This window comes from Pseudogemmobacter blasticus, assembly GCF_003071405.1.
Lineage (GTDB): Bacteria > Pseudomonadota > Alphaproteobacteria > Rhodobacterales > Rhodobacteraceae > Pseudogemmobacter > Pseudogemmobacter blasticus.
This window is the reverse complement of sequence record NZ_CP020470.1, coordinates 2529836-2640526: the sequence shown is the minus strand read 5'-3', so window position 1 is coordinate 2640526 and position 110691 is coordinate 2529836. Positions and strand designations below refer to the sequence as shown.

Annotated in this window: 114 protein-coding genes, 2 tRNA genes, 1 pseudogene and 1 riboswitch (1 of these 118 running past the window's edge); of the genes and pseudogenes, 48 read left to right on the top strand and 69 right to left on the bottom strand. The window is 67.3% G+C overall.

Annotation, left to right across the window (positions count from 1 at the left end; genetic code table 11):
* From rplK to B6K69_RS12855, 7 genes are all read right to left on the bottom strand, one after another.
* Nucleotides 1-414, bottom strand: partial view of a 50S ribosomal protein L11 gene (gene rplK, locus B6K69_RS12885; protein WP_107674713.1) — the 5' portion only. It extends 39 nt beyond the left edge of the window; 414 of the gene's 453 nt are visible here — the first part of the coding sequence; it begins with the start codon at nt 412-414; its stop codon lies beyond the left edge, outside the window.
* A 95-nt stretch (nt 415-509) separates the two neighbouring features.
* Nucleotides 510-1046 (bottom strand): transcription termination/antitermination protein NusG, encoded by a 537-nt coding sequence (nusG, locus tag B6K69_RS12880; RefSeq protein WP_107674715.1) that lies wholly within the window; start codon nt 1044-1046, stop codon nt 510-512.
* A 152-nt stretch (nt 1047-1198) separates the two neighbouring features.
* Nucleotides 1199-1387 carry a preprotein translocase subunit SecE gene (secE, locus tag B6K69_RS12875; protein WP_107674717.1) on the bottom strand — a complete coding sequence of 63 codons (189 nt, stop codon included), beginning with the start codon at nt 1385-1387 and terminating at the stop codon, nt 1199-1201.
* Nucleotides 1388-1530: 143 nt separating this feature from the next.
* Nucleotides 1531-1606 (bottom strand) — tRNA-Trp (locus B6K69_RS12870).
* A gap of 77 nt (nt 1607-1683) precedes the next feature.
* Complete coding sequence (locus B6K69_RS12865; protein WP_108644068.1) at nt 1684-2079, bottom strand: VOC family protein; 396 nt, start codon at nt 2077-2079, stop codon at nt 1684-1686.
* A 139-nt stretch (nt 2080-2218) separates the two neighbouring features.
* Complete coding sequence (gene tuf, locus B6K69_RS12860) at nt 2219-3394, bottom strand: elongation factor Tu (RefSeq protein WP_108644067.1); 1176 nt, start codon at nt 3392-3394, stop codon at nt 2219-2221.
* 90 nt (nt 3395-3484) lie between these two features.
* Nucleotides 3485-4153 (bottom strand): hypothetical protein, encoded by a 669-nt coding sequence (locus B6K69_RS12855; RefSeq protein WP_228156732.1) that lies wholly within the window; start codon nt 4151-4153, stop codon nt 3485-3487.
* A 103-nt stretch (nt 4154-4256) separates the two neighbouring features.
* Here B6K69_RS12855 and B6K69_RS12850 point away from each other — a divergent pair, with 103 nt between their 5' ends.
* On the top strand, nt 4257-5618 hold the full coding sequence (locus tag B6K69_RS12850; RefSeq protein ID WP_108644066.1) for a cytochrome P450: 1362 nt from the start codon (nt 4257-4259) through the stop codon (nt 5616-5618).
* Between the two features lie 200 nt (nt 5619-5818).
* Here the strand turns inward: B6K69_RS12850 and B6K69_RS12845 are convergent, their stop codons facing one another.
* Nucleotides 5819-8122, bottom strand: a complete 2304-nt coding sequence (locus B6K69_RS12845) for a DNA topoisomerase IV subunit A (protein ID WP_108644065.1) — start codon at nt 8120-8122, stop codon at nt 5819-5821.
* Between the two features lie 145 nt (nt 8123-8267).
* On the opposite strand from B6K69_RS12845, the gene B6K69_RS12840 reads away from it, so the two are divergent.
* From B6K69_RS12840 to B6K69_RS12805, 8 genes are all read left to right on the top strand, one after another.
* Nucleotides 8268-8858, top strand: coding sequence for an SH3 domain-containing protein (locus tag B6K69_RS12840; protein WP_108644064.1), 591 nt, complete (start codon nt 8268-8270; stop codon nt 8856-8858).
* Between the two features lie 92 nt (nt 8859-8950).
* Nucleotides 8951-9781, top strand: coding sequence for an SDR family NAD(P)-dependent oxidoreductase (locus tag B6K69_RS12835; protein WP_108644063.1), 831 nt, complete (start codon nt 8951-8953; stop codon nt 9779-9781).
* A gap of 78 nt (nt 9782-9859) precedes the next feature.
* Nucleotides 9860-10063 (top strand): twin transmembrane helix small protein, encoded by a 204-nt coding sequence (locus B6K69_RS12830; RefSeq protein WP_107672675.1) that lies wholly within the window; start codon nt 9860-9862, stop codon nt 10061-10063.
* Between the two features lie 3 nt (nt 10064-10066).
* A complete protein-coding gene (locus B6K69_RS12825) occupies nt 10067-10639 on the top strand; it encodes a cob(I)yrinic acid a,c-diamide adenosyltransferase (protein ID WP_108644062.1) in 573 nt (190 codons plus the stop codon).
* A gap of 168 nt (nt 10640-10807) precedes the next feature.
* Complete coding sequence (locus tag B6K69_RS12820; RefSeq protein ID WP_107672673.1) at nt 10808-11569, top strand: electron transfer flavoprotein subunit beta/FixA family protein; 762 nt, start codon at nt 10808-10810, stop codon at nt 11567-11569.
* Nucleotides 11569-12495, top strand: coding sequence for an electron transfer flavoprotein subunit alpha/FixB family protein (locus B6K69_RS12815; RefSeq protein ID WP_107672672.1), 927 nt, complete (start codon nt 11569-11571; stop codon nt 12493-12495). The genes B6K69_RS12820 and B6K69_RS12815 overlap by 1 nt, the downstream gene beginning before the upstream one ends.
* 140 nt (nt 12496-12635) lie before the next feature.
* Complete coding sequence (locus B6K69_RS12810) at nt 12636-13511, top strand: 3-hydroxybutyryl-CoA dehydrogenase (RefSeq protein WP_108644061.1); 876 nt, start codon at nt 12636-12638, stop codon at nt 13509-13511.
* Nucleotides 13512-13592: 81 nt separating this feature from the next.
* Complete coding sequence (locus B6K69_RS12805; RefSeq protein WP_108644060.1) at nt 13593-14213, top strand: YdeI/OmpD-associated family protein; 621 nt, start codon at nt 13593-13595, stop codon at nt 14211-14213.
* 7 nt (nt 14214-14220) lie between these two features.
* Here the strand turns inward: B6K69_RS12805 and B6K69_RS12800 are convergent, their stop codons facing one another.
* The 7 genes from B6K69_RS12800 to B6K69_RS12770 are packed head-to-tail and all read right to left on the bottom strand — an operon-like array spanning nt 14221 to nt 19553.
* On the bottom strand, nt 14221-15144 hold the full coding sequence (locus B6K69_RS12800; protein ID WP_228156731.1) for a lysophospholipid acyltransferase family protein: 924 nt from the start codon (nt 15142-15144) through the stop codon (nt 14221-14223).
* Complete coding sequence (locus B6K69_RS12795) at nt 15141-15410, bottom strand: HPr family phosphocarrier protein (RefSeq protein ID WP_108644059.1); 270 nt, start codon at nt 15408-15410, stop codon at nt 15141-15143. The genes B6K69_RS12800 and B6K69_RS12795 overlap by 4 nt, the downstream gene beginning before the upstream one ends.
* Nucleotides 15411-15422: 12 nt before the next feature.
* Entirely contained in the window at nt 15423-15818 is a 396-nt protein-coding gene (locus tag B6K69_RS12790) for a PTS sugar transporter subunit IIA (protein WP_108644058.1), read from the bottom strand.
* Nucleotides 15815-16723, bottom strand: coding sequence for an RNase adapter RapZ (rapZ, locus tag B6K69_RS12785; protein WP_107672668.1), 909 nt, complete (start codon nt 16721-16723; stop codon nt 15815-15817). The genes B6K69_RS12790 and rapZ overlap by 4 nt, the downstream gene beginning before the upstream one ends.
* Before the next feature lie 3 nt (nt 16724-16726).
* The gene (locus B6K69_RS12780; protein WP_228156730.1) at nt 16727-17119 is read right to left on the bottom strand and encodes an HPr kinase/phosphorylase; all 393 of its coding nucleotides are present in this window, start codon (nt 17117-17119) and stop codon (nt 16727-16729) included.
* Nucleotides 17120-17157: 38 nt separating this feature from the next.
* Nucleotides 17158-18855, bottom strand: coding sequence for a sensor histidine kinase (locus tag B6K69_RS12775; RefSeq protein WP_108644057.1), 1698 nt, complete (start codon nt 18853-18855; stop codon nt 17158-17160).
* Complete coding sequence (locus B6K69_RS12770) at nt 18852-19553, bottom strand: response regulator transcription factor (RefSeq protein WP_107672667.1); 702 nt, start codon at nt 19551-19553, stop codon at nt 18852-18854. Before B6K69_RS12770 ends, B6K69_RS12775 begins: the two co-directional genes overlap by 4 nt.
* A gap of 351 nt (nt 19554-19904) precedes the next feature.
* Between B6K69_RS12770 and B6K69_RS12765 the strand changes: the two genes are divergently transcribed.
* On the top strand, nt 19905-21503 hold the full coding sequence (locus B6K69_RS12765; RefSeq protein WP_108644056.1) for a phosphoenolpyruvate carboxykinase: 1599 nt from the start codon (nt 19905-19907) through the stop codon (nt 21501-21503).
* Nucleotides 21504-21616: 113 nt separating this feature from the next.
* Here B6K69_RS12765 and B6K69_RS12760 read toward each other — a convergent pair whose 3' ends face one another.
* Nucleotides 21617-22384: a sulfite exporter TauE/SafE family protein gene (locus B6K69_RS12760; RefSeq protein ID WP_108644055.1), complete on the bottom strand. Its 768-nt coding sequence runs from the start codon at nt 22382-22384 to the stop codon at nt 21617-21619.
* 207 nt (nt 22385-22591) lie between these two features.
* On the opposite strand from B6K69_RS12760, the gene B6K69_RS12755 reads away from it, so the two are divergent.
* The 3 genes from B6K69_RS12755 to B6K69_RS12745 all read left to right on the top strand — a co-directional run bounded on the left by B6K69_RS12755 (nt 22592) and on the right by B6K69_RS12745 (nt 26628).
* Nucleotides 22592-24256: an acyl-CoA dehydrogenase family protein gene (locus tag B6K69_RS12755; RefSeq protein ID WP_108644054.1), complete on the top strand. Its 1665-nt coding sequence runs from the start codon at nt 22592-22594 to the stop codon at nt 24254-24256.
* A 93-nt stretch (nt 24257-24349) separates the two neighbouring features.
* Nucleotides 24350-25540: a Hint domain-containing protein gene (locus B6K69_RS12750; protein ID WP_108644053.1), complete on the top strand. Its 1191-nt coding sequence runs from the start codon at nt 24350-24352 to the stop codon at nt 25538-25540.
* Between the two features lie 71 nt (nt 25541-25611).
* A complete protein-coding gene (locus tag B6K69_RS12745; RefSeq protein WP_108644052.1) occupies nt 25612-26628 on the top strand; it encodes an SDR family oxidoreductase in 1017 nt (338 codons plus the stop codon).
* A gap of 9 nt (nt 26629-26637) precedes the next feature.
* Here B6K69_RS12745 and B6K69_RS12740 read toward each other — a convergent pair whose 3' ends face one another.
* The 15 genes from B6K69_RS12740 to folK all read right to left on the bottom strand — a co-directional run bounded on the left by B6K69_RS12740 (nt 26638) and on the right by folK (nt 40019).
* Nucleotides 26638-27858: an MFS transporter gene (locus tag B6K69_RS12740; RefSeq protein WP_108644051.1), complete on the bottom strand. Its 1221-nt coding sequence runs from the start codon at nt 27856-27858 to the stop codon at nt 26638-26640.
* 78 nt (nt 27859-27936) lie between these two features.
* Nucleotides 27937-28656 (bottom strand): DNA repair protein RecO, encoded by a 720-nt coding sequence (recO, locus tag B6K69_RS12735; protein ID WP_108644050.1) that lies wholly within the window; start codon nt 28654-28656, stop codon nt 27937-27939.
* 69 nt (nt 28657-28725) lie between these two features.
* Complete coding sequence (locus B6K69_RS12730) at nt 28726-29076, bottom strand: hypothetical protein (RefSeq protein WP_108644049.1); 351 nt, start codon at nt 29074-29076, stop codon at nt 28726-28728.
* Between the two features lie 94 nt (nt 29077-29170).
* A complete protein-coding gene (locus B6K69_RS12725) occupies nt 29171-29509 on the bottom strand; it encodes a DUF1491 family protein (protein ID WP_107672659.1) in 339 nt (112 codons plus the stop codon).
* A 57-nt stretch (nt 29510-29566) separates the two neighbouring features.
* A complete protein-coding gene (era, locus tag B6K69_RS12720) occupies nt 29567-30484 on the bottom strand; it encodes a GTPase Era (RefSeq protein WP_108644048.1) in 918 nt (305 codons plus the stop codon).
* Complete coding sequence (gene rnc / locus B6K69_RS12715) at nt 30477-31166, bottom strand: ribonuclease III (protein ID WP_107672657.1); 690 nt, start codon at nt 31164-31166, stop codon at nt 30477-30479. The genes era and rnc overlap by 8 nt, the downstream gene beginning before the upstream one ends.
* Nucleotides 31163-31951, bottom strand: a complete 789-nt coding sequence (lepB, locus tag B6K69_RS12710; protein ID WP_108644047.1) for a signal peptidase I — start codon at nt 31949-31951, stop codon at nt 31163-31165. Before lepB ends, rnc begins: the two co-directional genes overlap by 4 nt.
* A 63-nt stretch (nt 31952-32014) precedes the next feature.
* Nucleotides 32015-32434 (bottom strand): holo-ACP synthase, encoded by a 420-nt coding sequence (acpS, locus tag B6K69_RS12705; protein WP_108644046.1) that lies wholly within the window; start codon nt 32432-32434, stop codon nt 32015-32017.
* Between the two features lie 19 nt (nt 32435-32453).
* Entirely contained in the window at nt 32454-33209 is a 756-nt protein-coding gene (locus B6K69_RS12700; protein WP_108644045.1) for a pyridoxine 5'-phosphate synthase, read from the bottom strand.
* 119 nt (nt 33210-33328) lie between these two features.
* Complete coding sequence (locus B6K69_RS12695) at nt 33329-34951, bottom strand: Hint domain-containing protein (protein WP_108644044.1); 1623 nt, start codon at nt 34949-34951, stop codon at nt 33329-33331.
* Nucleotides 34952-35155: 204 nt separating this feature from the next.
* Nucleotides 35156-35851 carry a DUF2062 domain-containing protein gene (locus B6K69_RS12690; RefSeq protein ID WP_228156729.1) on the bottom strand — a complete coding sequence of 232 codons (696 nt, stop codon included), beginning with the start codon at nt 35849-35851 and terminating at the stop codon, nt 35156-35158.
* A gap of 300 nt (nt 35852-36151) precedes the next feature.
* Nucleotides 36152-36811: a DUF2062 domain-containing protein gene (locus B6K69_RS12685; RefSeq protein WP_228156728.1), complete on the bottom strand. Its 660-nt coding sequence runs from the start codon at nt 36809-36811 to the stop codon at nt 36152-36154.
* 38 nt (nt 36812-36849) lie between these two features.
* Nucleotides 36850-38961: a RelA/SpoT family protein gene (locus B6K69_RS12680; RefSeq protein WP_108644043.1), complete on the bottom strand. Its 2112-nt coding sequence runs from the start codon at nt 38959-38961 to the stop codon at nt 36850-36852.
* Nucleotides 38962-39004: 43 nt separating this feature from the next.
* Entirely contained in the window at nt 39005-39358 is a 354-nt protein-coding gene (rpoZ, locus tag B6K69_RS12675; protein WP_107672651.1) for a DNA-directed RNA polymerase subunit omega, read from the bottom strand.
* Between the two features lie 91 nt (nt 39359-39449).
* Nucleotides 39450-40019: a 2-amino-4-hydroxy-6-hydroxymethyldihydropteridine diphosphokinase gene (folK, locus tag B6K69_RS12670; RefSeq protein ID WP_228156727.1), complete on the bottom strand. Its 570-nt coding sequence runs from the start codon at nt 40017-40019 to the stop codon at nt 39450-39452.
* Between the two features lie 158 nt (nt 40020-40177).
* Between folK and B6K69_RS12665 the strand changes: the two genes are divergently transcribed.
* From B6K69_RS12665 to B6K69_RS12625, 9 genes are all read left to right on the top strand, one after another.
* Complete coding sequence (locus tag B6K69_RS12665) at nt 40178-40753, top strand: LabA-like NYN domain-containing protein (RefSeq protein ID WP_108644041.1); 576 nt, start codon at nt 40178-40180, stop codon at nt 40751-40753.
* A gap of 59 nt (nt 40754-40812) precedes the next feature.
* Nucleotides 40813-41250, top strand: a complete 438-nt coding sequence (locus B6K69_RS12660) for a YqaA family protein (RefSeq protein WP_107672707.1) — start codon at nt 40813-40815, stop codon at nt 41248-41250.
* A 72-nt stretch (nt 41251-41322) separates the two neighbouring features.
* The gene (gene ispH / locus B6K69_RS12655; RefSeq protein ID WP_108644040.1) at nt 41323-42270 is read left to right on the top strand and encodes a 4-hydroxy-3-methylbut-2-enyl diphosphate reductase; all 948 of its coding nucleotides are present in this window, start codon (nt 41323-41325) and stop codon (nt 42268-42270) included.
* A 9-nt stretch (nt 42271-42279) separates the two neighbouring features.
* A complete protein-coding gene (locus B6K69_RS12650; RefSeq protein ID WP_108644039.1) occupies nt 42280-42759 on the top strand; it encodes a hypothetical protein in 480 nt (159 codons plus the stop codon).
* A gap of 22 nt (nt 42760-42781) precedes the next feature.
* A complete protein-coding gene (locus tag B6K69_RS12645) occupies nt 42782-43399 on the top strand; it encodes a LysE family translocator (protein ID WP_108644038.1) in 618 nt (205 codons plus the stop codon).
* Nucleotides 43396-43851, top strand: a complete 456-nt coding sequence (locus B6K69_RS12640) for a DUF3429 domain-containing protein (RefSeq protein ID WP_108644037.1) — start codon at nt 43396-43398, stop codon at nt 43849-43851. The genes B6K69_RS12645 and B6K69_RS12640 overlap by 4 nt, the downstream gene beginning before the upstream one ends.
* Nucleotides 43851-44312 (top strand): ribonuclease HI, encoded by a 462-nt coding sequence (rnhA, locus tag B6K69_RS12635; RefSeq protein ID WP_107672644.1) that lies wholly within the window; start codon nt 43851-43853, stop codon nt 44310-44312. Before B6K69_RS12640 ends, rnhA begins: the two co-directional genes overlap by 1 nt.
* Complete coding sequence (locus tag B6K69_RS12630) at nt 44309-44959, top strand: trimeric intracellular cation channel family protein (RefSeq protein WP_108644036.1); 651 nt, start codon at nt 44309-44311, stop codon at nt 44957-44959. The genes rnhA and B6K69_RS12630 overlap by 4 nt, the downstream gene beginning before the upstream one ends.
* Before the next feature lie 48 nt (nt 44960-45007).
* Nucleotides 45008-45508: a TetR/AcrR family transcriptional regulator gene (locus B6K69_RS12625; protein ID WP_107672642.1), complete on the top strand. Its 501-nt coding sequence runs from the start codon at nt 45008-45010 to the stop codon at nt 45506-45508.
* Here B6K69_RS12625 and B6K69_RS12620 read toward each other — a convergent pair.
* The 5 genes from B6K69_RS12620 to def (B6K69_RS12600) all read right to left on the bottom strand — a co-directional run bounded on the left by B6K69_RS12620 (nt 45501) and on the right by def (B6K69_RS12600) (nt 48248).
* Nucleotides 45501-45734, bottom strand: a complete 234-nt coding sequence (locus tag B6K69_RS12620) for a GlsB/YeaQ/YmgE family stress response membrane protein (protein WP_107672641.1) — start codon at nt 45732-45734, stop codon at nt 45501-45503. The genes B6K69_RS12625 and B6K69_RS12620 overlap by 8 nt on opposite strands.
* 65 nt (nt 45735-45799) lie before the next feature.
* Nucleotides 45800-46696 carry a methionyl-tRNA formyltransferase gene (fmt, locus tag B6K69_RS12615; protein ID WP_108644035.1) on the bottom strand — a complete coding sequence of 299 codons (897 nt, stop codon included), beginning with the start codon at nt 46694-46696 and terminating at the stop codon, nt 45800-45802.
* Nucleotides 46697-47197, bottom strand: coding sequence for a peptide deformylase (def, locus tag B6K69_RS12610; protein ID WP_108644034.1), 501 nt, complete (start codon nt 47195-47197; stop codon nt 46697-46699).
* Entirely contained in the window at nt 47194-47682 is a 489-nt protein-coding gene (gene def, locus B6K69_RS12605; protein WP_108644922.1) for a peptide deformylase, read from the bottom strand. Before def (B6K69_RS12605) ends, def (B6K69_RS12610) begins: the two co-directional genes overlap by 4 nt.
* A gap of 50 nt (nt 47683-47732) precedes the next feature.
* The gene (def, locus tag B6K69_RS12600; RefSeq protein ID WP_107672638.1) at nt 47733-48248 is read right to left on the bottom strand and encodes a peptide deformylase; all 516 of its coding nucleotides are present in this window, start codon (nt 48246-48248) and stop codon (nt 47733-47735) included.
* A 207-nt stretch (nt 48249-48455) separates the two neighbouring features.
* On the opposite strand from def (B6K69_RS12600), the gene B6K69_RS12595 reads away from it, so the two are divergent.
* Nucleotides 48456-49628, top strand: a complete 1173-nt coding sequence (locus B6K69_RS12595; RefSeq protein ID WP_108644921.1) for a MalY/PatB family protein — start codon at nt 48456-48458, stop codon at nt 49626-49628.
* A gap of 55 nt (nt 49629-49683) precedes the next feature.
* Nucleotides 49684-50223 (top strand): L,D-transpeptidase family protein, encoded by a 540-nt coding sequence (locus tag B6K69_RS12590; protein ID WP_108644033.1) that lies wholly within the window; start codon nt 49684-49686, stop codon nt 50221-50223.
* A 6-nt stretch (nt 50224-50229) separates the two neighbouring features.
* On the opposite strand, the gene B6K69_RS12585 is transcribed toward B6K69_RS12590, so the two are convergent.
* Nucleotides 50230-50583: a hypothetical protein gene (locus tag B6K69_RS12585; RefSeq protein ID WP_107672635.1), complete on the bottom strand. Its 354-nt coding sequence runs from the start codon at nt 50581-50583 to the stop codon at nt 50230-50232.
* A 214-nt stretch (nt 50584-50797) separates the two neighbouring features.
* On the opposite strand from B6K69_RS12585, the gene cbiB reads away from it, so the two are divergent.
* Genes cbiB through B6K69_RS12565 form a run of 4 tightly spaced genes read left to right on the top strand, consistent with a single transcriptional unit; the run spans nt 50798 to nt 54498 of the window.
* Nucleotides 50798-51697, top strand: coding sequence for an adenosylcobinamide-phosphate synthase CbiB (gene cbiB / locus B6K69_RS12580; protein WP_108644032.1), 900 nt, complete (start codon nt 50798-50800; stop codon nt 51695-51697).
* A gap of 7 nt (nt 51698-51704) precedes the next feature.
* Nucleotides 51705-52643: a glycosyltransferase family 2 protein gene (locus B6K69_RS12575; RefSeq protein WP_108644031.1), complete on the top strand. Its 939-nt coding sequence runs from the start codon at nt 51705-51707 to the stop codon at nt 52641-52643.
* Between the two features lie 25 nt (nt 52644-52668).
* Nucleotides 52669-53208: an MOSC domain-containing protein gene (locus tag B6K69_RS12570; RefSeq protein ID WP_108644030.1), complete on the top strand. Its 540-nt coding sequence runs from the start codon at nt 52669-52671 to the stop codon at nt 53206-53208.
* A gap of 54 nt (nt 53209-53262) precedes the next feature.
* Nucleotides 53263-54498, top strand: coding sequence for a glycosyltransferase (locus B6K69_RS12565; RefSeq protein WP_164681958.1), 1236 nt, complete (start codon nt 53263-53265; stop codon nt 54496-54498).
* Here the strand turns inward: B6K69_RS12565 and smc are convergent, their stop codons facing one another.
* On the bottom strand, nt 54499-57954 hold the full coding sequence (smc, locus tag B6K69_RS12560) for a chromosome segregation protein SMC (RefSeq protein WP_108644028.1): 3456 nt from the start codon (nt 57952-57954) through the stop codon (nt 54499-54501).
* Between the two features lie 130 nt (nt 57955-58084).
* Nucleotides 58085-59056, bottom strand: a complete 972-nt coding sequence (locus B6K69_RS12555) for a helix-turn-helix domain-containing protein (protein WP_123876564.1) — start codon at nt 59054-59056, stop codon at nt 58085-58087.
* 133 nt (nt 59057-59189) lie between these two features.
* Between B6K69_RS12555 and B6K69_RS12550 the strand changes: the two genes are divergently transcribed.
* From B6K69_RS12550 to B6K69_RS12535, 4 genes are all read left to right on the top strand, one after another.
* The gene (locus B6K69_RS12550; RefSeq protein WP_108644026.1) at nt 59190-60197 is read left to right on the top strand and encodes an alpha/beta hydrolase family protein; all 1008 of its coding nucleotides are present in this window, start codon (nt 59190-59192) and stop codon (nt 60195-60197) included.
* A 233-nt stretch (nt 60198-60430) separates the two neighbouring features.
* Nucleotides 60431-60817 (top strand): GFA family protein, encoded by a 387-nt coding sequence (locus B6K69_RS12545; protein WP_164681957.1) that lies wholly within the window; start codon nt 60431-60433, stop codon nt 60815-60817.
* Nucleotides 60814-61284 (top strand): GNAT family N-acetyltransferase, encoded by a 471-nt coding sequence (locus B6K69_RS12540; RefSeq protein WP_228156726.1) that lies wholly within the window; start codon nt 60814-60816, stop codon nt 61282-61284. The genes B6K69_RS12545 and B6K69_RS12540 overlap by 4 nt, the downstream gene beginning before the upstream one ends.
* Before the next feature lie 32 nt (nt 61285-61316).
* Complete coding sequence (locus B6K69_RS12535; RefSeq protein ID WP_108644024.1) at nt 61317-61853, top strand: NADPH-dependent FMN reductase; 537 nt, start codon at nt 61317-61319, stop codon at nt 61851-61853.
* A 9-nt stretch (nt 61854-61862) separates the two neighbouring features.
* Here B6K69_RS12535 and B6K69_RS12530 read toward each other — a convergent pair whose 3' ends face one another.
* The 5 genes from B6K69_RS12530 to B6K69_RS12510 all read right to left on the bottom strand — a co-directional run bounded on the left by B6K69_RS12530 (nt 61863) and on the right by B6K69_RS12510 (nt 69281).
* Nucleotides 61863-64304: a GcvT family protein gene (locus tag B6K69_RS12530; protein WP_108644023.1), complete on the bottom strand. Its 2442-nt coding sequence runs from the start codon at nt 64302-64304 to the stop codon at nt 61863-61865.
* Complete coding sequence (locus tag B6K69_RS12525; protein ID WP_108644022.1) at nt 64297-65175, bottom strand: phosphotransferase; 879 nt, start codon at nt 65173-65175, stop codon at nt 64297-64299. Before B6K69_RS12525 ends, B6K69_RS12530 begins: the two co-directional genes overlap by 8 nt.
* A gap of 118 nt (nt 65176-65293) precedes the next feature.
* Entirely contained in the window at nt 65294-67255 is a 1962-nt protein-coding gene (locus B6K69_RS12520; protein ID WP_108644021.1) for an ABC transporter permease, read from the bottom strand.
* Entirely contained in the window at nt 67252-68262 is a 1011-nt protein-coding gene (locus B6K69_RS12515; RefSeq protein ID WP_108644020.1) for a quaternary amine ABC transporter ATP-binding protein, read from the bottom strand. Before B6K69_RS12515 ends, B6K69_RS12520 begins: the two co-directional genes overlap by 4 nt.
* A 65-nt stretch (nt 68263-68327) precedes the next feature.
* The gene (locus B6K69_RS12510) at nt 68328-69281 is read right to left on the bottom strand and encodes an ABC transporter substrate-binding protein (protein WP_228156725.1); all 954 of its coding nucleotides are present in this window, start codon (nt 69279-69281) and stop codon (nt 68328-68330) included.
* 179 nt (nt 69282-69460) lie between these two features.
* On the opposite strand from B6K69_RS12510, the gene B6K69_RS12505 reads away from it, so the two are divergent.
* Nucleotides 69461-70219, top strand: a complete 759-nt coding sequence (locus tag B6K69_RS12505; protein ID WP_108644019.1) for a DeoR/GlpR family DNA-binding transcription regulator — start codon at nt 69461-69463, stop codon at nt 70217-70219.
* A gap of 6 nt (nt 70220-70225) precedes the next feature.
* On the opposite strand, the gene B6K69_RS12500 is transcribed toward B6K69_RS12505, so the two are convergent.
* The 6 genes from B6K69_RS12500 to B6K69_RS12475 form a co-directional block, all read right to left on the bottom strand.
* Nucleotides 70226-70879 (bottom strand): pseudouridine synthase, encoded by a 654-nt coding sequence (locus B6K69_RS12500; protein ID WP_108644018.1) that lies wholly within the window; start codon nt 70877-70879, stop codon nt 70226-70228.
* The gene (locus B6K69_RS12495; protein WP_108644017.1) at nt 70876-71772 is read right to left on the bottom strand and encodes a homocysteine S-methyltransferase family protein; all 897 of its coding nucleotides are present in this window, start codon (nt 71770-71772) and stop codon (nt 70876-70878) included. The genes B6K69_RS12500 and B6K69_RS12495 overlap by 4 nt, the downstream gene beginning before the upstream one ends.
* 48 nt (nt 71773-71820) lie before the next feature.
* The gene (locus B6K69_RS12490; RefSeq protein ID WP_418260552.1) at nt 71821-72753 is read right to left on the bottom strand and encodes an NnrS family protein; all 933 of its coding nucleotides are present in this window, start codon (nt 72751-72753) and stop codon (nt 71821-71823) included.
* Nucleotides 72642-72959: an NnrS family protein gene (locus B6K69_RS18655; protein ID WP_418260550.1), complete on the bottom strand. Its 318-nt coding sequence runs from the start codon at nt 72957-72959 to the stop codon at nt 72642-72644. Before B6K69_RS18655 ends, B6K69_RS12490 begins: the two co-directional genes overlap by 112 nt.
* A 98-nt stretch (nt 72960-73057) precedes the next feature.
* The gene (locus B6K69_RS12480; RefSeq protein WP_108644919.1) at nt 73058-73570 is read right to left on the bottom strand and encodes a flavin reductase family protein; all 513 of its coding nucleotides are present in this window, start codon (nt 73568-73570) and stop codon (nt 73058-73060) included.
* A gap of 130 nt (nt 73571-73700) precedes the next feature.
* Nucleotides 73701-74825, bottom strand: a complete 1125-nt coding sequence (locus B6K69_RS12475) for an aminotransferase class V-fold PLP-dependent enzyme (RefSeq protein WP_108644014.1) — start codon at nt 74823-74825, stop codon at nt 73701-73703.
* Between the two features lie 442 nt (nt 74826-75267).
* Between B6K69_RS12475 and B6K69_RS12470 the strand changes: the two genes are divergently transcribed.
* On the top strand, nt 75268-75687 hold the full coding sequence (locus tag B6K69_RS12470; RefSeq protein WP_108644013.1) for an acyl-CoA thioesterase: 420 nt from the start codon (nt 75268-75270) through the stop codon (nt 75685-75687).
* Nucleotides 75688-75949: 262 nt separating this feature from the next.
* Here the strand turns inward: B6K69_RS12470 and B6K69_RS12465 are convergent, their stop codons facing one another.
* Nucleotides 75950-77884, bottom strand: a complete 1935-nt coding sequence (locus B6K69_RS12465; RefSeq protein WP_108644012.1) for a methyl-accepting chemotaxis protein — start codon at nt 77882-77884, stop codon at nt 75950-75952.
* A gap of 128 nt (nt 77885-78012) precedes the next feature.
* Here B6K69_RS12465 and B6K69_RS12460 point away from each other — a divergent pair, with 128 nt between their 5' ends.
* Nucleotides 78013-78666, top strand: coding sequence for a VOC family protein (locus tag B6K69_RS12460; protein ID WP_108644011.1), 654 nt, complete (start codon nt 78013-78015; stop codon nt 78664-78666).
* 22 nt (nt 78667-78688) lie between these two features.
* Nucleotides 78689-79783: a cell division protein ZapE gene (gene zapE / locus B6K69_RS12455; protein ID WP_108644010.1), complete on the top strand. Its 1095-nt coding sequence runs from the start codon at nt 78689-78691 to the stop codon at nt 79781-79783.
* Here zapE and B6K69_RS12450 read toward each other — a convergent pair.
* From B6K69_RS12450 to serB, 9 genes are all read right to left on the bottom strand, one after another.
* The gene (locus B6K69_RS12450; RefSeq protein ID WP_108644009.1) at nt 79771-80472 is read right to left on the bottom strand and encodes an energy-coupling factor ABC transporter ATP-binding protein; all 702 of its coding nucleotides are present in this window, start codon (nt 80470-80472) and stop codon (nt 79771-79773) included. The two genes, zapE and B6K69_RS12450, sit on opposite strands and share 13 nt — an antisense overlap.
* Nucleotides 80469-81179, bottom strand: a complete 711-nt coding sequence (gene cbiQ, locus B6K69_RS12445) for a cobalt ECF transporter T component CbiQ (protein WP_108644008.1) — start codon at nt 81177-81179, stop codon at nt 80469-80471. The genes B6K69_RS12450 and cbiQ overlap by 4 nt, the downstream gene beginning before the upstream one ends.
* Nucleotides 81176-81721 (bottom strand): cobalamin biosynthesis protein CbiL, encoded by a 546-nt coding sequence (locus B6K69_RS12440; protein ID WP_206340517.1) that lies wholly within the window; start codon nt 81719-81721, stop codon nt 81176-81178. Before B6K69_RS12440 ends, cbiQ begins: the two co-directional genes overlap by 4 nt.
* Nucleotides 81722-81723: 2 nt before the next feature.
* Nucleotides 81724-82347, bottom strand: coding sequence for a cobalt transporter CbiM (gene cbiM / locus B6K69_RS12435; protein ID WP_108644006.1), 624 nt, complete (start codon nt 82345-82347; stop codon nt 81724-81726).
* A 1-nt stretch (nt 82348) separates the two neighbouring features.
* Entirely contained in the window at nt 82349-83125 is a 777-nt protein-coding gene (locus B6K69_RS12430) for a DUF4198 domain-containing protein (protein WP_108644005.1), read from the bottom strand.
* Nucleotides 83126-83391: 266 nt separating this feature from the next.
* Nucleotides 83392-84096, bottom strand: a complete 705-nt coding sequence (locus B6K69_RS12425) for an SDR family oxidoreductase (RefSeq protein ID WP_108644004.1) — start codon at nt 84094-84096, stop codon at nt 83392-83394.
* Nucleotides 84097-84222: 126 nt separating this feature from the next.
* A complete protein-coding gene (locus B6K69_RS12420; RefSeq protein WP_108644003.1) occupies nt 84223-84984 on the bottom strand; it encodes a TSUP family transporter in 762 nt (253 codons plus the stop codon).
* 7 nt (nt 84985-84991) lie between these two features.
* Entirely contained in the window at nt 84992-85471 is a 480-nt protein-coding gene (locus tag B6K69_RS12415; RefSeq protein WP_108644002.1) for a GNAT family N-acetyltransferase, read from the bottom strand.
* On the bottom strand, nt 85468-86343 hold the full coding sequence (gene serB, locus B6K69_RS12410) for a phosphoserine phosphatase SerB (RefSeq protein ID WP_108644001.1): 876 nt from the start codon (nt 86341-86343) through the stop codon (nt 85468-85470). The genes B6K69_RS12415 and serB overlap by 4 nt, the downstream gene beginning before the upstream one ends.
* Nucleotides 86344-86498: 155 nt before the next feature.
* On the opposite strand from serB, the gene B6K69_RS12405 reads away from it, so the two are divergent.
* The 4 genes from B6K69_RS12405 (at nt 86499) to B6K69_RS12390 (ending at nt 90349) form a co-directional block, all read left to right on the top strand.
* On the top strand, nt 86499-87656 hold the full coding sequence (locus tag B6K69_RS12405) for a phosphoserine transaminase (RefSeq protein WP_108644000.1): 1158 nt from the start codon (nt 86499-86501) through the stop codon (nt 87654-87656).
* A 61-nt stretch (nt 87657-87717) separates the two neighbouring features.
* Nucleotides 87718-89316 (top strand): phosphoglycerate dehydrogenase, encoded by a 1599-nt coding sequence (gene serA / locus B6K69_RS12400; RefSeq protein ID WP_107672602.1) that lies wholly within the window; start codon nt 87718-87720, stop codon nt 89314-89316.
* Between the two features lie 104 nt (nt 89317-89420).
* Entirely contained in the window at nt 89421-90155 is a 735-nt protein-coding gene (locus tag B6K69_RS12395) for a metallophosphoesterase family protein (protein ID WP_108643999.1), read from the top strand.
* A 117-nt stretch (nt 90156-90272) separates the two neighbouring features.
* A tRNA-Pro gene (locus B6K69_RS12390) sits at nt 90273-90349 on the top strand.
* A gap of 649 nt (nt 90350-90998) precedes the next feature.
* Here B6K69_RS12390 and B6K69_RS12385 read toward each other — a convergent pair.
* From B6K69_RS12385 to B6K69_RS12355, 7 genes are read right to left on the bottom strand one after another with little or no spacing between them, the layout of a single operon-like run.
* Entirely contained in the window at nt 90999-92504 is a 1506-nt protein-coding gene (locus B6K69_RS12385; protein WP_108643998.1) for a M81 family metallopeptidase, read from the bottom strand.
* A 13-nt stretch (nt 92505-92517) separates the two neighbouring features.
* Nucleotides 92518-93465, bottom strand: a complete 948-nt coding sequence (locus tag B6K69_RS12380; RefSeq protein ID WP_108643997.1) for an ABC transporter ATP-binding protein — start codon at nt 93463-93465, stop codon at nt 92518-92520.
* Nucleotides 93462-94421 (bottom strand): ABC transporter ATP-binding protein, encoded by a 960-nt coding sequence (locus B6K69_RS12375; RefSeq protein ID WP_108643996.1) that lies wholly within the window; start codon nt 94419-94421, stop codon nt 93462-93464. The genes B6K69_RS12380 and B6K69_RS12375 overlap by 4 nt, the downstream gene beginning before the upstream one ends.
* Nucleotides 94418-95257 (bottom strand): ABC transporter permease, encoded by an 840-nt coding sequence (locus B6K69_RS12370; protein WP_107672595.1) that lies wholly within the window; start codon nt 95255-95257, stop codon nt 94418-94420. Before B6K69_RS12370 ends, B6K69_RS12375 begins: the two co-directional genes overlap by 4 nt.
* Nucleotides 95254-96180, bottom strand: a complete 927-nt coding sequence (locus tag B6K69_RS12365) for an ABC transporter permease (protein WP_107672594.1) — start codon at nt 96178-96180, stop codon at nt 95254-95256. The genes B6K69_RS12370 and B6K69_RS12365 overlap by 4 nt, the downstream gene beginning before the upstream one ends.
* Before the next feature lie 23 nt (nt 96181-96203).
* Complete coding sequence (locus B6K69_RS12360; protein ID WP_107672593.1) at nt 96204-97787, bottom strand: ABC transporter substrate-binding protein; 1584 nt, start codon at nt 97785-97787, stop codon at nt 96204-96206.
* A complete protein-coding gene (locus B6K69_RS12355; protein WP_228156724.1) occupies nt 97784-98740 on the bottom strand; it encodes a MurR/RpiR family transcriptional regulator in 957 nt (318 codons plus the stop codon). Before B6K69_RS12355 ends, B6K69_RS12360 begins: the two co-directional genes overlap by 4 nt.
* Before the next feature lie 110 nt (nt 98741-98850).
* On the opposite strand from B6K69_RS12355, the gene menC reads away from it, so the two are divergent.
* The 4 genes from menC (at nt 98851) to B6K69_RS12335 (ending at nt 104161) form a co-directional block, all read left to right on the top strand.
* Nucleotides 98851-99984 carry an o-succinylbenzoate synthase gene (gene menC / locus B6K69_RS12350; RefSeq protein ID WP_108643995.1) on the top strand — a complete coding sequence of 378 codons (1134 nt, stop codon included), beginning with the start codon at nt 98851-98853 and terminating at the stop codon, nt 99982-99984.
* Nucleotides 99981-100691 (top strand): GNAT family N-acetyltransferase, encoded by a 711-nt coding sequence (locus tag B6K69_RS12345; RefSeq protein WP_108643994.1) that lies wholly within the window; start codon nt 99981-99983, stop codon nt 100689-100691. Before menC ends, B6K69_RS12345 begins: the two co-directional genes overlap by 4 nt.
* A gap of 296 nt (nt 100692-100987) precedes the next feature.
* Nucleotides 100988-103576: an autotransporter family protein gene (locus B6K69_RS12340; RefSeq protein WP_164681955.1), complete on the top strand. Its 2589-nt coding sequence runs from the start codon at nt 100988-100990 to the stop codon at nt 103574-103576.
* Nucleotides 103577-103636: 60 nt separating this feature from the next.
* On the top strand, nt 103637-104161 hold the full coding sequence (locus B6K69_RS12335) for an invasion associated locus B family protein (RefSeq protein WP_108643992.1): 525 nt from the start codon (nt 103637-103639) through the stop codon (nt 104159-104161).
* 94 nt (nt 104162-104255) lie between these two features.
* On the opposite strand, the gene grxB is transcribed toward B6K69_RS12335, so the two are convergent.
* Together grxB and B6K69_RS12325 are read right to left on the bottom strand one after the other, a co-directional pair.
* Nucleotides 104256-104882 (bottom strand): glutaredoxin 2, encoded by a 627-nt coding sequence (gene grxB / locus B6K69_RS12330; RefSeq protein ID WP_108643991.1) that lies wholly within the window; start codon nt 104880-104882, stop codon nt 104256-104258.
* 16 nt (nt 104883-104898) lie between these two features.
* Nucleotides 104899-105327 (bottom strand): annotated as a pseudogene (locus B6K69_RS12325) (MDR/zinc-dependent alcohol dehydrogenase-like family protein); the annotation flags it as partial.
* A 27-nt stretch (nt 105328-105354) separates the two neighbouring features.
* Here B6K69_RS12325 and B6K69_RS12320 point away from each other — a divergent pair.
* The 4 genes from B6K69_RS12320 to B6K69_RS12305 all read left to right on the top strand — a co-directional run bounded on the left by B6K69_RS12320 (nt 105355) and on the right by B6K69_RS12305 (nt 110596).
* On the top strand, nt 105355-105786 hold the full coding sequence (locus B6K69_RS12320) for an SDR family NAD(P)-dependent oxidoreductase (protein ID WP_108643990.1): 432 nt from the start codon (nt 105355-105357) through the stop codon (nt 105784-105786).
* A 145-nt stretch (nt 105787-105931) separates the two neighbouring features.
* Nucleotides 105932-106116, top strand: a riboswitch (cobalamin riboswitch).
* Nucleotides 106117-106251: 135 nt separating this feature from the next.
* Complete coding sequence (locus B6K69_RS12315; RefSeq protein ID WP_108643989.1) at nt 106252-107574, top strand: cobyrinate a,c-diamide synthase; 1323 nt, start codon at nt 106252-106254, stop codon at nt 107572-107574.
* Entirely contained in the window at nt 107571-109145 is a 1575-nt protein-coding gene (locus B6K69_RS12310; RefSeq protein ID WP_108643988.1) for a cobyric acid synthase, read from the top strand. The genes B6K69_RS12315 and B6K69_RS12310 overlap by 4 nt, the downstream gene beginning before the upstream one ends.
* Complete coding sequence (locus B6K69_RS12305) at nt 109142-110596, top strand: cobyric acid synthase (RefSeq protein ID WP_108643987.1); 1455 nt, start codon at nt 109142-109144, stop codon at nt 110594-110596. Before B6K69_RS12310 ends, B6K69_RS12305 begins: the two co-directional genes overlap by 4 nt.
* The last annotated feature ends 95 nt before the right edge of the window (nt 110597-110691 follow it).

The following is a 110691-nucleotide window of genomic DNA, read 5'->3' as shown; positions in this document are numbered from 1 at the left end:
AAGGATGATGTTCATCGCCGCTTCCACGGAATTGGCGTTGAGATCCTTCATCTTGGTTTCGGCGATCTTGCGCAGTTGCGCCGCGGTGATCGAACCGGCCACTTCGCGGCCCGGCTTGGACGACCCCTTCGAACGCGACCGCTTGCCCACTTGCGGCAGACCGGCGGCCTGCTTCACCAGGAACGAAGCCGGCGGCGTCTTCAGCTCAAGGCTGAACGACTTGTCGGCGTAATAGGTGATGATCACCGGCGTCGGGGTGCCCGGGGGCAGTTCCGCCGACTTGGCGTTGAATTCCTTGACGAACGCCATGATGTTCAGGCCGCGCTGACCCAGCGCGGGGCCCACCGGCGGCGACGGGTTGGCTTGTCCCGCCTTCACCTGCAGCTTGAGGCTGCCCATGATCTTCTTGGCCATCTGGCCTACTCCTCTGTCACTGCGCCCCGAAGGCGCGGTTTAGCGGTGCGGTCCGACATCCCCGGTCAGGGATGCTCGCCTCCCGCGCGATACACTCAGATGCCCTTGGTCACCTGGGTGAATTCCAGTTCGACGGGCGTCGCCCGCCCGAAGATCGAGACCGAGACCTTGAGCCGGTTTGCCGACTCGTCCACTTCCTCGACCATGCCATCGAAGCCATCGAACGGGCCGTCGGTGACCTTGACCTTCTCGCCGATGTCGAAGCGGATCAGGTTGCGCGGCTGTGCCTCGCCCCCTTCGACGCTCCGGCTCAGCATCGTGTTCACCTCGGCGTCACGCATCGGCATCGGCTTGCCTTGCGGGCCCAGGAACCCCGTCACCCGGTTGATCGACGAGATCAGGTGATAGCCCCGGCTCGACATCTCCATGTGGACCAGCACATAGCCGGGCATGAAGCGGCGCTCGGACGTCACCTTCTTGCCGCGCCGGACCTCGATCACCTCTTCGGTCGGCACCAGCACTTCGTCGATCTCGTCGCCAAGATTCGCGTCCGCCACAGCCGTCTTGATCTGTTCGGCAACCTTCTTCTCGAAATTCGAGAGGACGCTTACCGAATACCAGCGCTTTGCCATGGTGCCGCTTCTTCCTTATTGCGGGAGCCTTGCGCCCCTTCGTGGTTTTCCTGAACAAAAAACAGCGCGCACCTCGAATCGATGCGCGCCTTTTGCCTTTGGTCGGTCGCGGATTAGCCTCTAGGCCGCCCCGGATCAAGCAAAATCAGGTCTCAGGCGCCGATGACCAGCGTCAGGCCCCAGCGGATGATCACATCGACCAGGCTGAAAAACACCGCCGTCAGGGCCGCCAGGATGAAGACCATGACCGTGGTCAGCAAGACCTCGCGCCGGCCGGGCCAGTGGATCTTGGCCACTTCGCCACGGACTTGCTGAAGAAACTGGAGCGGGTTCGCGGCCATGGGCTGCCCTTCGGGTTCGGATCATCGGTTGCGCGTCGAGATACGGCCTGCCGCCCCGGATTTCAAGCGCCGCGACAGAGTGAAACGCCCCATGGTCCGGGTTCGCGGCGTCGAAGGCTGGCAAGGATCAGGAAAAGGGACCATGGCAGGGGCAGCAGGGCTTGAACCCGCGACCTACGGTTTTGGAGACCGTCGCTCTACCAACTGAGCTATACCCCTGTGGTCGGCGCAGGGGTTACGGCAGGCAGCGCAAGAGGTCAAGGGGTCTTGCGGCCGCTCTTTGTCGCGGCCGGCGGTCAGCGGAACCGGCCGCCGCGCTGGATGACCTCGATCTGATAGCCGTCCGGGTCGGCAATGAAGAAGAACCGCGCCACCGGGGTCTCGCCGTTGCGGAAATCGACAATCCCGCGCGGGGCAAGGCCGGCGGCGGTCAGGCGGGCGTGTTCGGCCTGAACGTCCTCCACCGTCACGGCAAGATGGCCATAGCCTTCGCCCGGGGCGTAAGGCTCGGTCCGGCCCTTGTTGACCGTCAGTTCCAGTTCGAAGTCGGACTCGGGGTTCGACAGGTAGATCAGGGTGAATCCTTCGAACTCCAGCCGGTCGGCGGGCCTCAGCCCGAAGGCGGTATCATAGAAGGCGACCGAACGCGCCTCGTCCAGAACGCGAATCATCGAGTGAACGGCCTTGGCCATGGGGCACCTCTTGCGGCGGGGGTTGCGGGCGGCGGCGTAGCACAGGCCCCGCACAGGGCCAACCCGCGCCCGTCGCGGGCGGTCGCCAAGCAAAAGGGCCGCCCGAAGGCGGCCCTTTGTCTCGGTCTGGTCCGAAGGATCAGGCGATGATCTTGGAAACGACCCCTGCTCCAACCGTGCGGCCGCCTTCGCGGATGGCGAAGCGCAGTTTTTCTTCCATGGCGATCGGCGCGATCAGTTCGACTTCGAACTTCAGGTTGTCGCCCGGCATCACCATTTCCGTGCCTTCCGGCAGCTTCACCGTGCCCGTCACGTCGGTCGTGCGGAAGTAGAACTGCGGACGGTAGTTCGCGAAGAACGGCGTGTGGCGGCCGCCTTCTTCCTTGGTCAGGATGTAGGCTTCGGCCTCGAACTTCGTGTGCGGGTTCACCGACTTCGGCTTGCACAGCACCTGGCCGCGTTCCACGCCGTCACGGTCGATGCCGCGCAGCAGCACGCCCACGTTGTCGCCCGCTTCCCCGCGATCCAGCAGCTTGCGGAACATTTCCACGCCCGTGCAGGTGCTCTTCTTGGTGTCGCGGATGCCCACGATTTCAACTTCGTCGCCGACGTTGATCACGCCGCGCTCGATCCGGCCGGTCACAACCGTGCCGCGGCCCGAGATCGAGAACACGTCTTCGATCGGCATCAGGAACGGCTGGTCGATCGCCCGCGCCGGGGTCGGGATGTAGCTGTCAACCGCCGCCATCAGCGCGCGGATCGAATCCTCGCCGATGTCCTTGCGCTCGCCGATCATCGCCTGGTGGGCAGAGCCCTTGACGATCGGAATGTCATCGCCCGGGTATTCGTAGGACGAGAACAGTTCGCGGATTTCCATCTCGACCAGTTCCAGCAGTTCCGGGTCGTCGACCAGGTCCACCTTGTTCATGTAGCAGACCATGTACGGAATACCGACCTGACGGCCCAGCAGGATGTGCTCGCGCGTTTGCGGCATCGGGCCGTCCGACGCGGCGCAGACCAAGATCGCGCCGTCCATCTGCGCGGCACCCGTGATCATGTTCTTCACATAGTCGGCGTGGCCGGGGCAGTCGACGTGCGCGTAGTGACGGTTCTCGGTCTCGTACTCGACGTGCGCCGTCGAGATCGTGATCCCCCGAGCCCGCTCTTCCGGCGCGCCGTCGATCTGGTCATAGGCCCGGAATTCACCGAAATACTTCGTGATCGCAGCCGTCAGCGTCGTCTTGCCATGGTCAACGTGACCAATGGTCCCGATGTTCACATGCGGTTTGTTACGTTCAAACTTTGCCTTTGCCATCGTGGCCGCCCTTGTTTCGTGGGGCCCCGGAAAAGGACCCTCGGTTCACTCGCGCGGCGACTTACTGGCAGGAGCCGGGAAAATCAAGCCTCAGTTACCGGAATGGCCTGTCTGCGGTGCCGCAGCCGGCGCCGCGGCAGCGGCGGCCTTCTTGGCCGCAGCGGCCGCCTTGGCGTCCGATTTCACGGTGACGGCACGGGCGGCGATGGCGGCATCCATCTGTTCCGGCGTCATCCCGAACCACTGCGGGTTCTGCACCAGCCAGTCCTCGACCTTCTTGGCGGCGTTGTAGGACAGCGCCTCCATCTGCTGCTTCTTGTTGCGCGTGATGCCGGTGCCGATCACGCTTTCGCCGGACAGGCCTTCGAAGACGGTGAACTGCTTGCCTTCCTCGTTCAGCTTCTTGCGCGCGGCGTCGTCCCAGATGTTGGCGGTGATCACCAGCACCGACTTGGGCGCCGCGACAACCGGAATGCCGGGCGGGGCCAGCGCATAGCCATCCACCGAGATGCCGATGTTGTAGAGTTTGGTCCCCTGGTAGCGGCCGAAACGGTCGGCCACGGCCTTGGTCATGGCGGCTTCCCATTCGGCGGGGGTCGCCGGGCGGCTGATCGGCACCATCTCCACCTTGTCGGCCACCACGATGTTCAGGCCCAGCGCGAATTCGCCCAGCGGCATGGGCGGTTCGGCCAGATCGTTGCGGCCACAGGCGGCAAGGCCGACAACCATCAGGGCAGGGAACAGGTGGCGCAGGGCCATCGGCAGATACTCCGCAAGGACACGAGACCGGCCCAGCCATAGCCGAGCAACGGGGATGCCGCAACGCCCTCGCAAAATACCGGCGGCGCCCTATCTACAGTCCATGACCCGGACACCGCCCGACACAGCCCCCCTGCCCGTCCGCGTGCCGCTGGCCACGCGGCCACTGGGGGTCTGGGGGTCGCTTCAGGCCGGGCGGCGCAATGTTCTGGAACTGGTGCCCGAAATCGCCACCCATGCGCCGATCCTCAGCGGCACGACCGCGCGGCGCTGGCACATGCTGATGGACCCCGACGCCCTGAAGCGGGTCTTGCGGGACAATGTCGGGAACTACCCCAAGTCGGTGGTGACCAAGCTGATCCTGTCGCCGGCCATCGGAGAAAGCCTGTTCGTGGCCGACGGGGCGGAATGGATGTGGCAGCGCCGCACCGCCGCGCCGGTGTTCTCGCATCGCAACGTGGCGGCCCTGGCCCCGGTGATGACGGCGGCGGCGGAACGGGTCTCGGCCCGGCTGGTGCCGGGGCGCGCGGCGAACCTGTTCGACGAGATGGTGACGGCCACCTTCGAGGTGATCTCGGATGTCACCTTTTCCGGCGGCAAGGCGTTTGACCGCGCGGCGGTGCACAGGGCGATCGAGCAATACATCGCGGACAACGCCAGGGTTTCGCTGCTGGACATCCTGGGCGCCCCGGCCTGGGTGCCCCGGCTGGGGCGGCTGCGCACCGGGGCGGCGATGCAATCGACCAAGCGGCTGGCAGACGGGGCCATCACGGCCCGGCGGGCCGAAGGCGCCAAGACACCGCCCGATCTGCTGGACCTGCTGATGGCCGGGGAAGACCCTGAAAGCGGCCGGCGCATGACCACGGAAGAATTGCGCGACAACCTGCTGACCTTCATCGTCGCGGGGCATGAGACAACCGCGCTGACGCTGGGCTGGGCGCTGTACCTCTGCGCCTTCGATCCCGCGGTGCAACAGGCGGCGCGAACCGAGGCGCAGGCCGCGCTGGGGGATCGCGCCGCCGGGGTGGGCGACCTGCCCGCGCTGCCGCTGACCCGCCGCATCGTGGACGAGGCGCTGCGGATGTATCCGCCGGCCGCCTTTCTGTCCCGCACCGCGCAGGCCCCCGATGAGCTGTGCGGCCGCGAAGTGCGCCGGGGCGATACGGTGATCCTGCCGATCTATGCGCTGCACCGCCATCACAAGCTGTGGGAGGCCCCCGATGCCTTCCGCCCCGACCGCTTTGCCGACCCCCGGGCGATCCCACGCTTCCACTACCTGCCCTTCGGCGACGGCCCCCGCGTCTGCATCGGCGCCAGTTTCGCCCTGCAAGAGGCGGTGATCATCCTGGCCACCCTGCTGGCCCGGTTCCGCTTTGCGCGCGTTCCGGGGCGCGACCCGAAGCCGGTGATGATCCTGACGCTGCGGCCCGAAGGCGGGGTCTGGCTGATGGTCGACAGGGCCTGAGTCCGCCGGGCCTGCCCCGCAGGCCGGGGGCGCTGCCCCCGGACCCCCGGGATATCGAGACAGATGAAAGGGCAAAGGCGGCGCCGGCCTTCATCTGTCTGGAAATATCCCCGCCGGAGGCACGCCCGAGCCGGTTGGCGCGGAACGCGCCAGAGGCGAGAGACCGGACGTGCAGCCGCGCCCTGGCGCGGCTGCGCCATTCAGGTGAAGCGGTTGTCGCGGGGGAAGCCGCGCGGGGCCATCTTGCCCGCCCCGGCGCGGGCGCCCTGCCATTCGGTCAGGTCGGCCTCGGTCCGGGTCCGGCCGGCGGGGTCTTTCCACGTCAGGCCCTCGGACAGGGTGAAGGTGATCGCGTCCGACAGGCCGCCGTCCTTGTATTTCTGCAACCGCACGCCCTTGCCCCGCGCCATTTCCGGCAGGTCGGCCAGCGGGAAGACCAGAAGTTTGCGGTTGTCGCCCACCACGGCCACATGATCGCCACGCACCGGCAGGCAGACCCGGGCCTTTTCGCCCTCTTTCACGTTCAGCACCTGCTTGCCCGTCTTGGTCTGGGCCAGCAATTCCTCGGCCGGAACAACGAAGCCATCGCCCGCGGTCGAGGCCAGCAGGTATTTCACCCCGGGCCGGAACACGATCATGTCGGTGATGCCGGTGTCGTTCGGCAGATCGACCATCAGGCGCAGCGGTTCGCCCATGCCGCGCCCCCCCGGCAGGTTGGCGCCGAGCAGGGTGTAGAAGCGGCCATTCTCGGCCACGACCAGGATCTTGTCGGTGGTCTCGGCATGGAAGGCGAAACGGGGGCCGTCGCCATCCTTGAACTTCTGTTCGGCGGCCAGATCGACATGGCCCTTCATCGCGCGGATCCAGCCCATGCGGGAACAGATCACGGTGATCGGCTCGCGCTCGATCATCGCCTCGACGGGCACCTCCTCGAACTCGCCCGCCTCGGCAAAACTGGTGCGGCGGTCGCCCAGCACGGTGCCCTTGCCGAACTTCTTGCGAATCTCTTCCAGCTCGGCGCCGATCTTCTTCCATTGCAGCCGGTCGCTTTCCAGCAGGTCGGCCAGCCCGGCGCGTTCCTGCATCAGCTCATCGCGTTCGCGGCGCAGCTCCATCTCTTCCAGCCGGCGCAGACTGCGCAGCCGCATGTTGAGAATGGCCTCGGCCTGCACCTCGGTCAGCTCGCCCTCGCCCGCCGGCGGGGTGCGGTAGTCCTTTTCCGAAACGGCGCGCGGATGGTCGCGGCCCCAGTCCTCGCGCATCAGGGCGGAACGGGGATCGTCGTCGTAGCGGATGATGTCGATCACCCGGTCAAGGTTGAGGTAGGCAATGATGAAGCCTTCCAGCACCTCAAGGCGGGCGTCGATCTTCTCGATCCGGTGTTCCGACCGGCGGCGCAGCACCTCGCGGCGGTGGTCCAGGAAGGCGCGCAGTACTTCCTTCAGCGAACAGACCTTGGGCACGCGGCCGTCGATCAGCACGTTCATGTTCAGCGAGAACCGGGTTTCAAGGTCGCTGTTGCGGAACAGCATCCCCATCAGAACCTCGGGGTCCACGGTGCGGGCGCGGGGTTCCAGCACGATGCGCAGGTCTTCGGCAGATTCGTCGCGCACATCGGCCAGCAGCGGCACCTTCTTCAGTTCGATCAGCTCGGCCAGCTTTTCGATCAGCTTGGACTTGGCCACCTGGAACGGAATTTCGGTCACGACGATCTGCCAGGTGCCGCGCCCCAGATCCTCGACCTGCCATCTGGCGCGGGTGCGGAAACTGCCGCGCCCCGTTTCATAGGCTTCGAGAATCGCCTCCTTCGGTTCGACCATGACGCCGCCGGTGGGGAAATCGGGGCCGGGAATATGGGCAACCAGATCGGCGGTGGTCGCCTCGGGGTTCTTCAGCAGCAGGTGGCAGCCCTGGATCAGCTCATCCAGATTGTGCGGCGGGATGTTCGTCGCCATGCCCACGGCAATCCCGCTGGACCCGTTGGCCAAGAGGTTCGGAAAGGCGGCCGGCATGACCACCGGCTCTTCCAGCGTGCCGTCGTAATTCGGGCGGAAATCGACCGAGTTCTCGGCCAGACCTTCCATCAGCGTCTCGGCGATGGCGGTCAGCCGGGCCTCGGTGTAGCGGCTGGCGGCGGGGCTGTCGCCGTCGATGTTGCCAAAGTTGCCCTGCCCGTCAACCAGCGGGTAGCGGACGTTGAAATCCTGCGCCAGACGCGCCATCGCGTCATAGATCGCGGCATCGCCATGCGGGTGATAGTTCCCCATCACGTCGCCCGCGATCTTGGCCGATTTGCGGAAGGCGCTGGAAGCGGTCAGCCGCAATTCCCGCATCGCGTACAGGATTCGCCGGTGAACCGGCTTCAGCCCGTCGCGCGCATCGGGCAGGGCCCGGTGCATGATGGTGGACAGCGCATAGGTCAGGTAGCGTTCACCGATGGCCCGCGAAAGCGGCTCGGAAACGGTGACGCCATAGGTCTTGTCGGGTTCGTCTTCTGCGGACATGGATGTTGTGTATTGCGGGCGGCGGGCGCGGTCCAGCCGGTTTTGCCGGCGGCACCGGGATGACCGGGGTGATTTTCCCCCTGCAGGGCCGGGGGGATTGTGCTAGACCCGGGTCAACGCCTTCTGCCTTATCCCTGGTGACCTGATGTTCCGTCTGACCGCGCTTCTCTGTGCTGCCATGTTTGCAACCCTGCTGATCGCGGGCGCCGACCGGGGCCAGATGCGCCCGGGTCTGGCGCGGGCCGTGGCCCAGGGCGAGAAGATCGTGATCGTTGAACGCCGCATGGCCAAGGCGGCGCCAGCCCCGACCCCTGCGCCGGAACCCGCCGCCATGACAACGGTCGAGGTGGCCCCCGCCCCGCAGATTGCGGCCTATGTGCCGCCGCCGGAACCGACGCCGGCCGAAGCCATGCCCGAACCCTCGCCGGTGTTCACCCTGTCGGCCCTGCCCTCGCTGGGCGGCGACCGGGTCGATGCCACGGCCAGCCTGCCGCAGGAAACCGCCCCCGAGGCAACGCCGCCCGTTGTCGGCGGCGATGTCTGGTATGTGGCGGCCAGCACGGTGAACGTGCGGCAAGGGCCGTCGACCGACGCCTCGGTCGTGGGCAAGCTGGGCGCGGGCGAGGCGGTCACGGTGCTGGGCAGCGTCGATGCCGAATGGACCGAGATCTCCATCGAAGGCGATGGCCTTCAGGGCTTTGTCGCCACCCGTTTCCTCAGCGCCGAAGCACCCTGAACACACCCGGACCGGCCCCTGCCGGTTTGACGCGCGGCCATGCGCGGCCTAAGTCCGATCGGAACAGGGCGCGGGCACAGGCGGGCAGAACCATGGGCAGATCGATTCTCATCACCGGCTGCTCTTCGGGCATCGGCCTTGATGCCGCGCGGGGGCTGCGCGCCCGCGGCTGGCGCGTCTTCGCCACCTGCCGGCAAGAGGCCGATTGCGAAAGGCTGCGCGCCGAAGGCTTCGAAAGTTTCCGGCTGGATCTGGCGGATGAAGACAGCATCGCCGCGGCCGTGGCCACGGTGTTGGACCGCACCGGCGGCACGCTGGATGCGCTTTACAACAACGGCGCCTTCGCCTGCCCCGGCGCGGTGGAAGACCTGCCGCGCGGCGCCCTGCGCGAGATCTTCGAGGTCAACCTGTTCGGCACGCATGACCTGACGCGCCGGGTGATCCCGATCATGCGCGCGCAGGGGCATGGCCGGATCGTCAACTGCTCCTCCGTTCTGGGCATCGTCGGCGCGCGCTGGCGCGGCGCCTATGTCTCCACCAAATTCGCGCTTGAGGGCCTGTCCGATGTGCTGCGGCTGGAAATGCAGGGCACCGGGATTCAGATCATCCTGATCGAGCCGGGGCCGATCACCAGCCGAATCCGCGAAAACTCGGTCGCGCATTTTGAAAAATGGGTGAACTGGCAGGCCTCGGCCCGGGCCGACGAATACCGCAGCCTGCAACACCGGCTCTACAAGGCGAAGGACGCGCCCGATACCTTTGAACTGCCGCCGTCCGCCGTGACCGCAAGGCTGGTGAAGGCGCTGGAAAGCCCCCGGCCGCGCGCGCGCTACTATGTGACCACGCCCACGCATATCGCCGGCCTTGCGCGGCGGCTGCTGCCCACGCGGGCGCTGGACTGGCTGGTCGGACGCGGAAGCTGATCCGCCTGTCGGCTTTGCGATTGGACGGCGGGGCCTTTCCGCATTAACTGCTTGAGACGGATTCAGGGGGGAACGGACATGCTGAACGATCCGCTGGCGATAGTGGCCGCCGTGGCTTCGGCCGTTGTGGCGGGGATTCTGATCTTCGGCATCCTGACCTTTGCGCGCGGCGGCGAATACAACCGCCTGAACGCCAACAAGATCATGCGCTGGCGGCTGATGGCGCAATTCGTGGCCGTGGTGCTGATCGCCGGCCTGGCCTGGCTGATGTCAAAGGGATAAATCATGGTTGTGCTGTCGAAGATCTACACCCGCACCGGCGATGCGGGCGAAACCGCTCTGGGCAACGGGGCGCGGGTGCCCAAACATGCCCTGCGCGTTTCGGCCTATGGCACGGTGGATGAAACCAACGCCACGGTGGGCCTGGCCCGGCTTCATGCGACAGATGAGATGGCCGCCGCGCTGGCGCGGATTTCCAACGACCTGTTCGATCTGGGCGCCGATCTCTGCACCCCCGACCGGCATCTGGATTCCACCCTGTCCTACACGCCCCTGCGGATGATCGAAACGCAGGTCGCCCGGCTGGAAGCCGAGATTGACGTGATGAACGCCCGGCTGCAGCCGCTGCGCAGCTTCATCCTGCCCGGCGGCAGCGCGCTGGCCGCGCAACTGCACCTGTGCCGCACCATCAGCCGCCGCGCCGAACGCATGGTCGTGGAACTGGCCGCGGTCGAGGACGTGAACCCCGAGGCGGTGAAATACCTCAACCGGCTGTCGGACTGGTTCTTCGTGGCCGGCCGCATTGCCAACAACGACGGCAAGGATGACGTGCTCTGGGTTCCGGGCCTGACCCGCTGACCGCAAGCAAGGACAGGCGGCCCTCCCCCCCCTTCAGAAGCGCCGAAACGCGACGTCCGGACGCGCGACTTCGTCGCATTTGCCCTGTTGAATCGGCCCCGTCTGCGGTAACAGGCCAACGGGAGCTTGAGCGGGCGCCTTCGCGCCCACGGATAAGGAGATTACCGCATGAAGGTGCTGGTGCCTGTCAAACGGGTGATCGACTACAACGTGAAGGTTCGCGTCAAGGCGGACGGAAGCGGAGTCGATCTGGCCAACGTCAAGATGTCGATGAACCCCTTTGACGAAATCGCCGTCGAAGAGGCGATCCGTCTGAAGGAAAAGGGTCTGGCGACCGAGGTCGTCGTGGTGTCGATCGGCGTCAAGCAGGCACAGGAAACGCTGCGCAACGCGCTGGCGATGGGCGCCGACCGCGCGATCCTGATCGAAGCCACCGCCGATGTGCATCAGGACATCGAACCGCTGGCCGTGGCCAAGCTGCTGGCCGCCGTGGTCAAGGAAGAAGGTCCGGGTCTGGTGCTTTGCGGCAAGCAGGCCATCGACAACGACCTGAACGCCACCGGCCAGATGCTGGCCGCGCTGCTGGGCTGGGCCCAGGGCACCTTCGTTTCGGAAGTGGCGCTGGACGGCGACGCCGCCAAGGTCACCCGCGAAGTGGACGGCGGTCTGCAACAGATCAGCGTCAAGCTGCCCGCGGTGCTGACCGTGGACCTGCGCCTGAACGAACCGCGCTATGCCAGCCTGCCCAACATCATGAAGGCCAAGGCCAAGCCGCTGGCGACCAAGACGCCGGCCGACTATGGCGTCGATGTCAGCCCGCGCCTGACCGTGATCAAGACCGCCGAACCCGCGGGCCGCAAGGCCGGGGTCAAGGTCGGCTCGGTGGATGAGCTGATTGCGAAACTGAAAGACGAAGCGGGGGTGATCTGATGGCCGTTCTTCTTCTTGCCGATGTGAACGACGGGCATCTGGCGACCGACCAGGTCGCCAAGACGCTGGCCGCGGTCAAGGGTCTGGGTGAGGTTCACCTTCTGGTGGCCGGTCAGGGCGGCGATGCCGCTGCCGCAGATGCCGCCAGGCTGGAAGGCGTCTCCAAGGTGCTGTTCGCGGGCGATCACGCCTATTGCCACGGGCTTGCCGAACCGACCGCCGCGCTGGTCGTGTCGCTGGCCGGCGGCTACGAACACATCTGCGGCGCCGCGACCGCCTTCAACAAGAACGTGCTGCCCCGCGTGGCCGCCCTTCTGGACGTGATGGTCCTGACCGACGTGACCGCCGTGGTCGATGCCTCGACCTTCGAGCGCCCGATCTATGCCGGCAACGCCGTGCAGACGGTCAAGACCGCCGACGCGAAAAAGGTCTTCACCGTGCGGACCGCGAACTTCACCGCCGTCGGCGCCGGCGGCTCGGCCCCGGTCGAGGCGATCAGCGGCCCGGCGGACGGATCGCTGTCGAAGTGGCTGGAAGACAAGGTTGCCACCAGCGACCGGCCCGAACTGACCAGCGCCAAGATCGTCGTCTCGGGCGGCCGTGGCCTGGGTTCGGAAGAAAACTTCGCGATGATCGAAAAGCTGGCTGACAAGCTGGGTGCCGCCGTCGGCGCCTCGCGCGCGGCGGTCGATTCGGGCTATGCCCCGAACGACTGGCAGGTCGGCCAGACCGGCAAGGTCGTGGCGCCGAACCTCTATGTCGCCATCGGCATCTCGGGCGCGATCCAGCACCTGGCCGGTATGAAGGACAGCAAGGTGATCGTCGCGATCAACAAGGACGAAGAGGCGCCGATCTTCCAGGTCGCCGATTACGGCCTGGTGGCCGACCTGTTCACCGCCGTGCCGGAACTGACCGGCAAGCTGTGATCCGGCCCTGATCCCTTGGACGGGCGCCCCCTGCGGGCGCCCGTTTTCGTTTGCGTCGGGGCATCGGACGGATCGCCCGGCCTTGTCCTGCCGGGGGCCGGACCGTAAGGTCGGCGGCGACAGCGTGAAAGGACGGAACGATGGAGATCAGATCGGTCGGCGTGGTGGGCGCGGGGCAGATGGGCAACGGCATTGCCCATGTCTTTGCACTGGCGGGCTATGACGTGCTTCTGAACGACATCAGCGAGGACGGGCTGCAAAAGGCCCTGGCCACCATCGAGAAGAACCTCGACCGGCAGGTGTCGCGCGGCAAGATCACGGCCGAGGTGAAGGCAGCCGCGCAGGCGCGGATCGAAACCACCCTGAAACTGGCCGATCTGGGCCAGTGCGACCTGATCATCGAGGCCGCCACCGAACGCGAGACGGTCAAGCAGGCCATCTTCGAAGACCTGCTGCCCTATCTGAAACCGACCACGATCCTGACATCGAACACCTCGTCGATCTCGATCACCCGGCTGGCCAGCCGCACCGACCGGCCGGAAAAGTTCATGGGCCTGCATTTCATGAACCCCGTGCCGGTGATGCAGCTTGTGGAACTGATCCGCGGCATCGCCACCGATCAGGACACCTGGGACACCATGCACGAGGTGGTGCGCAAGCTGGGCAAGACCGCCGCCAGCGCCGAGGATTTCCCCGCCTTCATCGTGAACCGCATCCTGATCCCGATGATCAACGAGGCGGTCTATACGCTGTACGAAGGCGTCGGCAGCGTGAAAAGCATCGACGAATCGCTGAAGCTGGGCGCGAACCACCCGATGGGCCCGCTGGAACTGGCCGATTTCATCGGTCTGGACACCTGCCTTGCCATCATGAACGTGCTTTATGACGGGCTGGCCGACAGCAAGTACCGCCCCTGCCCGCTTCTGGTGAAATATGTCGAGGCCGGCTGGCTGGGCCGCAAATCCCAGCGCGGCTTCTACGACTATCGCGGCGACGTGCCGGTGCCGACACGGTAAAGGGCCGCTGCCCGCAGCCGTGATTTTGCAGCACGGGCAGGCCGCGCTACACTTCGCCTCTGGCAGTCGTCGAGGTGCGGGATGATTTCACAGATTGAAGACTATTTCCTGCACGGCTGCGGCCGCTGCAACCGCTTTGCCACGCCGGACTGTTCGGCGCGGGTCTGGGCCGCCGGCCTGCAAGACCTGCGCCGCATCTGCTGCGCCGCCGGGCTGGTTGAAACAGTGAAATGGGGCCACCCCTGCTATATGCACGCCGGCCGCAACATCGCCATCATCGGGGCGTTCCGGGGCGATTTCCGGCTCAGCTTCTTCCATGCGGCCCTGCTGAAAGACCCGTCCCGCGTGCTGGAAAAGCAGGGCGAGAATACCAGCCATCCCGACATGATCCGCTTTACCGATGCTGCGCAGGTCACGGCGCTTGAACCCGTCATCCGGTCCTATCTCATGGAAGCGATGGCCTATGCCGAGGCAGGCCTGAAACCGCCCCGCGATGCGCGGCAGATCGCGCTGCCAGAAGAGCTGATCGAAACCTTGGACTCCGATCCCGAACTGGCCGAGGCGTTCCACGCCCTGACACCGGGGCGGCAGAAAAGCTATGCGTTGAACCTGAGTTCGGCAAAGACACCCGCAACGCGGATGTCGCGCATTGCCGGGTTCCGCAGCAAGATCCTTGCCGGAAAGGGCGCAACCGAACGCTAGGTGCGGATTACTTCCCCAACCCCAGCGTATGTTCCCGCAGCCAGGCCAGGAACCCCCGCGGGTTGCCTTCCCATTTCTTCAGCTCTTCCGCCGGGATCGGTTCGCCGATCACCGGGCGGGTGGGTTTGAACAGGCAGCGCTTGATTTCATACAGCAGCAGGCCCTGCCGCAGGGTATCGCTGATCTGGTTGGCAATCTGGAACAGGCGCGAATTCTGGCCGGGGAAGAAGATCGGCAGGATCGTCGCCCCGGACGACCGCACGATCTTGTGGGTGAACACGTTCCACTCGGCTTCCACCGCCGGGCCCCACCAGCCTTCGCTCATGGCCACCTTCCCGGCCGGGAACACGATGATCACGCCCCCCGCCTTCAGGTGCTTCATCGTCTCGTCCCGCATCTGCAGGCCCAGTTCGCGCGCATTGTCCTCATGCGGGAAGGGCACGGGGATCATGAATTCCTCAACCTCGGGAATCCCGGTCAGCAGGCTGCGCGTCAGGATCTTGAAGTCGGACCGGACGCGGTTGACCATCTCGGCCAGCACCATTCCATCCACCAGCCCCGACGGATGGTTCGACACAACGACCAGCGGCCCGGTCTTCGGAATCCGGGCAATCTCCTCGGGCGGGGTGTCGATGCGAATCCCCATGTGGCGAATGGCCTTGGGCCAGAACGGCGCGCCGAACGGGGCGCCCGATTTCTCGAAGCTGCGGATCAGGCGCAGAAGCTGCACCTTCGCGGTCAGCCATTCGATTGCGCGGATGCTGCCCGCCTTGAACGGGTTCTTGAAGGTTCCCGCATAGGACAGCCGCCGCATGTCATAGGCTTTTTCGGCCTTGGGTGCCGGGGGCACCTGGGCAGCGATCTCGCTCTGTTCGGTCACGACGTGGCGATCCTCGGGGGCCACCCCGGGGGCCGGGGCATCAAGGTTCAATAATCCTCTCCGAAGCGGCCCGCAACAAGCGCCTCCAGCGCATCGGCAAGTTTCTCCGCTTCGGTTCCCGAGGTCGTAACGTCAATCGTGGTCCCGCGCGAGGCGGCCAGCATCAGAAGCCCCATGATCGAATCGCCCGACACGTCGATTCCATCCTTGGAAACCGTCGCCCGCGCCTCATGCGCCTCGACCACCTCGACGAACTTGGCCGAGGCCCGCGCGTGCAGGCCCTTTTCATTGACGATGCGGAAGGTGCGGGTGGACATTGGGAAAACCCCTTACGCCCCGCCGCCAAGGTCAAGGCTGTTGATGTATTTGCGCCCGGCATCCAGCGCCGCGGCCACGGCATCGGGAACCGACAGGTCGCGCGACTTGGCCAGCTTGATCAGCATCGGCAGGTTGGCCCCGTAGAGGATGCGCCGCCCCGTCGCCGCGCAGGCCGGAAGCGACAGGTTCGACGGGCTGCCCCCGAACATGTCGGTCACCACCACCACGCCCTGCCCGGCATCGACGGAATCGGCGGCGGCCATGATCTCGGCCTGTTTCTGGCCGCGGTCGTGCTCATCCTCGATGGCAATGGCCCGCATACCATCCTGCCGGCCGACCACATGTTCGACCGCAGCGAGGTATTCGCGCGCCAATCCACCATGAGCAACGATGACGATACCGATCAAGCGCCAGACACCTTGCCTGCTGGGGCGACACTCCCGCCCTTGCGTTCCAGTTCCCTGTGCCGTTTTGCCACTGGCCAGCCCGCCTGCGCAAGGGTGGCCCCCAGCAATTCTGCGACGGCGACCGAACGGTGTTGCCCGCCGGTACACCCAAAGCCGATGGACAGATGCGCCTTGCCCTCGTCCAGGTTCGCCGGAAGCAGAAACAGGATCAGCTCCTGCACCTTGCGGAAGAATTCGGCAAAGCGCGGGTCGGCGCGCACAAAGGCCGCCACCGCCGGATCGCGCCCGTCCAGCGCGCGCAGGTCGGGCTGCCAGTAGGGGTTGGCCAGAAAGCGGCAGTCGAAGATCATGTCCACGCCGCGCGGCAGGCCCCGCTTGTAGCTGAACGACTGCACCGAAACCGCCAGGCGCTGCGCCCCCCCGGTGTCGAACCAGCGCGCAAGTTCCGCCTTCAGGTCATGCGGAGTCAGGTCGGTCGTGTCGATCAGATGGTCCGCCCGCGCCCGCACCGGGGCCAGCAGGTCGATCTCGCGCTCGATCCCCTCATCGGGGGTTTCGGCGGGGGCCAGCGGGTGGCGGCGGCGGGTTTCGCTGAACCGGCGGATCAGTTCGGCGGGCGAACAGTCCAGATACAGCACCTCAAGGCTGACGCGCGGGTCACGGGTCAGCCGGTCGATCAGTTCGATCAGCGCCGAGGCGGCGAAATCGCGGTTGCGCACATCCAGCCCCAGCACGATGGGGCGCCCCAGCGGCGGGCCGTCGATCAGCCGCGGCACAAGGCTGAGCGGGATGTTGTCGATCCCCTCATACCCCAGATCCTCCAGCACGCGGATCGTGGTTGTCCGCCCGGCGCCGGAAGGCCCGGTCACCAGCACCAGCCGGTGTTCCTGTGCGGACTCGGTCATTCGCTACTCCTGCCGATCGCCTTGAAGATAGAGCATCAAGGCCTCGGCGACAGGGTCGATCTGCGGCTTTCGAAGCAGCGGAAGCGTCATTCCCAGCAAGTTGATCTGCCGCCGCGGCGGCAGACGGTCGGTTTCCACGGTTCCCAGGTCGATCACCAGCGCCACCGGCGCCTCGTCCAGCGGCTCGGCACGCAACAGGCCAATTCCGCGCGCCTCGATCAGCCCGCGGATCGCGGGGCCGGGGCAAAAGGCCAACAGGCCCGCCGCCCCGCGCCGCAGCGCCGTGCGGTCATCCGACACCAGCCGCGCGCCCAGCGCCAGCATGCGCAGGCACAGCGACGACTTGCCCGCCCCCGAAGGCCCCATGACCAGAACGGCGCGGCCAGACACCGCCACGCAGCTTGCATGCAAGATCAGCGGGGGATCGTCGCGGGTCAAACCGGCAGGCCCACCACGAAGCGGGCGCCCAGCGGCGGGGTGCTGATGTCGGCCGTTGCCGGGCGGATGTTCTCGGCCCAGATCACGCCGCCATGCGCCTCGACGATCTGTTTCGAAATCGCCAGCCCAAGGCCGGAATGATTGCCGAAATCGCCCGAAGGCCGTTCGGAATAGAACCGCTTGAACACCTTGGTCAGCGCCTGTTCTGGAATACCGGGGCCCGTGTCCTCTACCACCACCAGCACCCGGTTGTCACGCCGCCGCGCCCAGACCCGCACGGCGTCGCCCTCTTCGCAAAAGGAAACCGCATTGCTGATCAGGTTGACGAACACCTGCGCCAGCCGCGCCTCAAGCCCGCGGATCATGATCGGGTCCGCCGGCAGGTCGGTCAGGAAATCAACGCCCTTCTCGCGCGCCTGCTGGCCCATGTAATCGCCCAGACCGGCAATCGTGCGGATCAGGTCGAAGCGGTCTTCCTCTTCCTTCACCAGCTCACTGTCCAGCCGCGACGCGTTCGAGATGTCGCTGACCAGCCGGTCCAGCCGGCGCACGTCATGTTCGATCACGTCCAGCAACCGGGTGCGGTGCTCGTCCTTCTTGACGAAGCGCATAGACCCCACGGCCGACCGTAGCGAGGCCAGCGGGTTCTTGATCTCATGCGCCACATCGGCGGCGAACTGTTCGTTGGCGTCGATCCGGTCATACAGCGCCGCCACCATGCCGCGCATGGCCACCGACAGGCGACCAATCTCGTCGGGCCGGGCGGCAAGGTCGGGGATACGCACCCGCCCCGTCACCGGGCCGCGATTGTCCCGGTCGCGGCCGATCTCGGCGGCGGCGGCCAGATCCGACAGCGGATTGGCAATGGTCGAGGCCAGCACCAGCGACAGCCCGATCGACACCAGCAGCGCCACCACGAACATCTGCAGGATCTGCTCGCGCTCATAGCGGACAAGCGTGTCGATCTCGCCCTCGGTCGAGGTCAGCGCCACCACCCCCACCACCTGCCCGGCCACCCGGATCGGCGTGGCCACCGAAAACAGCGTGCTGCCCGACGGGTCGCGCCCGGTGTGCGACCAGGTTTCCCCGGCGCGGGCGATCGGGAAAACCTCGCGCGCCAGCGCCGCCCCGTCCACGGGCTGGGCCGTTTCGCGGCCAAAGGTCAGCACACCCGAAACGCCATCCCAGACCGCATTCAGGAAATCGGTGATCACGGTTGACCGCACCCGATCCGGGGCCGGCTGCACCGGCGGCGGCACCATGCGCGAAGCCAGCAGCTTGCCCGCCGGATCGAACACGAAAACCTCGACCCCGCCGCCCAGCCGGATGCCGTCCAGCGTGGCGCCATGATCGGGCGCGGGCGCGGCGCCCGGCTGCATCTGCGCCTCGAACACGGTGGCCACCAGTTCGGCCTCGCGCACAAGCCCGGCCTCGCGCTGCACCACCAGACTGTCGCGGAACGGGTTCAGGAACAGCACCCCGCCCACCAGAACCACCAGCGCCATCAGGTTGAAGATGATGATCTTGCGCGCCAGCGGGCTGCGGTTCAGCGCGACCAGCCCCCCGCGACCGCGCACCTCGCGCAGCGTCTCGACGGTGGCATCGGGCGAAACCCAGTCCTCGCCCAGAAGCACCTCACCGGAATTTCTGGTGCGGGGCCGGTCTTCCATCTCCATTCGCGGCGCGGCGCTCATTCCTCGTTGTAACGGTAGCCGATACCATAAAGCGTTTCGATGGCGGTGAAATCATCATCGACAGACCGCATTTTCTTGCGCAGCCGCTTTATGTGGCTGTCGATGGTGCGGTCATCGACATAAACCTGATCGTCATAGGCCACATCCATCAACTGATCGCGGCTTTTCACGAAACCGGGCCGTTGCGCCAGCGCCTGCAACAGCAGGAATTCCGTCACCGTCAGGGCCACGTCGCGCCCTTTCCAGGTTACCGAATGGCGCAGCGGGTCCATCCGCAGATTGCCCCGCTCCATGATCTTGTTTTCTTCCGTGGTGGCCGTCTCGCCCGAGGCAATCGCCTCCTGCCGGCGCAGCAGCGCGCGGATGCGTTCGACCAGAAGCCGTTGCGAAAACGGCTTTTTCACATAGTCGTCCGCGCCCATGCGCAGGCCCAGCACCTCGTCGATCTCGTCATCCTTCGAGGTCAGGAAGATGATGGGAATGGCCGTTTTCTGTCGCAGCCGCTGCAACAGATCCATGCCGTCCATGCGCGGCATCTTGATATCCAGCACCGCCATATCCGGCATCCGGCGGCTGAAGGCCTCAAAGGCCGACTGGCCGTCATTATAGGTTTCCACCTCAAAACCTTCGGCTTCAAGCGTGATCGAAACCGACGTCAGAATATTCCTGTCGTCGTCCACAAGGGCGATCCTCGACATGTCTATTTGTCCCTGCTCTGGGTTATTTGTTTTCTGACATACTGGGAACAGGCACGCAGGCGCCGGCACAGACCGAATCACCCGTGCCGCTATCCTGTCAGGGATTTGCCAAATCCCCAAGCCTTGGCGAATTCATGCCTGTCTGCCGGATCAACCGCAATTGGTTGCGCTAACCCCGATCTGGTTGCGCTAACTATGCGAATCGGTGCTATTCCATCGGAAATCCCGCATGTTATAGGCCAGCGGACAGGTGCCTCGTCGGGGTGCCTCTGTCGGCGCCCAATTGGCCCGGGCGCCGCGCCATCAACGTCAGATCATGGCCGCGCGGCGCGCGGCAACGGGAGCTTGCAGATGATGAACGGTCGCGTGAACCCCAATCGCACCTTGGACAAACAGGGCATCGCAGGGGCGTCGGTCGTCCACTACAACCTGCTTGAACCCGCCCTGGTCGAAGCCGCCGTGTCGCGCGGCGAGGGCCATCTTGGTCTTGGCGGCGCCTTCCTCTGCTCGACCGGGCAGTTCACCGGCCGCTCGCCGAAGGACAAGTTCGTCGTCCGCACGCCCTCGGTGGAAGACAGCATCTGGTGGGAAAACAACGCCCCCATGGCCCCCGATGCCTGGGCGCGCCTCAAGGCCGACATGCTGGCCCATGTGAAGGACCGCGAACTGTTCGTGGAAGACCTCTATGCCGGCGCCGACCCGGTGCTGCGCGTCGATGTGCGCGTGGTCACGGAACTGGCCTGGCATGGCCTTTTCATGCGCCACATGCTGCGCCGCCCGTCGCGCGCCGATCTTGATACGTTCGAGCCGGAATGGACGATCCTGAACATGCCGTCCTTCAAGGCCGACCCGGCCCGCCACGGCTGCCGCACCGATACGGTGATCGCGCTGAACTTCGACGAAAAGACCGTGCTGATCGCCAACACCGGCTATGCCGGCGAGAACAAGAAATCGGTCTTCACCATTCTGAACTACCTGCTGCCCGGCAAGGGCGTCATGGCGATGCACTGCTCGGCCAACCACGCCCTTGGCAACCCCGATGATGCGGCGGTGTTCTTCGGCCTGTCGGGCACCGGCAAGACCACGCTTTCCGCCGCCCCCGACCGCACGCTGATCGGCGATGACGAACACGGCTGGTCCGACCGCGGCATCTTCAACTTCGAAGGCGGCTGCTACGCCAAGACCATCAACCTGTCCAAGGAAGCCGAGCCCGAGATCTATTCCACCATGTCGCGCTTCGGCACCGTGGTCGAAAACATGGTCTATGACCCGGAAACCCTGGTGATCGACTTTGCCGACAACAGCCTGACCGACAACACCCGCTGCGCCTATCCGCTGGAAGCAATCTCGAACGCCTCGGCCACGGCCCTGGGCGGGCATCCGAAGAACGTGGTCATGCTGACCTGCGACGCCTTCGGTGTGCTGCCGCCCATCGCGCGGCTGACCCCGGCGCAGGCGATGTATCACTTCCTGTCGGGCTTCACCTCCAAGGTGGCAGGCACGGAACGCGGCATCACCGAACCGCAGCCCACCTTCTCCACCTGCTTCGGCGCGCCCTTCATGCCGCGCCGGCCGGAAGTCTATGGCAAGCTCTTGCAGGCACAGATCGCCAAGCACGGCGCAACCTGCTGGCTGGTCAACACCGGCTGGACCGGCGGCGCCTATGGCACCGGCAAGCGGATGCCGATCAAGGCCACCCGCGCGTTGCTGACCGCGGCGCTGGACGGCTCGCTTGACCGCGCCGAATTCCGCCGCGACCCGAACTTCGGCTTTGATGTGCCGGTGGCCGCGCATGGCGTGGACAGCACGCTGCTGAACCCGCGCGAAACCTGGGCCGACAAGGCGGCCTATGACGCGCAGGCGAAAAAGCTGGTGGACATGTTCTCCAAGAACTTCGGCCAGTATGTGCCCTACATCGACGAAGACGTGAAAGCCGCCGCGATCGGCTGACGCTTCGCCACAGACCGGATGACGCGCCCGTGCAGCCCCCTGCACGGGCGTTTCCTTTGCAGCACACGGGCGGGGCACAGCGCCGTCGACCCCTGCCACGAAAAGCCGATCAGCTAAGCAAGCGCCTGCCGCACCAGGTTCAGCCCCGTCACCACCAGCAGCCCCTGCGTCCAGCGGCGGAAGCGGGCCTGATCCAGCCGGTCCTGCAGCCGATAGCCGGCCCACATGCCGATCTGCGCCGGAATCACCAGCAGCGCCGAAAAGCCAAGGCTGGCCGGGTTCGCCAGCCCGGTGCCCAGATGCGCGCCCAGCAGCGTGACCGCCCCGATCAGGAAGATCACGCCCTGCACCCGCACCATCTCGGTCTTTTCCGCGCCGATGGACAGCAGGAACACCAGAAGTGGCGGCCCCCAGATGCCGGAAATTCCGCCATAAAGCCCGCCGATCACCCCCAGCGCCCATTCGGCCCGGTTCCGGTGGTGCAGCGGCAGCGCCAGCGGCAGACCGGCCAGTTGCGCCGCGGCAAAGGCCGTAACCGGCAGGCCAAGGATCAGCAGATAGGCCATGCGCGGGATCAGGTCGAAAAGCTGGGCCGAGACGATGATGAACACCACCGTCGCAATCAGGAACCGGCGGTAGGTCCAGGCACTGTCGCGCGCCGGCTGCCAGCCCTGCCGGAACGCCTGTGACAGGTTGGTCACCAGCGTCGGCAGGATCATTCCCGCCAGCGCCAGATCGGGCGGCAGAAAGGCGGAAAAGGCCGAGATCATGATCAGCGGCATGGCAAAGCCCACCGCCCCCTTCACGAACCCCGCCACCAGCGCCACCGCCACCGCGCCGGCCACCGCCGCCGCCGGCAGCCCCGCCATCACCCAATCCATAACGCCCCCCTGCCCGTGCCCCCTGTTCTGGCAGGCGGGCGCCGAAAGGGAAAGCCGCGGCGTGACCGCCCCGCCCCGCGCCCGAACCGGCCCGCAGCGGCGGCGACACTTTCATTCGCCACGCACATTTCCAGCGAAAGGATATTGCGCTGCAACTGCGAAATGCCTATTGCTTCGCCGACGCAGAATCTATGCCGGAATCCCGCCATGCCGCATGATGGACAGCCGATGACCCCCTCGCCCCTTCTTGCCGATCTTCGCAGCCTGACCACCGCCGCGCTGCCCGAAGTGGCCGCCCTGTCCGATCAGGGCCGCGCCGCCCTGCGCGATCTGGTCAGCAGCGGCGGCAAGGTGTCGAACGCGGCGATGGAGACGCATCAGTTCGCCGCCCATGCCCTGTCCTGGCTGGCCACCTATGTGCAGGCGCTGCAACAGCTTGATGCCTGGGCCGGGCGGCTGGAAACCGCCGGGCAGTTCTCCGAGATCGAGGCGCTGATCCTGCAGATCGGCTTTGGCGAATACCTTGCCCAGATCGCCGGCGGCATCCCGATGAGCCAGGGCGAAACCGCCCGCCTGTCGGATCTGGGGCTGAGCTGGGCCCCCGGCACCGCCGCGCAGGCGCTGATCGCGGGCGGCAACACCGCCGCGGCGCGGGCGCGGCTGGTGGCGCTGATGCGCGACAATCACGGCCGCGCCACCTTTGGCGCCACCGGGCTGGACGAAGAGCTGGAGATGATCCGCGACCAGTTCCGCCGCTATGCCGATGAAAAGGTCATCCCGGTGGCCCACGACTGGCACCTGAAGGATGAGCTGATCCCGATGCAGGTGATCGGCGAACTGGCCGAAATGGGCGTGTTCGGCCTGACCATCCCGGAAGAATTCGGCGGCTTCGGCCTGTCCAAGGCCAGCATGGTCGTGGTCAGCGAAGAACTGTCGCGCGGCTATATCGGCGTCGGCAGCCTGGGCACCCGGTCCGAAATCGCGGCCGAGCTCATTCTCTGCGGCGGCACGCCGGAACAGAAGGCGAAGTGGCTGCCGGGGCTGGCCAGCGGGGAAATCCTGCCCACCGCCGTCTTCACCGAACCGAACACCGGGTCCGACCTGGGCAGTTTGCGCACCCGCGCCGTGCGAACCGAAGACGGCTGGGAAATCACCGGCAACAAGACCTGGATCACCCACGCCGCGCGCACCCATGTGATGACGCTGCTGGCGCGGACCGATCCCGACACCACCGATTACCGTGGCCTGTCGATGTTTCTGGCCGAAAAGACCCCCGGCACCGACGACGCCCCCTTCCCCACCCCCGGCATGACCGGCGGCGAGATCGAGGTGTTGGGCTATCGCGGCATGAAGGAATACGAACTGGCCTTCGACGGCTTCAAGGTCGGGGCCGACAACCTGCTGGGCGGCCAGCCCGGACAGGGCTTCAAGCAGTTGATGCAGACCTTCGAATCCGCCCGCATCCAGACCGCCGCCCGCGCCATCGGCGTGGCGCAATCGGCGCTGGAAACCGGCCTGCAATATGCCGAGGACCGCAAGCAGTTCGGCAAATCGCTGGTCGAATTCCCGCGCGTCGCCGGCAAGCTGGCGATGATGGCGGTCGAGATCATGATCGCCCGGCAACTCACCTATTTCAGCGCATGGCAGAAGGATCACGACAAGCGTTGCGATCTTGAAGCCGGCATGGCGAAACTGCTGGGTGCCCGCGTGGCCTGGGCGGCGGCCGACAATGCCTTGCAGATCCACGGCGGCAACGGCTTTGCGCTGGAATACCGCATCAGCCGCATCCTGTGCGACGCGCGCATCCTGAACATCTTCGAAGGCGCGGCCGAGATCCAGGCCCAGGTGATTGCCCGGCGGTTGCTGGACTGACGCTTGCCCGAAGCGAAATCTTGCATCACACTCGTCACAGCGAAGCCCGGGAAACACCGGGCTCTTCATGGTGCGATCACGATTGGGTGCTGAATGGCCGACGCCGTCCGGGGTAGTATCGTCATCAATGAAATTCTGCCTGATCCCAACAGCGCCATTGGCGGAACCGGCCCGCGATTTGACACCGACCAGAGCGGCACCGTAACGGCGCTGGACGAATTCGTTGAAATCTACAACTCCGGCCCCACCGCCGTGAACATCTCCGGCCTGCAACTCTGGGACCGGGCCACCGGCAACTGGTTCACCTTCCCGACCGGCACGATCCTGCAACCCGGCGCCCATGCGATGGTGATGGTCGGGTCGAATCTTGGCACAGGGCCGGCCCTTGGCCCCAACGATCTGGCCTTCTATGCCGGGCGCGGAACCTCGGTCCTGAACAACAGCGCAGCGGAAAACGCCCTTCTCTACGACCCGGCCACGAACACCTATGTGCAGGTCGCCTTCAATGGCGCCGGCATGGCCACGCCGGGCGTGGGCGGGGCCTTCACAGGCCTGCCCGCCGGTGCAACCCAGATCGGCAGCGGCGAGAATTTCGGCACCGCAACCCCGGGATATTCGCTGCAACGCAACCCGGATGGTGGGGATACCATCACCAGCGGCCCGCCCAACCCCGCCAATGACAATATCTGCTTTGCCGAAGGCACCCTGATCGCCACGCCCCATGGGCCACGCGCGGTTGAAACGCTGCGGCCCGGCGATCTGGTCCTGACCACGGACGAAACGGCGATGCCCGTGCTTTGGCTGGGCAGCAGCCGCTTTGCCGCCGCAAGGCTGTGGCGCGAGCCGCGGCTTTGGCCCGTCACCCTGGCCGCGGGCTGCCTTGGCCCCGGCCTGCCGGCGCGCGATCTGCGGCTGTCGCGGCAACACCGGCTTCGGCTGGGCGGGGCCATCGCGCAGCGGATGGCGGGCACCCCGCATGTGCTGGTGCCGGCACATGCGCTGCTGGGCCTGCCGGGCATCACCCTGTCGCGCCCGGCGGGCGACATCACCTATTACCACCTTCTGCTGCCGCGCCATGCCATCGTGCTGGCCGAAGATCTGCCGGCCGAAAGTTTCTACCCCGGCCCGCAGGCGCTTGAGGCGCTTGATGCCGACGCACGGGCCGAACTGGCCCGGCTGCTGGGCGATACGCCGCCTGAACCGGCGCATCCCTTCCTGAACGCGCAGCAGGCCCGGGCCCTGGTGCAGCGCCACCTGCGCCACCGCCGGCCGCTGCACCCCTGACCGGGTTTTGCTTGCCAGACCCGCCCCGAACGCGCAGGTTTCAGCAAGGAAGCGGTCGGAGGACAGCACGCATGGCCGAAACGATCCTGCTGACCGGGGTGTCCGGCTTCATCGCCAAGCATATCGCCCTGGCCGCCCTGCTGCGGGGCCACACCCTGCGCGGCACCCTGCGCAGCCCCGACCGGGCCGAAGAGGTGCGCGCCGCGCTGCGCCCCCACCTGCCCGACGCTTCGGCGCTGGACAGGCTGAGCTTTGCCGTCACTGATCTGGAACGTGACGAAGGCTGGCCCGAGGCGATGGCCGGGGTGACGGCAGTGATCCACTGCGCCTCGCCCTTTCCGCTGGTGCAGCCGAAGGATGAACAGGCGCTGATCCGCCCCGCGGTCGAAGGCACCCTGCGCGTGCTGCGCGCGGCGCAGGCGGCGGGCGTGACGCGGGTGATCCTCACCTCCTCCTGCGTCGCGGTGCTGAACGACGGCAAGGATGCCTTGCAGGATGAAGACGACTGGTGCGATCTGGCCGCCCCCGGCACCACGGCCTATGCCAGATCGAAGACGCTGGCGGAAAAGGCCGCGTGGGATTTTGCGCGCACCAACGGGTTGTCGCTGACCACCATCAACCCCGGCCTTGTCGCCGGCCCGCCGCTGGATGGCCATTTCGGATCGTCACTCGGGCTGATCGAACGCATCCTCAAGGGCCGCGATCCGATGTTGCCGCCCTATGGCATGCCGGTGGTCGATGTGCGCGACGTGGCCGAAATGCACCTGCGCGCGCTGGACCGGCCCGAAACCGCCGGCAAACGCTATATCGCCGCCGCCGGGTCAATCCCGCTTGCGGGAATCGGGCAATTGTTCAAGGCCGCCTATCCCACCCGCCGCATCCCCACGCGCGAAGCGCCGGGGTTCCTGCTGCGGCTGATGGCGCCCTTCGATCCGTCGATCCGCGCGCTTCTGCCCAAGCTGGGGCGGCTGGAGCGGGTCTCGAACCTGCGCGCCGTGCAGGAAATGGGCATGACCTTCATCCCCGTATCGCAGGCCCTGAAGGCCAGCGCCGACTGGCTGGTGACATCGGGCCGCATCTGGGCCTGACGCCGCCTCTCAGGCCCCGCCGCGCGACGGCCGGGCCGCGCCCAGCCGCGGGTGCAGCCGCCCCGCAATCGCCCAGCTTGCGAACAGCCCCGCCGCGCTGGCGGCAAAGATGCCGGGCAGCGGCAGGATGAACAGCACCAGCCAGGCCGCGCCGGGCGTCAGAATCCCCGACACATCGCGGAAGCTGGAATAGACCGCGCTCATCTCGGTCCGCTCGGACGGCTTGACCGACATCAGGAAGGGCAGGCCGCCCACCACATCCAGCATGACCAGAAAGAACGACGATCCGAACACCAGTACCACCGTGGCCCAGGGCAGCACCGACAGCAGCGCCGCCGACAGCATCAGCGTGCCGCAGCCCAGAAAGGCCAGCCGCACCGACCGGCGCACCGACAGCCGCCGCGCCCAGCGGTTCACCGCCGGCGCCGCGAACAGAAAGGCGTTCGACAGCGACAGCGCGATCCCGCCAACATGGTCGCCCAATCCCGCCTCGACGCAGAAGATCGGCAGATAGACGACATAGACCCACCAGCCGCAGGACCGCATCACCGCGAAGAACCAGCCGGCAATCAGCCGGGGCTGATGGAAGAACCGGCCCAGATAGCCCAGCGGGTTCACCGCCGGCCCCTTGGCGCGGGTGATCTGCTTGCCGTTGCCCAGCCGCAGCACCCAGAACACCCCCCCCAGCAACAGCGCGAAGGTGCCCGCCAGCAGGAACGGCGCCGCGTGCCATTCGCCCAGCAGCCAGACACCCGTCATCGGCCCCAGCGACCAGGGCAGCGCCGCATAGACCATCTGCACCGACTGGCTGCGCCCCAGGTTCACCCGGTCCACATAATCCAGCACATAAGCGTTGAAACAGACGAAGGTGGTGGCCGTGGCCATGGCGTTGCAGATCAGCGCCGCGTGAATGGCCAGCGGCGTGCCGATCACCGCCAGCGCCATGCCCAGCACATACAGCCCGCAGCCCGCGCTATAGGTCCAGCGGCGCGGAATCCAGCGCGTCGCCCAGGGCACCATCAGCCCCCAGACCAGCGCCACGATCCCGGCGGCGAAATAGGCGGCCGAGGTGGCCTGCGCGTCATCGCCCAGCGCCTTGTAGACGGCAATCGGCATGGCGCTGATCAGGGTGCCGCGCACCGCCGCCTCAAGCCCCGCCAGCAGCGCGAAGTTTTCGATCCGGGGGGTTGCGCTGTGCTTCAGCGCCAGGGGGATGTAGCGGACGGCCATGATGATGCCATCCAGCCCTGCGGCGCCATGTCGCGTCTGTCACGAAACCGACATTTCCCGTCGCTGCGGAAAATCCCTTCAGCCGGCGCGCGCCAGCAGGTCCAGAAGCCGCCCGCGCGCCTCGGGCAGGGGGCGGCCGTGGTGGGTTTCCACCAGTTCGCGGGTCAGGAAATGGCCGGTGATCGCCAGCCCCTGCACCACGGCCTGCGGCGCCAGCGGCCCCTGCCCCGCCATTCCCTCGGGCAAGGGGAAAAGCTTTTCGGCCCAGTCGCCCGCCCCGGCCTGCGTGACGGCCCGCCCCGTGCGCGGGCTGACGAAGGCCAGCCCCTCGGTCGCCCCCGTCACCGCGCAGGACGAAAGATCCAGCCCGTAGCCCAGCTCCTCCAGCAGCCGCAGCTCCCAGCGCAGATAGGCGCTGGCCCAGCCCGTCTCGCCCAGCGCATCCATCAGCGGCATGGTGGCCAGCCACAGCGCAGGGCAGGGTTCGCGCTCCGGCAGGGTGGTGTGCAGCAGGGCGCAGACCGCCGACAGGCCCGCCAGCGCCAGCCGGTCGCCCAGCACATGGGCGCGGCTTTTCAGCGGCTCGATGGTGAATGTGCCGATATGTTCGCCCAGACGGGCGTGCCAGTCGGCCATGACCTGGGTGCCCGGTTGCAGATGCGCCGCCATCCGGCGCGAGGCCCCGCCCCGCACCACCCCCGCGTGGCGGCCATGGCCACGGGTGAACACCTCGATGATCGCCGCCGTCTCGCCATGTGGGCGCATCGCGATCAGCAGCCCTTCCTCACGCCATTCCATGCCGCAACTATCGGCGCCGCACCGCGCCCCCGCAAGGGCCGGCAGGATCAGGCCCAAGTCAGGCCCGCCTCAGGACCGCCAGTTCCGCCGCCGTCGCGCCCACCAGCGGCGGACCCGGATGAACCCCACCGCCACCGGCCCCTGCAAGGCCGGAATGTCGATGGCCAGCAGCATCAGCCCGGCCGGCAGCATCCACAGGCCCAGCACCGGCAGGAACCACAGCATCCCGCCCAGCGTCAGCAGAATCGCGATGGGCAGACGGATCAGCGCCGCCCGGTCGGATTGCAGATGCCGGATCCAGCCATCCAGCCAGGGCAACATGCGGCGCAGCTTGTCGAACTGGCGCATCAGCCGGGCATGGCGGCGCTGCCGCGGCGTGGCGCGCGAAGGCGAAGGCTGCGGGCGAAGCGGATCGGTCATCGGGGTTCCTCTGCCCCCCAGATCGGAAGGCCGGGCCTTGGGCACAATGCCGCCCCGATCCTGCACCGGCAATGTAACGCAGGTGTTATGCCGCTCAGCCCTCGGCCAGACCGTCCTGATCCAGCAGGGTGCGGCCGGCGCGGTCCTCGATCTCGACCACCCACAGGTCGGGGTCGCGCGCCCCTTCGCGCGCCAGCGCGGCATCCACCGCCGCCTCGTCGCCTTCGGCCAGCACCGCCCACAGCCGGGTATCGCTGGCAAAGTCCCAGCGCCGCACATAGGCCCGCGCCTGCCCGTCCAGCGTGGCCAGCTTGACGATCACCGCCCCCGCCGTGGCATCGCCGCGCCGGGCCAGATAGGCCGGGATCGCCGCCGCCTGCAACCGCGCCATATAGGCCGAAACCCACAGCCCCGACGCCAGCCGGGGCGTCACGAGACAAGGCCCCCGCAGGGAACCTGCAAAAATCCCCGCAGACTTTTGCGCGCGCCCTCAGGCATCGCCATCCTTGAACTCAAGCCCCATCTCGGAATAGCGCTCGGCCTCTTCCAGCCAGTTGGGCCGCACCTTCACCGTCAGGAACAGATGCACCGTGCGCCCCAGGAATTCGGAAATCTCGGCCCGCGACGCCGCGCCGATGGCCTTGATCGTCTCGCCCCGGTTGCCCAGCACAATGCCCTTGTGCCCGTCGCGCGCCACATAGACCACCTGGTCGATCCGGGTGGTGCCATCCGCCCGGTCCTCCCATTTCTCGGTTTCCACGGTCAGCTGATAGGGCAGCTCCTCATGCAGCCGCAGCGTCAGCTTCTCGCGCGTCATCTCGGCCGCGATCATCCGCATCGGCACATCGGCCAACTGGTCCTCGGGATAGAACCACGGCCCCTCCGGCAGTTCCGACGCCAGCCATTCCCGCAGGTCCGCCACGCCATAGCCCTTTTCGGCGCTGATCATGAAGGTCTTGGCAAAGGGATAGGCGGCGTTCATTTCCTCGGCCAGCGCCAGCAGGGTTTCCGCCTTCACCCGGTCGATCTTGTTGATCGCCAGCGCCACCGGCCGGTCACGCGGCAACTGGTCGGCCATCCGGTCGATGATCGCCTGCGCGCCCTCGGTCAGGCCGCGATGCGCCTCGACCAGCAGCACCACGATATCGGCATCCGCCGCACCCCCCCAGGCCGCCTTGACCATGGCCCGGTCCAGCCGGCGGCGCGGCCGGAACAGGCCCGGCGTATCGACAAACACGATCTGTGCCTGCCCTTCCATGCACACCCCGCGAATCCGGGTGCGCGTGGTCTGCACCTTGTGGGTAACAATGCTGACCTTCGCCCCCACCATCCGGTTCAGCAGCGTGCTCTTGCCGGCATTCGGCTCACCGATCAGGGCCACGAAGCCCGCGCGTGTGGTTTCAGTCATGTCCCGCCTCCATCCGCGTGAGCAGCGCCTTGGCTGCAAGGTGTTCTGCCGCACGTTTCGATCCGGCCTGCGCCGTTTCGCCCGCGCCGTTTTCCAGTGTCACCCGCACGGTGAACACCGGCTGGTGGTCCGGCCCGGTGCGGCCGGTTTCCACATAGGCGGGCGGCGGCATACCGCGCGCCTGTGCCCATTCCTGCAAGGCGGTCTTGGCGTCGCGCGCATCGGGCTCCACCGCGCCGATGCGCGGCCCCCAGAGCCGCAGCACCAGCGCGCGCGCCGCTTCAAACCCGGCGTCCAGATAGACGGCGGCGATCACCGCCTCCATCGCATCGGCCAGAAGCGCCTCTTTCCGGCGCCCCCCCGACAGCATCTCGCTGCGCCCCAGCTTCAGCACATCGCCCAGGCCCAGCTCCCGCGCCACTTCGGCGCAGGTTTCCTTGCGCACCAGCGCGTTGAAGCGCGGCGCCATCTGGCCTTCGGTCGCGGTCGGGTCGGCGGCGAACAGCGCGTCGGCCATCGCCAGCCCCAGCACCCGGTCGCCCAGGAATTCCAGCCGTTCGTTATGCGGTCGCGTGGCCGAGGACAGCGAGGCATGAGTCACCGCACGGATCAGCAGATCCGAGCGGCGGAAGACATGCCCGATGCGGCCCTGAAAGGCCTGAAGATCGGCCGCAAGCCTCACTCGACGGCCTTGAAGAAGCGGTCGGCGCGCCAGGTCCAGAAATACCACATCCGGGCCCCGGCCGACGAAAAGATGATCCGGTCGGCGCGGCCGATCAGATATTCGGCCGGCACCATGCCCACCCCGCCCGAGGCCTGCGAATAGCGGCTGTCCTGGCTGTTGTCGCGGTTGTCACCCATGAAGAAGTAATGGCCGTCCGGCACGGTGAACACATCGGTGTTGTCGGCATAGCCGTTGGCGTCGATGTTCAGCACGTCATGGCTGCGCCCGTTCGGCAGCGTCTCGATGAAGCGCGACTTCTGGCAGATGCCGCCTTCGGCCACGGCGCCGTTTTCGCAGCGCGGGCGGTTGCGCATCGGTCCCTGCGGCTCGAAAACTTCCTCGAAGATGCCATCGGGCTGCTGCGGCGCGGCGGTGCCGTTGATGTAAAGGATACCATCCTTCATCTGGATCTTGTCGCCCGGCAGGCCGATCAGCCGCTTGATGAAATCGGTGCCGTTGACCGGGTGGCGGAACACCACCACATCGCCCCGCTCCGGCTCAGCCCCCAGGATGCGGCCGGTGATCGGGCACAGCGCGAAGGGGCAGGAGTATTTGGAATAGCCATAGGCCATCTTGTTGACGAACAGGAAGTCACCGATCAGCAGCGTGTCCTTCATGGATTCCGACGGAATCCAGAACGGCTGGAAGAACAGGGTGCGGAACAGGCCGGCAATCACCAGTGCCCAGAATACCGTCTTGATCGTCTCGACGATCCCGCCTTCGCCCTTGGTCTTCGATGCCATGTCTATGCTGCCTCTGCCTCGGTCTTTGCGGCGTCATTGCGCCGCGCGGGGGGTGGAGTCAAGTCAACCGCCCGCCGCAGGCGGCCCAAGGGGGCGGGCTTCGATCACCACGAAGGCCTGCGCCCAGGGGTGGTCGTCGGTCAGGGTGACATGGATCACTGCTTCGTGTCCGGCGGGCGTCATCTGTGCCAGCCGCTCGGCCGCCCAGCCGGTGACATGCATCACCGGCTGCCCCGACCGCAGGTTGGTCACGGCCATGTCCTTCCAGGCAATGCCCATGCGAAGCCCGGTGCCCAGCGCCTTGGAACAGGCCTCCTTCGCCGCCCAGCGTTTCGCATAGGTGGCGGCCACCTCGCGGCGCCCTTCGGCCTTGCGCTGCTCGGCCTCGGTGAACACCCGGTTGCGAAAGCGGTCGCCGAACCGCGCCAGCGCGCCTTCGATCCGGTCGATATTGGCCAGATCGCTGCCGATGCCCAGGATCATGCCGCGGCCATCCGTCCGGTCACGCCCGGCCCCGCGCCACGTCCATCCGGCGGCGCATCTCCTCGATCGCCGGGCCAAGGCCGCGGAAGATCGCCTCGCCCACCAGGAAATGGCCGATGTTCAGCTCCATCACCTCGGGAATGGCGGCAACGGGTTCGACGTTTTCATAGGTCAGGCCATGGCCGGCGTGCACCTCAAGCCCCAGCGCCGCCGCCTGTGCCGCCCCCCGGCGCAGCGCGGCCAGTTCTTCCTCGGCCTCGTCGCAGCGGCCCTCGGCCAGCAGGTCGGAATAATGCCCCGTGTGCAGCTCCACCACCGCCGCGCCGATCCGGGCGCTGGCCTCGATCTGGCGCGCATCATGGCCGATGAACATGCTGACGCGGATGCCCGCCTCGCGCAGCGGTTTCAGATAGGCCGTCAGCCGCTCCACGTCGCCCGCCACGTCCAACCCGCCCTCAGTGGTGCGTTCCTCGCGCTTTTCGGGCACCAGACAGGCGGCATGGGGCTTCAGCCGCAGCAGAATGGCCTGCATCTCGTCGGTCGCCGCACATTCGAAGTTCAGCGGAATCCCGATCCCGGCCCGCAGCGCCTCCATATCGGCATCGCGGATGTGGCGGCGGTCCTCGCGCAGATGCGCGGTAATGCCATCGGCCCCCGACGCTTCGGCCAGGATCGCGGCGCGCAGCGGGTCAGGCCAGGCGCTGCCCCGCGCGTTGCGCACGGTGGCCACATGGTCGATGTTCACACCCAGCCTCAGTCTGCCGCCCGTCACCATGACCGCCCCCGCGTTGCGATGCCACACGCATCCCCGGCAGACTAGGCCAGCGGGCGGCCCAACCGCAACCCGTTCCCCGATGCCCGTTCCCCGATGCCGGTGCGCAGACCGCCTGACGGTCAGGCCAGCACCGGCCGGCCCGTGCGCAGATGCCGCGCAACCAGCCGGCGCTGTTGCCGCCCCCCGGGCACCGGCCGCGCGGTTTCTCCCGGCCCGTCGCCCAGAAGTTCGGGGAACAGCCGCGCGATTTCCAGCATCGCCTCAACCCCCAGAAGGCGCAGCGCCTCGGCGCCAATATGCAGGCTTTCGGTCGGGGCGCCCTCGGCAAAGATGACCTCGTGCCGCTCCAGCAGGATGTGATGATAGACCACCGGCGACAGCCCATCCTCAACCGCGATTCCGGGCAGTCCCAGCAGGCGAACGGCAGGCAGCAGCACCTCGTCGCAGCCCAACATGCGCTGCGCGATCGTCGACGATACCAGCATCCGGTGCTGGCGCGACACCCGCAGATCGCGCCGGGGCAACCCCTTGCCCAGCGCCCCTGCGGCAATGCGGACCGGCCGCAGCTTCGGCTCGGCGGCAAGCCAGCCCTCGTCCACCTCGCGCCGGAACACGCGCGCAACCCGCACCGCGCGCGGCGGGCCGCCCGCCCCCTCGGGCGCGGCCAGCACCTCGTCGCCCGGCCCCAGCGCCTCAACCGCAACCGGCCCCTGCGGCGTGTCGATCAGCGTGCCGCCGGCGAAACAGGGAATCCCGATCGCCGCCAGATTGGGCTTGCCGGTCACCTGGGCGGGCTGGATGCCGCGCAGCGTGACCCTCTCGCCATTCGGGAAGGTCAGGATCGACCCGCCCTGCCCGTCAGAGGTGATGGTGACATCCTGATAATTCACCGGCGCATTGCCGGCATCATGCAGGGCCGAGACATCCAGCAGATCCTGCCCGATGACGAAATCGCCAACCACATCGTTGCCCGACCCGTCACCCAGGGCAAAGACATCGTTGCCGATGCCGCCTTCCATGTAATCGTTGCCAGTGCCGCCGATCAGCCGGTCATTGCCTTCCTGGCCATAGATCCGGTCATTGCCGGTGCCGCCATCCAGCGTATCGTTGTAACTCAGCCCGCTGGCCGCCGCCGAAGCAGGCGTCAGCGTGACGCGCACATTGTCCAGCAGCACGCCATAGGAATTGTTCTCGCCCGAAAGTTCGCGGAACCCGATGGTGTCGGTGCCGCTGCCCCCCGTGATCGTGACCGATGTCGTGGTGAACTGGCTGGTCGAAGACGGGGTGACGGTGGCCACCACCGTGCCGTTGACCACCACCTGAAAGGAATCGCCCGCCGCTTCGGCCCGGGCCGCGCTGTCAAAGCTGAGGACATAGGTCGTGCCGGTCGCCAGCGCGGCCGTCGTGGTGATGTAATCGACCGCACCGCCGGAATTGACATCAAGCTCGATGAAACTTGTCCCGTCGGCGGGCGTCAGGCCCTGGAACCCCGCCCCCCAGCGTTCGATCTGCCCGCCAGACCCCGCGTTGGTCCAGCCGTTCACGGTTCCAAGCGACCAACCGCCCGCGCCCTGGTTGGAATCCAGCGCGCCGTTGGTCAGGAAGTTCCGGTCGCCATAAAGCGTGTCATCGCCGCCGTTGCCGACAAGCGAATCGTTCCCGCCCAGCCCCTGGATACTGTCTGACGCCGCGTTGCTGGACAGCGTGTTGTTGCTGTCATTGGCCGTGCCGGTTACCGCCATGCCGGCCCCCCTTAAACCAAGGGACCGGCGTCAGCGGCTGTCGCCCGCTCCGCCCGCATGTCCTGCCCGAATCCCACCTGCCCGCATGGCGCACCCGGCGCCGGCAACCAAAGCTCTTGACTCAAAATGTACGGATCCCCGCCCCACAGCGGACAACATCTACCATTTGTTGCGCAGATTCGGAACAGAATTCGTTAATATTGCTTAATCGGGCGCCTTCGATCCCGCTTCGCCCGGTGGCGGCGCGTCGGCCGCGCCGGGCCGGTCGCGATGGGCCACCCGCGCGGCCGCCTCGGCCAGCGCCTTGCGCAGGCTGATCCGCCGCTCGCTCCGCTCGCTTGCCTTGGCGGCGCGGGCCTTCTGATAGGCCTCGACCAGCGGGATGGTGACGAAATAGCCCACCGCGCTCAGCACGATGCCGGGGCCAAGGGCGCCAATGAAATAGGGCACATAGATTTCATGCCAGAACTGGATCAGCCCTTCCCACTGGGCGTGGGCCGGGCCGAAGGCCGCCTTGATGTTGTACCACAGGTCGGCCCCGGCATTGGCAAAGGCCATGCCGATGTATTCGGCCGACAGCGGCTTTTCGATCCCCATGATCCAGTGGCCCAGCGACATGGCCAGCACCGCGAAGAAGGGCGTCGTCAGCGGGTTGGTGTTGAATGTGGCCAGCAGCGCCGCCAGAACATTGCCCCGGATCAGCCGCGCCGCGCCCCAGGCGGCCAGGAACTGCATCCCCGGCAAGGGCAGGAACCCGATCAGCGATCCCGCGAACACCCCGCGCGCCACCCGATGCGGCTGATCGGGCAGCCGCCGCATACGGTAGATCACATACAGGACCGCGCGCCGGATGCCGCTGCGCGGATAGACCTGCTCGCGCAGCCACGCGCCCCAACCCAAGGGATCTCTGCGCTTGAAGACCAATCTTTCGTCCTTCCTCTCCGGCCCGCAGGGACCGGCCCGCCCGTTCGGGGCCTGCACATCACAAACGCGGCGCCGGCCCGGGGCATATCCGCCGGCCCCGCCCGGATTGCGGTCAGGGCCCCTGCCCAAGATCGACATCGCCCGCGCCTGCGTCAATGGCCCGCCGGTAAAGTTCCGGTTTGCCGTCGCAGGGCGCGCTGTCCGGGGATATTGGCCTTCGGCCCGCCGATCAACGAACAAATGCGCGGGATCGGTAATCCCTGACCCGGCGCCGCCTTACACCGGCGGGGTCTGGCTCTGCCCCGGCAGCGGCACCGGCCTTGCCCGCTTCAGCTCCGCCCGCTCGCGGCGGCGGCGGTCGCGCAGGTCGCGAAACGCGGTGATCATCGGCAGGCTGACCAGATAGCCGGCGGTCGCCAGAAACAGGCCCGGTGCCAGACCGCCCACCAGATAGGGCAGGAAATACCAGTGATAAAAGCTGTAAAGCCGGCCCCATTGCGTTGGCTCGGATGTGACCATCGCCCGCACATTGGCCCAGAACTCGGCCCCCGCCTGGCCAAAGACGAACAGGATGTCCGCCGTCGGCGGCGCATCCACCGCATTGCCAAGGATCATGTGCCCCAACTGGATCGAGGCCACCGCGATCAGCGGAAAGGTCAGCGGATTGCCCACCAACGTGGCCAGCAGCGCGGCGATCACGTTTCCGCGCAAGACCCAGGCCAGCACGGCCGCCAGCCCCAGATGCGCCCCGAACAGCGGCGTGAATGACGCGAAGACCCCCGCCCAGATGCCCCGCGCAATCCGGTGCGGCGGATCGGGCAACCGCGTCATCCGCGCCCAGACATAGCGGATGCCCCGCCCCCAGCCCCCGCGCGGCCAGACAAGGGCGCGCAGCCGTTCGGCAAGGGCCGGTTTGTCGCGGCGTCGGAAAATCAAGCGGTGTCCTTTCCAGGCGTCAAAGGCCCGAAAGGGCCTCAGGGCTTGCGCGTGGCATCCCTGTGGCGGGACACCTGCGCCACATCCGTCTCGGCTTCGAGCGCGGTCATGATCATGTGCAGATGTTCGACATCGCGCAGGTCCACGTCAACGATCACCCGGTAAAAATCCGGTTTGCGATCCGTGAACCGCAGATCCGAGATATTCGCCTTCTGCTCGCCGATCAGGGTGCAGATGCGGCCCAGCACGCCGGCATCGTTGGAAATCGTCAGCTCCAGCGACACGGTGTTCACCGGCGCATGGCGGCCCGCCTTCCAGTGCAGGTCCACCCAGCGTTCGGTCTGGGTCTCGAACTCTTCCAGCGCGGGGCAGTCGATCGCGTGCATCACCACGCCCTGCCCGCGATAGGTGATGCCGACGATCCGTTCCCCCGGCAGCGGCTGGCAGCAGGGCGCGCGGCGGATCGACTGGTCGTTCTCCATCCCCACCACCGGGCGCTTGGCATCCACAACCTCGGTCGTGGCCATCGCCAGTTCGGGGTACAGCGTTTCAACCACGCGCCGCGCCGCCACCTCGGCGCTGCCGATGCGCGCCAGAAGATCGGTCTCGTCGGCCAGCCCCATGGTCTTGGCCGCCGTCCGCAGCGCCTTGTCTGTGGCCTTCTTGCCCACATGGTCAAAGGCCGCCCGCGCCAGCTCCATCCCCAGCTTGACGAAGCGCCCGCGGTCCTCTTCCCGAAGCGACCGCCGGATCGCCGCCTTGGCGCGGCCCGTCGTCACGATGTCGATCCAGCTTGCCTGCGGGCGCTGCCCCTCGGCGGTGATGATCTCGACCGACTGGCCGTTCTTCAGCCGCGTCCACAGCGGCACCCGGATGCCGTCCACCTTGGCCGACACGGTGCCGTTGCCAATGCGCGTATGGATCGCATAGGCGAAATCCAGCGGCGTCGCGCCGCGCGGCAGTTGCACCACATCGCCCTTGGGGGTGAAGCAGAACACCTGGTCGGAATACATCTCAAGTTTCACGTTCTCGAGAAACTCGTCATGGTCCTCTTCGTCCAGACGTTCGGTCAGGCTGGCAATCCACTTGGCCGGGTCCACGGCAAAGGGGTTCTGCGCCCGCACGCCTTCGCGATAGGACCAGTGCGCCGCAACGCCGGCCTCGGCCACTTCGTGCATCTGCCGGGTGCGGATCTGCACCTCCACCCGCTTGCCGTCGCGCCCCGAAACCGTGGTGTGGATGGATCGGTAGCCGTTCGATTTCGGCTGGCTGATGTAATCCTTGAACCGCCCCGGCACCGCGCGCCAGCGCTGGTGGATCACGCCAAGGATGCGATAGCAGTCGGCCACGCTGTCGCAGATCACCCGGAAACCATAGATGTCGGACAGCCGGCTGAACGCCAGGTCCTTTTCCTGCATCTTGCGCCAGATCGAATAGGGCTTCTTCGCCCGGCCATAGACATCGGCCTCGATCTGCGCCTTCTCCAGCTCATGCCGGATGTCGCCGGTGATCTTGTGCACCACATCGCCGGTCTCGCGTTGCAGCGTCAGGAAGCGGCGGATGATGGAATTGCACGCCTCGGGGTTCAGAACCTTGAAGGACAGATCCTCCAGTTCCTCGCGCATCCACTGCATCCCCATCCGCCCGGCCAGCGGCGCGAAGATCTCCATGGTCTCGCGGGCCTTCTGGGCCTGCTTTTCCGGCTTCATGCTGCGGATGGTGCGCATGTTGTGCAGCCGGTCCGCCAGCTTGACCAGGATCACCCGCAGATCCTTGGACATCGCCATGAACAGCTTGCGGAAGTTTTCCGCCTGCTGGGTCTGGGCGCTGCCCAGTTGCAGGTTGGTCAGCTTGGTCACGCCATCGACCAGCTCGGCCACTTCCTCGCCGAACTGGGTGGCAATGTCGGAAAAGGTGGACCGGGTATCCTCGATCGTGTCGTGCAGCAGCGCGGTCACGATCGTCGCATCATCCAGCCGCTGTTCGGTCAGGATGGCGGCCACGGGATGCGTGAAATAGGGCTCGCCCGACTTGCGGGTCTGCCCCTCGTGCATCTTCAGGCCATAGGCATAGGCCCGGCGGATCAGATCGCCGTTGCAGCGCGGATTGTAGTTGCGAACCAGGGCGATCAGGTCTTCAACGTCGATCATTCACGCCCTGCCTGCCGGGATTTTCTCCCGATCTGGTGCCGCCTCAGTTCTCGCCCTGGGCTTCCATCAGCGCGCGAAGAAGTTTCTCTTCCGACATGTCGTCCACCACCGGGCGGTCGATCTCGCCGGCCATCAGCAGGGCCATCTGGTCCTCTTCCGGCTCGTCCACTTCGATCTGCGTCTGATAGCTTTCGATCATGCGCTCGCGCAGCACGTCGGCGCCCTGGGTTTCCTCGGCAATCTCGCGCAGGGCAACGACGGGGTTCTTGTCGTTGTCGCGGTCGATGGTAAGCGGGGCGCCCGACGCCACTTCGCGCGCCCGATGGGCGGCCAGCAGCACCAGTTCAAACCGGTTCGGCACCTTGTCAACGCAATCTTCGACCGTCACGCGGGCCATCGGACACCTCAGTCTCTTGGGCTAGGAAGCTGCCTCCTTACGCCGGAAGCCGCCCGTTGACAAGCGTGGAATCGCCCGGATCACGGGGGTTTCACCCCGCTTCAAGCGGCACCACCGCCTCCCGGTCGGCCTGCGGCAGCGCGGCCAGCATCGCGGCAACGCTCTGCCCGCTGCGCGGATGCACCCAGTCCGGCGCCACCTCGGCCAGCGGCACCAGAACGAAGGCCCGGTCCTGCAACCGCGGATGCGGCAGGATCAGCCGGTCCGGCGCGCGCCGCACCTGCTCCTCGGGCGGCAGGCTGCGCCAGCGGTCCGCGGTGGCAGCATCGGGCAGCACCAGCCCGCCCATCGCCAGCAGGTCAATGTCCAGCGTCCGCATCCCCCAGCGCACCTCGCGCTGCCGGCCGAACTCGGCCTCGACGCTGTGCAGATGCGCCAGCACCGCCTCGGGCGTCACATCGCCCGCAACCCGCAGCACGGCCGCCGCGTTCACATAGTCAGGCCCCGCCCCGGCCGGAAAGCAGGGCGTCCGGTAAAGCCGGCTCATCGCGACAAGGGTCATGCCGGGCGCCCGCAGCCGCTCTGCCGCAAGAAGCAGCGTTGCCGCCGGCATCTGCCCCCCCAGTGGCAGATTGGCGCCGAAGGCAATCAAGGCGTGCATGGCTTCGCTATCTCGCGTCAAATTCATATCCTATAGTTCCCTTGTCGCCCCGCCCGCCCGGCGTTATCTGCCTTTTGTTCCCCACCGGGTCTCGATACTCCAGTTCCACCCATCCAGGAAGTTGCTCGCCGGGGGCGTATTTCGAAGGGAAGTCACTGATGTTCTACAAGGACGAGCGGCTTGCGCTGTTCATCGACGGGTCAAACCTCTATGCGGCCGCCAAGGCCCTGGGATTTGACATTGATTACAAACTGTTGCGCATGGAATTCATGCGCCGCGGCAAATTGCTGCGCGCCTTCTACTACACGGCCCTTCTGGAAAACGACGACTATTCCCCGATCCGTCCGCTGGTGGACTGGCTGCACTACAACGGCTTCACCATGCGCACCAAGCCCGCCAAGGAATACACCGACAGCCAGGGCCGCCGGAAGGTGAAGGGCAACATGGACATCGAACTTGCCGTCGATGCCATGGAACTGGCCCCCCGTCTTGATCACATTGTCTTGTTCTCGGGCGACGGCGATTTCCGCCCGCTGGTCGAAAGCCTGCAACGGCAGGGTGTGCGGGTTTCGGTCGTTTCGACCATCCGCAGCCAGCCGCCGATGATCGCCGACGAACTGCGCCGCCAGGCCGACAATTTCATCGAGCTGGACGAGTTGCGCGACGTGATCGGTCGCCCGCCGCGCGAACCGCGCGCCGCGCATCCCGAGGATGCCACGCTTGACGCGAAGTGATGGGTCCGGGCGCCGGGGTTTCCCCGGTGCCCGACCGTCGCGCCCGGAATGACCCCGGTATGACCAGCGGCCTTCTCGCCCTGTTCGCGGCCGCCTTCCTGGCCGCCACCCCGTTTCCCGCCCAGTCCGAAATCGTGTTCCTCGCCCTACAGGCGGCGGGCTGGCCGGCCGTCTGGCTGGTCCTCGTCGCCTCGGTCGGCAACACGCTGGGCTCCTGCGTCACCTATGCGGCGGGGCGCGGTGCCGAATCCTTCCGCGACCGGCGCTGGTTTCCGCTGACACCCGACCGGCTGGCCCGCGCACAGGGCTGGTGGAATCGCTGGGGGCTGTGGTCGCTGCTGCTGTCCTGGGCGCCGGGGGGCGATCTTCTGGTCGCCATGGCGGGCCTGATGCGGGTGCCCCTGCCCCTGTTCCTGGCCCTTGTCGCGCTGGCCAAGACCGCCCGCTACATCGTTCTGGCGCTGGTCGCCGCCGGGGTCATCGGCGCGGCCTCCTGACGCCCCCACTGGACCCGCCCGCCCTTTGGCCTTACCTCTGGCCCCATCCCTGCCCATCGCCCGAGGCCGCGAATGACCGACAAGCCCGCCCTCACGCTTTATCTTGCCGCGCCGCGCGGCTTCTGCGCCGGTGTCGATCGCGCCATCAAGATCGTCGAGATGTCGCTGCAGAAATGGGGCGCCCCGGTCTATGTCCGGCATGAGATCGTCCACAACAAGTATGTGGTCGATGACCTGCGCGCCAAGGGCGCCGTCTTCGTCGAGGAACTTGACGACTGCCCCAATGACCGGCCGGTGGTGTTTTCCGCGCATGGCGTGCCGAAATCCGTTCCGGCCGAGGCCGGGCGCCGCAACATGATTGCCGTCGATGCCACCTGCCCGCTGGTGACCAAGGTCCATCTGGAAGCCGCCCGCCATGCCGAGGCCGGGTTGCAGATGATCTACATCGGCCACCGCGGCCACCCCGAGGCGGTGGGAACCCTGGGCCAGTTGCCCGAGGGCGAGGTGCTGCTGATCGAAACGGTTGAAGATGTGGCCACGCTTCAGGTCCGCGACCCCGCGAAACTGGCCTATATCAGCCAGACCACCCTGTCGGTGGACGATACGAAAGACATCATCGCCGCGCTGATCCGCCGCTTCCCCGGCATCGAATCGCAAAGCCGCGAAGACATCTGCTATGCCACCACCAACCGGCAGGCGGCGGTCAAGGCCGTGGCGCCGAAGATCGACGCGCTTCTGGTGATCGGGGCGCCCAATTCCTCGAACTCGAAACGTCTGGTCGAGGTGGGCCGCAACGCCGGCTGCGCCTATTCCATGCTGGTGCAGCGCGCATCCGAAATCGACTGGCCCGCGCTGGCAGAGGCCCGCTCGGTTGGCCTGACGGCCGGGGCCAGCGCGCCCGAAGTGCTGGTGAACGAAGTGATCGACGCCTTCCGCGCCCGCTATGACCTGACGGTCGAGCCGGTGGAAACCACGGTCGAGCGGGTCGAGTTCAAGGTTCCGAAAATCCTGCGCGACTAGGGGGTCGTCATGCTGCGCCGTCTTGCCCTGACGCTGACGCTGCTGTCCGTGCCGCTGGCCGGCCAGGCCGAAGACGCCCCAGTTCTGGCCACCTACTGGGTCAATTCGGGCAGCCTGCCGCCGGAATACGCCTGGGATGTCTCGGTCACCATCCTGGCTGACGGCCACCTTACCCTGAAACATTGCAAGGGCTATGAAACCGAAGGCCCCGCCTGCAAGACGCGCAAGGCCACCGTCGGCGCCGATGCGCTGGCCGGCATCCGCGCCGCCGTCACCGAACAGGGCCTTGACCGCAAGCCCGCCCGCAAGGAAGAAGACATTCCCGTAGGCGGGGGCGCAAGCGGCGGTGCGGTTTATCTGGACGGCCAGAAGATCAACCTGCCGGCCTTTCCCGCCAAAGCCGACATCCCGCGCGTCAACGCCGTGCTGACCGCCATCACCGCCGCCATCCCGCAACGCCTGCGCAACCGCTTCCTCAAAGACACCTGACCCTTCCCGCCCAAGGACATCCATGACAGCGCTTTCCCCGGAATTCCTGCTGACTGCCTTCATCGTCTGCATCACGCCGGGCATCGGCGTGGTCTATACCCTGTCGGTCACCCTTGGTGGCGGCTTCCGGGCCGGCTTCTGGGCCACCATCGGCTGCACCATCGCCACCGTCCTGCACATGGCGGTGGCCATGGCCGGGCTGGCGGCCGTGCTGCACACCTCGGCCGTGCTGTTCCAGACCATCAAATACGCCGGCGTCGCCTATCTGCTGTGGATGGCCTGGGCCGTGCTGCAATCCACCGGCTCGCTTGCGGTCGAGGCGTCGGATGGCGGCTCGCCCCGCCGGCTGGTCGCCCGCGGCATCCTGCTGAACATCCTCAACCCCAAGCTGCCGCTGTTCTTCGTGGCCTTCCTGCCGCAATTCCTGCCCGCCCATGCCGCCGGCCTTGGCCCGCTGCTGGAACTGGGCACCGGCTTCACGGTGATGACCTTCCTCACCTTCCTGCTTTATGCCGCTGTCGCGGCCTCGGGGCGCAAGGCCATCCTGTCCTCGCCCTCGGTGCTGACCTGGATGAAACGCGCCTTCGCGGCGTCTTTCGCGGCGCTTGGCGCCCGCCTCGCGCTGGAGCGTGCCCCGTGACCGACGACCGCCGCATCCCCCCTGCCGCGCTGGCGCTTGGCCTGGCCGGGCTGATCCCGTTCCTGTGGTCCGCCGCCACCCAGCTTTTTCCCGCCGTGGCCGCCTTTGGCGCCACCTGGCTGCCGCCCATGTTCCTGGGGTCTTACGTCGGCCTCACCTATGGCACGGTGATCCTGTCCTTCATGTCCGGCGCGCTCTGGGGCTTTGCCGCCCGCGCGCCCGAGGCCGGCCCGCTGCCCTATGTGCTGGCGGTCATCCCCGCGCTCTGGGTGTTCTTCACCGTCACCGATGCCAGCGACACCTCGTCGATCTTCCTGATCGCCGGCTTCGTCGGCCTGCTGCTGCTGGACGCCACCTTCGCCGCCCAGGGCCTTGCCCCGCGCTGGTGGATGAAGCTGCGCCTTCTTCTCACCGCGGTCGTGGTCGGCTGCCTCTCCGTGGCGCTGCTCTGATGCCCGATCTTTTCGCCTATACAGACGGAGCCTGCTCCGGCAATCCCGGCCCCGGCGGCTGGGGCGTCCTGCTCCTTGCGCGCGAAAACGGTGCCGTCCTCAAGGAACGCGAACTTTCGGGAGGCGAGCCGCAGACCACCAACAACCGGATGGAGCTGATGGCGGCGATTTCCGCGCTGGAAAGCCTGACCCGCCCCTCGGCCCTGACCATCGTCACCGACAGCGCCTATGTGAAGAACGGCGTCACCGAATGGATTCACGGCTGGAAACGCAACGGCTGGAAGACCGCCGACAAGAAGCCGGTCAAGAACGCCGAACTGTGGCAAAGGCTTGATGCCGCGCAGGCGCGCCATTCCGTCACCTGGCGCTGGATCAAGGGCCACGCCGGCCATGCCGAAAACGAACGCGCCGACGCGCTGGCGCGGGCCGGAATGGCCCCCTACAAACCCTCTGCCGCATGACGCCCGAAACGGCGCTCCAACTGCTGGATTATGCCGCCGTGGCGGTCTTTGCCGTCACCGGCGCGCTGGTCGCCTCGCGCTCGCAGCTTGATGTCGTCGGCTTCATCTTCATCGCCTGCCTCACCGCCACCGGCGGCGGCACCACCCGCGATGCGATCCTTGACCGCACCGTGTTCTGGGTGGCCGATCCGGTGATCCTGGCCGTCGCCACCGCCGCGGCCATCCTGGTGTTCTTCACCGCGCATCTGCTGGAAAGCCGCTACCGCGCGCTGCTGTGGATCGACGCCTTCGCCCTGGCCGCCGCCGTTCCGGCCGGCGTCGCCGCGGCCCAGGCCTCGGGGCAGGACTGGCCCATCGTCATTGTCATGGGCATGGTCACCGGCTGCCTCGGCGGGCTGATGCGCGATGTGGTCTGCAACGAGGTGCCGCTGGTCCTGAAACAGGGCGAACTTTACGTCACCTGCGCCTTCGCCGGGGCGGGCACCGCCGTGCTGGCCGGCCTTGCCGGCGCGCCCGAGATGGTGGCGCTGGCCGCCTGCGCCCTGGTCGTGCTGGTGCTGCGCGCAGGCAGCCTGGCCTTCGGCTGGCGCCTGCCGGTCTATCGCACCCGCCCGCCCCAGCCCGGCCGCCCCAAGCGCGGGCCGTGACCGCAGCTTTCCCTTGAAACCGAACACGGGTTCGCCCATTCTGACCGCATGCCACGCCAGAAAACCCTTCCCGACAGTCAGGTTCTTGCCGCCGCGCGCCGTCTTTACGCGCAGGGGGGCGAAAAATCGGTTTCCTTCGGCAGCGTGGCCCGTGCCACCGGGCTGGCCGGATCAACCCTTGCGCAACGCTATGGCAGCGTCGAAGGGATGCTCTCCGCCGCCGCCCGTGATGGCTGGGCCGTGCTGACCGAAGCCGCCACCGCCGCCGATGCCGCCACCACCGGCAAGGGACCGCAAGGGTTTCTCAAGGCGCTGGACCCCACCGCCCGCAAGGCGCCGCTGCTCTTGTCGCTGGGCACCCGCGATCCGGTCGCCCGCGAAGCCGGCGCCGTCTGGCGTGCCCAGATCGAGGCCGCGCTGGCCCGCCGCATCGGCAGCGGCGAAAAGGCCCGCAGCGCCGCGCAGGTGCTGTTTGCGGTCTGGCAGGGCCAGATCCTGTGGGAAGATCCCGAAATCCGCATCAAGGATCTGGCGCGCCGGCTTACCTGATATAGGTCTTCCACAGCCAGATCAGCGCCAGCGCGCCCAGAAAGGCACCCACAAAGCCGGCCACCGCCCCCAGCATCGCCACCAGCGCCCGCAGGATGAACCCGCCGATCAGCGCGCCGAACACGCCGATGGCGACCGTGGTCGGCACATCGGTCTCCAGCCGCATCAGCCGGGTGGCCAGAAACCCGGCCGCCGCACCGATGATCATCAGCATGAAAAAGGGCATCGCCGCCTCCGCGCGTTCCGTGCCCCCAATATGGGGTCTGCACCGCCCCGGCACCAGACGCCGCGTCAGCCCAGATGCGGCGGCAGCACCAGCCCTTTCAGAACCTCGGCCGCCGGCATCGGCCGCTTGCCCTCGCGCTGCGCCTCCAGCACCTCGACCGCGCCCTTGCCGCAGGCAATGGTGAAACCGCCCAGCACCTGCCCCGGCGCGCCCGCCCCCGCCGCCAGCCGCGACCGCAGCAGTTTCACCCGTTCCGCGCCCACCGGCACCCAGGCGCCGGGGAACGGCGACAGCCCGCGGATCTGCCGGTCCACCTGCACCGCCGGGCGCGTCCAGTCCACCCGCGCCTCGGCCTTGTCAATCTTGGCGGCATAGGTCACGCCGTCCTCGGGCTGCGGCACGGGCGTCAGTTCGCCCAGCCGGTCCAGCGCCACCCCGATCAGCCGCGCGCCCATCCCGCTCAGCCGGTCATGCAGCTCGGCCGTGGTTTCCGCGGTCCCGATCGCGGTCGCCTCGCGCAGCAACACCGGCCCGGTGTCCAGCCCGGCCTCCATCTGCATGATGCAGATGCCGGTTTCCGCATCGCCCGCCAGAATCGCGCGGTGGATCGGCGCCGCCCCGCGCCAGCGCGGCAACAGCGAGGCGTGGATGTTCAGGCAGCCAAGACGCGGCGCGTCCAGCACCGCTTGCGGCAGGATCAGCCCATAGGCCACCACCACCGCCACATCCGCCCCCAGATCGGCCACCGCTTTCGCCGCCTCGTCGCTGCGCAGCGAAACCGGCGTGCGCACAGTCAGGCCCAGCGCCTCGGCCCGGGCATGAACCGGGGTTTTCCGCAGCTCTTTCCCGCGCCCGGCAGGGCGGGGCGGTTGGCTGTAAACGCACAGGATTTCATGCTGTTGCGCCAGCGCCTCCAGCACCGGCACGCTGAACTCGGGCGTTCCCATGAAAATGATTTTCACTTACCGCCTCCGCAGCTTGTCGGCCTTGGCAATCAGCATCTTCCGCTTCAGCGCCGACAGCCGGTCAAAATACATCCGGCCCGCCAGATGGTCGATCTGGTGCTGCACGCTGGTCGCCCAGAGATCAACGAAATCCCGCTCCTCGGTCTCGCCCCGGTCGTTCAGGAAGCGCACCGTTACCGCGCGCGGCCGCGCGATCACCGCCGAAACCCCCGGCAGGTTGGGCGAGGCCTCCTCATGCTCGCGCAACTGCACGCTGGCATGAAGCACCTCGGGGTTGGCCATGCGGATCGCCTGCCCGCGCTTGTCGGAACAGTCCACCACGGCGAGCCGCAGCGGCACACCGATCTGTACCGCCGCCAGCCCCACGCCGGGCATCGCATCCATCGTCTCGATCATGTCCTCCCAGATCGCGCGGATCTCGTCGGTGATCGTCTCCACATCCCGCGCCGGGGTCTTCAGCGCCGGATGCGGCCAGGGCAGGCAGGGGCGCACGCTCATGCCAGCACCGCCGCTTCCGCCTCGGCCCGCGCCTGCGGTGACAGCCGGTCCAGCGTCAGGATGCCCTCCAGATGGTCATATTCATGCTGGGCACAGATCGCCTCGAACCCGGTCAGCACCGCCTCCTGCGGCCCGCCGTCCAGATCGGTCCAGCGCATCCGCACCGCCTCGGCCCGTTCGACCTGCGTCACCGGCCCCGGAATTGACAAACAGCCCTCCGGCCCCACCACCCGCGCGCCCATCAGTTCCACCACCTCGGGGTTCACCAGCACGCGCGGCGTGCGCGGGCCGTCCTTCCAGCCTGCATCCATCACGAACAGCCGCAGCAGCCGCCCCACCTGCGGCGCCGCCAGCCCACGCCCCGGCGCGGCATACATCGTGTCCAGCATGTCGTCCGCCAGCGCCCGCAGGTCATCAGACAGCACGGCGGGGGCGCAGGGCGTTGTCAGAACCGGGTCGGGCCAGCGCAGAATGGGCAGGATCATCGGATCACCTTCCTTGTCTGCCCGCGCCATAACCGATCAGCGCCGCAAGGTCACCCCATGCGGGCGCGCTCGCGCTTCACCTTTTCCAGCTTGCGCAGCACCATCTGCCGCTTCATCGGCCCCAGATAGTCAATGAACAGCTTGCCATCCAGATGGTCCATCTCGTGCTGCACGCAGGTCGCCCACAGCCCGTCAAAGGTGCGCTCCTGCGGGGCGCCGTCCAGATCCATCCAGCGCACCGTCACGATCGAGGGGCGCTTCACCTCGGCATATTGTTCCGGCAGCGACAGGCAGCCTTCCTCGAAGATCGACACGTCTTCCGACGCCCAGACCAGTTCCGGGTTGATCAGCACCATCGGCTCGGCCGGGCCGTCCTTGATGCAATCCATCACCAGAAGCCGGATCATCGCGCCCACCTGCGGCGCGGCCAGCCCGATGCCGGGCGCGACATACATGGTTTCCAGCATGTCGGCGGCCAGCGCCTTCACCTCGGGGGTGATGTCGCGGACCGGCTCGCATACCTTCTTGAGCCTGGGATCGGGATGGATGAGGATGTTGCGGATCATGGCCCCTGATCTAGGGGAACCAAGCCCCCCCTTGCAAGAGGGCCGCATCACCCCCGCGCCCGGGGCGCGCATCGGTCGCACCAGGTATGATTTCCCGGTTTATTTGCACTTATTGGATCAAATTACCAAATGTTCCGGCAAAATCAGAATGACATCCCGCCAAAGCCGGATTATCAGGAACAACAGACACAACCACGGCAAGCCAGCATGAACTTCGATACCCCGATCAACCGCAAGGGCACCCACTGCGTGAAGTGGGACATGATGGAATCCCTCTATGGCGTTTCGGCCGACACCGGCATCGCCATGTGGGTCGCGGACATGGAGTTCCGCCCCCCGCAATCGGTGCAGCGGGCGCTGGAAAAGATGCTGTCGCACGGCGTCTACGGCTATTTCGGCGATGACCGCCCCTATCTTGAGGCGATTCGCTGGTGGATGGACACGCGCCACGGCTGGCAGGTCGATCCCTCGCACATCTTCACCACGCACGGGCTGGTGAACGGCACCGGGCTGTGCATCGACGCCTTCACCCAGCCCGGCGACGGGGTGGTGCTGATGACGCCGGTCTATCACGCCTTCGCCCGCACCATCCGGGCCGCCGGCCGCCGCGTGGTGGATTGCCATCTGAAAACCGTGAACGGCCGCTACGAGATGGACTTCGACGCCTGGGATGCCCAGATGACCGGCGCCGAGAAGATGCTGATCCTGTGCTCCCCGCACAATCCCGGCGGCCGCGTCTGGACCCTGGCCGAACTGCAGGCCACCGCCGATTTCTGCCGCCGTCACAACCTGATTCTGGTCTCGGACGAAATCCACCACGATCTGGTGTTCCCCGGCCAGACGCATCACGTCATGGCCAAGGCCGTGCCTGAAATTGCCGACCGTCTGGTGATGATGACCGCCGCCACCAAGACCTTCAACATCGCCGGCGCCCATACCGGCAATGTCATCATCGCTGATCCGGCCCTGCGCCAGCGCTTTGCCGACCGGATGATGGCGCTTGGCATCTCGTCCAACAGTTTCGGGATGCACATGGTCACCGCCGCCTATTCGCCCGAAGGCGCCGAATGGGTCGATGCGCTGGTGGCCTATCTGGACGGCAACCGCCGCCTGTTCGACGCGGGCGTGAACGCCATTCCCGGCCTACGCTCGATGCCGCTTGAGGCCACCTATCTGGCCTGGGTCGATTTTGCCGGCACCGGCATGACCAAGGCGGAAATCCTGAACCGGGTGCAGAAACAGGCGCAGATCGCCCCGAACCACGGCGACAGCTTCGGTCCCGGCGGCGAAACCTTCCTGCGGCTGAACCTTGCCGCCCCCCGCGCCCAGGTGGCCGAGGCGGTGGACCGGCTGCAAAAGGTGTTCGCCGACCTGCAATAAGGGCGTCGCGGCATCGTGATGGCACCGCAGCGACCGCTGCGTTAGTTTCCCGGCCATGAAGACGATTGCCCGGCTGTTTGCCCTTCTTGTCCTGCTGGCGGTGATCGGTGCCGCGGCGCTCCTCTGGGTGCGCCCGACGCCGGCGCCGGTGCCGCAGCCCCTGCCACCGCTGGTTGGCACCGTTGACCGTATCGTCATCGAAAAGGCCGCCCGCCGCATGGTGCTGATGCAGGCCGGTCAGGCCGTGCGCAGCTACCGCATCGCCCTTGGCTTCACCCCCACCGGCGACAAGGCGCGCCAGGGCGATGGCCGCACGCCCGAAGGCGTGTTCACCATCAACCGCCGCAACGACAAATCGGCCTACCACCTGTCGCTTGGCCTGGATTACCCGCAGCCAGAAGACCGCGCCCGCGCGCGGGCGGGCGGCTATGATCCCGGCGGTGACATCATGATCCACGGCCAGCCGAACAGCCTGCCCGAAGGTTATATCGTCAAGGGGGACTGGACAGCCGGCTGCATCGCCGTGACCAATGCCGAAATGCGGGAAATCTGGGCCGCCACCCCGACCGGCACCCCGGTCGAGATCCGGCCCTAGGCCCGCTCAGGCCCGGGGCAGATAGCCCACCGGCGCGTTCTCGTCGCGCAGATAGTCCAGCGCCGGGCGGTCGGTCACGGCCGTCGCGCGCTTGAATTCGCACAGCAATTCGCCGTCCTCATTGGCCGAGGCCACGATCAGGCACTGGAACACATGCCGCGATCCGTCGAACACATCGACCAGCCCGCGCAGCTTGCCCGGCGCCAGATCGGCATCCAGCGCAAAGCCGTCGTGCCAGAACCGCAGCACCGGATAGACCGCATCGCCCACCTGCACCCGCAGCCGCGACCGCTTGCGAAGCTCGCGCTTGCGCGCCGCCTCAAGACCGTCTCTCACATGGGTCGGCAGGAATTCCAGCATGGTCTCTCTCCTCTGACTCAACTCTGTGTCGCCGCGCGCCAAAATCAAGCCTGCTTCTTTCTGCACCCTCTCTGTTGCAGGAATGTGAAGCCCCAGTTGCAGCATTGCCGCACCCTGCCCCCCGTCCGGGCGATCTTTCCCTTGCGGCACCCCCGCCAATCCGGTCCAACCGGGGCATCCTTGCCCCAGCCCGATTCGCCCCCCGGTTCACCCCATGACCCTTGTCCTTGCCATGATCCTCGACGCGCTCTTCGGTGAACCCGACTGGCTCTGGCGTCGCCTGCCGCATCCCGCGGTGCTGATGGGCCGGCTGATCGCAGCGGCGGAAACCCGTTTCAACCGTGGCCCGGGTCGCCGCGCGGCAGGCGTTCTGGTCATTGCCGTTCTGGTGGCACTGGCCGCCCTGACCGGCTGGCTGATCCACCTCCTGCCCGATCATGGCGTGATCGAAGTCCTTGTCGCCGCAATCATTCTGGCGCAGCGGTCGCTGGTCGATCACGTCCGTGCCGTCGCCACCGCCCTGCGTCGCAGTCTTGAGGATGGCAAGCGTGCCGTCTCCATGATCGTCGGCCGCGACACCGCCCCGATGGCCGAACCCGATGTGGCCCGCGCCGCCATCGAAAGTGCGGCGGAAAACCTTTCCGATGGCGTCATCGCCCCGGCCTTCTGGTTCCTTGTCGGCGGCCTGCCCGGCCTTCTGGCCTACAAGATGGCCAACACCGCCGACAGCATGATCGGCCACATGACCCCGCGCTACCGCGAATTCGGCTGGGCCGCAGCCCGCCTTGACGATCTTCTGAACCTCATCCCCGCCCGGCTGACCGCGCTGCTCATCGCCCTCACCTCCGGCTGGTTCGACCCGGCCCCCGTGCTGCGCGACGCGCCCAAGCACCGCAGCCCCAATGCCGGCTGGCCCGAATCCGTTCTGGCCCCGGTGCTGGACGTTGCGCTGGCCGGCCCGCGCAGCTATGCCGGCAAGATGACAGATTTCCCCTGGGTCTGGCCCGAAGGCCGCCGCGACCCCGGCCCCGACGACATCGACGCCGCCTGCGCCGCGCTTTGGCGCGCCTGGGCCGGGATGCTGGCAATCGTCCTGCTCTTCGCCCTGGTTTAGGTTTCACATGACAGAAGCCCTGCCGCCAGAAGACCCGCCCGCCTGCGTCGACTGGGCGCTGGTCGCCACGATCAAGGCCCCGCAGGACCAGGTTCTTGCCTTCCTGGCCCATCACCTTGATCTGGGCGCCGCCGCCATTACCCTGTGCTTTGACGATCCCGATGATCCGGCCATCGCCGCCGTGCAGGATATTCCGCGCGTTTCCGTGCTGCGCTGCACCCCCGATTACTGGGCCCGCGTCGGCAACGGCATCCGCCCCGACCGGCACCAGAACCGGCAGGCCCGCAACGCGCTGCGCGCCTGGCGCCTCTGCCCCTTGCCGTGGATCGGCCATATCGACGTGGATGAATTCCTGCTGCCTGACCGGCCGATGGGCGAAATCCTCGCCTCGGCCCCGGCCCATCACCCAATGGTGCGGCTGGAACCGTTCGAGGCCATGCACGACCCGTCGCTTCCCGATGACATCTTCACCGCCCGCCTCTTCCGCGGCCCCCTGAAAGGCCCGCGCGCCTTTCTGCGCGACATCATCTTCGGACGTTACGCCGCGGCCATGCCCAACGGCATGTTGTCCCATTCCGTCGGCAAGGCCTTCTTCCGCACCGGCGTGCCCGGCTTCACCCCGCGCCTGCATGGCGGCTCGATGAACGGGGTCCGCATGGACGGCCCCCCGATGGACCGCCGGGTGAAACTTCTGCATTTCCACGCCCAGGACCGCGCCAAGTGGACGGCGGCCCTGCCCTTCCGTCTGGCGCGCGGCGCCTATCAGAAGAACGAAGCCCTGTTGCAGGCCCTGTCCGGCGCCACACCGGACAAGATCGACGCCTTCTATACCGCCACCCAGATGCTGACCCCGGAGATGGCCGAAATCCTGTGGCAGGAAGGGCGTCTGGTCGAGGTGAACCTTGATCTGCGCCGCAAGGTGGCCGACCTTCTGGCGCAGTCCTGATGCCGCTTTGCGAAAGGCCCCGCCGATGATCACCATGGATGCGCTGATGGCGGCCTTGCCGCAGGTTCTGGCCGCGCCGAAACAGGCGACCGTTGCGAGCCAACTGACCTTCCGCCCCGGCTACAACCAGCGCACCCACCCTGACCGGCTGCGCCTGACCGTGGCCGAAGGTGTGCCCGGCGAACGCTGGCTGACCGCACCCTGGGCGCGGCTGCCCGACGGCCGCCCCGATCCGGCGATCCAGGTCTCGATCCTGCCCAGCCGCGTGCATGATCTTGTCCGCATCCACCCCGACCAGCCGCACCCCGGCGACACCATCCTTGCCGACCTTGACACGACGGAGGCGAACCTTCCCGAAGGCACCCTGCTGCGCGCCGGCACCGCAACCCTGCGCGTCTCGGGCCTGTTCAATGATGGCTGCGTCAAGTGGAAGGCCCGCTACGGCGCCGCCGCGAAAGACTGGATCACGATGCCCGGCCACCCGCCGCTGCGCCTGCGCGGCATCCTCTGCGCCATTGTCGCCGATGGCGAAATTGCCGTAGGCGATACAATCGCAAGGCTCTAGAACCGTCTGAACGGCGCAATGCAACCGCGCGCCCTGGCCATAACGGGGCAGCCGATGCGAAAACCCATCCTTTTCGACATCACGATGCCGCTGCCCCACGCGGTTGATCCCTTCACAACCGGCATCGGCCGGGTTGAACGGGCCTGGCTCAGCCTGCTCGCCTCGGCGCCCGAGCCTGCCTATTTCTTTCTGGAACATCGCGGCACCGTCTCGGTCCTTGGCCCCAAGGCAGGGCAGGTGCTGGCAAACTGGATCGCCCGGCGCGACCCCGCCGATCTGCCGCCGCTGTCGCGGCTTCTGCTGCGGCTGGGCCGCACCCGCGCCGCGCTGCGCTTCGCCGTCATGCGCCACGCGCTGCTGCGACGGGTTCCCGCCGGCGATACCGATCGCCTGCTTCCGCACCTGCGCCGGCTGTTCCCCGCCGGGGCCTGGTTTCTTGGCGTCAGCCACCGTCCCATGCCCGAAGCGCGGTTCCGTACCTTCCGCGCCGCCGGGGTGAAAACGGCCATCCTCATTCATGACACGCTGCCGCTGGACCATCCCGAATGGCATTTCGAGGATTCGACAGCCGCCGCCGCCCTTGTCCGCGAAACCCTGCGCGACGCCGATCTGATCCTCTGCAACTCGGCGGTGACCAGGGCCGATTATCTGCGCAATGCCCGGATGCTGGCCCCCGACCTGCCGCCACCGCCCGCCGTGGTGGCCCATCTCGGCCTGCATGACCGCCCCGCCGTGCCGCCCGGCCCGCTGCCCCCCGGCATCGCGCCCGACCGGCCCCTGTTCATGGCGCTTGGCACCATCCAGCCGCGCAAGAACCTTGGCCTTCTGGTCGAGGCCTGGGAACGGATGGCCACCCGCATCCCCGCAGAACACCTGCCGCAACTGGTGATCGCCGGAAGCTGGGGCTGGAAGGTCAATGATCTTCGCGCCCGGCTTGACCGTTCGCCGCTGCGGGGCACCGCAATTCATGTGCTGGACCGCCCCGATGATGCCACCGTCCAGGCCCTTCTGCGCGCGGTCAACGCCCTGCTGATGCCCAGCTTTGCCGAAGGCTATGGCCTGCCCCTGATGGAAGCGGCCCGCGACGGGATTCCGGTCATCGCCTCTGATCTGCCGGTCTATCGCGAAATCGCCGGCACCTATCCGGCCTATTGCCCGCCCGACGCGCCCGAAGACTGGATCACCCGGATCCTGTCCTTCACCGGCCCGCCGCGCCGCCTGGCCCCGCCGCCCATTCCAACCTGGCAGGCGCATTTCGCCACCGTCCGCGCCGCCATGGATGCCACCTGATCAGGCGACCAGCGCCTCGGCCTTCTTCAGGTCAACGCTGACCAACTGGCTGACGCCCTGTTCCTGCATGGTCACGCCGAACAGCCGGTCCATCCGCGCCATCGTCACCGCATGGTGGGTGATGACCAGGAACCGCGTCTCGGTGCGCCGGGTCATCTCGTCCAGCATGTCGCAGAACCGCGTCACGTTGGCATCGTCCAGCGGCGCGTCCACCTCGTCCAGCACGCAGATCGGCGCGGGGTTCGCCAGGAACACGCCAAAGATCAGCGCCAGCGCGGTCAGCGTCTGCTCACCGCCCGACAGCAGGCTCAGCGTTGCCAGCCGCTTGCCGGGCGGCTGGCACATGATCTCCAGCCCCGCTTCCAGCGGATCGTCGCTTTCCACCAGCACCAGCCGCGCCTCGCCGCCGCCGAACAGATGGGTGAACAGCGCGCCGAAATTCGCGTTCACCTGTTCAAAGGCCGTCAGCAGCCGCTCGCGCCCTTCGCGGTTCAGCCCGGCAATTCCGGCGCGCAGCTTCTTGACCGCCTCTTCCAGATCGCCCTTTTCCTTGGCCAGCGCGTCATATTCCGCCGAAACGGTGGCGGCATCCTCCTCGGCGCGCAGGTTCACCGCCCCCAGCGCCTCGCGCTGGCGTTTCAGCCGCGCCACGTCCTGATCCAGCACATCGGCCGCCGGCATCTTGTCGGGATCGCTGCGCAGCGAAACCAGCAATTCCTGCGGCGTGCGGTCCGCCTCTTCGGCAATCCGTTCGGCCGCCAGCGCCACCGCCTCGCGCGCCGCATCCAGCCGCGCCTCGGCCCGCGCCTTGCCTTCGCGCGCCTCGCCCGCCATGCGTTCGGCCTCGCGTTCGGCCATCTGCGCCTCGCGCAGGGCCGTCTCGGCTTCGGCCAGCGCCTCGGCCGCCACGCGCCGCCGCGCCTCGGCGGTTTCAATCGCCTCGTCCAGTTCCTCGCGCTTGGCGGCAATCTCCTCGGGCGCCGCGCTGGCATCGTCCAGCTCGGCCTCGGCCTCGGCCCGGCGCTCGGCCAGTTCGGCGCTGCGGCGCTCTGCGGTTTCCAGCCGGTGCTTCCAGCCCGACAGTTCCTTCATCGCCTCCTGCCGGCGCCGCACCCGCGCCTCGCCCTCGCGGCGCACCTCGTCATGCGCGCTGCGCCGCGTCAGCATGGCGATCCGCGCCGCCTCGACGGTGATCTTCGCCGCCTCCACCGCGTTGCGCGCCGCCTCAAGGTCGGGCAGATCCTTCGCCGCCGCCTCGGCCTCGCGCGCCCGGCCACGGGCCGACATCGCCTCATCCTCGAACCGCGCCACCGCCGACCGCGCCGCTTCCAGCTTGCCGCCCGCCAGCGCCCGGTCGGCCTCGGCCCGGCTCAGCGCCCGGTCCGCCTCGGACACCCGCTGATCCGCCGCCCGCCGCGCATCGCGCGCCATCTGGTCGGCCCGCGCCAGTTCGGCCAGCCGCGCCTGCAACGCCTCATGCGCCGCCCGCGCGCCCTCGGCCCGCGCCTCGGCCTCGCTCAGCTCACCCTTCAGCCGCTGCAGGCGGTTCAACTGCTGCAACCGCAGCGCCGCCGCACTGGGCGCATCCTCGGCCCCGGAACGGAAGCCGTCCCAGCGCCACAGATCGCCCTGCAGGCTGACCAGCCGCTGCCCCGGCTTCAGCGCCTCTTGCAGATGAAAACCTTTTTCACGGCTGACGACGCCAATCTGCGACAGCCGCCGCGCCAGCACCCCCGGCGCCTCAACCCGGTCAGCCAGCGGCTCCACCCCCTCGGGCAGCGGCTGGGGCGCGATATAGGGTTCCAGCAGCCCCCAGCCCGACCGTTCGCCCGCCGCAACCTCGGGGGCGCGCAGGTCATCGGCCAGCGCCGCGCCCAGCGCCGCCTCATAACCCGGCTCCACCACCAGCCGGTCCAGGATCTGATGCCCCGCCTGCGCCTCGCGGTCCACCAGCCGCGCCAGCGCGCCCGCCTCGGCCCGCAGCGCGCTGGCCTCACCTTCGGCCTCGCTGCGCGCCGCCCGCGCCTCGGCCTCGCGGCCCTGCACCTCGGCCCGCGCCGCCTCGGCCGCCTCCAGCGCCGCCTCAGACTGTTCCGCCAGTTCCGCCGCTGCCTCGCGCGCCTCGCCGGCGGCAACCTGCGCCTCTTCCGCCGTGGCCACCGCCGTTTCCGCCGCCGCAACCGCCTCGCGCGCGCGCACCGCCTCGGCCTCGGCCCGGTCCACCCCGGCCTGCGTTTCCGCCAGCAGCCGCGCCGCCGACTGGTGCCGCGCCGCCAGCCGCGCCGAATCCTCGGTCGCCTCGCTCAGCAGCGTCTCGCGGTCGGTCAGGATGGCGCCCGCCTCGCGCGCGGCTTCCACCGCCTCGGCCAGCCGCTCGTCATGCCCCTCATGCGCGCGGGAAATCTGTTCAATCTCCCAGTCCAGCCGGCCGATCACCTCGCCCGCGTCGCGGTTGAGCCCGGCCTCGCGCTCCATATCGGCGCCAAGCTGGGCGATCCGACCCCGCAGCGTCTCGATCAGCGCCATGGCGCGCGCTTCCTGATCGCCCAGCGCCTCGCGCTGCAGGATCAGCCGTTGCAGGATCGCGCCGGCAATCGCCTCTTCCTCGCGCTTCGGCGGCAGCGCATCCTCGGCCGCCTCGCGCGCCTTGCCCGCCGCCCGGGCCGCCGCCTCGGCCTGCCCCGCAGCGATCAGCCGCTCGCGCAGGCCCGCCTCGGCCAGCCCCCGCGCCTCGTCCGCCTCCCGCCAGCGGCGATACAGCAACATGCCTTCCGCCAGCCGCAGCTCTTCGGAAATCTCGCGATACCGCGCCGCCTGCCGGGCCTGCCGCGTCAGCACGCTCAACTGCTGCGCCAACTGCTCCAGCACGTCGTCCACCCGCGTCAGGTTCTGCTCGGTGCCCTGCAACTTCAGCTCGGCCTCGTGCCGCCGCGCATACAGGCCCGAGATCCCCGCCGCCTCTTCCAGCACCCGCCGCCGCGCCTTCGGCTTGGCGTTGATCAGCTCGGAAATCTGCCCCTGCCGCACCAGCGCCGGGCTGTGGCTGCCGGTCGAGGCATCCGCGAACAGCATCTGCACATCGCGCGCCCGCACTTCCTTGCTGTTGGCCCGATAGGCGCTGCCGGCATCGCGGGTGATCCGCCGGACGATCTCGATCATGTCGCTGTCGTTGAAGCCGCTCGGCGCCAGCCGGTCGGCATTGTCGATCATCAGCGCCACCTCGGCAAAGTTCCGCGCCGTCCGGGTGGCCGCCCCGTTGAAGATCACGTCTTCCATGCCGCCGCCGCGCATTGCCGTGGGGCGGTTCTCGCCCATCACCCAGCGCAGCGCCTCAAGCAGGTTCGACTTGCCACAGCCGTTCGGGCCGACCACGCCGGTCAGCCCCTCATGGATCACCAGATCCGTGGGGTCCACAAAGCTCTTGAACCCGTTCAGCCGCAGCTTGGTGAAACGCACCTGTCCCTCTCGACTCGCCCAACCCCCGATCCTCTCGCTTTCCCGCGACGAGTCAACCGCAGCCCGCAATCAATGGCGTCCCCCGCCCGCCTTATCCACAACATCTCGCGCCACCCTTGTCGGCTGGCGGTCACTGTTCGACCCGCCAGCCGCTCGGCGCCTTGCCTGTCACCCGCAGGAACTCGCGGTTGAAGTTGGATTTGGTGGCAAAGCCGCTGGCCAGCATCGCCTCGGTCACCGTTGCCCCGCCGCGCAGCAGCTCGCCTGCATGGGCCACCCGCCAGCCGTTCACCACCCGGCTGATGTTCTCGCCCTTCACCCGGTTCACCGCAGCGGACAAGGCCTTGGCCGGCACCCCCAGCCGCCGCGCAATCCGCGCCAGCGTCAGATCCGGGTCCAGCCACAGTCGTTTCTCGGCCATCAGCCTGTCCAGCGCCTCCACCAGGTCCGCGTCGCCCGCGGTTGCGCGCGGCGGCTCCTCCGGCTCGGCCACCGTCGCCACCTCGTCGGCCAGCATCAGCGCCCCCAGTGCAAGCAGGGACGCCGTGGAAAACACCGTCACCATCCAGCCCAGCCAGGCCCGATGCCCCAGCACCGCCGCGCCCATCATCACCCCATCCGTCAGGCCCGACACCACCAGCGCCCAGCCCAGCCAGCGCCACAGGCGCAGCGGCCGCTCGCCCGCGCCCAGCCGCGCATGGGCCATCTCGCCCGCCCCACGCAGCGCCAGCAGCACCGCCGCGCCATAGGCCAGGAACGACAGCAGGATCGCGGCATCCAGCACCTCGCGCGCAAAGATCCGGGCAAACAGCCCGAACCCCGGCCCTGCCAGATGCCACAGATCGCCCGGCCGCAAGGGCCGCCGCGTGGCCGAGACGAAGGCCACCCAGGCCAGCGGCGGCAGGGCCAGTGCCAGAACGGGCTGCACCCAGCTCAAGGCCTCGATCCCATAATGCAGCCGCCCTGCCACCACGGCCGCCTGCACCGCGCAGGCCGCAATCAGAACCAGCAGCGGCGGCGGCGTTTCCCCCTTGGCCCAGGCGCGCAGCCCCAGAAACCCCAGCACAAGCGCCACGAAGATCGGAACAGGCAAGGTCGGCATCGGCATCTCCTTTCGCCGCCCTCATACGTCCTTGAACCCGTCCCGCGCGACCTGAAACCGGTTTCAGGACGCCAAACCACCTCACCTGCCGCATCAGAGCCTCATCGCAACCTCCTCAGAAAGGCCAGATCCGATGAAAACCGTGCTCGCCCTCCTCCTGCTCTCCACCGCCGCCAGTGCCGAATCCCTTCCCGGTTTCGATCACCTCACCATCGACGCCCCCCACCGGCCCCGCCCGCTGCAGGCCGCCATCTGGTATCCGGCCGCATCCGAAACCTACACGGTCCCCCTCGGCGCCAACCCCGCCTTTGCCGGGACCAGGGTTCAGGTCGGCCCCGCCATCGCAGCAGGCGCGCACCCGCTGGTCATCCTCTCGCACGGCTCGGGCGGCAACATCGAAAACCTTGGCTGGCTGGCCGAAGGACTGGTCGCCCGCGGCGCCATCGTGGCCGGTGTCAACCATCCCGGCGCAACCTCCGGCGACAGCAGCCCCCGCCAGTTGCCGATGACCATTGACCGCACCCGCGACCTTTCCGCCCTTCTGGCAACCCTCAAGGCCGACCCGGCCTTCGGCCCCCGGATCGACGCCGGAAATGTCACCGCCCTCGGCTTCTCACTCGGCGGCGCCACCGTGCTGGCCGCAGGCGGCGCGCTGTTCGATGCCAAGGCTTATGCCGCCTATTGTGACCGCTTCGGCACCGATGCCCCCGACTGCCTGTTCCTGGCCAAGGGCGGCGTGGACCCGCACGCCCTGCCACCCGAATTTCAGGCCGACATGCGGATAGATGGCCTCTCCCGCATCGTCGCCGTCGATCCCGCCTTCACCTATGCCATCACCGACGACAGCCTCTCCCGTCTGCCTCCGGTGCACCTCGTCACCCTCGGCGGCCCCGATCACGTCTGGCCCGCGGTCGATATTGGTCCCGACGGCTCGAATTTCATCGCCCGCCTGCCCGATGCCAGCCGCACCGTGATCAATCCCGCCTGGCATTTCTCCTTCCTCGGCCTCTGCACCGCGCAAGGCCCCGCCCTGCTGGCCGACGAAGGGGATGATCCGGTCTGCGATAATCCGGCAGGCTCGGACCGCGCTGCCGTCCACGCGCAGATCATCGAAGATGTGGCCGCAGCGGTCGGTCTCTGAAGACCGGCCAACCGGGGGGCGGGTTCCGACGCCCGCCCCCTGATTCGCCGAAAATGGTTAACGGCACAGGTCCGCCGGCGCCTTATGCACATGAACCCTACGCAGATCACACGTCGGCCATACCTTGCCTGCACCACGAATATGACGCCATTTCAGCAGGTTAACCAAACGCGCGCTGCCGCCCGTTGCATCGGATCACAAACCGCCGTCCGATGCCCGGAAAAGAGGCCGCCATGATCCCGCCCTTCACCGGCCGCTGCCTGTGTGGCGCCATCACCTACCGCTGCACCGCCACCCCGCTCTGGCAGGCGCATTGCCATTGCGAAAGCTGCCGCCGCGCCACCGCCTCTCCCTTCACCTCATTCTTCGGCATGGCCAACGGCGCCTGGAGCTGGACCGGCACCGCCCCTGCGACCTACCCTTCCTCCCCCGGAACCTGGCGTGACTTCTGCCCGGTCTGCGGCACCCAGATGGCCTATCGGTCCACCCGTTTCCCGGGGGAAACCCACTTCTACGCCGCCACGCTGGACGATCCCGCGGCCTATGCCCCGACCGAACATGTCAACAGCGCCGAACGGCTGCCCTGGCTTCACCTTTGCGACGGGCTTCCCATGAAATGACCCCATATCAATGCCTTGCGCCCTTTGATTGGTCGGCCCTCCTGACCCTGATCCAGACCGAATTCGCCTTCATGGAGGGTCGGATCGACCCGCCCTCCTCGATGCACCGGCTGACCGCCGCCGCCATCGCCGAACAGGCGGCGCAGGCTGAGGTCTGGGCGATCGGCACCCCGCCCATCGCCTGCGTTTTCCTGACCGCAAAGCCCGGCGCCCTTTACATCGGCAAGCTCGCCGTTGCCGCCCCGCATCGCGGCCAGGGTCTGGCCCGCCACCTGATCGACCTGGCCGAAAGGAGGGCCCGCGCCCTGGGCCTGCCGGCGCTGGAATTGCAGACGCGGGTGGAACTGGTTGAAAATCAGGCCACATTCCGCGCCCTTGGCTTTGTCGAAACCGGCCGCACCGCCCATACGGGCTACGCCCAGCCCACCTCTGTCACCTTCCGCCGCCCCCTTGCGCCAACCGTCTGACAGTCTAGCTTGAGCCGGGAAAGGAGCCCCTCATGCTCACCCTTCTCGGCATCCCCGGCGCCCTGCGCTCCGGCTCGACCAACCGCCTTCTGCTGGCGCAGGCCCGCCTGGCCTTTGGCGCGGCCCAGTACACCGAGGCCGACCTGCGGCTTCCCCTCTATGACGGCGATCTGGAGGATCGGGAGGGAATTCCCGAACCCGTCCAAACACTTGCCGGCCAGATCGCGGCGGCGGATGCCATCGTGATCGCCACGCCGGAATACAACAAGGCGCCCCCCGGCGTGTTGAAGAACGCGCTTGACTGGGTCAGCCGCACCAAGGGCGGGCCGTGGAGGGAAAAGCCCGTCGCCATCCTCTCCGCCGCCGGCGGCCGTGGCGGCGGGGACAGGTCGCAGTTCGCCCTGCGGCTGATGCTGACGCCATTCCAGCCCCACCTTCTGACCGGCCCCGAGGTTCTGGTGGCCGACAGCGGCAATGCTTTCGATGCCGATGGCCGCCTGAAAGACCCGCGTTATCAGAAGGTTCTGGATGAACTGATGCAGGCCCTGCGCAAGGCGGCGAGGGGCTGACCCCCGCCTTCAGCCCTTCACCCGCAGCCCCTTCGGGTCATACAGCGGCTCAAGGCTGACGGTCGCCGGCACCCGCTCGCTGGCAACCTCCAACTCATAACCGCCGGACAGGACGAAATCTTCGCTCACCCCCCCGGCCTGGCGCACATAGCCCAAGCCGATGGCCCGGTCGACCGTATGGCCATAGCCGCCGGATGACAGCCAGCCCACCCTTTCGCCGTTGCGGTAGATGGTTTCGCGCCCCAGCAGCACCACGTCGGGCGCGGCGGTAAAGGTTGCCAGCCGCTTCTTCACGCCCCCCGCAAGCTGCGCCTCAACAGCCGCCCGGCCAATGAAATCGACGTTCGATTTCATCTTGCAGGCCCAGGCCAGCCCCGCCTCGACCGGGGTGTGATCCGGCCCGATGTCCGATCCCCAGGCGCGATACCCCTTTTCCAGCCGCAGCGTTTCAATCGCGCGATAGCCCGCATTCACCAGCCCAAGCCCGGCCCCGGCGCCCATCAGCGCCTCATAGACCGTCACCGCCACCTCGGTGGGCATGTGCAGCTCCCAGCCCAATTCGCCCACATAGGTGACACGCAGCGCCAGCACCGGGCAGCCGGCGACCGAGATCGCCTTCGCCGTGCCGAAGCGGAACCCCTCGTTCGACAGGTCATCCAGGCAGGCGCGGCCCAGGATCTCGCGCGCTTTCGGCCCCATCAGTGATAGCACCGCCCCGCCCGAGGTGACATCGACCAACTGGCAGTTGCCCTGCAAGTTGCGGGAAATCCAGTCGAAATCGTGGGTGGCAAAGCCAGTTCCGGTGACGATGTAGAATTCATCCACCGCACGCCGCACCACGGTCAGATCACATTCGATGCCCCCCTTGCGGTTCAGCATCTGGGTATAGGTCAGGCTGCCGACAGCCCGGTCCACATTGCCCGCGGCAATGCGGTTCAGCGCCGCCGCCGCGTCCGGCCCCTTCAGCGTGAACTTGGCGAAAGAGGTCTGGTCGATCAGCACCGCCGCGGAACGGGCCGCCTGATGTTCGCGCCGCACCGCCCCCCACCAGCCGGGCCGCTGATAGGAATAGCGGTCCACCGGCTGTTCCCCGGCGGCCAGATCGGCAAACCAGTTGGGCCGCTCCCACCCCAGCTTTTCGCCGAAACAGGCCCCGGCGGTCTGCAAATGGGCGTAAAGCGGTGACCGGCGCGTCGGCCGGCAGGACCGCATTTCCTCGGACGGCCAGGCAATGGTGTAATGTTTGCCATAGGCCTCCATGGTGCGGTTGCGCACCCAGTCCACCGACCGATGCACCCCGCCGAAGCGGCGAATGTCCACCGGCCACAGATCGAACGGCGGCTCTCCCTTCGCCACCCATTCCGCCAGCGCCATCCCGGCCCCACCACCCGACGCAATGCCAAAGGCGTTGAACCCGGCCCCGACGTAGAAGTTCCGCAGCTCCGGTGCCTCGCCCAGAATGAAGTTGCCATCGGGGGTGAAGCTCTCTGGCCCGTTCAGCAACTGCTTCACCCCGGCCCCGGCAAGGGCCGGAACGCGGGCGATGGCATTCTCCATGAACTGTTCGTAATGGTCCCAGTCCGGCGTCAGGGTTTCAAAGTGGAACCCCTCGGGAATACCCTTTATCGCCCAGGGCTTGGGGTTGGGCTCATAGCCGCCCCAGACCAGCCCGCCGACCTCTTCCTTCCAGTAGGTCAGCCGGTCGGGGTCGCGCAGCGTGGGCAGGCCCGGGGTGACACCCTCGATCCGCTCGGTGATCATGTACTGGTGTTCCACGCTGACCAGCGGCACGTTCACCCCCACCGTGGCCGCCAGATCGCGCGTCCATTGGCCGGCGCAGACCACCACCTTTTCGCAGGCGATGGCGCCGAAGGGGGTTTCCACCCCGCGAATACGGCCATCCTCGACGATCACCCGCGTCACCGGCGTATCCTCGAAGATCTTCACCCCCGCCATCCGGGCACCGCGCGCCAGGGATTGCGTGATGTCGGACGGGTTGGCCTGCCCGTCCGTCGGCAGATAGGCCGCGCCCACCACATCGTCGATGGTCATCAGGGGCCACAACTCCTGCGCCTCCTTCGGGGTCAGCAGGTGCATTTCCAGCCCGAAGCTGTGCGCCGTGGTCGCCTGCCGTTTCACCTCGGTCCAGCGTTCGGCATTGCAGGCCAGCCGCAGCCCGCCGTTCATCTTCCACCCGGTCTGCAAGCCGGTTTCCTGTTCCAGCGTGCGGTACAGCGCCACCGAATGGCCCAGAAGCTGGGTGATGTTGGCGGATGTCCGCAACTGCCCCACCAGCCCCGCCGCGTGGAAGGTGGTGCCGCTGGTCAGCTTCTTGCGCTCCAGCAGCACAGTGTCGGTCCAGCCCAGCTTGCCCAGATGATAGGCGACCGAGCATCCGACGATGCCGCCGCCGATGACAACCGCCTTGGCGGTGGAAGGAAGGTCAGCCATGGCTCTCCTCGAAGGCGGCCAGCGCCGCGCGATAGGTGGTCAGGTTGGTGGCCGTGTAGGCCGCGAAATCGAAATCCAGCTCGGAATGTATTTCCGAGACCATGCTCCACAGCGTTTCACGCAGGGCGCTGGCCGCCTTCATGGCCCGGTAGCGCCGCCACAGCGCGGCATCGGGAGCCCGCCCGAAATAGGCCTGCAACATCCAGTCCTCATCCCCGGCGGTCAGCCCGTTGTTGGCCGCCAGCCCGCCCAGATCGAACAGCGGAGAGTTGAAACCCGCATAGTCCCAGTCGATCAGCCAAAGCCGTTGCCCGTCATGCAGAAAATTCGCCGGCAGCAGGTCATTATGCCCAAAGATCAGGTCAATCGGCCCCACGGCCGCCTCCAGCCGGGCGGCATCGTCCAGCAGACCGGGCAACAGCGGCGCATGGCGGCTGTTGCCGTCGCGCAGGGTGCCGGCATAGTCGCGCAGCACATGGAACACCCAGAACACCAGCGCCGGCCCGCGCAGGAAACGCGGCACCTCGCGATGCGCCCGCGCCACCAGCGCCAGCGCCTGTTCCAGCATCGGGCGCTGTTGCAGGTCTTCCGCCGCCAGGGTGCGGCCTTCGACGAAATCAATCACCAGCGCGCCGGGTTCGTGATGCAGCACCGCCGGCGACACGCCCGCCGCAAACGCCGCCTTCGACGCGGCCAGTTCGTTGAACCGCATGATCTGATGCACCGGGATGTCATCGCCAATCCGCACCACGGCGCGGCGGGTGGCGTCGGTCACCACGAAATTGCGGTTGGTGATGCCGCCCCCCAGCGGTTCCACCGTAACCGGCCCGTCCCAGCAGGACAGGCCGCGCACCTTGTCTTCCGCCCTCATGCCCTTCCCCCTTGCGCAGCATGCCGCGTCAGGTGCCGGAGTTTTTGAAAACTCCGGGGCGGAGCCTTCAAAGGCTCCGGCACGATTTCTTGCAAGAAATTGCCTGCGCAGACCGCAATCATGCCCCGCCCTCCAGCCGCTCCCGCGCGCCTTTGGCGGCGGCCCCGATCAGCCGGTCGGCGATGATGGCGATGGCCGCCACCGACAGGCCCGCCACCAGCCCGCGGCCGACATCGGCCTTGGTCAGCGCGATATAGACCTCTTGTCCAAGGTCGCGGGTGCCCACCAGCGCGGTAATGACCAGCATCGACAGGGCCAGCAGGATGGTCTGGTTCAGCCCCAGCAGCATCATCGGCACCGCCATCGGCAGCCGGATCTTGCGCAGGATCTGGCCGCGCGTGGCCCCGCTGACGATACCGGCCTCGATCAGCTCTTCCGGGACCGACCGCAGCCCATGCGCCGTGTAGCGCACCGCCGGCACCAGCGCGTACAGCACCACCGCGATCATGGCGCTGAAATCGCCCACCCGGAACAGCATCACCACCGGGATCAGATAGACGAAACTTGGCAGCGTCTGCAGCGTGTCGATCACAGCGCCGATGACCTTGCCCGCCGTCTCGCCCGAGGCGGCCCAGATGCCCAACGGCACGCCGATGCACATGGCGATCAGCACTGACACGCCGCAAAGATAAAGCGTGATCATCGCCTGTTCCCACAGGCCGGTGACCGCCAGGAACAGCCCCAGCGCACCGGTCAGCGCGGCCAGACGCCAGCCCCCAAGTGCCCAGCCGGCCAGCGCCACCGCGCCAAGGACAAAGGGCCAGGGCAGGGCCAGCAGGAAATCCTTGACCGGGATCAGCAGGTTGACCAGCGTCCAGTTCCGCAGCGCTTCAAGCTGGTCATAGTAGTTGACGTTGATCCACTGCATCAGGTCGGCCCAGAACCCCTTGGTCGTGATCGTCCACTCCTTCGGCCAGTCCTGCACCGCCGGGATCAGGTAGCCCGCCGCCGCGGTGATCAGGGTCACCGCCAGCACCAGAACGGTGCGCGGATGCCGCCGCAGCCAGTTGCCCTTGGCGCCACGCCCGCCGCCCGCGCGGGCCGCCAGCGCCTGACCCAGGCGGTCCAGCACCACCGCCAGCGCGGTGATCGCCAGCCCCGCCTCGATGCCGCCGCCGATGTTCAGCCGCCGCAGGCTTTCCAGCACATCCGCGCCCAGCCCCCCGGCCCCGATCATCGAGGCGATGATCACCATGTTCAGCGACAGCATGATCACCTGATTCACGCCGACCATCAGGTCCGGCAAGGCCACCGGCAGCATCACCTTGCGCATCCGCTGTCCCGGCGTGCAGCCGGCCATATTCGCGAAATCGACAATCTCGGGCGGCACCCCGCGCAACGCGACCAGCGTCACCCGCACCATCGGCGGCATCGCATAGATCACCGTGGCCAGCAGCGCCGCCACAGGGCCAAAGCCGAACAGCACCAGCACCGGCACCAGATAGGCAAAGGTCGGCACCGTCTGCATCAGGTCCAGCACGGGGGACAGCACCCGCTCGAACGGGCGCCAGTGCAGCGCGGCAATGCCAAGGCCAAGGCCGCCCGCCACGCCCAGGGGCACCGCGATCACGATCGAGGCCAGCGTGATCATCGCGCTGTCCCACTGGCCGAAGATGGCCAGATACAGCATCAGCGCGCCCGCGATCAGGCCCAGCCAGATGTCGCGCGCGTACTGCCCCATCGCCACCGCCGCAACCGTGACCGCCACCCAGGACAGCGGCGGAACAATGGTGGTCGCCCGCCGCCCGCGCCCCTCGGTGATGCCCTCCACCAAAAGCACCCGCGACGCCTCATACGGGGCCTCGATCAGCCGGGCGAAGCCGCGCGTCAGATCCTTCACCGTGACCGGCCCGATGGCGGCGCTGTCGGTCAGCCACGCCATGCCGGCGCTGATCCAGCGCGCCAACGGCAGGTGCATCGCCTGCGGCGGCCAAAGCCAGCCGTCCGGCACCGCAACGGCCAGCGCCAGCACCAGCGCCACCACGGCCAGCCCGGCCCATATCAGCGGCCAGGTCTTCATCCGCCGCGCCCGATCAGCACGTCGATCACCGCCTGCGGGGTGACATGGCCGATCACCGCGCCTTCCCGTTCCACCGCGAAGGGGTGGCTGGCAGTCACCACCTGCTCGGCCACGGCTTCCACCCGCGCCTCGGCGGGCAGGGTGCCGGCCACATCGGCGGGCACGCCCGGCACCGCAATGCGCCCCAGCGTGATCACCTTTGCGCGGCTGACATGGGCGGTGAAGGCGCGGACGTAATCATCCGCCGGGGCCAGCACCAGTTCCTCGGGGCTGGCCACCTGCACCACAGCGCCATCCTTCATGATGGCAATGTGATCGGCCAGGCGGATCGCCTCGTCGAAATCATGGGTGATGAAGACGATGGTCTTCTTCAACTGCTTCTGGATGCGCAGGAATTCCTCCTGCATCTCGCGCCGGATCAGCGGGTCCAGCGCACTGAAGGGTTCGTCCAGGAACCACAGGTCAGGCTCCACCGCCAGCGACCGGGCAATGCCCACCCGCTGCTGCTGGCCGCCCGACAACTGCCGGGGATAATGCCCCTCGCGGCCCTGCAACCCCACCAGCGCGATCACCTCGCGCGCCCGCGCCTCGCGCGCCGGGCGGGCCATGCCCTGCACCTCCAGCGGGAAGGCCACGTTTTCCAGCACGGTCAGATGCGGCAGCAGGGCGAAGTGCTGGAACACCATGCCCATGTGGTGCCGCCGGATTTCGATCATCCGCGCCGCGCTGGCCTTCAGCAGGTCTTCGCCGTCATACAGGATTTCCCCCGCCGTCGGTTCGATCAGCCGCGACAGGCAGCGCACCAGCGTCGACTTTCCCGACCCGGACAGCCCCATGATGACGAAGATCTCGCCCTCGCCGATGTTCAGGCTGACATCGCGGACAGCGCCGACGTGGCCCGACGCCCGGATCTCGTCAAGCGAGGGGCTCTTGCCAACCAGGCGTTCGGGATGCGGGCCGTAAAGCTTCCAGACATGGCGGCAAGCCAGTTTGACAGGTCGGGTCATCTCGGGTCCGGTCCGGGCAGGGGCGGGGCGGCCGTCACGGGCGCCCCGCCGCAAGGATCACAGGGTCACTTGGCGATCCAGGCCGACCAGGTGGCCTCGTTCGCATCCATCCATTCGTTGACCACATCCTCGACCGTCTGGCCGTCCAGATCGACCTTGGCGATCATCGCCCCCATCGCATCATTCTCGATATGGAAGGCGCGGATGGCCTTGTCGGCGCCCGGCCATTTTTCGGGCAGGCCCGCCCAACCCACCTTCCAGATCGGGCCGAAGGGCTTGCCGCAATCATGCGTGGCGGTCGGGTTCGACCCCCAGGCCGGATCGGTGTAACAGGCGGCCTCATAGGGCGGGAATTCCACCCATTCGCCTTCATATTTCTGCGGGGCCCAATGCGGGGCATAGACCCACAGAAGAATGGGATCCTTGCGCTGATAGGCCGATTCCAGTTCGGCGAACATCGCCGCATCGGTGCCGGCGTGGATCACCTCATAGTTCAGCCCCAGCGCTGCGATCCGTTCCTCATCGAATCCGCCCCAGGTGACCGGGCCGCCCAGATAACGGCCCTTGGCGCCGGTTTCGGCGGTGGCGAAGGCGGCGGCACAGTCGTTCAGCGCCTTCCAGTCAGGCAGGCCGGGGCACTTTTCCTTCATGTACAGCGGATACCACCACTCTTCCTTGGCCAGCATCCCGGTTTCGCCCATGTTGACCACCCCCCCCTTGGCCACGGCGGCATCCATGGCCTCGCGCCCGGTGGTTTCCCAGATCTCCATGGCGACATGCAGATCGCCGGTTTCCAGCCCGGCGAACTGCGCCAGATAGTCGGCCTGCACCAGTTCGACGTTATAGCCGGCCTCCTCCAGCACGGCGGCCATGATGTTCGTGGTGATCAACTGCCCGGTCCAGTCGTGCAGGGTCAGCTTGATCGGGTCTTCGCTTTCCACTTCGGCCAGGGCCATACCACCAAAAAGGACAAGGGCAGTGGCCGTGGCGGCGGCGCGTGCAAGGCACATCCGGGTCATCTGTATTCCTCTCCTGTTGTCATGTGTCCGCCGCCGGTTTCCCCGGAGGTCGCTGTGCAAAAGCTGCGGCCGAATCCCCGCACCTGTCAAATCCAATGTTGAAAACTGTGGAGTTATGTTGAAATTTAGTGGATATTCACAGACAGGACTGCCAGGAACCCACCATAATCGCAGGCAAAATGCTGTCTTCCCCGCGCGAACGCGCAATTCTTGAGCTGCTTGAAGAAACCGGCACCGGCCGGGTGGATGATCTGGCCCGCCGGCTGGGCGTCACCGGCGAAACCGTGCGCCGCGCGCTGAAACGGCTTGAGGCGGCGGGGCGTGTCGCCCGTGTGCATGGCGGCGCGCATCTCAAGGACTGGGGGACGGAACCCAGCTTCGGCCAGCGGATGCAGGTGAACCCCGGCGCCAAGCGCCGGATCGCCGAAGCCGTGGCGCGGATGCTGCCTGACGGGGCGTCGGTCTTTCTCGATGTCGGCTCGACCACCGCCTATGTCGCACAGGCGCTGCGGGTGCGGCGCGAACTGCTGGTCGTGACCAATTCGCTGCCGGTTGCGCAGGCGCTGGCCGGGGTGAACGGCAACCGCGTTTTCATGGCGGGGGGCGAATTGCGCGCCCATGACGGCGGGGCCTTCGGCGCCGAGGCGCTGGATTTCCTGCGCCAGTTCCGCGTGGGCCATGCCATCCTGTCGGTTGCGGCTGTCAACGCCACCAGCGGCTTCCTGTTGCAGGATCTGCGCGAGGCCGAGTTCAGCCGGACCATGATCGGCCAGGCCGATCAGGTGATCGTGGCAGCAGACGCCTCGAAATTCGGTCACGGCGCCCCGATCGCCGTTGCCCCGCCGGGGCGGTTTCACCACCTTGTCACCGATGCCCCGCCCGACGCGGCCCTGGCCCGCTTTCTGGCAGACAACGGCCTGCGCGTGACGGTCGCCTGAGACGGTTCAGAAGGGAACCGGGGCGCTGAACGTCACCCGGTCCTGCGTGGCGGGGTGATGCAGCGAAAGGGTTTCGGCATGTAGCATCAGCCGGGGCGCGTCACGCGCCGGGCCTTCCGCATAGATCGGGTCGCCCAGAATAGGGTGCCCCAGCGCCAGCATATGCACCCGCAACTGATGGCTGCGCCCGGTATGGGGCGTCAGCCGGACCCGCGTTTCGCCGGGGCTGCGGCCGATCACCTGCCAGTCGGTCTGCGCCGGGCGGCCATGTTCATGGCTGACCATCTGCCGCGGCCGGTTCGGCCAGTCGGCGCAAAGCGGCAGGTCGATATGGCCGCTGTCCCCCGGCACGTCGCCCCAGACCCGCGCGACATAGGTCTTTTGCGCGCGGCGCTGTTCGAATTCCTGCCCCAGAAAACCCTGCGCCGCTTTGGTGCGGGCAAAGATCATCACGCCCGAAGTGTCACAATCCAGCCGGTGCACCAGCAGCGCATCCCACCGCGCCGCCTGCAGCCGCGACAGCAGGCAATCCTGCCGCCCCTCCAGCTTGCCCGGCACCGACAACAGCCCCGCCGGCTTGTCAAGCACCAGAATGTGCCGGTCCTCATGCAGGATCATCAGCGGCACATCGGGCGGGGCATAGACGAAATCGGGGATCATGCGATCTGGTGGCCCGCGTCGCGCAACCGCTGCGCCAGATGACGGATATGGGCCGGCCCCACCTCGCAGCAGCCGCCCACGATGGTGGCCCCCATCCCGACCCAGGACATGGCGAAATCGGCATATTTCTCGGGCGTCAGGTCATGGCGGCCGCAATAGGCCGGCGGCGCCTGCGTTTCCGGCAGCGGCAGGCCGGTAATCTCGGAGAACCCGTTGGCATAGGCGCCGAACGGCAGGCCCAGCGGTTTCAGCGCCGCCATCGCGGCGGTCATCGCCTCGGGCATGGAACAGTTGGCCAGAACCGCTGCGGTCGGGGCCTCGGCAATCACCCCGGCCAGATCCGCCACCCGCTCACCTGAGCGCAGGCGCGATCCGTCGCGGTCATCGACCGAGACCGACAGCCAGACCGGCCGCCCGGCCACCTGCGCGCCGCGCAGCGCCCCCCGGGCCAGATCAAGCGAAGAGATCGTCTCGATCAGGATTACATCGACATGCGCGGCCAGAATCCGCGCCTTTTCCGCATAAAGCGCCGCTGATTCCGCGACCGGCGGGGTCAGGTCGGGGCGGTAGCTTTCGCCAAGCGGCCCCATCGACCCGGCGATGATCCCCCGTCCGGCCTGCGCGCGGGCCTCATGCGCCTCGGCCAGCGCGCGCAGGTGCAGTGCGTGATACAGCGCATCCAGCCCGTCGCGCTGCAACCGGTCATGCAGGATATTGTAGGTGTTGGTCGTGGCCACGCTGGCCCCGGCGGCGAAGTAATCGTCGTGAATATCCTTCACCAGCCCCGGATGGTCGATCATCACCCGCGTCGCCCACAGCGGCCCCGGATCGCAGGTTGCCCGCGCCACCAGTTCCTGCCCCATGCCGCCATCCAGAAGGGTGATCGTCGCCATCGCTCTCTCCTTGTCCTTGTGGCAGGTAGCGCCGGGCGCGGGCCAAGATCAACCCCGCGGCAGGCCCGGCCGCCGCAGCACCGGCGCACGGGGCAGGCGCGGGCCAAGAAAGACTGGCCATAGCGCGGCCAGCACCAGACCGAAGGCCAGCAGCCACAACGCCCCCGCCGTCAGACTGGCCGGATAATAGATTTCGGGCCAGGTCGAGGCGGCGAAGCGGATCACCGCCGCCAGCGGGATCAGCGCATAGGCCACCGCCACCGGCCAGGGCGCCACCAGCGGCCGGCCGGTCAGGCCCAGGGTCAGCCGCGTCAGGATGGAAATCGTGATCCCGCCGATGCCGCCGATGCCAATCAGGTGCAGCGCGGCCAGTTCGTCGCCGATCCCAAGCGCCGCCAGACCAAAGGCCACCAGCCCCAGACCGTTCAGCAGGAACGCCATGTGCAGCGTCCAGAGGATCGGCCGCGACCACGCCCACCAGCCGCGCCAGAACAGCAGCCGCAGCAGCGCCGCACCGCCCGCCATCAGTGCCAGCGCGGCAATCGCTCCGGCCGGCGCCCCCGCCAGAACCGCCGGCACCAGCGCCAACCCCGGCGCGATGGACAGCACCGCCAGGGCGGCGGGGCTCTGCGGATGCCCGTCCTCGCGCCCGGCCTGCATCATGGCATTGCGGGTGAACCCCGGCACCAACCGCCCGCCGATGATCAGCAGCATCGCGGAATGGGCCAGCAGCGCGCCGCGCACACCCCGGCTGGCGCCATCGGTCAGCAGACCCAGCCCGTCAAGATGGAAGCTGAGGTTCGAGGTCCAGACCAGCGCCACGATCGCCAGAAGCAACGCCTGTTGCAGCTTGGGCCGCGCCATCAGGTTCAGCGCGATCCGGCTTCCCAGCACCGGCAGATAGGACAGGTCGGCCAGTGCCACAACCGGGGCCGGCAGAAAGGCCGCGTTCCACACGGCCACCCGCCCCAGCAGCCACAGCCCGAACACCAGCGCGACAAAGCGATGCGGCAGGCCCGAAGGCCCCGCCCCCCCGAGGCCGATGTCAGAAGAAACCCGCCCAGGGTGGCCCCGGCATAACCGATGATCATCTCATGCCCGTGCCACAGGTTCGCTGGCCAGGCCGTGGGCAGATCAAGCACGCCGCCACGCGCCTGTGTGGCCAGCCAGCCCAGCCACACCAGCATGACTGCCAGCGCGAACAGACAGCCCGCCAGAAAGAAGACGCGGAACCCTTCCGAGAACAGCCGCTTCAGCCAGCCCATCGGTCGCCAAAGCCCCACGATCAGCCGTCTATGGCGCGATAGGCGCCGTTCCAGTAGACCAGCGCCCCCGCCCCTGCGGTGGTGCGCAGCGCGCGCACCCGGCCGATCACGATGGAATGGGTCGCCCGGTCGATGATCTCTTCCAGACTGCAGTCGAAGGCGGCCGGGGCGCCCTTCAGAAGCCGCGCGCCGGTAACGGCGGTTTCCCACTCGGCCCCGTCATAGCGGGCCGGCCCGCGCACCCCCGCCGCACCCGAGAACCGCTCGGCCACCGCCTGATGCGCCGCCCCCAGCGACGAAAGGCCGAAGCATCCGCTTTCGACCAGCACCGGATGGGGCGACGCGCTGCGGTTCACGCAGACCAGCAGCAGAGGCGGTTCCACCGAAAGCGAGATCGCCGACGTCACCACCAGGCCCGAAGCCCGCTCGCCCTCGCCCACGGTGATGATGCTGCAGTTGCCCACCAGCCCCCGCATCCCCAGACGGAAATCCTGCGGGGTCACCTCGGCAGCGGCGGGAACAGGGATGGGCATGGCGGCTCCTTCGGCAATCCTGAACCCTGCGCCGGCGGCAAGGCCTTCCGGTTGCAGATAGGGCATGTTCTGCCCGGTTTCCACGACAGACGTGTCGCAGCGGGATTGGGCCGCGGTTGCGAGGCCCGCGTCAGCCGCGCAGCAGCCGGCCCAGGTGATGCGCCAGCAGGTCCAGCCCTTCCACGGTGGTCAGGATGCCGGGCGACAGGCGCAGCGTCTGGCCGCGTGCATCCGCCGTGACCCCGGCCTCGCGCAGCGCGGCCAGAACCTGCGGCGCGGGGGCGCTGTCGGGCAGGCGCAGCATCACCGACCCGCCGCGCCGCCCCTCGGGGCGCGGGGTCAGCACCGGCAGCCCCAGACCGTCGGCCATGTCGAACAGGCCCGCCGTCAGGCGCCGGTTATGGGCCAGTATCCCCGCATGATCCTGGCCCGCGTGCCAGTCCAGCGCCGGCAGAGAGGCCAGCGCCGCCACGCAGCCCGGTGTGCCATTGTCAAAGCGGCGGATGTCGGGCGCGAATTCGAAGCGGGTGATGTCCCAGTTGAACGGGTTGTCCTGGCTGAACCAGCCCGCCACCTCGGGCCGGCACTGGCCAATCAGCCGCGGCGCCAGATACAGCACGCCTGCCCCCGGCGTGCCGCACATCCATTTCAGGCTGGTGGACAGCGCGAAATCCACCTCGGGCGCGGCCACATCAAACGGCAAGAGCCCCGCGCCCTGCGTGATGTCGACACCCACCAGCGACCCCATCCGCCGCCCCCGCGCCACCAGCACCTCCAGATCAATCCGCGCCGAGGTGGTCGAGGACACCCATGTCAGCAGCGCCAGGCCAACGTCCGGCGTCCAGGCATCGATGAAATCCTCATCCTCGACATGAGCCGCCCCCTGCCGGAAGGGCACCGTCTTCAGCGTGAACCCCAGCCGCGGCGCCAGCGATTGCAGCAGGAAATGGTTTGACGGAAAGCAGTCCGCCCCCACCAGCACGCTGCGCCCGCGCAGATGGCCTTCGGGCAGCGCCGCCAGCAGCGCATGAAAGCCCGAGGTGACGTTCTCGCATGTCGTCACGCTGCCCGGCGCGGCGTTCAGGATCGCCCGCCAGCGGTCAATGAACCGCTGCCGGCGCGGCAGAACCCAGCCCCATTGCGCATCATCGGCCCGCCCCCAGACAGCGGCGAAATCCGACAGGGCGGCCGCCAGATCGGCGCCCTTGCCCGGATACATGCCGATCGAGTGGTAAAGGAAATAGGCGCCGTCCATCGGTTTCTCCCTGCTTGCGCCTTGCTGCCATGCCAGTGCGGCCATGGGCAAGGCATTCCGTCCCGCGCATCGCGGCAAACCGGCGCCCGGCCAGCAACAGGCCCGTCGCGCAGGCATATCGCCCCTTCGCCGGATCGCCGCACGCCCGGGCCTGACCGCACGGTCTGGACCGCAGCGGTTTCCTGCATGGGCCAACACCTCCCATCCGGTGGCCGGACGCGCCTTGGCAGGGCCGATTTGGCCCGCCCACCTCTGGCGCAAAACAGCGCAACCGGCGGCTGATGCCCGACCTGCCCTGCGATTGCCAGATGCGCCGCCGCGCCCATGCCCCTCAGGACCGCCCCGCCGTCTGGTTCACCCGCCGTCTGGCCTTGACCATATCCCCCGCACCTGCCCATCTGATCGCGGCGGCAAAGGGGTGCCGCGCTGCAAGGGCCGCCTTATGATCTATCACCGCGACATCCGTATCGAGTTCAACCACTGCGACCCGGCCGGGATCGTCTTCTATCCGCGCTATCTCGAGATGACGAACTCGGTCTGCGAAAACTTCTTCCGCGAGGTGGCGGGCTATTCCTATGCCGAGATGATGGCGGCGCATCAAGGCACCCCCACCGTGCGGGCCGAGGTCAGCTATCACGCCCCGACGCGGCTGGGAGAGGTGATCGACTGGCGCCTGTCCGTCACGCGGCTGGGCACCAGTTCAATCGGACTGCGGAACGAGGCGCATTGCGGCGGCCTGCTGCGCGTCACCGTCGACCTGACGCTGGTCTTTGTCGGCGGCGGCCCGGATGGCGACCTGCGCCCGCAACCCTGGCCGCCAGCGGTGCGTGACAGGATTGCCGCCTTCGCGGGCGCCGGCTGATCCCTCTCGCAGTGGCCGTCTGCCGGGCAGCGATGGCCGATGCCTGCTTCCAGAACGCCAGACAGTCCCGCAACAGCCCGGTCAATGTTGCCCTGCCAACCGCTCTGCCGCTACGCGTCAAGGCACTGTCCCCCTGATGCCGGGGCATCGTCGGCGAAAACCATACATTCAACCAGACAGAACGCCGGTCAAAGCCATCGGGACAGGCCTTGCAAGGCGCTGCGGAGCGTGGCCAACCGCGCGGGCGCTGTGGGCCACGGGATCAGAAATCCTCCCAACCGCCCCCCGCATCGGTCCCGGTCCGCGGCAACGGAACCGGCCGGAACTCCTCGGGTCGGGCGGGTGGGGGCGACGCGGCAGAGGTCAGGTTCACGGCATAGGGAACTGCAGCCATGGCAGGGCGCGGCATCCTCGTCGCAGGCACCTCGGGCAGGCGGAACCGCGACAGGCTTTCCGTCAGGCGGGCGGCGTCCTGATGCAGCACTTCGCTGGAGGTGGTCGATTGCACGACCACCGCCGCGTTGCGCTGTGTCACCTCGTCAAGCTGCTTCACGCCGGTGTTGATCTCGGACAGTCCCAGCGACTGTTCGCGCGCGGAATTGGCGATGTCCGCGATCATGGTGGTGACAGAACGTATCCGCTCGATCATCACGCCAAGGGCCGAGCCGGTGGCGTTCACCAGCGTGCTGCCGGCCTCGACCTGCTCGGTCGACTGGCTGATCAGCCGCTTGATCTCTTTGGCCGAGTCCGAGGCGCGCTGCGCCAGCGACCGCACCTCGCTGGCCACCACGGCAAAGCCCTTGCCGGCCTCGCCCGCACGGGCGGCCTCAACCCCGGCGTTCAGCGCCAGAAGGTTGGTCTGGAAGGCGATGTCGTCGATCACATCGGTGATGCGGGTGATCTGGCGCGAGGATTGTTCGATCTGCTCCATTGCCGAAATCGCCCGCCGAACAACCTGCCCGCCCTCTTCGGCCTGGCGGCCGTTCTCGGCCATGGCGCTGTCCACCTCGGCCGCGTTCTGCGCCGTCGACTGGACCGAGGCGGTCAGTTCGTCCAGTGCCGCCGCCGTTTCCTCCAGCGTGGCGGCCTGCGTCTCGGTCCGGTTCGACATGTCTTGTGCGATACCGTTGAACTCGGTCGCGCCGGCGTCGATCGACCGGGCGATCTGCTGCACCATCAGCAGGGTTTCGGACAGGGTGTCGACCACGGCGTTGAAGTTGCGGCGCACCTCTTCGTACCGGGCCGGGAACGGCGCTTCGGGCGGGCTGGCGATGCTGGCGGTCAGGTCAAGACCGGCCAGCCGCGACAGGCCCAGCGACAGATCGCCCACCACCCGCGCCTGTTCGGCCTCGGCCTCGCGCGCCAGCCGGGACAGTGCCGCCGCTTCCGCCGTCGCCTCGCGCCAGGCCTCGAAGCCACGGGCGAAGGTTCCGATCTCATCGCGCCGGTTCAGCGCGGGCACCTCGACCGTGGTGTCACCGGCGGAGATCCGGCCCATCACGGCGGACAGGCCCGACAGCGGCCGCAGCAAGGCCCGGTTCACCAGAAACAGCACCAGCGCCCCCAGGACCGAGACAACCGCCACGCCGATCACGATCTCACGCTGGGTAGCCCCCAGAACATCGGCAAGCGCCGATTGCGGGACAAAGTTGCCCAGGCTGCCGATCACACGCCCATCCGGCGCCTTGACCGGCCGCAGGTTCAGCAAATGGGGCTGGCCAAGGATTTCAGCATCCCCCAGATAGGGCTCACCCCGCAGCAGGGCCGCCCGCGCCGGATGATCGGCCCCCAGTTGCGTGCCATCCATCCGCTGCCCGTCGGCATCGCGCAGGCTGGTCGAGGCGCGGATGAAATCATTGCGCGCCGCGTCCCATCGCAGGATCGTCAGTTCCGTGCCGGTGATCGCGTGCAACTGATCAACGATCCGGTCATCGGGATGTTCGGGAATGGCCGGCCAGATGACATTCACCACCTGTCCCTGCGCATCCACCGAATAGGTCAGGTCGGGATAGACATCCTGCACCAGTTCCGCCGAAACCCGTGCCGCGGTTTGCATCGTGTCGGACAAAGATCTTTGTTCGAATTCCCGCAGACTGTGGTCGGCGATGACAAAGCCGACCCCCCCGACAATCAGGAAGAACAGGACGGAAAGGCCGGTCAGGCGCGACACGAGACCCAGAGAGCGCAGGCGGTTCATCTTCTTCCCCGGAATGGCAGGCGGTTCACCGGCAGGTTCACGGCAAAAGGTGCAGATTCGGTTATCGCCTTTTCGCCGCCGTCCGGGCGTGGTTTCCTGCGCACCAGCCCTGAACCTTGGTGCCGCCCATGACCGTGATCCCCGAGCTTCAATTGCGTGACCCCGAGGCCGGGCGGCGCCTGCTGTGCGGCACCTTCGGCTTTGCCGAGGCCGGTCAGGGGCGGCTGGTCTTTCATGACCAGCAGATCGTGCTGTCGCGTGGCACCACCGAAGGTCATGGCGCCATCGACCATCTGGCGCTGGCTGTCCCCGATCTTGACGCCGCCGCCCGCGACGCGCTTGCCCGGGGCGCGCAGGTCGACCTCGCCATCACGCCCGACGGCCCGCAGACCATTGCCGAATTCTGGGGTGGTGTGCGCTACCTGTTCCTGCAAGGCCCCGAAGGTGCGCGGATCGAACTGATCGAGCGCCCGGCCACCCCGGTCGGGCCGGGGCATGACCATATCGGCCTGCCCTGCGCCGATCTTGCCGCAACGCTGGACTTCTTCACCGAGCTTGGGGCGCGGCCGGCGGCCTCGGTCCGGCTGCAACGTCCCGAGGGGGTGACCGAGGTGCGTTTCCTGACCCTTGGCCGCAGTATGTTGGAACTGTACCAGCCGCCCGTGGCGCCCGCTCCCACACCGCATGGGTTGTGGCGGCGGTTGCTGATCGCTGGTGCCGCGGCGCGAACCGGCCCCGGCGGCCTGACCGTGGCCCCTGTCGAGGCCGGCTTTCCAGCCTGAGGCAAGAACGGTATACGAAGGTATGCGAACAACCCTGACCGAGATCTACGAAACCCGCATCGCCGAGGGCAGCCTGCGCCCCGATCCGGGCCAGTATGCCGTTCTGCCGTTGCTGGAAGACCTGCGCACCTGGCTTGAGGCGAACCCGACCCGCAAGGTCGGCCTGTTCGCCGGGTTGTTCGCCAAGCCGGTTACCCCGCCCAAGGGGCTGTATCTCTGGGGCGGCGTCGGGCGCGGCAAGTCGATGCTGATGGACCTGTTCTTTCAGGCCACCGACATCGGCCAGAAACGCCGGGTGCATTTTCACGCCTTCATGCAGGAAATCCATCGCGGTATGCACGCGGCGCGCAAGACCGGCATCGAAGACCCGCTGGAGCCGGTGGCCGAAGCGGTGATCCGCGATGCCCGCCTTCTGGCCTTTGACGAGATGCAGATCACCGACATCACCGATGCGATGATCGTCGGCCGCCTGTTCGAAAAGCTGCTGGCCGCCGGCGTGGTGATCGTCACCACCTCGAACCGCCCGCCCGAGGGCCTCTATCACAACGGTCTGAACCGGGCGCTGTTCCTGCCCTTCATCGCCATGCTGCGCGACCGCCTGCATATCGTCGAACTGGAAAGCCCTACCGATTACCGCCAGCACCGGCTGGCCGGGGCGCAGGTCTATTTCCACCCCGCGGGCGCCTCGCAAGGCAAGATCAGGGAAATCTGGCAGGATCTGACCGGGTGCGCCAAGGGCGAACCGCTTGTCTTGCCGGTGAACGGGCGGGAAACCGTGGTGCCGCACTTTGCCTCGGGCGTTGGTCGCGCAGGGTTCTGGGAATTGTGCGGCCGCCCCCTGGGCCCGGCCGACTATCTGGCCGTTGCCGGGGCGTGCCGGGTGCTGATCCTGGAAGACATCCCGCATCTGGGCAGCTCGAACTACAACGAAGCCAAGCGGTTCGTCACCCTGATCGACGCGCTGTATGAGGCGAAGGTGCTGCTGATCTGCTCTGCCGCCGATGTGCCCGAACGGCTGTATACCGAAGGCGAAGGCGCGTTCGAATTCGAACGCACCGCCAGCCGGTTGCGCGAAATGCAGGGCGCCGACTGGGGGGCGACGGCTCAGCTTTCGTGAATATGCCGGTGGCTGTGGGTATGCGGGTGGCTGTGTACCTGCGCCGCACGCAGCCGCCCCTGGCCCAGAACCATGGCCCGCGTCGCGATGTCGGCCACGAAACCGTCATCATGTGACACCAGGATCATCGCCCCGGCAAAAACCAGCAGCGCCTCGCGCAGGCGCTGCCCGTTGGCCAGGTCCACCCCGTTGGTCGGTTCATCCAGCAACAGAACCTCGGGCTGCATCGCCAGCAGCCCGGCCAGACAGACCAGCCGCTTTTCCCCACCGGAAAGCCGGTGGGTGAAGCGGTCCGCCAGATGGCCCAGGTCCAGACGGTCCAGCGCCGCCTGTGCGGTGGCTCGCGCCTCGTCGGGCCGGGCGCCAAGGTTCAGGGGGCCAAAGGCCACATCCTCGATCACGCTGGGGCAGAACAACTGGTCATCGCTGTCCTGAAACAGAAAGCCGATCCTGCGCCGGGCCTTGCGGAAATCGGCCTCGGTCCTGCAATCGGTTCCGAACAGCGCCACCCGGCCACGCGCGGGCCGCTCCAGCCCCGCCAGCACGCGCAGAAGCGTGGTCTTTCCCGCGCCGTTCGGCCCGACGATGGCCAGCCGCTCACCCGGCCCCAGCCGCAAGGTGGCGCCATCCAGCACCGCGCGCCCGTCGCGCAGCACCTGCACCTCCTCGATCACCACAGGTGCGGTCATGCCATGTCCCATGCCAGCAACGCCGCCGCGCCTACCAGCAGCAGCAGGCCGGCCAGCCAGTCCCGCCCCGCCGGCCGCGCCGGTGTTTCCGCCAGAAACCGCCCGGCATAGCCGCGCATACGCATCGCTTCTTCCACCCGGTCGGCCCGTTGCATGGCCCGCAGCAGCATCATGCCCAGAAGATGGCCATAGCTGCGCCAGGTGTGGCGGTTCGATCCGGGACGGAACGACCGCATCCGCATCGCATCCTGCAGGCGCTGCATCTCGGCCCGGATCAGGGCCAGATAGCGCACGACACCCAGAAAGATGCGCACCAGCGGCTCGGGCAGGCGCAGCGCCCGCAGCGCGGTCCCCACCCGCTCGGGCTCGGTCGCGGCAAAGACCAGCGTCACCAGCAGGACCGAAGCCGCAACCTTGGCCGCCACCACCCCGGCGCGTTCCAGCCCCTCATGGCTGGCCACCAGCGGCCCGATCCGCAGCAGCGGCGTTCCCGGTAGGGTGAAGGGCAGCGTGACCAGCAGCAGCACAAGGAACGCCTCAAGGTGCCACAGCCGCCGCCACGGCAGCGGCTGGCGCTGCACGGCGAACAGCGCCAGAACGGCCGCCAAAGCCGCCGCCGCCGGTCCCTGCCGCGACAGCGGCGCGATCAGCACCAGCGCGCCGAACCCGGCCAGCATCCGCAGCCGCAGATCGCCCGGCAGCATCATCCGCGCCGGCCACGCGCCCAAAGCGCCATGCCCGCCAGCCCCAGGATCAGGAACAGACCTGACAACACGTCGGTCAGCCGGATCCGCGCATCCATCTGCTCGATCCGCTCCATCAGCGGGGCCACCTGCGCCGCAACCGCCGCTTCGACATCGGCGCGGGTCAACGCGGCCCCGGTCCCGTCCGGCACCATCGCCGGTTCGGTCACGGCCGTCTCCGGCATCGCCGCGCCGCCAAAGCGTTCGGGCTTCAGCGTGGTGCTGGCAATGTGCCCCTCACCCGTGTTCACCGTCACCACGACATCGGCGGTCACCGTGGCGGGGGCGGCAAAGCCAAAGCCGCCCTTGGCATCGGTCTGCCCCTTGGCAATCGTCTCGGCCCCCATCTGCGCCAGCCAGTCCACGCCCTGCGGACGGCCACCGCCGATGAAAAAGCCATAGCCGCTGACCTGCCCCCCCTCGACCCGGGCAAACACCCGCAGGCTGTGCGCAGCCGCAGGCCCTGCCAGCAGCAGCGCGCAAAGCAGGATCAGGAACCGCCGCAAGATCATGCCCCTGCAGCCGCCACAGGCCGCAGCGCCCCCGGCTCGACCCGGGCCAGAAAGCCCACCACCACCGCGGCCACCGCCGCCTCGGCCAGGGCCAGCGGCAGATAGGTTGCCAGCAGCACCCGCGCGACCGGCACATAATCGGATGACGACAGCCACAAGGACAGCGCCACCGCCCCGCCCGTGGCCAGCACCGCCAGCGCCGAGCCGATGCCCGCCAGCGCCCCGGCCACCACCGGCCGCACCTGCCGCCGGATCACCGGCCCCAGCACCAGCCCCGCCATCGCACCGGGCAGCGCGATGTTCACCGTGTTCACCCCCAGCGTTGTCAGCCCGCCAAAGCCGAACAGGACCGCCTGCAGGGCCAGCGCCACCAGAACCGCCGGGAATACCCCCATCCCCAGCAAAAGGCCCATCAGCCCCGACAGCAGCAGATGCACGCTGGACGGCCCGACCGGGATCGAAACCAGCGAGGCGGCGAAGAACACCGCCGCCAGCAGCGCCACGCGCGGGATCGCCCGGTCGTCGATGGCGCGCAGGCCCAGACCCACGCCCACTGCCGCCAGCGCACCGCCGCCGATCAGCACCGGCAGCGACAGGATGCCATCGGGAATATGCGCCATGTCAGCGAACCGCCGGATTGGTGTGAACCCAGATCAGCGCCCCTTCCTCGACCGGCACCGTGGTCCCGTCGGGCGCGGTCATCGGGCTGTCGCCTTCCATCAGCGCGGCAAAGCCCCACCAGCCCGAAACCGGCATCGCATAGGTGAAGGTGCCGTTGGCATCCGCCGTGATCACCTGGGTGATATAGGCATCGTTCGGCGGCTTGATGCCACCGTCGTTGATGAACTCGACCTCGACCTCGGCAAAGGGCACCGGCTGACCAGCCTTCGTCACCACGCCGGCAAAGACATTGCCGGTCCAAAGCCCGGTTGGCCGGGTCAGCGGCCTGATCTCGACCGGCAGGCCCACCATCGCATCCCAGCCCTCACCGCTGGCGAAACTGTCCACGATGACCTTGGCGTAATGCACGATGAACTTGCCCTCAGCCGGTTCCCAATAGGGCTGCGGCGTGACGTAAAAGACCGACGCGCCGGGTTCGGCCAGCTCATGCTCCAGCGTCCAGCTCATCCCCCCGTCACGCGGGGCCTCGACCAGACGGTCGGTCAGCACCGTTCTGGCGCCTGCGGTCAGCACCCCCACTTCCACCGGCCGCGCCATTTCCATCACCGGCCCGCCTTCGAACGGATGGGTGAAGACCAGATCCAGCGCGACCTTTCCCCCTTCGGGCAGCACATCGGCCGTGGGAATGATCTCCTGAAAATGCGCGACTGACGGTCCGGCGGCGGCGACCAGCAGCATCGCGGCAAGGACAAAGGGGCGGGTCGGAAGGCAAGGCATCTTGAGTCCCGGTCAGGTATGATTTTCAGGACGGTAGATCATACCACCTGTTTTCAGCAAGACCGCATCACCAAAGACGGCAGATTTTTCCCCTTAAAAACAACGTGGTAACCTTCTTACCACCCCCCTGGAAAACACTTGCCACCCGGCCCCGTTCCGGCCTTGCTGCCTGAAATCGTTGACAAACCCGCCTAGGCCGCGCCCGCAGGTGGCAGATCGCGCCCCACCCGGAGGTGCCCATTTTTTCAGCACAGGCCGGCGCGCCCTCACACGCTGCGGGTCAGCCCGCCATCGACCCGCAGGTTCTGCCCGGTGATGTAGCCCGCCCCCTCCGACAGCAGGAAGGCCACGGTCGCGGCAATCTCCTCGGCGGTGCCGTAGCGTTCCATCGGCACGCTCTGCCGGCGGTCTTCGGTGGCGGGCAGGCTGTCGATCCAGCCGGGCAGCACGTTGTTCATGCGGATGTTCTTCGCGGCATAGCTGTCGGCGAAGACCTTGGTGAAAGCCGCCAGCCCGGCCCGCGCCACCGCGCTGGTCGGGAACATCGCCGAAGGCTCGAAGGCCCAGGCGGTGGAGATGTTGACGATGGCCCCGCCGCCCTGCGCCTCAAGGATCGGGGTCACCAGACGCGCGGCGCGGACGACGTTCAGGAAATAGACCTCAAGCCCCCGGTGCCAGTCGGCATCGCTGATTTGCAGGATGGGTGCGCGAGGCCCATGGCCGGCCGAGTTGACCAGACCGTCAATCCGGCCCCAGCGGGCCATCACCGCATCGACGGCGCGTTGCAGATCGGCCTCGTTCTGGTTTGACCCGGTGACACCGACGCCGCCCAGTTCATCCGCCAGCGCCTCGCCCTTGCCGGACGAGGACAGGATGCCCACCCGCCAGCCGGTTTCCGCCAGATGCCGGGCGCAGGCCGCCCCCATGCCCGACCCGCCCGCCGTGACCAGAACCACCTTGCCGTCAGACATCCTGCTTCTCCGCTGCTGCCATTCGTTTCGGCCAGACTGCACCCGCCGGGACAAAAGGTTAAGCCCCGGCAAAACCGGCCTTGCGAGGGATTGAAACCGCAGGGGCGCAGCCGCATGGCGGGATCGTCACCCCAAAGCCTGCCAGATCAGCCGCAGCGCCATCGCAGTCGAGGTGACCACCAGCAGCGGCCGGATCAGCCGCGACCCGATCCGCATCGCTGCCCGCGCGCCAATTGCCGCGCCCGCCACCTGCGCCACCGCCATGGCCATTCCCACCGCCCACCATGTTGCCCCCGAAGGGATGAAGACCAGAAGCGACCCAAGGTTCGAGGCGAAGTTCAACAGCTTGGTATGCGCCGTGGCCTTGAGCACGCCGTAGCCGGCCAGCAGCACGAAACCCATCATGAAGAAACTGCCGGTTCCCGGCCCGAAGAACCCGTCATAGGCCGCGATCAGCGGCACCGCCGTCAGGGCAAAGACCGCAGGCCGCATCCGCTGCACGCGGTCGTCATCCGACAGGCCCCTGCGAAAGGCGAAGAAGCCCGCGACGCCGATCAGCACCACCGGCATGATCAGGCGCAGCACGTCGGCCGGGATCAGATGCGCGACCAGCGCCCCCGCCGCCCCGGCCACGCAGGCAATCGCGGCCATCGGCAGTTGCGACCCCAGCCGAACATGCCCCGCACGGGCATAGGTCACGGCGGCGGTGGCAGAACCGAAGGTGCCCTGCAACTTGTTGGTGGCCAGCGCCTGCACCGGGTTTGCCCCCGCCAGCAGCAGCGCGGGCACGGTGATCAGCCCGCCGCCCCCGGCGATGGAATCAACGAAGCCGGCCAGAAAGGCGGCCAGAATCAGCAGCGCCGCGATGTCGGTGGCAACCTCGAACATCGGTGGCCTACAGCACGCACCGGCGCGACACCCGGCCGACAACGCGGCCATCGTCCAGCGCCCAGTCGGGATCATGGGCATAATCGACAAAGCCGATGCGGCCGTAATAGGCCAGCCCCGGCACATTGTCGGCGCGGATGGTGGCGTTCAGCTCGCGCAGCCCTGCGGCCCGCGCCGCAGCCAGGGTGGCCGCGAAAAGCTGCGCCCCGGTGCCTTTGGCCTGCAATCCCGGCTCGACAAAGGTGCCGATGTCGCCGGTCTGTGCTGAAAGCTGCGGGTTGCGACCGACGGACTGAAAGCCGACCACGCGCCCGTCAAGTTCGGCCACCATGCAGGTCAGCGTGCCGGGGCCGTCGATGTAATCGACCAGAACCCTCTCGGCCGGTTTCGGATGCTGGTGGGCGGTGGTGCCGCCAATGGCGATGATCCGGTTCAGCAGATCGGCCATGGCGGGGGCGTCGGCGGGGGTGGCGGGGCGGATGATCATGCCGCGAAGTCTTCGCGGGAAATCCCTTGAAGGTAAAGCAGCGCCGTCAGATCGCCGTGGTTCACCCGGACATCGCACTCCGCCTGCACCCGCGGCTTGGCATGAAGCGCAACGCCGGTGCCGGCGCGCAACAGCATGGGCAGATCATTGGCGCCGTCGCCCACGGCCAGCGCATCCTGCGGCGACAGGCCCAGCCGGGCGGTGATTTCCTCCAGCGCCTGAAGTTTGGCTTCCTTGCCCAGGATCGGCTCGGCCACCTGCCCGGTCAGGGCGCCGTCTTCGGCCAGCAGCACATTGGCGTGGTTTTCGTGGAAGCCCAGTTTCGCGGCAATGGCGCCGGTAAAGGCGGTGAACCCGCCGGAGACCAGCGCTGTATGCGCCCCGGCCGCGCGCATGGTGGCCAGCAGCACGGGGCCGCCGGGCATCAGGGTGATGCGGTCGCGCAGAACACGGGCGATCACCTCTTCCGGCAGGCCTTTCAGAAGCCCCACCCGTTCGCGCAGCGCGGCCTCGAAATCCAGCTCGCCATTCATGGCCCGCGCGGTGATCTCCGCCACATAGGCCCCGACGCCCGCTTCATCGGCCAGCTCGTCAATACATTCCTGCTGGATCATGGTGCTGTCCATGTCGGCGATCAGCAGCCGCTTCTTCCGCCCCGCCGTGGGCTGCACCACCAGATCAACCCGCAGCGCCTGCAAGTCCTGCCAGGCGGACCACAGGGTTTCGGGAACCGTCTCAAGCGGGAATTCGGCGGCAATGCCGGGGTCCAGCCAGCGCGCATCGCCGCCACCCCAGGCATTGCGCAGCGATTCCACGGTAACGCGGTCCAGCACCGGGGTTTCGGGGTTGGTCAGCAGCGTGGCGGTGAACATGGGGGCGTGTTTCCGATAGTGGACAGGAAGGTCGCATTCTTGCGACGATGCGGCGCTTTAGCGCGATTTTCCCGCTTGTGCCAGCCCGCGCCGCGCCGTATGCCCCGCAGCGGGACACCCCTCCCCAACGAGGGGCCTTTAGCTGGAAGGCTACCATGACAGACCTGACTCCGCCGGCCAAGCGCCCGGCCAATCCGCGCTTCTCTTCTGGCCCCTGCGCCAAGATCCCCGGTTATTCCCTTGACATGCTGGCTGACGCGCCCCTGGGGCGGTCGCACCGCGCTGCGGTGGGCAAGGCCAAGCTGAAAGAGGCTATCGACCTGACCCGTGAAATTCTGGGCGTGCCGGCAGATTACCGCATCGGCATCGTTCCCGCCTCGGACACCGGCGCCGTCGAAATGGCGCTGTGGAGCCTGCTGGGCGCCCGCCCCGTTGAAATGCTGGCCTGGGAATCCTTCGGTGAAGGCTGGGTGACCGATGTGGTCAAGCAGTTGAAGCTGGACGCCACCGTCCGCAAGGCGCCCTATGGCCAGATCGTCGATCTGGCGACCGTCGATTTCGACAAGGACGTGGTCTTCACCTGGAACGGTACCACCAGCGGCTGCCGTGTGCCGAACGGCGACGCGATCCCCGCCACCCGCGCCGGGCTGACCATCTGCGACGCCACCTCTGCCGCCTTCGCGATGGACCTGCCCTGGGACAAGCTGGATGTGACCACCTTCTCCTGGCAGAAGGTTCTGGGCGGCGAAGGCGCGCACGGGATGCTGATCCTGTCGCCCCGCGCGGTGGAACGGCTGGAAACCTACACCCCCGCCTGGCCGCTGCCGAAGATCTTCCGGCTGACGGCCAAGGGCAAGGTGTCCGAAGGCATCTTCGCAGGCGAGACGATCAACACGCCGTCGATGCTGGCGAACGAAGATTACCTTGTCGCGCTGAAATGGGCCAAGTCGGTTGGCGGGCTGAAGGGCCTGATCGCCCGGGCGCAGGCCAATGCGCAACTGGTGTGGGACTTCTGCGCTGCGAACCCCTGGATCGCCAATCTGGCCGAAACGCCCGAGATCGCCTCGACCACCAGCGTCTGCGTCAAGTTCACCGACCCCCGCATCACCGATGGCGAGGCTTTCGCCAAGGCCGTGGCCAAGCGGATTGAAAAGGCCGGCGCGGGCTTTGACCTTGGCGCCTATCGCGACGCGCCTCCCGGCCTGCGCATCTGGTGCGGGTCCACGGTGGAAGCTGCCGACGTGGCTGCGCTGCTGCCCTGGATCAAATGGGCGTTCGACGCCGAAATCGCCGCGCTTGCCGCGGCTGCCTGATCGGGTGCGGCGGGGATTGCCCCGCCCCCTTTCCCCATCCCCATTCTGATAGGAGCCCGCCATGGCCCGTCCTCGCGTTCTTGTTTCCGACGAACTGAGTGAAACCGCCGTCCAGATCTTCCGCGACCGTGGGGTCGAGGTCGATTACATGCCCAAGCTGGGCAAGGACAAGGAAAAGCTGGCCGAAATCATTGGCCAGTATGACGGCCTTGCCATCCGCTCGGCCACCAAGGTGACCGAAAAGTTGCTGGCCAGCGCCGACCGCCTCAAGGTGGTGGGCCGCGCCGGGATCGGCGTTGACAACGTGGACATTCCGGCCGCGTCGAAAAAGGGCGTGATCGTGATGAACACGCCCTTCGGCAACTCGGTCACGACGGCCGAACATGCAATCGCGATGATGTTCGCCGTGGCGCGGCAACTGCCCGAAGCCAATGCCAGCACCCATGCCGGCAAATGGGAAAAGTCCAAGTTCATGGGGGTTGAGCTGTTCAACAAGACCCTGGGCGTGATCGGGGCCGGCAATATTGGCGGCATCGTCTGCGACCGGGCGGTCGGGCTGAAGATGAAGGTCATCGCCTATGACCCCTTCCTGTCGGAAGAGCGGGCCAAGTCGCTGGGCGTCACCAAGGTGGAACTGGACGACCTGCTGGCGCGCGCCGATTTCATCACCCTGCATGTGCCGCTGACCGACAAGACCCGCAACATCCTGTCGCGCGAAAACCTGGCCAAGACGAAAAAGGGCGTGCGCATCATCAACTGCGCCCGTGGCGGGCTGATCGACGAAGCCGCGCTGAAGGACGCGCTGGATGCCGGCCATGTGGCCGGCGCGGCGCTGGACGTGTTCGAGGTGGAACCGGCGACCGAGAACGTGCTGTTCGGGCATCCGAATGTGGTGGTCACGCCGCACCTTGGCGCCTCGACCACGGAAGCGCAGGAAAACGTGGCGCTGCAGGTGGCCGAGCAGATGTCGGATTACCTGCTGACAGGCGCAGTGCAGAACGCGCTGAACATGCCCAATGTCACCGCCGAACAGGCCGCGATCATGGGGCCGTGGATCAAGCTGGCCGGCCATCTGGGCGCCTTCATCGGCCAGATGACGGATGAGCCGATCCGCGCCATCAACATCCTCTATGACGGCCGCGTCGCCGAGATGAACGTCGCCGCGCTGAACCAATCGGTCATTGCCGGCGTGCTCAAGGCCCACAACCCGGATGTGAACCTTGTCTCCGCCCCCATCGTGGCCAAGGACAAGGGCATCCAGATCTCGACCACCCGGCAGGACAAGACCGGCGCCTTCGACGCCTATATCAAGGTGACCATGGTCACCGACAAGCGCGAGCGCAGCGTGGCCGGCACCTGCTTCAGCGACGGCAAGCCGCGCTTCATCCAGATCAAGGGCATCAACATCGACGCCGAAGTGGGCGCCCACATGCTGTACACCACCAACGACGACGTGCCGGGGATCATCGGCCTTCTCGGCATGACCATGGGCAAGAACGGCGTGAACATCGCCAACTTCACCCTGGGCCGGTCGGGCGTGGGGCAGGATGCCATTGCGCTTCTGTATCTGGATCAGGCGATCGACCCCAAGGTCGTGGAAACGCTGGAATCGACCGGCATGTTCCAGCAGGTCAAGCCGCTGGCCTTTGAAGGCGCATGACAGACACGGGAAAGGGCCTTTCCCCCTTTCCCGTCTTCCAATATCCGGGGCCCGGGGACCGCGCGGTTGCGCCTCCCCGGGTTTTCTTTTGGGGAACGGATGCCATGCGTGCCTATGCCATCGGCGATATTCACGGCCAATTGGCCCTTCTCAAGGCCGCGCATGACCGGATTGCCGCCGACATCGCCCGCCACGGCCCCGCCCCGGTGGTGCATGTCGGCGATCTGGTGGATCGCGGCCCCGACAGCCGCGGCGTGATCGACCTGCTGCTGGAAGGGCAGGCCGCGGGGCAGGACTGGGTGGTGCTGAAGGGCAACCACGACCGCCTGTTCACCATGTTCCTGGACGATCCGCAGGCGCAGGATCACCGCCTTCGGTCAGACCTGTCCTGGCTGCATCCCCGCCTGGGCGGGGCGGAAACGCTGGCCTCTTACGGCGTCCGCGCCGCCGCCGACCGGCCCGTTGCCCCGGTTCATGCCGATGGCCTTGTGGCGGTGCCCGCATCGCACCGCGCCTTCCTTCAGGCGCTGCCGCTGACGCACCGGATCGGTGACGTGCTGTTCGTCCATGCCGGCATCCGCCCCGGCGTGGCGCTGGACGCGCAGGCCGAGGATGACCTGCTCTGGATACGGCAGCCCTTTCTTGAGGATACGCGCGACCACGGCCCGCTGATCGTGCATGGCCACACCGCGCTGGACGCGCCCACGCATTACGGCAACCGCGTCAACATCGACAGCTCGGCCGGCTACGGCGGCCCCCTGACCGCCATCGCGATCGAGGGGCGCGAGGTGTTCCTGCTGACCGAGGCCGGCCGGGTGCCGCTGGTGCCAGGGCTCTGACAGGCCTGCGCAACCCTGCCCGCAGGCCCCGCCTTTTCGCCGCAGCAACTCTGTCACAAGGAATCGCCCGCACCCCCTTGCCAAACCCCCGCGCGGCGGCTAATCCCCCGCCACGGTCGGAGCGTAGCGCAGCCTGGTAGCGCACCTGCTTCGGGAGCAGGGGGTCGGAGGTTCGAATCCTCTCGCTCCGACCAATTTCCCGCAACATAGCCCTTACTCAGAAACACCCCCTCGGGGCGCCGCACAGCGCTTGGGCCGATGGTTTAACTAGGATTCAAGCGCTGCGGGCCTTCGGGTGAAACAGTTGTAAAAGCCCCTCGGAAACCCTCCCCTCAAGTGGCCAACAGCACCGAGGCCCGGAAGAAGGCATCCCTGCTGCTGCGTCCGTTGGGCAGACCGTGCAACGGGACGTTATACCTTATCGGGGAGGCGCCCCGGCTGCTTGGCGGCCAGAGTCTTCTTCACCACAGCCGCTGTTCCGGCCGGCATTGGTCGCGGATGCGAGCCGTGATCATATTATGACTGAAAACGATCTCGCGCAGATCCTGTAGCACCGACATGCGGCAGGCGCTGCGGGCGGGCTTTCGATTCTGATCGTCTGTCACGCGCTGCCAAGGCTGGGGCAGCGTTACCGAAGGCGACCTGACTTGCGGCGGCTATCCGGAGAGTTCGGGGATCGTCGCCGCCTGTGTTTGATGCAGGGCCGAACGGCTGGCTGCTCAGGAAATCTTGCAAGCCATGCCGGTTCCGGCCCAGGAAGGGGCCGGAACGCTGCGCGCAAGGGCAGAAGACCGCTTTCATGGCGAAGGCGTGCGTTGTGCCATGGCCGGCACAGCCGCATCTTCAGGCGGTCTGAAAGGTGGTATCCGCATCCAGCGGCCAGACCGGCCGTTGCACGCGGGTGTAGGGGCGCAGGTGGGCCTGCGGGGTGGCCAGCGCGCCGGAATCGCAGACGATGACACGGCCTGCGATGGGTTCGTAGGCGGCGCGGAAGTGCTGCATCGACTTCACCACAAGGAACCGTAGCGCATCGGGTTCGATCCCGAAGGCGCGGACCTGTTGCAGGTCCAGCATCTGGCCGGGCAGGCTGACCACCAGCACGTCAATGCCCTGCACCCGGAAGACGGCGGTCGGGCCGAAACTGTGGGTGATCCCGCCAAGGATGGGGCCGTCGCCGGTATAGGTGCCGTCGGACAGGTGCACGACCTCTCCGGTCAGGTGCAGCGGGCCGCCGCCGAAGGACGGGTCGCATTTGCCGCCAAGGTCCAGGGTGACCGTATCGCCAACCTTGTGGCGGTGCAGGATGGCCGCCGCCTCGGGGTCAATCATGGGGGCAAAGGCACCGGGGGCCGCCCCGGCGGCCAGCAGGGCCTGCAACAGCGCGGTGGCATCGCCATAGGCCCCTGCCCCGGGGTTGTCGGCATAGTCGGCAATCACCAGCGGGCCGTTGCCGGGGGTGAAATCGCGCGCTTCCTGCGCGGCCTGACCGGGGGTCAGGAAGGTGTTGCCCACCTTGCCGCGCCCGTTCCAGATGCGGCGGGCCAGACCATTGGCAATCTCTTGCGCCCGGTCTTCATGGCCCCGGTCGAAGGTCACCAGCACGGTCGGGCCCATGTCGGGAATGTCGGCCTCGGAAAACCCGGCGTTGACCGAGACCGCCAGAATACCCGGCTCAGTCTCATGTGCGGCGGCATCGGTGTAAAGGGCGGCGGTATCGGGCACATCGGTGCGGCCGGCATTGGCCTCGTCCAGCATAGGAATCCGTACGCGCAGGGTGCGCGGCGTGACGGCACCGCGCAGCGTGGCGTCCAGCAATTGGCCGGCCTGCCGCCCGATCTTGCGCATGTCGATATGCGGATAGGTCTTGTAGCTGACAAGGATCTGCGCCTGTTCCACCATCGCCGGCGTCACCATCGCGTGCAGGTCCAGCGTCGCCGCGATCGGCAGGTCCGGCCCCACGATGGCGCGCAGGCGGCGCAGCAGCTCGCCCTCGCCATCCTCACAGAAGGCGGGCACCATTGAGCCGTGCAGCGACAGAAGGATGCCGTCCAGCGTGGCGCGGTGTTCGGCGGCGGCATCGCAGATGAGGCCGGCGATGTGATCGAAGGCTTCGCGTGAAACGCGCGCGCCGGGGGTGGCATGGGCCGAAACCGTATGCGTCACCTTCCAGCCCGCCGCGCGGCCGGCGTCCAGAAACCCGGCCAGCTCGTCATTCACATTTCCAAGACGGTCGATGGCGGTCTGACCAAGGTCAAGCACGTCATCGCGGAAATCCTGCAGTGTCGTTTCACCCTTCTTGAAGGTGTTGCTTTCATGGACGAACGCACCGGTCAGAACGTGGAAGGGCATGGGGTTGGTCCTTTCAAAGCGGATGGAAGCAGGCCACCGGATGGGCGGCATCGCCCGCAAGGGCGGGGGTATCCCGGCGGCATCGGTCCGAAGCGCGGGGGCAGCGGGTGGCAAAGGCGCAGCCGGGCGGCAGGGCGAAGGGGCTGGGAACCTCGCCCGTCAGCATTTCGATCACGCGGCGACGCGCCGGATCGGGGGCGAAGTTCGACTCCATCAACGCCCGGGTATAGGGGTGGCGCGGCGCAGTGCGGGTGTCGGGCAGAACCTCGACCACCGATCCCAGATACATCACCACGATGCGATCACAGAAATAGCGCACAAGGCCAAGGTCATGGCTGATGAACAGGTAGGTCAGACCCAGCCTGTCGCGCAGGTCGGCCAACAAGGCAATGATCTGCGCCTGGATCGACACATCCAGGCTGGCCGTGGGTTCATCCAGCACCACGAAATCGGGCTTCAACGCAAGGGCGCGGGCGATACCCACGCGCTGACGCTGACCGCCCGACAACTGGTGCGGATGGCTGGCGGCCAGCGCGGCCGGCAAGCCGACCGAGGCCAGCATTTCGTCGACCCGGGCCGGTGCGATCACCTCGCCCTGCAGGCGAAGGGGTTCGGCCAGAACATCGGCCAGGCTGTAGCGCGGGTCCAGGCTGGAGTAAGGGTCCTGGAACACCATCGCCATGCGCCGCCGGATCCGGCGCAGCGCACCGGCAGAAAGGGCCGTGATGTCGGTCCCGTCAATGGTGACGCGGCCCGAGGTGGGTTCGATCAGCCGCAGCACCAGCCGCGCAAGGGTGGACTTGCCGCAGCCGCTTTCGCCGACCACGCCAAGAACTTCGCCCTTGCCGATGGACAGCGTCACCTCGCGCACGGCCATCATCGTGCGGGGTTTGGCAAACAGGCCGCCGCCCGACTGGAAGCGCTTGCTCAGCGCGTCGATCTTGACCATGGGCGCGGTCATTCGGCTTCTCCGGGGTGGTGGCAGGCAACCTGTCCCGCGGTGCGGTGCACGATCATGGGCGGAGTGTTGCGGCAGAGGTCAGAGGCGCGCGGGCAGCGCGGGTGGAACCGGCACCCGGCCGGAAAGGCGGCGGCCGACGGCACCGCACCGGGGATGCCGGTCAGACTGCCCTTTGCCATGCCGTCCTGCGGGATGCAGCCGATCAGCGCGGCGGTATAGGGATGCGCCGGTGCGGCGAAGATCGGGCCGACCGGGCCTTCCTCGGCCAGACGCCCGGCGTAAAGCACCGCCACGCGGTCGCAGACCTGCGCCACGACACCCATGTCGTGGGTGATCAGCAAAAGCGCCACGCCCCGTTCCCGCACCAGACTGCCAAGGATCTGGATGATCTGCGCCTGCACCGTCACGTCCAGCGCTGTGGTGGGTTCATCGGCGATGATCAGGTCAGGATCGCCCGCCAGCGCCATGGCAATGACAATGCGCTGTTTCATGCCGCCCGAAAGCTGATGCGGCCAGGCGTCGACAACCGCCCCCGCTTCGGGGATGCGCAGCCGGGTCAGCAGCTCAAGCGTGCGCGCCCGGGCGTCGGCCCGCGACAGGCCCAGATGCAGGCGCGACACCACGTCCACCTGTTCGCCGATGCGCTGCACCGGGTCCAGCGCCGTCATCGGGTTCTGGGTAACGAAGCCGATCCGCGCGCCGCGCAGCTTGCGCCGCTGGGTTTCTGTCATCGCGGCCATGTCCTGACCGTCGAACCGCACCGTGCCCTTTGTCACGCGGCCACCGATCAGCGGCAAAAGGCCAATCGCCGCCATGGCGGTCAGGGATTTGCCCGATCCGCTTTCGCCGACCAGACCAACCACCTGCCCGCGCCCGACTGACAGGCTGATGCGGTCAAGCAGGCCCAGGTTGCCGATCGAGACGCTGATGTCGTCCAGCTTCAGCAGCGCCGTCATGCTTCCCTCCGCAGCCGCGACCGGATGTCGAGTTCGGCAATCAGCGCATCGCCGTAAAGGTTGATCGCCACCACGGTGATTGCCACCGCAAGACCGGGAAAGATGATGACCCAGGGCGCCTTGAACACCAGAGCCGACCCTGCCGACATCATGCCGCCCCAGCTTGGCACCGGGGGCTGCGCGCCAAGGCCGAAGAAGCCCAGGGTCGCTTCCAGGATGATGGCATCGCCGGTTGCCAGCATGGCCGAAACCAGCACCGGCGCCAGTGCGTTCGGCAGAAGATGCCGGAACAGCAGATGGGCATTTCCCGCGCCAAGGCTGCGTGCGGCCTCGATGAAGGTCTCGCCCTTCAGCGTCATGATCTGGGCGCGGGTCAGGCGGGTGAACTGCGCCAGATAGGCTACGGAAATGGCAATCATCACCCCGGTCGTGCCGGGGCCGATGATGGCGACAAGGATCAGCGCGATCAGGATTTCCGGGAAGGACCAGGTCAGATCGACCGTCATGGTCACGATCCGGTCAAGCCAGCCGCCGAACCACGCGGCCGATGCCCCCAGCACCATGCCGCAGAAAACCGAGATCGAGATGGCCGTGGCGCTGACCGAAAGCGAGGTGCGCGCGCCATAGATCAGCCGGGTCAGCAGGTCACGCCCGAATTCATCGGTGCCAAGCCAGTGCTGCGCCGACGCCGGCTGATAGGCGTTCGGCAGGTTCTGAATGTCATAGGCATAGGGTGTCAGCAGCGGCGCGAACAGGGCGGCACAGATCACCAGGATCAGCCACAGGCCGGCAACGGCGCCTTGCGGGCGGCGCAATGCACGCAGGGGCGCGATCATGACAATGCCGCCCGAACACGCGGGTCCATCAGCGCCTGCAGGATGTCGCCCAGAAGCGTTCCCAGAATGACCGCCATGGCCAGCATCAGAAGGCAGGCCTGCACCACCGGATAATCGTGCTGGCTGAGGGATTTGATCAGAAGCGTGCCCAGGCCGGGGCGGGCAAAGACCACCTCGACCGTGACGGCGCCACCCAGAATCCAGCCAATGCGCAAGGCCAGGATCGTGACCACCGGAATCAGCGCATGGCGCAGCACATGGCGCAACTGGATGCGCAGCGGCGACAGGCCCTTGGCGTGCAACAGCATCACGAAATCGCGCCCCGAGGCCTCGATCATCGACACGCGGGTGATGCGGGCCACCAGCGCCGTGCCGCCAAGCCCGATCGTCAGCACCGGCAGGACAAGCGATTCCCAGCCGCGCGCGCCCGAAACGGGAAACCAGCCCAGACTGACCGAGAAGATCAGGATCAGGATCAGCCCCAGCCAGAAGCTGGGCATGGTCGATCCCAGCAGCACCCCGCCCATGATGGCGCGGTCTGGCCAGCGGTCGCGCAGCAGGGCGGCGACCACCCCCAGCGTCACGCCGACAACGGTGGAAAACAGCAGCGCCAACCCACCCAGGCGCAGCGAATGGGGCAACGCCTGGGCGATCAGGTCGGCCACCGGGCGGCGGGCCACGATGGCGGTGCCCAGGTCGCCCGTCAGCACATTGCCCAGCCAGATGCCGTATTGCACCGGCAGGGGCTTATCCAGGCCATAGCGGGCCTCAACCTCGGCGCGGGCTTCGGGCGACGACCCGATCTTCAGAAGATTGTCGATCGGATCGCCGGGGATGAAATGCAGGATCGAAAAGATGACCACCGAGACGGCCAGAAAGACCGGCACGAGCATCAAGAGCCGTTTGACAAGCCAGGATAACATGCCGGTCTTCCCGTTTCCGTCCGTTATTCCTTGACCTCAAGGTCAAGGAAGGCGGCCGCTCCGAAGGACGGGGCGTCAATCTTTTCGGGCAGCGCGATGCGGTCCTTGTTGTAGGCCATGGCCTGCACCGGCTGGTAGATCGGGGCCATCGGGAACTGGGTCAGCACATATTCATGGTAGGCGGTGAAATTGGCGATCCGCTCTTCCATGTTCTTCGATCCGGTCATGGCCGCCGCGCGCAGCTCTTCGGCCTTGGGGTCGTTGAACATCGACACGTTCGGATAGCCCAGCCGGTCAGCCCCGAAGAACCAGTCGACGATATCGGCGTTGTCCCAGTTGTAGGACCGCACGGCGAGCTGCTGTTCGCCGGTCTTGTACTGGTCGCGGATGGTCGAGCTGTCGAAGGTCGTGATCTCGGCCTCGATCCCCACGGCCTTGAGCTGGGCCTGAACAACCTCGGTCAGGCGGCGGAAGATGCTGTCGCTCTGGGTCCAGAGCGAGACCTTCAGCGGCTGGCCATCCTTTTCGCGCACGCCGTTGGCGCCCATGACCCAGCCTGCCTCGTCCAGCAGGGCATTGGCGCGGGCAGGGTCGTACTTGATCTTCGCCCCGTCCGAGACGTGGCTTTCCGGCAGGGCCGAGATCAGGAAGGTATCGGCCACGGCGCCGACGCCCCCGAACACGGCCGCCAGAATTTCCTCCTGGTTGATGGCCTTGGCGGCGGCCTCGCGGACGCGGATGTCGTCGAAGGGGGCCTTGGTCACGTTGATCGGCATGTACCAGACATCCTGACCGGCCATGGTCAGAACGGCCAGGTTGGCCTCTTTCTGCACCTCGCCCATCAGGTCGGCTGGCACGGACAGCAGGAAATCCACCCCGCCGGTCTTGAGTTCCAGGAACGCCGTGGAATCTTCGGGGATTTCGCGGAAGGTCAGACGCTCAACCTTGGCTGGTCCGTGGTTCTTGGCCATTTCCGGCCCCCAGGTGTAATCCTCGTTGCGCACGAGAACGGTTTCCTGGCCGATGGAAAAGCTTTCCAGCTTGTAGGGGCCGGTGCCGTAGACCTCGGTCACGCCATAGTTGTCGCCAAGCGCGGCAAACGACTTGGGTTCAACAACGCCCATGAACGTGGAGGACAGGTTGTACAGCAGGTTCGGTTCCGGCCGCGACATGACGAACTTGACCGTGTGGTCGTCCAGAACCTCGACCGAGGCGATGGCCTCGGCCATATAGGCGTTCTCGCCCTCGGTGGTCTTGAACAGCTCAAGCCAGGCCTTCACCGTTTCGGCGTTGAAGGGTTCGCCGTTGTGGAAGGTCACGCCCTGCTTCAGCTTGAAGGTCCAGGACATGCCATCGGGCGCCTCTTCCCAGCTTTCGGCCAGCCACGGGTGATAGGACAGGTCCGCGGCCTGGCTGACCAGCCGGTCGAACAGCAGCCCGGTGGCCGTGTTCAGCATGGTGGCCTTGATCGGGTTGTAGGTGGGGGCGCCGACCTCGTTGGTGGACATCGCGAAGACGGCCTCTTGCGCGGCCAGGGCCTGCGCCGAGAGCAGTGCTGCCAGACTGACGCTGGCGGCAAGAACGGACTTACGGAAAGATACAGTCATTTGTGATCCTCTCTGCTGGAATTTCGGTCCAGGGGTTTGCCCGGGTTGCGTCCCGGGACGGTATGTCCGATGAAATCGTCATAAAGCGCCGAGACACGGGCCATGCGTTGCTCGACCTCGGCCCCAAGCTCGCGGAATACGCCATTGACGAGAAGGCCGATGAGCGAGGACATCGCGCTGGTCGTGTCCCAGAAATGGTTAAGGTCTGTCGGAACGGCGAAAAGCTCTGTCACTAGGCCGGGGGCCCAATCGCAGTAGGGGTCGGTGATCAGCGTCACCGGAATCCCCTCGTCCCGCGCGGCCAGGGCCAGATCACGCGTCAGGCGCGAATAGCGGCGGCCGTCGATCAGCACGAGGGTGGTATCCTCGGGTTCTGACAGCAGGACTTCGGCGAAATGCCCGCCCGAGGCATCTGCAAGGCCAACCCCGCCCCGCAGGTATTGCAGATTGTGTGCAAGTTCCGCCGCATGTCCGCGTTCGGTCTGGAAACCCGCGACCCAGACCGCCGGAGCATGTGCCAGCCGCGCCACCGCGGTGCCGAAGGCCGGCGTCGCGGCCAGTTCATAGACGCTGACAAGGGCCGCGATCTCGCGCTCCAGGGCGCGGCCCAGTTCCGCGTTGTCCTTGCGGCTGCGGTCATGGAAATCGCGCAGCCGGTCGCCAATCAGCCAGGCCTTCTCGCCCAGGTCCACTTGCAGGCTGGATTTCAGATCCTTGAGGTGCCGATAGCCGATCGACCGGCAGAACCGGCCGACCGATGCTTCGGACACGCCCACCTTCTGCGCCACGGTTGCCGCGGTTTCGAACGGCAACGAGGACAGGTTCGCCTCAAGATAACGGGCAAGCGCCCGTTCGGAAGGGGTTCCGGTTTCGGCAGCAAGCGACAGCCGCTGATGCAGATCGCCGGCGTGCGACGGCATCCTGGTCTCGGGCTGTTCGGGGAATTCGCTCACATTACCTCTCCGGTTGCAGGGAGAGGTTGTCAGCAAACTTTCATTAGGTCAATAATGCAAGTAATCTGAATTCCAGCTTTCCTGCATCCCACCCAGACCAGAGGACACCGATGCCCGATATTGCGCCAACCCGCGCCGACCTGCGCATCGACGGAGCCAGCCTGCGGCTGGTTCGCCTGCCGCTGATTACCCCCTTCACCATTGCCACCGGCACCATGACCGAAAAGGTCTTCCCGCTGCTGACCCTGCGGTCCGGGGGGCTGGAAGGCTATGCCGAAGGGGTGATGGACCCGCTGCCCGACTATCTGGAAGAAAGCGTGGCCGGGGCGATGGACCTGCTGGACAAGGTGTTGCTGCCGCAGGTGCTGGGCCGGTCCTTCGCCCACCCCGACCATCTGGCCCGGCTGTTCGCCCCGTGGCGGGCGAATTTCATGGCGCGCGCCACCGTGGAAATGGCCTTCTGGGATCTTTGGGCCAAGTCGCTGAACCTGCCGCTGCAAACCGTGCTGGGCGGGCAGGGCACGGCCATCGACGTGGGCGTCTCGCTGGGCATCGGCCCGGTTGCCGGAACGCTGGATCGCGTCGCGCAGCATCTGGAACAGGGCTACAAGCGGATCAAGCTGAAGGTGAAGCCCGGCCATGACATCGCCTTGTTGCAGGCGGTGCGGCAGCAGTTCCCGGGCGCGCATCTGACGGTGGATGCCAACTGCTGCTACACGCTGGCCGACAGTGACCTGATCCGCCGGATGGATGATTTCGCGCTGGACTATATCGAACAGCCGCTGGCCTGGGATGACATCCACGACCACGCCACCCTGCAACAGCGCCTTCGCACGCCGCTGTGCCTGGATGAATGTATCCGCACGGTCGACCATGCCCGCAAGGCGTTGCAGACCGATGCGGCCCGGGTGATCAACATCAAGGTGGGCCGTGTCGGCGGCCACAGTGCCGCCCGCCAGATCCATGACCTGTCCCAGTCCTTCCAGGTGCCGGTCTGGTGCGGCGGGATGCTGGAATCCGGCATCGGCCGGGCGCACAACATCCACATGTCCACCCTTCCCGGCTTTACCAAGCCCGGCGATACCTCTTCGGCCAGCCGCTACTTCACCCGCGACATCATCCGCGAGCCGCTGGAATGTGTGCAAGGCCGGATGCCCGTGCCGCCCGGTCCCGGCATTGGTGTGACGCTGGATCACGACTACCTTGCCACCGCCACGCTTTCGGCCAGGGACTATGCCGCATGACCGATGTGATCTTCCGTGACCTGTCCGGCATGGCAGAGTTCCGCGCCGCCGAAGACCTGCAACGCACGGTCTGGGGTGCGGGCGACATGCCGGACCCCGCCGATCTGATGATGGTCATCCAGGCTGAAGGCGGCCTGGTCGGCGGCGCCTTCGTGGACGGTCGGCTGGTGGGCTATGTCTTCGGCTTTCCCACCCGAAACCCGCAGGTTCAGCACTCGCACCGGCTGGCCGTGCTGCCACAGGCGCGTGGCCTGCATCTGGGCCTGCGGCTGAAGCTGTATCAGCGCGACTGGGCGCTGCGCCACGGCATCACCCGCATCCGCTGGACGTTTGATCCGCTGCGCCCGCTGAATGCCGCGCTGAACATTCACCGGCTGGGCGCAACGGCCAACACCTACCTGCCGGATTATTACGGAGAAATGGCGGGCATCAACGGCGGGCTGGCCTCGGACCGGCTGCTGGTGGACTGGGATCTGGCCGATCCTCTGGTCACCTCGCTTGCCGAAGGTAACCGGCGCCAGCCCAGGCAGGGTGTTCCGCTGCCCCTGACCCTGCCCGCAGACCTGGAAACCCTGACGCGCGACGCCCCCGATCACGCCCAGACCCTGCGCCTTGAACTGCGCGCCGCCCTGCAACAGGCCTTCGCCAAGGGTCGCCGCATCGTCGATTTCGACCGCAGCCTTTCGCAATACCGGTTGCAGGGCTGAAGCGCCGGTCGCCGCGGAAAGCCACGCAAGAAAGACTGCTGCCAAGGGCGGAACCGTGCACGATCTTGTCAGATTGCGGGCGGCACTCGGGCGCATCACTTTTCGGAATACCGCTCAGGCACTGCCAAAATCCTGCCGCAAATTGATTGCATACATCCAATCTTGACTTCCACAGTGTTGTGGAAAGATTCGTGGCGTGTGTGTGATGGAGTGGCAGTATGCCAGTGCAATGTGGCTTTCCGAGTTCGCGTATTTCCCGCCCTTGCCGTCGGGCCCTGCGTTCGGGCATCTCCTCCTTGGCCCTGCTTGCCGGCCTTGTGCTGGCGAACGGCCCCGCCCATGCCGCCTGCGGACCGATCACAGACGGCGATGACACAATCACCTGTGATCAGCCGGGCCAGCTTCTGCCCTTTGCCGGCAACGATACCGTCACCGTCAATGCCGGCTTCAACGGGAGCATCGTGGGCGACTATCGGTATCCCAAACCGCTGCCGGAAATTGGCTATGGCAATGACCACATCACGGTGAACGCCGGGGCCATGATCACCCAATACATCAACGGTGACGCCTTTGTCTGGACGCCCGGTATCGGCCCTTTGGGCAATGACACCATCATCTTCAACGAAGGCGCCCAGTTCACGCCGTCGCAGGTCTCGATCTTCAACGGCATCACCGGCGATCTGAACTATCTGCGCGACATCTCGAACATCTATCCCGGCCCCTCGCTGACCATCGCCCTGGGGAATGACACCATCCTGCTGAACGGCGGCACCATCAACGGTGACGTGGTCGGCGATGTCTGGTCCGCCGATCCCAGCTATGCGCCGTTCGTCACCGGCGGGAACGATACCATCGTCCTCGACGGTGCCAATATCGTCTATGCCTATGCAGGCTACAGCACCTCACGGGGGGAAATCCGTGGCGACTATGGCGATGACCTGATCGCGCTGCGCAAGGGCTCGGCCGTGGGCGTTCGGGGGGGCACCGGCAACGATACCATCACCCTCGGCGGCTCGGGGCTTGCAGGCGCGGACATCGGCAAGTTCATCGAGGGCAATGAGGGCGACGATCTCATCACCCTGACAAGCGGCACCGTCGGCGGCCCGGTCAGCGGCGATGCCGGCAATGACACGCTGGTCCTGAATGGCGCAACCATCGGTGGCCTGATGGGCGGCGATGGCGACGATACCGCCACCTGGTCCTCGGGCCTGCTGACGGAATTCGACGGCGGCAATGGTTCGGATCTGCTGACCGTCACGGCCGCGACCTGGGACGGCAGCCAGACCCTGAGCGGCGGTGATGACGTTCTGGCGGACGACGGCTATATCGACACGCTCACCCTGTCTGGCCTGACCGTCACCGCCAACGGGTCGTCCTTGCCCGATTGGGAACGGCTGGTGCTGGCCGATGCCACCACGCTTACCCTTGCCGGCCCGGGCGCCGAGGTTGGCAGTGGCCCCGCCACGGGTGGCCCTCTGGGCATGTTCGTGCAGGGTGGCACCACGCTTGGTTTTGCGGAATCTGCCTTCACCCTGACGGGCGATCTTGCAAATGCCGGAACCGTTGTCCTTGGCAACGGAAGCGCGGGCGATACGCTGACCGTCACTGCGGGTTACGCGGGCAACGGCGGCACCGTTACGCTTGACACCGTTCTGGGCAATGATGCGTCGGCCACCGACATTCTGGTGGTTGGCGGGGCAACCTCGGGCACGACCACGCTGGTTGTCAACAATATCGGCGGCACCGGGGCAGCCACGACAACGGGCATCCTGGTTGTCCAGACGAAAGATTTCACCGGCAGCTTCGTCTTGCAGGGCGGGTCTGTGTCGGCAGGTGACTTCACCTATACGCTCGCTCAGGGCAGCGAGGGCTGGTATCTGGTCGCCAAAGCTGCGGTTGTTGAACCGCCCGCGCCCGGCAGCATCCATGAAGCGCTTCCTGCGGCCCTGCTGGCCCGCCTTCCGACGCTGGAACAGCGGGTGGGGCAGCGGCAGTGGCTTGGGCGCGACAGCTCCCGCGTGGGCGTGGTCGACCCTGCGCGCGGGGCCTGGATGCGGGTCTGGGGCGACAAGTCGGAAATCCGGCCGGAAAGCTCGACCAGCGGCATCGCTGCCGATCGCCACGACTGGGGCCTGCAACTGGGGTATGACCACCCGCTGGAACATGGCGATGCCGGCCAGTGGGTGCTTGGCATCACGCTGCAGGCAGGACATTCCTCGACCGATGTCACCACCGCCAAGGGCACCGGCACCATCAAGGCCGATGGCCTGGGTCTGGGCGTGACCGGCACCTGGTATGGCGACAACGGGCTTTACGTTGACCTTCAGGGCCAGGTGAACCGCCTCAAGACCGATGTCACCTTCGACGGCGCGACGCTGCTTGACGGCAAGAGCCTGACCGCAACCGCGGTGGGGGCCGAAATCGGCTGGCGCAAGGCGATCAGCGCGAATTCGGCGCTGGTGCCGCAGGCACAACTGACCTGGTCGCATATCTCGGGCGGCAGCTTCACCGACGATCAGGGCACGCTGATCGATCTGGGGCACAATGACCAGTTGATCGGCCGCATCGGCGTGGCCTGGGAATACGAGTATTCGGAAGGATGGCTGTTCGGCGACCGTGCCACCTCGTCCGAGGTGAACCACCGTGAAAAGGTCTATGTGATCGGCAACCTGCTGCACAACTTCTCGGGCGACACCACGGTCACGGTGGACGGGGTGGCGCTGACCCAGACCAACGCGGCGACCTGGGCCGAAATCGGCGTCGGCGGCTCCTATCTCTGGGATGGGAACAAGACCGTCTATACGGAGATGTCCTATCGCCGCGCCATTGACGGCGGCGACGCCGAAGGTCTTGCAGCAACCGTCGGCTTCCGCGTCCAGTTCTGATGCAATAGCCTGACCCCGGTCCCATCGCAGGGCCGGGGCGCAACCTGAAAGGTCAGGCAGATGTTCAAGAAGAAATCCCTTGCCGCGGCCGTTGCGGCAGCAATCCTTGCTGCCGTGGGTGCGGCGCAGGCGGAAGGCGTGGCCGCCGACATGACAACCGAAACTTTCGGTGACTGGATGGTGCGCTGTGTGCCCGCCGCCACGGCCGATGCCCCGCGCCTGTGCGAGATGACGCAGGAGTTGAACGAAAGCAAATCAGGCAAGCGCGTGCTGGCCATTGGCCTGACACGGCAACCCGATGGCAGCGCGGCGGCCACCATCGTCGCACCGCTGGGGCTGAAACTTTCGGCCGGGCTGGCGCTCAAGGGCGATGGCGATCTGTCGGTTGGGGCCGCGTTTGATACCTGCCTGCCGGCGGGCTGCATCCTGCGCCCGGCCCTGGATGCGGCGACGGTGGCCGCGATCGGCGCCTCGCAGAAGCTGACGGCCTCAATGACCGCACCGGATGGTAAAACGCTTGAGGTTGCCTTGTCGCCAGCGGGCTTCACCGATGCCTGGGCCAGACTGGCCCTGCCAGCCCCCTGAGATACCCCCCCCAAACACGGCAATCCGCGCGATGAGACGGGGGTCTTACCTGAAAGGGGCGGCATCCGGGGATGACGGTCAGCGACAAGGGCGATCAGACGGCCTTCGGCCAGTCAAGCCCGGTGCGCTGCATGACCCGTTCGCAATAGACCTGGATCTTCGGCGCGATGCAGGGTTCGCTGACAACCGCAAGGGTCCGCAACATCGGAAACAGAAGGATGTCGTCCAGAAACGGACCATCCCCGTCAGGCAGGATCGGCGCCAGAGTTTCAAAGCCTTGTTGCAGATCATCCACCAGCCGGCCGGTTTGCAGGCGCAGCGCCGCCATGGGCCCGTGGCGCGCCTCCTTGGCGGCGACGAAAGCCGCCCGGGCGGCAGGGGTCTGGAACTCAGGATAACGCGGATCGGCGGCGCGGGGCAGGACAAGTCCATAGATCGTGGATTTCCACGCCGTGATCCAGTCCACGACCTGCGGCCGGGGCGGCTGCCGGAACAGCCGTTCCCCACCCATTTCATCCAGTTTCCGAAGTATATCAAGGCTTTCCGACATGACCTCTGCCCCATCCTGCAGGATGGGCAGCATCTTGCGCCCGATCAGCCGCCTGGGCGTCTCTGCATCGTCATAGGGCACATGAACCAGGTCCAGCGGCCACCCCTTCATCCGCGCGCCCATGACGACACGGATGCAGTATGGGCAGTGCTCATAAAGATAGAGCCGCATCCCTTTGGCACCCGGTTCAGGCGTTCACATCAACCACGACCCGGCCCTGCACCTCTCCCTTCAGGATCGCCGCGCCAAGCGCCGGAAGATCCGACAGCGCGGCAGGCCGGATCATCCAGGCCAGCAGATCCAGCGGCAGATCGCGGGCAATCCGGGCCCAGGCGTCGATGCGGCGTTCGGTCGGGCACATCACGCTGTCGATCCCCAGAAGATTGACGCCGCGCAGAAGGAAGGGGATCACCGTCGCCGGAAGCGCCGGGCCGCCCGCAAGCCCGACCGCCGCGACAGAGGCGCAATAGCGCATCTGCCCCAGAACCCGCGCCAGCATCGCGCCGCCAACCGCATCCACGCAACCGGCCCAGGTTTCTGCTTCCAGCGGGCGCTTGACGGTTTCAGACAGGTCTGCACGCGGCACGATGCGCTGCGCCCCAAGCGCGGTCAGGTAACCGACCCCCACAAATGGGATGAGGTGATGCGGCTCAACCTGACATCCTGCTATCTGATGTCGCGTCTGGCCGTTCGCCAGATGCGGCATCACCAGCGCGGCGGGGCGCTGGTGCATGTGTCCAGCGTATCGGGGTTCCGGGGTTTGCCCCGGGCCCATGCCTATTGCGCGGCCAAGGCCGGGATGATCAACCTGTCCAACGCCATGAGCTGCGCCTATGTCGGAGAGGGCATCCGTTCAAACGTCGTGGCCCCCGGATATATCGCGACCGGCATGGTGGGCGGCCTGCTGGACGGTTTCAACGACCCCGCCACAGCGCAGGCCATGTCGCCGATGCGACGCCCCGGCAGGCCGGAGGAAATCGCGAATGCGTGCCTGTTCCTTGCTTCGGACGAGGCCAGCTATTGCAGCGGCTCGGTCCTGGTGGTGGATGGTGGCATGACGGCAACGCAGGGATAGCAGGCAGGGCGGCCGCAGGACAGGCCCGCGCGCGGTCGCCACTCTCGCAGGATCAGCCGCTTGCAGCCGGGCCGGATTGCGGCCAATTGCAGCGGCATCCGGGGCTGGCTTGACAACCTGAACGCAACGGGCGCATCACCGCCCGGCTGGTGCCTGTCTTCGTGACAGGTGAAAAGGGAATGTGTCCGTGGCCGCCAGGCCCAGAACACAGCCGCCCCCGCGACCGTGACCGGACAGGTCACCCACCGCCACTGGCCCGACCGGCCGGGAAGGCAGGGTACCGCCAGGGGTAAGCCCCCCTGAGATCCGCAAGCCGGGAGACCTGCCAGCGCCGAACGACGCTGACCGGACGGGGTGTTCCGGTGTCGGGTCTGGCCGTGGCTGCACCCGCCCTTCCACCTTGTCCCTGAACATGAGGGACGACATGCCGCCTGAAACTCTTTCGCCGGTTCCGGGACTTTGGCCATGACGGCTTGGCCCGGGGGGCTGGTGATCGCGGCCCCGAATTCGGGCGCAGGCAAGACAACCGTGACGCTGGGCCTGTTGCGGGCCTTGCGCGATCGGGGGCTTGTCGTGCAGCCCTTCAAGAACGGTCCCGATTACATCGACACCGCCTTTCACGGCCTGGCAGCCGGACGGCCGTCCTTCAACCTTGATTCCTGGGCGATGGACCAAAGCCTGATGGATGCGGTCCGGCATCAGGCCGATGGCGCCGATCTGGTGATCGCCGAAGGCTCTATGGGTCTTTACGACGGCACCTCGAAGCCCGGGCGCCGCGGCCGCGGCTCATCCGCCGAAATGGCCCGGATTTGCGGTTGGCCTGTAGTTCTGGCGCTGAACGTCGAAGGCCAGGCACAATCGGCAGCGGCGGTTGCGCTGGGGTTCGCCCGCCACCCCGATGCGCCGCCGCTGGCGGGCGTGATCCTGAACAACGTCGCCGGTGCCCGGCATGAGGTGATGGTCCGCGAAGAGATGGCGCGACTGGACATTCCCGTGCTGGCCGCCCTGCCCCGCCGCAGCGATCTCAGCCTGCCGGAACGTCACCTTGGCCTGGTGCAGGCAGACGAACATCCCCGGCTTGAGGCGCTGATCGCCCGGCTGGGGGCCTTCGTGCGTGACCATGCCGATCTGGCCGCGCTGATCGGTGCCGCCCGATCAGCCGGCCCGCCCCCGGCCGGGGCCTGGCCCCTGCCGCCGGCGCAGCGCATCGCGCTGGCGCGCGACGTGGCGTTCTCTTTCGTCTACCGCCATCTGCTGGAAGGCTGGCGCCGGGCGGGGGCCGAAGTGCTGCCGTTCTCGCCTCTCGACGATCAGGCCCCCGATCCCTCGGCCGATCTGGTCTGGTTGCCCGGAGGGTACCCCGAGTTGCACGCCGGGCGGCTGGCGGCGGCCGAAACCTTCCTGTCCGGCCTGCGCCGCCATGCGCAGACCAAACCCGTCCATGGCGAATGTGGCGGCTACATGGTTCTGGGCGAGGCGCTGGTGGATGCCTCGGGGACCAGTCACCGGATGGCGGGCCTTCTGGGGCTGGTTACCAGCTACCAGGTCCGCCGCCTGCACCTTGGCTACCGCCGCGCCACGCTGGTGGCCCCGATGCCGGGCCATGCCCCCGGCACCGCGCTGCGGGGGCATGAGTTCCACTATTCCTCGATCCTGGCCCAGCCCGACGCGCCGCTGGCACGGGCCACCGATGCCTCGGGAAACCCGGTGCAGGAAACCGGCAGCACGCGGGGCCATGTCTCGGGCAGCTTCTTCCACCTGATCGCCACCGAAGGCGCCGCCACATGACCGCCCCCCTGCCGCCCGACGATGCCCCGCCGCCGCTGCCCAAGATCGAGGTGCCCCTGCTGGACCCGCCGCCGCCGCGACGGGGCCGCGCGCTGATGATCCAGGGCACCAGTTCGGACGTGGGCAAAAGCCTGCTGGTGGCGGGCCTGTGCCGCGCCTATGCCCGGCGCGGGCTGAAGGTGGCGCCGTTCAAGGCGCAGAACATGTCGAACAACGCCGCCGTCACGGCCGACAGCGACCTGTCGCCCGATGCCGACGGAACGCCCCGGCGCGGCGAAATCGGCCGGGCGCAGGCCTTGCAGGCACGGGCAGCGGGGCTGGCGCCCTCGATCCACATGAACCCGGTGTTGCTGAAACCGCAGGCGATGGTCGGCTCTCAGGTGGTGCTGCGGGGGCGCGCGCTGGGGAACTGGCCGGCGCGGCATTACCACGGGCTGAAACCGCTGCTGCTGCCCGCCGTGCTGGACAGCTATCGGCGGGTGGCGGCCGAAGCCGATCTGGTGCTGGTCGAAGGCGCCGGATCGGGCACCGAAACCCATCTGCGGCGATCCGACATCGCCAACATGCTGTTCGCCGGGGCCGCCGACCTGCCGGTGGTGCTGCTGACCGACAATGACCGCGGCGGCGCCATGGCGGCGGTGGTCGGAAGCTGGCTGCTGCACACGCCCGCAGAACGCGCGCGCATCCGGGGGTTTCTGGTCAACAAGTTCCGGGGCCAGTTTGCGCTTTACGAACCGGCCTGCCGCACCATGACAAATGTCACCGGCTGGCCCTTTCTGGGTGCCGCGCGCTGGTTTGATGCGGCGGCGTTGCTGCCGGCCGAAGATGCGCTGGCGCTGGAACGGCCGGGCCGCAGCGCGGGCGGGGGGCTGGTCATCGCCGTGCCGCAAATCGACCGGGTGGCGAATTTCGACGACCTTGATCCGCTGTCAGCCGAGCCGGGGGTGGACCTGCGCTGGGTGAAACCCGGCCAGCCGATCCCGGCCAATGCGGATGTGGTGCTGCTGCCCGGGTCGAAGACCACGCGGTCGGCGCTTGAGGCGCTGCGCAAACAGGGCTGGGACATCGACATCCTGGCCCATCACCGCAGGGGCGGCCGCGTGGTGGGCATTTGTGCCGGCTTCCAGATTCTGGGCCGCGTGGTACGCGACCCCGAGGGGCTGGAAGGACCGGCCGGCGAAACCGCCGGCCTGGGGTTGCTTGAGGTGGAAACGACCATAACCCGCGACAAGAAGCTGGTTGAGGTCGCGGCGACCGATGCGCGATCAGGCACCCGCGTCACCGGATATGAGATGCACATGGGCCGCACCACCGGCGCAGGGCTGGACCGGCCCTGGCTGCGGCTGGATGGCGTGCCCGAGGGCGCCATATCGGCGGATGGGCGGGTGATGGGCGGCTATATCCACGGCATCTTCGGCGCCGACGGCTATCGCCGGCACTGGCTGGCCGCGATGGGCGGGCGGGCATCCGGACTTGACCATGAGGCGCAAGTGGACCGCACACTGGACGCTTTGGCCGACCAGTTGGAAGCCGATCTGGACCTTGATGCCCTTCTGGCCCTGGCGCGATGACCGGGCGGCGGCTGATGGTGCTGGGCACCGGCTCGGACGTGGGGAAAAGCCTGCTGGTGGCGGGACTGGCCCGTGCCTTTTCCCGCCGTGGCCTGAGCGTGGCGCCGTTCAAGGCACAGAACATGTCGAACAATGCGGCCGTCACGGCGGACGGCGGCGAGATCGGCCGCGCGCAGGCCCTGCATGCGCGGGCGGCGGGACTGGCGCCAGTGTCAGACATGAACCCGGTGCTTCTGAAACCGGAAACCGATGTCGAGGCGCAGGTGGTGGTGCAGGGCCGGGTTCTGGGCCGCTATTCGGCCGCGGCCTATCAGCGGCTGAAGCCCGGGCTTCTGCCCGCCGTCTGCGCCAGCCTGTCCCGCCTGGCCGACCGTCACGATCTGGTGCTGATCGAGGGCGCGGGCAGCGGGGCCGAGCGCTATCTGCGGGCGCAGGACATTTCCAACATGGGTCTGGCCGAAACGGCCGATCTGCCGGTGGTTCTTCTGGGCGATGATTCACGCGGCGGGGTAACGGCGGCGGCAATCGGGCATCACCGCCTGTGGACGGCTTCGGAACGCGCCCGCTGCAAGGGCTTGATCGTCAACAAGTTCCGCGGCGATCCGGGTGTGTTCGCCCCCGCCGCCCGTGACATACGGAATGAAACCGGCTGGCCCGTGCTGGGCCTTCTGCGCTGGTCGCAGACCGCGCGCAGCCTGCCCGAAGAAGATTCCCTGGGCCATGGTCGCCAGACGGGTTCGGGGCGCGGGCTGGTGATTGCCGTGCCGGAACTGCCCCGGCTGGCCAATGCCGATGACATTGATCCGCTGGCGGCAGAGCCGGGGGTAGACCTGCGCTGGGTCCGGCCCGGTCGGCCGATCCCCGGCGATACGGATGTGGTGCTGCTTCTGGGGTCCAAGACCACCCGCGCGGCACTTGCAAGCCTGCGAGCCGAGGGTTGGGACATCGACATCGCCGCCCATCTGCGCCGGGGCGGCCGGGTGGCGGGCCTTTGCGCCGGGTTCCAGATGCTGGGGCGGCGCGTCGCCGACCCGGACGGGATCGAGGGCCCGGCGGGCGAGACCGCGGGCCTGGGGCTGCTGGAGGTGGACACGGTTCTGACCGCCGACAAGCGGCTGGTGCAGATCGAGGCAACCGATGCCCTGACCGGAACGGCCCTGCGGGGATACGAGATGCACATGGGCCGGACCAGCGGCGAAGGCCTGTCGCGCCCCTGGCTGCGACCGAACGGCCGGGCCGAAGGCGCGGTCTCGCCCGATGGCAAGGTGATGGGCTGCTATCTCCATGGCCTGTTCGCGGCGGATGGCTTTCGCGGCCAGTGGCTGACCGCCATGGGGGGCACCGTCCCCGCGCAGGATCAGGCGGCCCGGCTGGACCGGGCGCTGGACACCCTTGCCAGTGAAATCGAGGCCGATCTCGACCTTGACGCGCTGCTGTCCCTGGCGCGGTGACCCGCTGCCCGGCCCCGGCCTGCGCCGCGTGAAACCGGCCTTCCGGCTTGCCGACGGGCAGCGGTGGCGGGTGTCATTTTCGGAGAAAGCGATCA

Coding starts and splice junctions, on each gene's coding strand:
- B6K69_RS12625 (WP_107672642.1), top strand. CDS start 45,008: ATGCCACGCCAGAAAACCCTTCCCGACAGTCAGGTTCTTGCCGCCGCG.
- folK (WP_228156727.1), bottom strand. CDS start 40,019: ATGCACGCCTTGATTGCCTTCGGCGCCAATCTGCCACTGGGGGGGCAG.
- B6K69_RS12665 (WP_108644041.1), top strand. CDS start 40,178: ATGTTCTACAAGGACGAGCGGCTTGCGCTGTTCATCGACGGGTCAAAC.
- B6K69_RS12510 (WP_228156725.1), bottom strand. CDS start 69,281: ATGACCCGGATGTGCCTTGCACGCGCCGCCGCCACGGCCACTGCCCTT.
- cbiQ (WP_108644008.1), bottom strand. CDS start 81,179: ATGATGCTGCCGGGCGATCTGCGGCTGCGGATGCTGGCCGGGTTCGGC.
- def (WP_108644034.1), bottom strand. CDS start 47,197: ATGAGCGTGCGCCCCTGCCTGCCCTGGCCGCATCCGGCGCTGAAGACC.
- B6K69_RS12345 (WP_108643994.1), top strand. CDS start 99,981: ATGACCGATGTGATCTTCCGTGACCTGTCCGGCATGGCAGAGTTCCGC.
- B6K69_RS12370 (WP_107672595.1), bottom strand. CDS start 95,257: ATGATCGCGCCCCTGCGTGCATTGCGCCGCCCGCAAGGCGCCGTTGCC.
- ispH (WP_108644040.1), top strand. CDS start 41,323: ATGACCGACAAGCCCGCCCTCACGCTTTATCTTGCCGCGCCGCGCGGC.
- grxB (WP_108643991.1), bottom strand. CDS start 104,882: ATGCGGCTCTATCTTTATGAGCACTGCCCATACTGCATCCGTGTCGTC.
- B6K69_RS12755 (WP_108644054.1), top strand. CDS start 22,592: ATGCCGCATGATGGACAGCCGATGACCCCCTCGCCCCTTCTTGCCGAT.
- B6K69_RS12745 (WP_108644052.1), top strand. CDS start 25,612: ATGGCCGAAACGATCCTGCTGACCGGGGTGTCCGGCTTCATCGCCAAG.
- B6K69_RS12835 (WP_108644063.1), top strand. CDS start 8,951: ATGGGCAGATCGATTCTCATCACCGGCTGCTCTTCGGGCATCGGCCTT.
- B6K69_RS12520 (WP_108644021.1), bottom strand. CDS start 67,255: ATGAAGACCTGGCCGCTGATATGGGCCGGGCTGGCCGTGGTGGCGCTG.
- lepB (WP_108644047.1), bottom strand. CDS start 31,951: ATGGCATCGAAGACCAAGGGCGAAGGCGGGATCGTCGAGACGATCAAG.
- B6K69_RS12315 (WP_108643989.1), top strand. CDS start 106,252: ATGACGGCTTGGCCCGGGGGGCTGGTGATCGCGGCCCCGAATTCGGGC.
- B6K69_RS12820 (WP_107672673.1), top strand. CDS start 10,808: ATGAAGGTGCTGGTGCCTGTCAAACGGGTGATCGACTACAACGTGAAG.
- B6K69_RS12840 (WP_108644064.1), top strand. CDS start 8,268: ATGTTCCGTCTGACCGCGCTTCTCTGTGCTGCCATGTTTGCAACCCTG.
- B6K69_RS12850 (WP_108644066.1), top strand. CDS start 4,257: ATGACCCGGACACCGCCCGACACAGCCCCCCTGCCCGTCCGCGTGCCG.
- B6K69_RS12320 (WP_108643990.1), top strand. CDS start 105,355: ATGCGGCTCAACCTGACATCCTGCTATCTGATGTCGCGTCTGGCCGTT.
- rpoZ (WP_107672651.1), bottom strand. CDS start 39,358: ATGGCCCGCGTGACGGTCGAAGATTGCGTTGACAAGGTGCCGAACCGG.
- B6K69_RS12465 (WP_108644012.1), bottom strand. CDS start 77,884: ATGAACCGCCTGCGCTCTCTGGGTCTCGTGTCGCGCCTGACCGGCCTT.
- B6K69_RS12565 (WP_164681958.1), top strand. CDS start 53,263: ATGCGAAAACCCATCCTTTTCGACATCACGATGCCGCTGCCCCACGCG.
- B6K69_RS12865 (WP_108644068.1), bottom strand. CDS start 2,079: ATGGCCAAGGCCGTTCACTCGATGATTCGCGTTCTGGACGAGGCGCGT.
- B6K69_RS12405 (WP_108644000.1), top strand. CDS start 86,499: ATGACAGACCTGACTCCGCCGGCCAAGCGCCCGGCCAATCCGCGCTTC.
- B6K69_RS12550 (WP_108644026.1), top strand. CDS start 59,190: ATGAAAACCGTGCTCGCCCTCCTCCTGCTCTCCACCGCCGCCAGTGCC.
- tuf (WP_108644067.1), bottom strand. CDS start 3,394: ATGGCAAAGGCAAAGTTTGAACGTAACAAACCGCATGTGAACATCGGG.
- B6K69_RS18655 (WP_418260550.1), bottom strand. CDS start 72,959: ATGCTGGTGTGGCTGGGCTGGCTGGCCACACAGGCGCGTGGCGGCGTG.
- nusG (WP_107674715.1), bottom strand. CDS start 1,046: ATGGCAAAGCGCTGGTATTCGGTAAGCGTCCTCTCGAATTTCGAGAAG.
- B6K69_RS12680 (WP_108644043.1), bottom strand. CDS start 38,961: ATGATCGACGTTGAAGACCTGATCGCCCTGGTTCGCAACTACAATCCG.
- B6K69_RS12375 (WP_108643996.1), bottom strand. CDS start 94,421: ATGACGGCGCTGCTGAAGCTGGACGACATCAGCGTCTCGATCGGCAAC.
- B6K69_RS12630 (WP_108644036.1), top strand. CDS start 44,309: ATGACGCCCGAAACGGCGCTCCAACTGCTGGATTATGCCGCCGTGGCG.
- B6K69_RS12545 (WP_164681957.1), top strand. CDS start 60,431: ATGATCCCGCCCTTCACCGGCCGCTGCCTGTGTGGCGCCATCACCTAC.
- B6K69_RS12645 (WP_108644038.1), top strand. CDS start 42,782: ATGACAGCGCTTTCCCCGGAATTCCTGCTGACTGCCTTCATCGTCTGC.
- B6K69_RS12365 (WP_107672594.1), bottom strand. CDS start 96,180: ATGTTATCCTGGCTTGTCAAACGGCTCTTGATGCTCGTGCCGGTCTTT.
- zapE (WP_108644010.1), top strand. CDS start 78,689: ATGCGAACAACCCTGACCGAGATCTACGAAACCCGCATCGCCGAGGGC.
- serA (WP_107672602.1), top strand. CDS start 87,718: ATGGCCCGTCCTCGCGTTCTTGTTTCCGACGAACTGAGTGAAACCGCC.
- B6K69_RS12515 (WP_108644020.1), bottom strand. CDS start 68,262: ATGACCCGACCTGTCAAACTGGCTTGCCGCCATGTCTGGAAGCTTTAC.
- era (WP_108644048.1), bottom strand. CDS start 30,484: ATGACTGAAACCACACGCGCGGGCTTCGTGGCCCTGATCGGTGAGCCG.
- B6K69_RS12585 (WP_107672635.1), bottom strand. CDS start 50,583: ATGCTGGAATTCCTGCCGACCCATGTGAGAGACGGTCTTGAGGCGGCG.
- B6K69_RS12450 (WP_108644009.1), bottom strand. CDS start 80,472: ATGACCGCACCTGTGGTGATCGAGGAGGTGCAGGTGCTGCGCGACGGG.
- B6K69_RS12595 (WP_108644921.1), top strand. CDS start 48,456: ATGAACTTCGATACCCCGATCAACCGCAAGGGCACCCACTGCGTGAAG.
- B6K69_RS12650 (WP_108644039.1), top strand. CDS start 42,280: ATGCTGCGCCGTCTTGCCCTGACGCTGACGCTGCTGTCCGTGCCGCTG.
- B6K69_RS12475 (WP_108644014.1), bottom strand. CDS start 74,825: ATGGACGGCGCCTATTTCCTTTACCACTCGATCGGCATGTATCCGGGC.
- B6K69_RS12825 (WP_108644062.1), top strand. CDS start 10,067: ATGGTTGTGCTGTCGAAGATCTACACCCGCACCGGCGATGCGGGCGAA.
- B6K69_RS12775 (WP_108644057.1), bottom strand. CDS start 18,855: ATGAGCGCCGCGCCGCGAATGGAGATGGAAGACCGGCCCCGCACCAGA.
- B6K69_RS12470 (WP_108644013.1), top strand. CDS start 75,268: ATGATCTATCACCGCGACATCCGTATCGAGTTCAACCACTGCGACCCG.
- B6K69_RS12805 (WP_108644060.1), top strand. CDS start 13,593: ATGATTTCACAGATTGAAGACTATTTCCTGCACGGCTGCGGCCGCTGC.
- B6K69_RS12415 (WP_108644002.1), bottom strand. CDS start 85,471: ATGATCATCCGCCCCGCCACCCCCGCCGACGCCCCCGCCATGGCCGAT.
- B6K69_RS12430 (WP_108644005.1), bottom strand. CDS start 83,125: ATGCCTTGCCTTCCGACCCGCCCCTTTGTCCTTGCCGCGATGCTGCTG.
- B6K69_RS12730 (WP_108644049.1), bottom strand. CDS start 29,076: ATGACCGATCCGCTTCGCCCGCAGCCTTCGCCTTCGCGCGCCACGCCG.
- B6K69_RS12765 (WP_108644056.1), top strand. CDS start 19,905: ATGATGAACGGTCGCGTGAACCCCAATCGCACCTTGGACAAACAGGGC.
- cbiB (WP_108644032.1), top strand. CDS start 50,798: ATGACCCTTGTCCTTGCCATGATCCTCGACGCGCTCTTCGGTGAACCC.
- B6K69_RS12305 (WP_108643987.1), top strand. CDS start 109,142: ATGACCGGGCGGCGGCTGATGGTGCTGGGCACCGGCTCGGACGTGGGG.
- B6K69_RS12385 (WP_108643998.1), bottom strand. CDS start 92,504: ATGCCCTTCCACGTTCTGACCGGTGCGTTCGTCCATGAAAGCAACACC.
- menC (WP_108643995.1), top strand. CDS start 98,851: ATGCCCGATATTGCGCCAACCCGCGCCGACCTGCGCATCGACGGAGCC.
- B6K69_RS12310 (WP_108643988.1), top strand. CDS start 107,571: ATGACCGCCCCCCTGCCGCCCGACGATGCCCCGCCGCCGCTGCCCAAG.
- B6K69_RS12380 (WP_108643997.1), bottom strand. CDS start 93,465: ATGACCGCGCCCATGGTCAAGATCGACGCGCTGAGCAAGCGCTTCCAG.
- B6K69_RS12750 (WP_108644053.1), top strand. CDS start 24,350: ATGGCCGACGCCGTCCGGGGTAGTATCGTCATCAATGAAATTCTGCCT.
- B6K69_RS12555 (WP_123876564.1), bottom strand. CDS start 59,056: ATGCCGACCTTGCCTGTTCCGATCTTCGTGGCGCTTGTGCTGGGGTTT.
- B6K69_RS12810 (WP_108644061.1), top strand. CDS start 12,636: ATGGAGATCAGATCGGTCGGCGTGGTGGGCGCGGGGCAGATGGGCAAC.
- B6K69_RS12460 (WP_108644011.1), top strand. CDS start 78,013: ATGACCGTGATCCCCGAGCTTCAATTGCGTGACCCCGAGGCCGGGCGG.
- B6K69_RS12360 (WP_107672593.1), bottom strand. CDS start 97,787: ATGACTGTATCTTTCCGTAAGTCCGTTCTTGCCGCCAGCGTCAGTCTG.
- B6K69_RS12500 (WP_108644018.1), bottom strand. CDS start 70,879: ATGATCCCCGATTTCGTCTATGCCCCGCCCGATGTGCCGCTGATGATC.
- rapZ (WP_107672668.1), bottom strand. CDS start 16,723: ATGACCGAGTCCGCACAGGAACACCGGCTGGTGCTGGTGACCGGGCCT.
- serB (WP_108644001.1), bottom strand. CDS start 86,343: ATGTTCACCGCCACGCTGCTGACCAACCCCGAAACCCCGGTGCTGGAC.
- acpS (WP_108644046.1), bottom strand. CDS start 32,434: ATGATCCTGGGCATCGGCAGCGATCTGGCCAATATCGACCGGATCGAA.
- B6K69_RS12740 (WP_108644051.1), bottom strand. CDS start 27,858: ATGGCCGTCCGCTACATCCCCCTGGCGCTGAAGCACAGCGCAACCCCC.
- B6K69_RS12830 (WP_107672675.1), top strand. CDS start 9,860: ATGCTGAACGATCCGCTGGCGATAGTGGCCGCCGTGGCTTCGGCCGTT.
- B6K69_RS12700 (WP_108644045.1), bottom strand. CDS start 33,209: ATGGTGACGGGCGGCAGACTGAGGCTGGGTGTGAACATCGACCATGTG.
- recO (WP_108644050.1), bottom strand. CDS start 28,656: ATGGAATGGCGTGAGGAAGGGCTGCTGATCGCGATGCGCCCACATGGC.
- B6K69_RS12335 (WP_108643992.1), top strand. CDS start 103,637: ATGTTCAAGAAGAAATCCCTTGCCGCGGCCGTTGCGGCAGCAATCCTT.
- B6K69_RS12420 (WP_108644003.1), bottom strand. CDS start 84,984: ATGTTCGAGGTTGCCACCGACATCGCGGCGCTGCTGATTCTGGCCGCC.
- B6K69_RS12770 (WP_107672667.1), bottom strand. CDS start 19,553: ATGTCGAGGATCGCCCTTGTGGACGACGACAGGAATATTCTGACGTCG.
- B6K69_RS12480 (WP_108644919.1), bottom strand. CDS start 73,570: ATGCCCATCCCTGTTCCCGCCGCTGCCGAGGTGACCCCGCAGGATTTC.
- B6K69_RS12620 (WP_107672641.1), bottom strand. CDS start 45,734: ATGCCCTTTTTCATGCTGATGATCATCGGTGCGGCGGCCGGGTTTCTG.
- secE (WP_107674717.1), bottom strand. CDS start 1,387: ATGGCCGCGAACCCGCTCCAGTTTCTTCAGCAAGTCCGTGGCGAAGTG.
- B6K69_RS12395 (WP_108643999.1), top strand. CDS start 89,421: ATGCGTGCCTATGCCATCGGCGATATTCACGGCCAATTGGCCCTTCTC.
- B6K69_RS12795 (WP_108644059.1), bottom strand. CDS start 15,410: ATGTCCACCCGCACCTTCCGCATCGTCAATGAAAAGGGCCTGCACGCG.
- def (WP_107672638.1), bottom strand. CDS start 48,248: ATGATCCGCAACATCCTCATCCATCCCGATCCCAGGCTCAAGAAGGTA.
- B6K69_RS12760 (WP_108644055.1), bottom strand. CDS start 22,384: ATGGATTGGGTGATGGCGGGGCTGCCGGCGGCGGCGGTGGCCGGCGCG.
- B6K69_RS12535 (WP_108644024.1), top strand. CDS start 61,317: ATGCTCACCCTTCTCGGCATCCCCGGCGCCCTGCGCTCCGGCTCGACC.
- B6K69_RS12495 (WP_108644017.1), bottom strand. CDS start 71,772: ATGGCGACGATCACCCTTCTGGATGGCGGCATGGGGCAGGAACTGGTG.
- def (WP_108644922.1), bottom strand. CDS start 47,682: ATGATCCTGCCCATTCTGCGCTGGCCCGACCCGGTTCTGACAACGCCC.
- B6K69_RS12695 (WP_108644044.1), bottom strand. CDS start 34,951: ATGGCGGTAACCGGCACGGCCAATGACAGCAACAACACGCTGTCCAGC.
- B6K69_RS12845 (WP_108644065.1), bottom strand. CDS start 8,122: ATGTCCGCAGAAGACGAACCCGACAAGACCTATGGCGTCACCGTTTCC.
- B6K69_RS12540 (WP_228156726.1), top strand. CDS start 60,814: ATGACCCCATATCAATGCCTTGCGCCCTTTGATTGGTCGGCCCTCCTG.
- B6K69_RS12815 (WP_107672672.1), top strand. CDS start 11,569: ATGGCCGTTCTTCTTCTTGCCGATGTGAACGACGGGCATCTGGCGACC.
- B6K69_RS12855 (WP_228156732.1), bottom strand. CDS start 4,153: ATGGCCCTGCGCCACCTGTTCCCTGCCCTGATGGTTGTCGGCCTTGCC.
- B6K69_RS12425 (WP_108644004.1), bottom strand. CDS start 84,096: ATGTCTGACGGCAAGGTGGTTCTGGTCACGGCGGGCGGGTCGGGCATG.
- B6K69_RS12570 (WP_108644030.1), top strand. CDS start 52,669: ATGATCACCATGGATGCGCTGATGGCGGCCTTGCCGCAGGTTCTGGCC.
- rnhA (WP_107672644.1), top strand. CDS start 43,851: ATGCCCGATCTTTTCGCCTATACAGACGGAGCCTGCTCCGGCAATCCC.
- cbiM (WP_108644006.1), bottom strand. CDS start 82,347: ATGGCGCATATTCCCGATGGCATCCTGTCGCTGCCGGTGCTGATCGGC.
- B6K69_RS12590 (WP_108644033.1), top strand. CDS start 49,684: ATGAAGACGATTGCCCGGCTGTTTGCCCTTCTTGTCCTGCTGGCGGTG.
- B6K69_RS12505 (WP_108644019.1), top strand. CDS start 69,461: ATGCTGTCTTCCCCGCGCGAACGCGCAATTCTTGAGCTGCTTGAAGAA.
- B6K69_RS12525 (WP_108644022.1), bottom strand. CDS start 65,175: ATGAGGGCGGAAGACAAGGTGCGCGGCCTGTCCTGCTGGGACGGGCCG.
- B6K69_RS12660 (WP_107672707.1), top strand. CDS start 40,813: ATGACCAGCGGCCTTCTCGCCCTGTTCGCGGCCGCCTTCCTGGCCGCC.
- B6K69_RS12575 (WP_108644031.1), top strand. CDS start 51,705: ATGACAGAAGCCCTGCCGCCAGAAGACCCGCCCGCCTGCGTCGACTGG.
- B6K69_RS12530 (WP_108644023.1), bottom strand. CDS start 64,304: ATGGCTGACCTTCCTTCCACCGCCAAGGCGGTTGTCATCGGCGGCGGC.